The organism is Paraburkholderia sp. BR14320 (assembly GCF_040948665.1).
In the GTDB taxonomy this organism is placed as follows: Bacteria; Pseudomonadota; Gammaproteobacteria; order Burkholderiales; family Burkholderiaceae; genus Paraburkholderia; species Paraburkholderia youngii.
This window is the reverse complement of record NZ_JBFPKG010000026.1, coordinates 1-108,813: the sequence shown is the minus strand read 5'-3', so window position 1 is coordinate 108,813 and position 108,813 is coordinate 1. Positions and strand designations below refer to the sequence as shown.

Here is a 108,813-nt window from a genome sequence, read left to right as displayed (position 1 = left end):
ACCAAGGAAGGCATGTCGAACAAGGAAATTCACCGCTGCCTGAAGCGCTATATCGTCAGGGAGTTGTACCCGCTCATTCTGGCCGACTTGGCCGATTCGGCCCGCGCTTCTTGACATAGGAGCGTCAACTCGATCCGGCCGCTTTGTTCTTTTTGCTCTTTATTCTCGTCATTTTCCCAGCAGTTCTGAGGACTGCTCCAATGGCTGCGCTTTCCAGAAATCCTCACACGACATCGTCCGGCCGTCCATGAGTGGATGCGCCAAGTATCGGGAATGTTGCTAATTCTCCACTGCGCGTTGTTTCCTCTTTTTTCGTAAGGTCGGTTCAGGTAAACGGCAGCTGCTGCTGCCGATCTCGCTGCGTCATTGTCATGAAAAGAAATATAATCCCGTGCCTCTGCTGCCATGCAACGGAACTCGATGCCGCAGCGAAGGTCACCTTTACAGCCCGCTGACGCGCCGCCTCGAAAAGGCGGCCGAAGTCGGCGACGCGGACCACAGGCGACGCCAACCCGGATCGCCTTCCCGCCGCAGCACCCAATCCCATATTAAAAAGCCTTGTGAGACGCCCGCCGCGCTGGATCAGCGCGCCGTCGCACGGGGCTGCTTTTGACTCGAACAATGCCTGACAAGCCCTCCTCCCGCCTGATCGAGCTGGACTTTTTCCGCGGACTGGTTCTGCTGATCATCGTGGTCGATCACATCGGCGGCAGCATTCTGTCGCGCGTGACGCTGCATGCGTACGCGCTGTGCGATGCCGCCGAAGTGTTCGTGTTCCTCGGCGGCTTCGCGACCGCCACCGCCTATGCAACGCTCGCCGAGCGGCGTAACGAGACGATCGCGCGCGGCCGCTTCGTGCGCCGCTCGTTCGAGATCTATCGGGCGTTTCTCGTCACCGCCGGGCTGATGCTGCTGGTCAGCGCGGTGCTCACCGCATTCAGCATCGACGGGCCGAATCTCGCCACGACCGATCTGGACGACCTGATCGACACGCCGCTCGCCGCGCTGCGCGACATCGTGTTGCTGCGCCGCCAGCCGTACCTCGCGTCGGTGCTGCCGATGTACGCGTTCTTCGCGCTGCTGGTGCCCGCAATCCTGCCGCTCGCGCGCAGCAAGCCATGGCTGCTGGTCGTCGGCAGCGTCGCACTGTGGGCTGGCGCGCCGGCGATCAGCAAGTACTTGCCCGCCGCGCCCGACATGCACTGGGACTTCAACCCGTTCGCGTGGCAACTAATGTTCGTGCTCGGCGTGCTCGCACGCTGCCAGCCGGTGTATCAGCGGACCAGCGCGCATCGATCCGGCTGGCTCGTCAGCGTGCTGGCGTTCGCGGTGGTCGTAGGCGCCGCGTACTACAAGCTCGTGCTGCTGCATGCGCCGCTTGCCGCAAGCTTCAAGGAGAACCTGTCCTACCTGCGCGCGGGCAACTTCCTCGCGATTGCATGGCTCGTTGCCAATCTGATCGAGCTCGGCTGGGCGAAGAAGGTCGCGCGGCGGCTGCCGTGGGTCGGCTTGATCGGCCGTCAGGGGCTGCTGTGCTTCATTGCCGGCGCGGTGATTTCGCTGGTGATCGACTCGGTGCTCTACGCGGCGACGGATGGTTACCTGAACTATCCGCTCGGCCTGCTCGCCGACGCGGCCGCGGTCGGCGCGCTGCTTGCCGTCGCGCTCGGCGTGGAGCCGCTGAAGCGCTTCGTCGGGCGGTTCGTCGACGGGCGGCTGCGGACCTCAAGCTGAAGAACTTTGCGCGCATAAAGCGCCGTCCGTCTGTCCGCCACGTTCCATCTCAAATCTGGCGCCAATGCTGATAGGATGACGGCCGCGCGCGAATCCCGCGCCAGCCGGCCATCCTCACTGACATGCGTCGATTCCTCTGTTTCGCCCTCGCACTGCTTGCCTCCGCCGTCGGCGCGCCCGCGTTCGCGAGCACGGTCGCGAGCCGCAGCTTCCATTCCGATGCGCTCGGCCGCGACTGGAGCTACACGATCTACCTGCCGGCAGGCTATCGCGCGGACGGTCCGCGCCTGCCGGTGCTCTACCTGCTGCACGGCAATAACGGCGACGCCAACGACTGGCTCACGCAAGGTCATCTACAGAGCGCCGCCGACACGCTGATTGAGCGCAAGGAGATCGCGCCGGTTGTGATCGTGATGCCGCAAGGCGGCACGGACTGGTACGTCGACCGCAAGGAAAAGATGGAGAGCGCGTTCTTCGGCGATCTGCTGCCCGAGATCGAAACGCACTACGCGGTCGCGACGCAGCGCGGCGGCCGGATGATCGGCGGAGTATCGATGGGCGGCTTCGGCGCGCTGCGCTACGCGCTGACGCAGCCCGAGATGTTTTGCGGCGCGCTGCTGCTGAGTCCCGCGATCTACGCGAACGAGCCGCCGCGCGCGTCGGCGGCGCGGCGGGTCGGCGTGTTCGGCGAGCACCAGTTCGATCCGCGCATCTGGCACGAGCTCAACTATCCGGCGCAGTGGGACCGCTATATGAGCCAGCCGTATCGTCTGCCGATGTTCATCGCATCCGGCGACGACGACCTCGACATCCAGGCCGACGCGTCGCTGCTGTACACGCATCTGCGGCTCGCGGGCAATCCGGCTGCGCTGCGGATCATCGACGGCGGCCACACATGGGACGTGTGGAGCGCGCTGTTGCCCGCCGCGCTCAAATACACGCTCGGCTGCGTGAAGCCGCCGGCGCAGGAGCATCCGTCGAATCAACGGCCTTGAGCCGGCGCTACTCCACGAGATCGGTCCACAGTACCATCAGCACCGTCATCAACGCGGGGCCGATGAAAATCCCCAGCAGCCCGAACGTCTCGGCGCCGCCGAGAATACCGAACAGCACAAGGAGAAACGGCAGGCGCGTCGAATTGCCGATCAGCACCGGCCGCACGAAGTGCTCGGCGACGAACACGACGACCGCGCCGAATATCAGCAGCCCGGCCGCCGCGACCATCGAGCCCTGCACGAGCAGCCACAGCGCCGCGAGACCGAACACGATCGGCGCGCAGAACGGCAGCATCGCGGCGATCGCCGTGACGAAGCCGAGCAGCGCCGCGTGCGGCACGCCGGTCACGAAATACGCGACACCAAGCAACAGGCCCTCGCCGACACCGACCACGATCAAGCCCGACACGGTGCCGCGCACCGCGGTCCCCATGTGCGCGACGAGGTCCGCGCCGCTATCGCCGAAACCGCGTCGCGCGGCCTTCAGCAACGAACCGGACAGGCGCGGCCCCGCCTGAAAAATCACGAACAGCGTGATCAGCATGAACGCGAACACCATTGCCGCATGCGCGGCGCGGGCGCCGAAATGCCGGCCAAGCGTCATCACCGTTTCGCTGTGCAAGCCTTTCATCGCCGCCGAGCCGCGCAGCGGCTGAGCGAGATTGGCCTGCCACCACGAGCTGATCTGCTGCACACCGAACGGCAGACGGTTGATGAAGTCCGGCAGCGGAATGCCGTTTTCCTGCACGCTGCGGAACCAGTCGTTCAGCTCGTGCGCCTCGCGCAGCGCCTGCGCGATGCCGAGCCCGACCGGCAGCAGCACCAGCACGGCGATCACGAGCGTGAAGACGGTCGCGAGCAAGGTCGTGCGCCCCCTGAACCACTGGCTGCTCGCCACCTTGTGCAGCAGCGGCCACAGCGCAATCGCGACGACCGCCGCCCACGCCACTACTACGATGAAATCGCGCACCACCCACAATGCGAGCAGCACGAGCCCGATGTAAAGCACGACCGACGCGGCCCGCTGCTTTTTCTGGCGCTCCGCGGCGACGGACGACGCTTCGGGAGAATTGGGCGGTACGGCGGGAGGGCGTGGAATCATGTGAACTCTGGTGTTTTTGAACGGTGTGTGCGCGAGCCGACCTGAAAAATTCAAACCCGCTACACTGACGGCTCGGTTTGCCGCCCGACACCCAACATCTTAAAGGAAGCGTTGCCGCCCTTTTCCCGGCCGCTCTCCTAGTCGCGCCACAGGCAACACAGCGTTGCAAAAATACGCATTATTAAAAAAGCACATAAAAACCGCTTGCAACGCCCGTCGTTTCAGCCAGTCGCAAATGTCAAGTGTGATTATTGCTAATTCCGGAACGGTGTTTCAACGATGACACAATGGCTATCCGGCGCGCACGGGACTAAATTCGGCACTCCACAATACGGAGTCGATGATGACCCTGGAGTCCATCCCCCTCGACGGTAGCAATGGCGTACGCATCGAAATTCTCGAGAGCTCCGACACGACGCTGGTGATCCGTTGGGTCGAGCCGGGCCGCTGCCACTACGGTGAGCAGCGCTGGCGCCGCCGCTCGGCGCATTCGTCCGGCACCTGCGCGGTGTCGCGCCGCAAGATCCGCCGCGGTGACCCGGTGTTCAAGCCGGCCGAGCGCCCGGCGCCGTCGAATGCGTCCGCGATGATCTGCGCGGAAATTCTCGAACCGCTGCTCGAAGCGGCCTGACGCACGGAACGTTCCCGAGTACCGCGGCCGGAGCGCGAGTTTCAACCCGTTGCCCTCGCGGTCGATCTCGCTACGGCCCACGCGCCCTCAACGACAGTGTGCCCGGCCGGCGCAGCATCGCATGATGCGCCGCCGCGCCGGCACCGCTCCCGGTTGCCGCCCCGCGCCTCGTGCGTTAAGGTGGATTCGTTGCGCCCGCCCGACCGCCGGCTCGCTATCCGGCGTCGGCTGCGCGCCTTCCACCACCGCGCCGCGCCCGCCGCGACGCCGTTTGAGGGCCGATCATGGCAGAAGACACGCCGCAAACCCGCGCGGCCACCGCCGCTTCCACGCCTCCCGCTTCCTCCGCTGCTCCCGCTTCGCTGATCCCGCCGCAGCAATTCTCGCTCGACGTGCTGCTCGAAAAGTATGCGAAAGGCGATGAGCAATCCGCCGACGACGTGTATCGACGCGTCGCGCGCGGCGTTGCCGAGGCCGAGCCGCCCGAGTTGCGCGCGTCGGTCGAGGAACAGTTCGTCGACAACATGCGACACGGCGCGCTCGGCGCGGGCCGCATCATGAGCGCGGCGGGCAGCGGCATCGCCGCGACGCTGATCAACTGCTTCGTGCAGCCGGTCGGCGATTCGATCCAGGGCGTCGACGAACAGGGCTTGCCGGGCATCTACGTGGCCCTGCTCCAGGCGGCCGAAACGATGCGCCGCGGCGGCGGCGTCGGCTACAACTTCTCCGCGATCCGGCCGAAGGGCGCGCGGGTTCACACGACCAGCTCGGCCGCCTCGGGTCCGTGCAGCTACATGGACGTGTTCGACGCATCGTGCCGCACCGTCGAAAGCGCGGGCTCGCGACGCGGCGCGCAGATGGCGGTGCTCGACTGCAACCATCCGGACCTGCTCGAATTCATCGAAGCCAAGCATTCGAAGGGACGTTGGAACAACTTCAACGTGTCGGTCGGCGTCACCGACGAATTCATGCGCGCGGTCGAGAACGACGAGCCATGGCAACTGGTCCATCGCGCCGAGCCGTCACCGGCGCTGCGCGCGGCCGGCGACGTGCGGCAGCGCGAAGACGGCCTGTGGGTCTATAGCGAACATCCGGCGCACGCGATCTGGGACCGCATCATGCGCTCGACGTACGACGTCGCCGAACCCGGCATCGTGTTCATCTCGCGGATGAACGAGGACAACAATCTGCGCGCGGTCGAAACGATCCGCGCGACCAATCCGTGCGGCGAGCAGCCGCTGCCCGCCTACGGCTGCTGCAACCTCGGGCCGCTCAATCTGACGCGCTTCGTCGTCGATCCGTTCGCGCAGATGCAGGGGCGCCAGCCGTCGTTCGACTGGGACGGCCTCGCGCGCCGCACCCGCACCCAGGTGCGCTTTCTCGACGACGTGCTCGACGTCACGCTGTGGCCGCTGCCCGAGCAATACGCCGAATCGCGCGCGAAGCGGCGCATCGGCGTCGGCTTCACCGGCCTCGGCGATACGCTGGTGATGATGGGCCTGCGCTACAACTCGCAGGAAGGCCGCGATTTCGCGGTGCGCATCGCGCGGTTGATGCGCGACGAAGCATATCGCGCGTCGGTCGAACTTGCGAAAGAGCGCGGCGCGTTCGAGCTGTTCGACGCCGCGCGCTATCTGGAAGCCGGCACCTTCGCGTCGCGTCTGCCCGACGACATCAAGCAGGCGATCCGCCGCGACGGCATCCGCAACAGCCATCTGCTGTCGATCGCGCCGACCGGCACCGTGAGCCTCGCGTTCGCGGACAACGCGTCGAACGGCATCGAGCCGGCGTTTTCGTGGACCTATACGCGCATGAAGGTGATGGCCGACGGCGGCCGCGAATCGTTCGACGTCGAGGACTACGCGTACCGGCTTTATCGCGAGCTCGGCGGCGATGTGACCAGGCTACCGGACTATTTCGTCAGCGCTCTGCAGATGTCCGCGCGCGACCATCTCGACATGATGGCGGCCGTGCAGCCGTACGTCGACACGTCGATCTCAAAGACCGTCAACGTACCCGCGGACTATCCGTTCGACGCTTTCGAAAGCCTCTACTTCGATGCATGGAAAAGCGGGCTGAAGGGCCTTGCGACCTATCGCCCGAACGACACGCTCGGCGCGGTGCTGAGCGTGTCGTCCGCGCAGGCCGACGACACGCTCGCCGAGATGGATCAGGACCCGCTGCGTATCGCGATCGATCATCGGCCCAGGGGCGAATTGCCGGCGATCATCGAGAAGGTCGAGTATCTCACTCAGGCGGGCAAGAAGTCGCTATATGTCGCGGTGTCGTTCATTGAGGTGACGGGGCGGCTCGGCGGCGAGGACGTCACCATCGAGCGGCCTATCGAGTTCTTCATTCCGGTCGGTCAGCGCGACGAGTCGCAGCAATGGATCACTGCGACGATGCGTTCGCTGTCGCTGGCCGCGCGCGGCGGCTTCGTCGCGCGCAATCTGCAGGACATGCGCAAGGTGTCGTGGGATCGCGGCCAGGTGCGGCTTGGTGACGTGCAGCGGCTCGACGGTCATCGTGCGCCACGCTGGCACGATTCTGAAGTGGCCGCGCTCGCGTTCGCGATCCAGCAGATCCTGTATCGACGCGGCTTTCTCGACGCCGAGGGCAATCAGGTCGCGTCGCGCATGCTCGCGCGTTTGCCGCGCGGGCAAATGAAAACCGAGCTGGCGCTGTCCGCCGATTTCGGCCTCCGTGCGAATCCAGCGGATAGCGCCGACACGTTGCTGCAGCCGAACGGCACGCAAGGGCTGCACACGATGCTCGGACGCAAATGCGCTTCGTGTGGTGCGAATGCGGTGATTCGCAAGGACGGCTGCGATTTTTGTACCGCGTGCGGGGAGGTGGGGGCGTGCGGGTAGTGTGAGGTTGGGAGCGCGGTGGCCTCGCGGCCAGACGCGCTCGTCGGGGGCTATGCTTCACCCCACCCTCGCGTAATAAAGATTCTGCGGATGCTTCGCCTCCGCGAAGAAAAACCAGCGCTCCGCCACGAGCCCCGCATACTGCACGAGACAAGCCGCAGCCAGCAAGCCGAACGACGCGCCAAGCGAGCGCAGCCCCGCGCCGAGCACGATCAACACGACCGGCACGATGAACGCACCCGCGAGAAAGCCCCATTTGACGCCACGCAACGTGCGCGCCGATTTGCCGTGAAAGAACTCGCGCAGATTGAACGCGCCGCCCGTGAAGCCCCGTGACACCTGCACGAGCTTCGGATTGCGAATGCCCGTCGCGCTCTGCACCGTCGATTTCGGCCGCAAGCGTGCATTGCGCAGCAGCGACGCCGTGCGGCTCGCGCAGCCGGCGAGCGTCAGCACGCACGCGCAGATCGCCAGTCCCAACGTCAACTCGGGCGCGAACCATGCGCTCAATGCGGTCGCGAGCGTCGAGCCCGATGCGCAGCCGAGCAGCACGAAGTTCACCAGCGTCAGCGGCGTCGCCCACTCCTGGAGAAAACGCAGGCACGCATAGATCATCGCGGTGCAGACGAACAGCGCGGCGCTAGCGAGCACGCCGAGCCAGCCGAGCGCGAGCGACCATGACGAGCCGAGCCAGTGCGCGACGCCATACAGGAACGCGCACGCGAGAAACGCCGGCAGGCACAAACACTCACGCGACAGCCACGACGTGCGCCACATCGCGATCGCGCGCCACGCGCGTTCCGGATGGCCGAGATGGAAGAACGACGCGATCAGACCAAGACCGCCCAGCAGCACCGCGAGCGCCGCGCCGTTCACATAGAACGCGGTAGCGGCGGCCGGTTGCGCAACGACGCCCAACCATGCCGCACTCTCGACGCCGACGAGCGCGATCAACAGCCCCTGCGCCGCGCCGCTCAGCGTCGTCAGGAAGACTACGGAAAAAGCCGGATTCATCGTGTGGCCTCGTTGTCGTTCAGATGCGCGTCGCGATCGACGCGAGATGCACTTCGCCACGCGCGAGCTGCGCCTCGAGTCGCGAGTCGGGCGAGCCCGACACGTGCGTCGCATCGTCTGTGGTCGTTCCCGACGATTTGCACGAGCATGCGTCGCTGCCGCAACCCGCGGCAGTGGTCGGCACGCGCGGCAAATAGTGATTGGCGGGACGCGTGCCCCACTCCGGCATCAACTGATAGCCGCCACGCTCGCGGATCGCCTGCGACACCACCGACTCCGGATCGTGTATGTCGCCGAACAGCCGCGCCGATGTCGGGCACGCGAGCACGCAGGCCGGCTTGCGGTCGCGCTCGGACAGATGCTCGTCATGAATGCGATCGACGCACAGCGTGCACTTGGTCATCTCCTTGCGCGCTTCGTCGAGTTCGCGCGCGCCATACGGGCACGCCCACGCGCAATACTTGCAGCCGATACAGCGATCGAAATCGACCAGCACGAGACCGTCTTCCTTGCGCTTGTAGCTCGCGCCGGTCGGACATACCGGCACGCAGGGCGGGTCCTCGCAATGCACGCACGACTTCGGAAAATGGATCATCTCCGTGTCGGGGAAGCTGCCCGCTTCGAAACTCTGCACGCGGTTGAAGAACGTGCCGGACGGGTCCGCGTCGTACGGATTGAAATCGGCGAGGCTGCCCGATTCGCCCGACGTGTTCCACTCCTTGCAGCTCGTCACGCACGCCTGGCATCCGACGCATACGTTCAGATCGATCACCAGCGCCATCTGGGTCATTGCAGGCTCCTGCCATGGCTTCAACGATCGTCGCCGTCAGGTTCGGCGCGTCGCAACGTCCCGCGCAGGCGCGCCGCGAATTCGCCGCGTCCCGCGAAATAGGTTTGGACGATGCGCGACACCACACTCTTCTGTGCAACCGCACCGGGCAATCCGGGCATCGCATCGAACTGCGGCAGCGTGCGCCGCGCGTCGGCTTCGGCCGGATAGATGCGTACGCGCACGTCGTACCAGGCGGCCTGGCCCGTCACAGGATCGGAGTTCGACATGCGCGCGGGCGCGTCGTCGCGGCCCGGCAATTCGTCGGTGATCAGGTGATTGAGCAGGAAGCCGCGCTGCGATTCGTTCGCGTCCGGGCCGAGATTCCATGCGCCCGCCGCTTTGCCGATCGCGTTCCACGTCCATACGGTGCCCGGTTCGACGGTCTCGCTGTAGCGCGCCATGCCGCGCACGCGGCCCCATTGCGATTCGACGTAGATCCAGCCGCCATCCGCGATACCGTTCCCGGCCGCCGTGCGCGGATTCACATACAGATAGTTCTCACCATGGATCTGCCGCAGCCACGCGTTCTGCGAATCCCACGAGTGGTACATCGCCATCGGCCGTTGCGTAACAGCGGCGAGCGGGAATTGCGCAAGATCCGTCGCCGCGCTTTCGAGCGGCGCGTACCAGAACGGCAGCGGATCGAAGTACCGTTCGACGCGCGCTCGCAGATGCTCGGGCGGCTGTCGCCCGCTGGTGCGTCCTTGCGCGGCGAGCCTGAACTTCTGCATCACGTCCGAGTAAAGCTGGATCAGGATCGGCTCGCTGAACTTGCGGAAGCCGTTTTTGACCGCCCAGTCGAGATACGGTCCGTTGCAGTTGCGCATGTACTGCAAGGTCTCGGGCAAGCGGTAATGGAACACGCAGTTGTTGTTCGCGTACTGCTCCCACTGCTTCGGATTCGGTTCGCCGACCAGTGCCTTGTCGCCATCCTTGCCGCGCCAGCCGATCAGAAAGCCGACGCCGGAACCGGGCGACGTCGTGTGATTGACGATGAAGTCCGGGTAGTCGCGAAAGCGCCGGCCGCCATCGGTATTGGTGAACGCGGGAAACTTCAGGCGCGACGCCAGTTCGATCAGCACTTCCTGGAACGGCTTGCATTCGCCGGTCGGCGGCACGACCGGCACACGCACGGAATCAACGGGGCCGTCGAACTCGGAGATCGGCCGGTCGAGCATCGACATCGCGTCGTGACGTTCGAGGTAAGTCGTGTCCGGCAGGATCAGATCGGCGAATGCGGTCATCTCCGACTGGAACGCGTCGCATACGACGAGAAACGGAATCTTGTACTCGCCGTTCGCGTGCCTGTCGGCGAGCATCTCGCGCACCTTCATCGTGTTCATCGACGAATTCCACGCCATGTTGGCCATGAAAATCATCAGCGTGTCGATCGGACAAGGATCGCCGCGCCACGCGTTGGTGATCACGCTGTGCATGACGCCATGCACCGCGAGCGGATATTCCCACGAGAACGCCTTGTCGATACGCACGGGGCCGCCGTGTTCGTCGACGAACAGATCCTCCGGCGCGGCAGGCCAGCCGAGCGGGCCCGTCGCGAGCGGTGTATTGGGTTTCACCGCGTCAGGGCTGTTCGGCGGTTTCGCCGATGGCGGTACCGCACGCGGAAACGGCGACTTGTGGCGAAAGCCGCCGGGGCGGTCGATCGTGCCGTGCAGCGACATCAGCACGGCAAGCGCGCGGATCGACTGAAAGCCGTTCGAATGCGCGGCCAGCCCGCGCATCGCGTGAAAGGCGACCGGGTTGCCCGTTACCGTGTCGTGCGTTTCGCCCCACGCGTCGGTCCAGCGGATCGGCAGCGTGATGCGGTGCCGGCGGCCCGTTTCGATCATTTCGCCGGCGAGGCGGCGGATTGTATCGGCGGGGATGCCGGTGATCTCCGCGGCCCATTCGGGCGTGCAAGCGGCGACTCGCTCGCGCAGCAAGGCGAACGACGGCATGACCGGCTTGCCGTTGGCGAGCGTGTAACGGCCGTCGAGCGCGGGCGTCACGCCGCTCGTGTGATGCGGCACCGCGCGCTGGCTGGCCGGGTCCCACCACAGATGATTCTGCGGAAACAGCGGATTGCCTTCGGCCCGTTCGGGATCGCGCACGAACAAACCGAAGTTTTCGCTCGCTTCGTCGATATCGACCAACTCCGCCGCGTTCGTGTAGCGCTGCACGAAATCGTGATCCCACGCGTCGGCGGCGATCAGTTCGTGCAGGAACGCCATGAACAGCGCACCGTCGGTGCCGGGTTTGATCGGCACCCATTCGTCCGCGATCGCCGCGTAGCCGGTGCGGATCGGATTGATCGCGATGAAGCGGCCGCCCGCGCGCTTGAACTTCGAGATCGCGATCTTCAGCGGATTCGAATGATGATCTTCCGCGGTGCCGGTCATGAAGAACAGCTTCGCGCTGTCGAGATCCGGTCCGCCGAATTCCCAGAACGAACCGCCGATCGTATAGATCATGCCGGCCGCCATGTTCGACGAGCAGAAGCCGCCGTGCGCCGCATAGTTGGGCGTACCGAACTGCCTCGCGAACAGGCCGGTCAGCGCCTGCATCTGGTCGCGGCCCGTGAACAGCGCGAACTTCTTCGGATCGGTCGAGCGGATCGCGGCGAGACGTTTTTCGAGCACGTCGAACGCGGTGTCCCACGAGACCGGTTCGAACTGCGCGCTGCCGCGCTGCGCGCCGGCCTTGCGCATCAACGGCTGCGTGAGGCGCGCGGGCGAGTACTGCTTCATGATGCCGGACGCACCCTTCGCGCAAATGACGCCCTGATTCAGCGGATGCTCCGGATTGCCGTCGATATAGCGCACCTCGCCGTCGCGCAGATGCACCCGGATGCCGCAGCGGCACGCGCACATGTAGCAGGTGGTGGTCTTGATATCGAGCCGTTCGTTCTGCGTGCGGGCGTGGTGCTCCATGGCCATCTCCATCGCTGCTTCTGGTGGGCCGAAGCGCGGGTCATTCGCGCTGCCCATACGATATCGATCATCGTATTCGCGCCTGCCTCACAAGGGAAATCGCGATTTGCGACTAAAACTATCCGACGCACCGATAGTTTCGGTCTCGCTTTCAGCTATGCGCTTCTTTCTTCCGCGTGTCCAATTGCATCAGGCCGGTTGGGTACGCCAGGACTTGTTCAAGCGCGGCCCTCCAGTTGCGCGATCAGCGCATCCGGAATCTCGACGCCGTCTTCGTATGCCGCTTGCGCAAGCTGCTCTCTTCGATAACCGGGCAAGCGCACCTCGTCGTCCATCAGCATCATCTCGATCAGCGCCTCGACACGCGACAGATATGCGTCGTCGCCGGCCAATGCGCCCGGGTCGATCGCCCAGAACAGATGGCCGATGCGCGAGCGCTCGCCCTCCTCGGTCAGGAACGAGCCCGCTTCGTAGCCGAAGTTCGCGCCGGTCAGCGCGGCGGCCAGCAACTCGACCACCAGCGCCAGCATCGCGCCTTTCGCGCCGCCGAACGGCAGCATCATGCCGTCGAGCGCGGCGCGCGCATCGGTGGTCGGCAGACCGTCTCGCGTGGTCGCCCAGCCTTCGGGGATCGGCTTGCCGTCGCGCGCGGCCAGCGCGATCTTGCCGCGCGCGATCTGCGACAGCGCGAGGTCGATGACGAGCGGCGCGCCGTTGCGGCGCGGAAACACGGCCGCTATCGGGTTGGTGCCGAAGAGCGCGCGGCGGCCGCCCCAGGCGGGCATCGCGGCTGGCGAATTGCTGAACGCGAGCGCGACCATGCCGGCTTCGCCGAGCGCGGCCAGATGCGCCGCGCCAACGCCGAAATGATGGCTGCGGCAGATGCCCGCGACTGCGCTGCCGTACTGCCGGGCGCGTTCGGCGAGCGTCGCGACCGCCAGATCGCAGGCCGGATATGCGAGGCCGTCAGCGCCGTCGATCAACACGGCCGCGCCGCGATCCGCGACGATGAGCGCTTGCGCGGCCGGATCGACGCGGCCGTTGCGCAATTGCGCGCAGTACATCGGCAGACGCGATACGCCGTGCGAAGACAGGCCGCGCACGTCGGCATAGACGAGCGCGCGCGCCGTCGATTCGGCGGTCGCTGGCAACGCGTCCGCGCGGCGCAACGCGCGAATCGCAAGCGCAGTGAGCGTGTCGGGAAACAGTCGGGCCATCGGGTATTCCTTTCCTTGGTTCTATTGTGGGCAGCGCATCACTTTGTCATTGCCGCGGTGAAGCATCAAGTCCGGCACTGCTGTCGATGCCGCTGCGACACGATCCTCACTTCGCGGCCTATTCGTTCGCGGCCTATTCGTACAACCCCGTTGCACGGGGCCGACTGGCTTCTTCCTCGCGCGCCTGCTCCGCTTGCGCGGCCTGCGGCTTGCGCACCGGCTGCGCCAATGCCTGCGCCTGCACCTCGCGTGGTGCGGCCAGGAATTCGCGTGCGGCGCTTGCATCGAATGCGCGCTCCCAGCGCGCGACCACCAGCGTCGCGACGACGTTGCCGATCATATTGGTCAGCGCGCGGATCTCGTTGAGCACGCGGTCGACGCCGAGAATCAGCGTTATGCCCGCGACCGGAATGATGTTGTGCGTCGACAGCGTCGCGGTCAACGCAACCAGCGCCGCGCCCGCCACGCCCGCTCCGCCCTTCGACGTCAGCATCAGCACCGCCAGCAAGCCGAGCTGCTGCATCAGCGTCAGATGCGTGTTGGTGGCCTGCGCGATGAACAGCGACGTCATCGTCAGATAGATCGCGGCGCCGTCCAGATTGAACGAGTAGCCGGTCGGCAACACGAGCCCGACGATCGCGCGCGGACAACCCAGGCGCTCGAGCTTTTCCATCAGACGCGGCAGGACGGACTCCGTGGTCGAGGTGCCGAGCACGATCAACAGTTCCTCGCGGAAGTACTTCAGCAGCGGCCAGAGGCCCACGCCGGCCCAGCGCGCGGCCGCGCCGAGCACGATCGCAATGAACAGGATGCTCGTGATGTAGAAGCACAGAATCAGCAGCCCGAGTTGCTGCAGCGTGCCGATGCCGTATTTGCCGACCGTGAACGCGATCGCGCCGAACGCGCCGAGCGGCGCGAGCCGCATGATCATTTCGACGATGCGCATCAAGGTGTCGCCGAATTGCTCGATGCCGCGCATCAGCAGCCGGCTGCGCTGCGACATGATCGACAGCGCGATGCCGAACAGCACCGAAAACAGCAGCACCTGCAGCAGATCGCCGCGCGCGAACGCGCCGACCACCGAGTTCGGCACGATCATGTCGATGAAGCTCGACGACACCGAGTGCGCATCGGCGACGTAATGCGTGAGCGCATGAGGATCGAGCGATGCGGGATCGATATTGAGTCCCGCGCCCGGACGCAACAGGTTCGCGACCACGAGGCCAAGCAGCAGCGCGATGCTGGTGACGACCTCGAAGTACAGCAGCGTCTTGAAGCCGACGCGGCCCACCTGCTTCAGGCTTTCCATGCGCGCGATGCCCACGGAAACCGTGCAGAAGATCACCAGCGTGATCAGCATCTTGATGAGGCGAATGAAGGTGTCGCCGAGCGGTTTCATCTGCACGCCGAACATGGGCGCGAATTGACCGACGAGAATGCCAGCCGCAAGTCCGATCAGGACCTGCACGTAGAGATGTTTGAGCACGTGCAAGATGGTGTCTCCTCCACTCGCTGCTGCCAGATGTCGAGCCGGCGCCACTGCCGCATGAGCTGCCGGTCACGGGGGCATGCCTGGCCGCTTCTCCGTGCCGGCATGCGCCGGGAAGGTGGGGACCGCGGCGCGCGAGCCGTGCGGCTCGCTGCGGCGGCCGGGCCGCCCGCGTCAGGCGCTTTCGAACAGACGCGTCAACACGAACTCGCGATGACCGAGCGCTTCGGCCGCGGTGAAACGGCCGTTGATCGTCGCCATCATGCGCTGGAGCAGTTTGTCGCCGCTCTCGTCGAGGTTCTGCTCGCGCTGCAGAATGCCGGTCACATCCACGTCGATATGCTCGCCCATCGTGCGGACCGTGCGCGGATTCGCGCAGATCTTGATGACCGGTACGATCGGATTGCCGATCACGTTGCCCTGCCCCGTCGGGAAGAAATGCACGACGAAGCCCGATGCCGCGCACAAGGTCACCATCTCGGCCGCGGCCGACGACGAATCCATGAACCACAGTCCGGAATGCGTCGGCTCCTCGGCTTTGTCGAGCACGCCATCGACCATGCACTTCTTGCCAATCTTCTGGATGTTGCCGAGCGCCTTTTCCTCGATCGTCGTCAGGCCGCCCGCGATATTGCCCTTGGTCGGCTGCGACTCGGACAGGTCGTCGGTTTTCCAGCGGTTGATCATGTCCTGGTAGCGGTCGAACATGAACTGGAAGCGCTCGCGCACACCGTCGTTCGCGCAGCGCGCGGCGACGATCTGCTCGCCGCCCGTGAGCTCCGATGTCTCGCCGAACACCAGCGTGGTGCCGAGGCCGTAGAGTTTGTCGAACGCATTGCCGACGGTCGGGTTCGAGCCGCAGCCCGACGTGGTGTCCGACTCGCCGCACTTGGTCGACACCCATAGCTCCGAGATCGGGCACGCCTCGCGATCGAGCGACGTCGCATACTGCACCATTTCCTTCGCGGCCTTCGACGCGCGCATGATCGTGTCGTGATCGCCATGCAGTTCGATGCCGAAGCCCATCACCGGCTTGCCGGTTTTCGCAATACCGTCGACGACACGCTTGGTCCAGCCCTCCTCGATACCGATCACGACCACCGCCGCGACGTTCGGATTGCTGCCCGCGCCGATCAGCGTGCGGAAATGCAGTTCGAGGTCGGCGCCGAATTGCAGCCGCCCATACGGATGCGGCAGCGCCATGGTCCCCTTGATATTGTGTTCGACCGCCTGTGCCGCGGCATTGGACAGATCGTCGACCGGCAGGATGATCACGTGGTTGCGTACACCCACGCGGCCGTTGTCGCGACGATAGCCGCGGAAAGTGGTATCCAGGTCAATCACGCTCATGGTGTCTCTCTCGTGTTCGGGTTGATGCCAGTGAGGGGCGGCTCGATGCCGCGAAGCGAGATGCCGCCCAGCGGGATGCGTTGAAGCAGGCAGCAATTGCGCGCGCGTTGCTTACCAGCGCTTCGTCTTGATGTTGTGCACGTGCGCGTGCTCGCCGGCCTTGATCGGCGCGACCACCTTGCCGATATCGACGCCGTACTTGAACACCGTGTCGCCGACGGCCATGTCCTTCAGCGCGACCTTGTGACCGATCGGAATGTCCTGCTTCGCCGGCACGGTGACGATTGCGTCGTCATCCATGATCCATGCGTTGAGCTGCATGCCCGCCTTGATGCCCTCGACCACCGCCACGCCGACCGTGTCTTTCGCCTCGTGCAGCACGATGTGAATCGTTCTACGTGGCGCCGACGCGCCCGCTGCGGTGTCGTTGATGTCTGCCGTGGGATTGCTCATGAGCGTCTCCATTCGTAGTTTGAATGCGGTGAGGGTGCCGCCGGGGCAGCGCAGCCACGTGCGCCGCGGTGAATCGATACTAGGCGCCCACTTACTCAATGTCAACTAGGTCATATAGATGTGTTAGAAGACTGGGAGGTGACCGGTCGCTGTCGCGAATCGCCGACAACATACGATTCATCCAGATGTTTCAGATGACCTGGTCGTTTAGAATCAGGGCAGGTCCAACGCAGGCGAGCTACGACTCGCGTATTCCAGAGGTTTTCATGAGCACGCTCGCGATCAATGCGCCCGCCGTGGGCGCCACACGGTACAAGGAGGTCAAGAGCGCGATTCTCGCGGCGCTCGCGGCCGGCGAATGGAAAGGCGGCGAATGCATTCCTTCGGAAAAGCGCCTCGCCGAACGCTTCGGCGTGTCGATCGGCACACTGCGCAAAGCCATCGACGAACTGTGCGCCGAGAACATTCTGATCCGTCATCAAGGGCTCGGCACCTTCGTGGCGATGCATCAGCGCGACCGGCACTTCTTCCGCTTCTTTCGCATCGTGCGGCGCGACGGCGACAAGGCCTACCCGGTCGTCACGCTGATCGGGTTCAAGAAGGCGCGAGCATCGCGCGAGACGGCCGTCGCGCTCGGGATCGAGACCGGCGCGCGCGTGCTGCAGTTCGTCAACGGGCTCGCGCTGCATGGCAAGACCGTGCTGATCGAACATATCACCGTGCCCGAAGCGCTGTTTCCCGGCTTGACCGAAAGCAAGCTGCGCAACCGGCCGAACACGCTGTACAACTTCTATCAGGACGGTTTCGGCATCAACGTGGTCGAGACCGATGAACGTGTGAGCGTTGCGCTCGCCAATGAGCTCGAAAGCGCGCAGCTTGGCGTCGATGTCGGCGCGCCGCTGCTCGAGATTCGGCGCATCGCGTACTCGTATCATCGCAGCGCGGTGGAACTGCGCATTTCGCGGCTCAATACCGAGGAATACGAGTACATCGGCACGCGCGCGGCACGCGACGATCAGAAATAGCGGACCACGGTCACTCGCCAGGCACGTCTGCGCAAAAACGGCAGGCCAATCGTCTTTCATTTTCGGCCGGCGCCAGCCTGTCTAAAATAGCCGCACTTCCGATCCCGAGAACCTCATGCTGGATACCCTCACGAGCGGCTCCGCGCCCATCAACGACGACTCCGGGATGTTCGAACTTGCGCCGGTGTCGCTGTGGCTCGAAGATTTCAGCGGCGTGCGCGCGTTGTTCGATGAATGGCGAGCCGCGGGCGTGACCGATCTGCGCGCCCATTTCGCCGAAGCCCCGCAGCGCGTCGCCGAATGCGCTCACCGCATCCGCGTGATCAAGGTCAATCGCCAGACGCTCGCGCAATTCGAGGCCGCGATTTCGACACGCTGACGAGCAACCTCGCGTCGGTGTTCCGCGACGACATGCTGAAAACGCACCTCGAAGAGCTGTGCCAGCTCTGGGCCGGACAGTCGAACTTCACGAGCCACACGGTCAACTACACGCTCGGCGGCCGCCGCCTCGACGTGCTGCTCAAGGGCGCGGTGCTGCCCGGTCACGAGGACCGCTGGGACCGCGTGCTGGTGTCGACCGAAGACATCACCGAGCTCGAAGGCGCGCGGCGCCGTGTCGCGGAGGCGGAAGAATACGCGCGCGGGCTCTTCGAACACTCGCCGGTGTCGCTGTGGGTCGAGGATTTCAGCGCGGTCAAACGCCTGCTCGACGGCGCGCGCGCGGCCGGCATCAACGATTTCCGCGTGTTTACCGACGTCCATCCCGAGTTCGTCGAACGCTGCATGGCGGAAATCCATGTGCTCGACGTCAACCACCACACGCTCGGGATGTTCGGCGCGAAGGACAAGAAGACGCTGCTCGCGCGCCTCGCCGACGTGTTCCGCGACGAGATGCGCCCGCATTTCCGCGAACAGTTGATCGACCTGTGGGACAACAAGCTGTTCCAGCAGCGCGAGGTGCTCAACTATTCACTCGACGGCAACGAGGTTCACGTCCACCTGCAATTCTCGGTGCTGCCCGGCCACGAGCGGGACTGGGACCTCGTGCTCGTCGCGCTGACCGACATCACCGCGCGCAAGAAAGCCGAGGCCTACCTCGAATTCCTCGGCAAGCACGACGTGCTGACCAAGCTGCGCAACCGCTCGTTCTATGTGGACGAACTCAACCGGCTGGAACGCAAGGGACCGTGGCCCGTCACGATCATCATGGCCGACCTGAACGGCCTGAAGCGCGTGAACGATCAGCTCGGCCATGCGGCCGGCGACGCGCTGCTGCGGCGTGCCGGCGAAGTGCTCGCGAAGGCGATGGAGTCGCCGTTCCACGCGGCGCGGATCGGCGGCGACGAATTTGCGATCCTGATGCCCGATACCGACGAGCGCGGCGGCGCGGCGATGATCGACGCGATCCGCCAGCTGGTCGAGATGAACAACCAGTTCTATCCGGGCTCGCCGCTGAGCTTCTCGATGGGCGCGGCGACCTGCCAGCGCGGCGACCGGCTGGAAGCGGGCGTGCAGCGCGCCGACCTGCTGATGTACGAGGAAAAGCGCGCGCACTACGACGCGCAGCCGGGAGTGGAGGCGGCGGCGAAGTAACGGCCGAGGGCGTCAGGCGTTCGCCACGCCGGCGCAACGCTCGACGCTCAACCTCGCTCAACCTCGCTCAGCCCGGCAGCTTGGCCGCCAGCACATCCAGCTTGACGATGCCCGGCGGCGACGCGAATAGCTCGCCCGCCTTCTCCATCAACGCGGCCGCGACCTTGCCGTTCAGATGTGCGTTGCGACCGGCTTCGTCGTCGAACGCATCGAAAATGGCGTACGTCGACGGACCGAGCTTCAGACCGAACCACGCGGCGGTGGCCGGTTCCTGCTCGACGAGCGGCAGGCCGCCGAGCAGAAACGCCTCGACTTCCTTTTCCTTGCCGGGCCTGGCTTCCAGACGGACATACAAAGCGAGCTTGACCATGATGCGACTCCTGGTGAGTTCGGCAGCGAACGGTCCTTTCAAAGCGCTTTGAAAAGTATAGGCGGCGTCGGCTGAAGCGACGCCGGGCCTCATGCGCGAGCAAGTCACGCGCCCGGAAAGCGCAGCTCGAAACGCACGACGCCCGGCTGCGGACACACCACGCGCGCGCTGCCGCCATGCAGATGCATGATCGCCTTCACGATCGCGAGCCCGAGTCCGTTCGATTCCGTGAACGCGCTGCGCGCCGCGTCGCCGCGATAGAAGCGATCGAACAGCCGGTCGAGTTGCGCGGCCGGAATCGGCTCGCCCTCGTTTTCGACCGTCACCAGCGCGCCCGCCTGGTCCTGCGCGCCGCGCAGGCGCACGATCGTGTCGCCCGCGCCATAACGCACCGCATTGACGACCAGATTGTTGATCGCGCGGCGGCACAGCATCGGATTGGCCGATGCGATGCCTGCCGCGTCGACTTCGAAACGCATGCCGCGTTCGTCGGCCAGGCCTTCGAAATAGTCGGCGATTCTGACGAGCTCGCCATGCAGATCGACCGGCTGCCGCTCGATCGACAACGCCGCATGATCCGCATGCGCGAGAAACAGAATGTTCTCCGCGATATGGCTCAGGCGATTCAGCTCCTCCAGATTCGATTCGAGCAGTTGCTGATACTCGTCGGCTTCGCGCGGCTGCGCGAGCGCCACCTGGGTCTGGCCGACCAGCGCGCCGACCGGCGTGCGGATCTCGTGCGCGAGATCGGCGGAAAACTGCTGCAGACGTTGATAGCCGTCGGCGAGACGATCGAGCATCGCGTTGAACGCGTGCGTGAGTTGACGCAGTTCCAGCGGCGCCGCTCGATCGTCGAGCCGCACCGCCAGATTCGTCGGGCTGATTTGCGCGGCGCGGGTGGCGATCTCGCGCACCGGGCGCAGCGCGCGGCGCAGCACGCAGTAAGCGAGCAGCGTCGCGGCCAGCATGCCGGTCAGCGTCGCCAGCACGATGCGGTTGCGGTACTCGGCCAGCATGCGCATTTCATGTGTCATCGGATGGCCGGCGATCACCTCGACTTCGGTGCCATCCTCGCGCGCTGTCGCGGTTGCAATCGCCCAATGCACAGGCACGCCGTCGGGCAGGCGCGTCCGACGCACGTCGGTGGCGCGCGGCGGATCGCCTGCCGGGGCGGCCGGCAGATCAGGCACCGCGAGTCCGCCCGGATTCACGTCGACGAACGGCGCTTCGCCGGGCCGGCGGAAGATCAGCACGTCCTCCTCCGCGCCGAGCATCGTCTCGAACAGCAGCGGACGCTTTTTCAATTCGCTGACCGAGTAAAGGTCGTGCACGATGCGGCTGAAATGCTCGACGCGGCCGCTCAGCACGACATCGGCGCGGCGTTGCAGCGCGACTTCAGCGGAATGATAGAAATACGCGCCGAGCGAACCGATCACCGCGCAGGCGATCAGCGCGAACAGGAACGTGGTGCGCGCGATCAGCGAGCGTTCGGTCCAGAGTCTCATGCGCCGTCGCCGAACGTGTAGCCGATGCTGCGCACCGTGTGAATCAGCTTCTTCTCGAACGGGTGATCGACCTTCGCGCGCAAGCGCTTGATCGCCACGTCGACCACATTGGTGTCGCTATCGAAGTTCATGTCCCACACTTCCGATGCGATCTGCGAACGCGACAGCGCTTCGCCCTCGCGGCGCACCAGCAGATGCAGCAGCATGAACTCCTTGTTGGTCAGCGGAATGTCGACGCCCTCGCGAGTGACCCGGCGGCGCAACACGTCGAGCTTCAAGTCGGCGACTTCGAACACGTCGCTTTCGCGGATCACGCCACGGCGCAATAACGTGCGAATGCGCAGCACCAGCTCGGTAAACGAGAACGGCTTGACCAGATAGTCGTCGGCGCCGAGTTCGAGACCGCGAATGCGGTCGCTGACCTGATCGCGCGCGGTCAGGAAAATCACCCGCAAATCGCGTCGCGCGCGCAACGCCCGCATGATTTCCCAACCGTCGATGCCGGGCAGCATCACGTCGAGCACGACGAGTTCGTAGTCGTGCCCGAGCGCCAGGTGCAGGCCGTCCGTGCCGGTGCGCGCGAGGTCGACCGCGTAGCCGTTCTCGCGCAGGCCCTTCTTCAGATAGTCGCCGGTTTTCGGATCGTCTTCGATAACCAGAATGCTCATGATGCTCGCCGCTCCTGCGCACGATTCGGCCCGCAAGGCCGCGCTCGCGCGCGCAATAAACGCCTGACGGGAGCGCTCGAGAAAACCTGCGGCGCTCCCCCGGCGGCCATTCTACGTGGCCGCCGTCGGCCATTGATGACGTTTTTGTCATCCTCCCGTCACCTTGATGAGCCGATGCGGCGGCTAGTCTGATCGCACCGTCCACCACGCTGCATCCCCTTCCTGGAGTTGCCTGATGAAGACCCGCATGAACACTGTCCGCGCACGCACGCCGCGCGCCCTCGCCGTCCCCGCCCTCGCCGCCGCGCTGTTCGCAACGTCGTTCGCGGCTTCGGCCCAGACTGCCGCGCCGACCGGCGTGCGCGGCACGGTCACGTCGCTGTCGGGCGATCTGCTCAAAGTCCATACGCGCGACGGCCAGGACGTCGACGTGAAGCTTGCCGCCGACACGCCGATTCGCGGCGTCACGCTCGCAAACGTCGCCGACATCAAGCCGGACAGCTATGTCGGCACCGCCGCGATTCCGCAGGCCGACGGCACGCTGAAAGCGCTCGAAGTGCATGTGTTCCCGCCGAGCATGCGCGGTTCCGGCGAAGGTCATCGACCGTGGGATCTCGGCGCGAACAGCACGATGACGAACGGCACGGTCGGCTCGCTGGTGGTCAGCAACGGCCGCACGATTACCGTCAAGTACAAGGACGGCGAGAAGAAGATCGTGATTCCGCAGGACGTGCCCATCGTCAGTCTGGAGCCTGGCAGCCGCGCGCTGCTGACGCCCGGCGCGAAGGTCGTGCTGTTTGCGCACAAGGAGGCGGACGGCTCGATGGCGGCGAACTTCATTTCGGCCGGCGAGCATGGCGTGACGCCGCCGATGTAACGCGGCACTTCGTTCGTCTTCCTCCCTCTCGTCTTTGAAGCCAATGCCCGACTCGCAAGCATCTCTGATCGTTCATCCTCTCTTCGTTCGCGTGACGCACTGGATCAACGCGTTCGCGATGGTCTGCATGGTGATGAGCGGCTGGGCGATCTATAACGCGTCGCCGATCTTTCCGTTCCGGTTTCCCGTATGGGCGACGGTCGGCGGATGGCTCGGCGGCTCGATCGCATGGCACTTCGCGGCGATGTGGCTGCTCTGCGTGAACGGGCTGCTGTATCTCGCGTACGGCGTCGCGAGCGGTCATTTGCGTCGCAAGCTGCTGCCGGTGCGTGCCCGCGACGTCGCACGCGATGCGGCGCTCGCGCTGCGCTTCCGACTGCCGCACGAAACCGGCAGGTACAACGCCGTGCAGCGCGCGTTGTATCTGCTGGTGCTGCTGCTCGGCGTGCTGCTCGTCGCATCCGGACTGTCGATCTGGAAGCCGGTGCAATTCTCGTGGCTGACCGCGCTGTTCGGCGGCTTCGATTTTGCGCGGCGCGTGCATTTCGTCGCGATGGCCGGCGTGGTCGGCTTCGTCGTCGTGCATCTGCTGCTGGTGCTGCTGGTGCCGCGCACGTTGCCGCCGATGTTCACCGGACGCGCCCAGCACGGCACGCCTCGCATCGATCAAGCCCCCCAGAGGACTCGCGCATGAGCGCCCCGCAACGAACCGACACGGCGAACGATACGCACGCCAATACAGACGGCGCGCGCCGCTCACGCATCGTGCTTGCCGAGCACCGGCCGCAAATCGAGCAATTGCAGCGCCGTCTATTTCTGCGCTCGTCGCTATCGATCGGCGCGCTCGCGATGCTGTCCGGCTGCAACCTGCAGGACAACGATTCCGTCGACAAGGTGCTATGGGCGATGTCGCGCTGGAACGATCGCGTGCAGGCGTGGCTGTTCGATCGCAACAAGCTCGCGCCGACCTATGCGGCGCGCGATATCACCGATCCGTTTCCGTTCAACGCTTTCTATCCCGAGTTCGATGCGCCCGATGTCGACGGCTCGAGCTTTCGGCTCGAAGTGTCCGGGCTCGTCGCGGACAAGCGCAGCTGGAGTCTCGAGCAGCTGCGCAAGTTGCCGCAGGTTTCGCAGATCACGCGCCACGTGTGCATCGAGGGATGGAGCGCGATCGGACAATGGAGCGGCGTACCGTTTCGCACGTTTCTCCAACTGATCGGCGCCGATTTGAGCGCGCGCTACGTGGGCTTCAAATGCGCGGACCGCTATTACTCGAGCCTCGACATGGCGACCGCGCTGCATCCGCAAACACAATTGACGCTCGCTTTCCGCAACGCGCCGCTGCCGGCCAAATACGGTTATCCGCTGAAGCTGCGTGTGCCGACGAAGCTCGGCTTCAAGAACCCGAAGCATATCGCCGCGATCTTCGTGACCAACACGAATCCCGGCGGCTACTGGGAAGATCAGGGCTACAACTGGTTCAGCGGGCTTTAGACCGCGGTCACGTAACGCGGCACCGGCTTGTGCGCGCGCGGCAGCGGCGCATCGTGAGCGGCGCGCATGCGCTTGACTTCGTCGCCGGGACTCAGGCCGAATAGCCGCTTGAACTCGCGGCTGAACTGTGACGCGCTTTCATAGCCGACCCGCGCGGCGGCTGCGCCCGCATTCAGGCCATCCTGCACCATCAACAGACGCGCATGATGCAGACGCGTGGTCTTCACGTACTGCATCGGCGACGTCGCGGTGACCGCCTTGAACTGCGCATGAAACACCGCGAGGCTCATGCCGGCCTCGGCCGCGAGCGTATCGACATCGAGCGAGCCGTGGTAGTCCGCATGAATGCGCCGCAGCGCCTTGGCGATGCGGCCAAAGTGATTCTGATGCGTGAGCGCCGCGCGAATCGCGCCGCCCTGCTCGCCGGTCAACACGCGATAGCAGATTTCCCGCACGATGCCAGGGGCGAGGATGCGCGCATCGAGCGGCGATGCGAGTGCTTCCATCAGACGCTTCACTGCGCCGCTCAGCGCGGAATCGAGCGGCGTCGAGTAGATGCCGGCCGGTTCGTGCTGCGCGACACCCTGAGTCTCGTTGAGCGCCATCAGCAACTCGGCGACCATCGTCAGATCGACGCGCACGGAAATGCCGAGAAAAGGCTCCTGTTCGCTTGCTTCGGTCTCGCATTCGAACGGCAACGGCACCGACAGCACCAGGTACTGCTGCGCGTCGTACTGGAACACCTGATCGCCGATAAAGCCGCGCTTGCGTCCCTGGCAGACGATCACGATACTCGGCTCGTACATCACCGGCCTGCGCGCCATCGGCTGATTCGCGCGCAGCAGGTCGACGCCTTCGAGGCTCGAACGCGTGATGCCGGCATTCGGCGCGAGCAGATTGAACAGTTCGAGCACGCGGCGCTGCGCCGCATCGTTCGTAACGGAATCGACAGCTTGAGTGGACATGACGATATGGTGACAGCCAGGAGAATAATGCCTGGAATTTAGCACCAAACAGTGTATCGCGCTGTTCCTCCAGAGTTTTAGGCAAACCTTCAAGACAATCAGGTATTCCACGACGGGTGTCGGACTCCTAAGATGGGAACCCTGCCGGATCGCCCTTTTTGCCGCGCGCAGCTTGCGCGGTCATTGGCCACCATCAATTTGCTCGACGCGGATGTTGGCCACCGATGCACGCTCCCCGATTCCGGTTCATGCTGCGGTCCGCCGCATCCGCAACCCCCTGTTGCGCATCGCCGGCGCGTCGCATGTTGCGCCATCACCCTCTTTGCTGGAGCTACCCATGAGCACGACGTATGCCTATGCAGCGACCGACGCCACCACGCCGCTCGCCCCGTTTGAATTACAGCGCCGCGCACCGCGCGCCCATGACGTGCAGATGGAAGTGCTGTACTGCGGCGTGTGCCATTCCGACCTGCATCAGGCGCGCAACGAATGGAAGAACACGATCTACCCGGTCGTGCCGGGCCACGAAATCGTCGGCCGCGTGACCGCGGTCGGTCCGAATGTGACGAAGTACAAGGTCGGAGAACTGGTCGCGGTCGGCTGTCTGGTCGATTCGTGCCGCACCTGTTCGAGCTGCGCGGAAGGTCTCGAGCAGTATTGCGAGAACGGCTGGGTGGGCACGTACAACGGTGTCGATCGCGTCGACGGACAGATCACGTACGGTGGCTATTCGACGCAACTGGTCGTCGACGAGGCTTTTACGCTGCGCGTGCCGCAGAATCTCGACCCCGCGGGTGTCGCGCCGCTGCTGTGCGCGGGCATCACCACGTATTCGCCGCTGCGCACGTGGGGCGTGGGCCCGGGCAAGAAGGTCGGAATTGTCGGCCTCGGCGGACTCGGCCATATGGGTGTGAAGCTGGCTCGTGCGATGGGCGCGCATGTCGTGCTGTTTACGACGTCGCCGTCGAAGATCGAGGATGCGAAGCGGCTTGGCGCGCATGAAGTCGTTGTTTCGAAGAATCCGCAGGAGATGGAAGCGCATGTGAATAGCTTCGATTTCATTCTCAATACGGTGGCGGCGCAGCACGATCTGAATCCGTTTTTGAATCTGCTGAAGCGCGATGCGACGATGACCCTAGTCGGTGCGCCGGAGCACGATCATCCGTCGCCGCAGGTGTTCAATCTGATTCTCAAGCGGCGGCGCCTTGCCGGTTCGCTGATTGGCGGTATTGCCGAGACGCAGGAGATGCTCGATTTCTGCGGGGAGCATGGCATTACTTCGGATATTGAAATGATTCCGATGCAGAAGATCAATGAGGCTTATGAGCGGATGCTCAAGAGCGATGTGAAGTATCGGTTTGTGATTGATATGGATTCGTTGCGGAAGTAATAGCTGCTTGTTTGCCGCGCAGCGGGTGGCTTTTTTTGCGCCCGCGGCGCGGGGTTCTGTTTTGTTTTGTTTTGTTGTTGTGTTTTCTTTGCCTTCGCGCTTTTTCTTTGTTCTTAGGGTGTTGGCCTTTCCTTGATTTCTTGTCGGTCTATTAGCGTTGCCCCTGTGCGGGGCGGCACCTACTTTCTTTGCTGCTGCAAAGAAAGTAGGCAAAGAAGACAGCTAAAACCGCCAGCTCATAAGCGGGGCCCTCGGTCCGCGTGAGGTAGTGGTGCATCTGGAATCTGTCATCTCGCGCATTCCGCGTCAGTGACAAGGCAGTCATACCTCCGGCGGCGCTGCGCGCGCCGAAGCACTGTTCTCAAACCATTGGTCGGTTTGGCGTGTCGCCGAGACGCAGCCGATGGCCCCACTAACACAAAAACACACTGGTTTCCCCTGCATGCCGGTCCGCGACGCACGTAGTGCGGAGTGGGATGGATGACGGCTTTGTCACTGCGGTCGAATGTGCGGGGGCACGGATTCCAGATGCACCACTGCCGCTCGTGGGGCACGGTGCCCGCTTAAGAATTAGCGGTTTGAGCTGTCTTCTTTGCCTACTTTCTTTGCAGCAGCAAAGAAAGTAGGTGCCGCCCCGCACAGGGGCAACGCCAATAGACCGACAAGAAATCAAGGAAAGGCCAACACCACAGGAACAAAGACAAAAGAACCGCCGCAGGCAAAAAAAGAAACCTCATTTGGAGCATCCCAGTGATCGACAGAATAACTGCAATGCGCACATTCATCCGAATCGTGGACACCAACAGCTTCACCCGCGCAGCGGAATCACTGAACATTCCCCGCGCAACCGCGACGACGATCGTCCAGAACCTGGAAGCCCTGCTAGGCACCGCGCTCTTAGTCCGCACGACGCGCCGCCTGAGCATCACCCCAGAAGGCGCCGCCTACTACGAACGCTGCGCGCAAATCCTCGCCGACATCGACGAAATGGAAGCCAGCATCCGCAATTCGACCGACAACCTGACCGGCCGCCTGCGCATAGAAATGCCGAGCGCAGTAGCAAGCGCAATCGTGCTCCCATCTCTAGACGAGTTCCACGCCCTCTACCCGAACCTCGATCTCGCGATCGGCGTCAGCAACCGCACCGTCGATATGGTTTCCGAAGCAATCGACTGCAGCATCCAGCTCGGTGAATTGCCCGATTCCAATCTCGTCGCGCGGCAACTCGGCACCCTCGATCAGGTCACCTGCGCGAGTCCAGCCTATCTGGCTCGCCACGGCACGCCCGTCGATCTCGACGAGCTGCGCGCGCATGTCGCGGTCAACTGCGTGTCGCCGCATAGCGGCCGCGAATGCGACTTCGATTTCGAAGTGGACGGCGAAGCGCGCAAGGTCAAGCTCAATGGCTTCGTGCAGGTCAGCGACGAACAGGCGTACCTCACCTGCGGACTGCAAGGCCTCGGCATGATCCAGCCCGCGCGCATCGCCGCGCAGCCTTACCTCGATTCGGGCTTGCTGCATGAAGTGCTGCCGCAATGGAAACCCGTGCCGATGCCGGTCTCGGTCGCGTACGTGAAAAACCGCCGCGTGTCGCCGCGCGTGCGCGCATTCGTCGATTGGCTCGCCGAGCTGTTCGAGAAGGCCGGCCACGTCGAGCAGGATCTGTCGCGCGTGCGTCAGTTGCTGCGCGGCCTGCATCCCGCGTAAAGCGGGTGCGGGCGCGCGGCGCTCGCGCGTTGATTAGTTCATCGGCCGCACCGGCACCGGCCGCGTCAGCAGATCGACATAGAAATTGAAAAACGCCGGATTATCGAATCGCTTGACGACCGTCATCTTCTGCAAACCCGGCGGCGGCGAACTCGTGTAGCCCGTTGCCTTGCCTTCGTTGGCGCCGATGCCCGTATCCACATCCACCCATTCCTCGACGGTCTGCGTCGCGAACGACGGATGCATCAGATACGCGAGCGTCAGCGTGTCCCAGATGTTCGTCGTGTAGTTCGGATTGGTCTCGAAGCCGTTCTTGCCGTCGTAGCCGTAACCGTTCAGCGTCTTGAACAGTTGCGTGATGATGGTCTGCTTCGCCGGATCGTGCGCAATGCGATCGTAAAGCGCCTTGTCCATTTGCACGGTATTCGTTACGTCGAGCGGAATCACCGTCTGTTTGATCGGCAGATGCAGCACCGTTTTCGCCGCTTCGGGATCGAACCACCAGTTGAATTCGGCGGTGGGCGTGGTATTGCCCGGCACGTCGATCGCGCCGCCCATGTAAATGATCTGCTTGATCAGCGGCACGATCTCGGGGTGCTCGCGGGTGGCCAACGCGAGGTTGGTCAGCGGGCCGATTGCGAGAATCGTCACCTCGCCAGGATAGCGCTTCACCGATTCGACGATGAAGTCGATCGCGCTCTGGCTTCGCACCTTCGTGTGCGTCGCGAAGCCGTCCGGCGGCGCGACCAGTTCACTAGCCGATTTCGGCTCCGGCTTGCTCCATGCGCCGATGTAACCGTCGCCGCCCGGGAATTTTTTCAGTTCACGCTGGATCGTCGTGAAGTCGTGCGACAACGCGTAATTGGCGCCCGCATACACGCCGATCTGCTGTTCGACGCCGAGCCGCTCGACCGATTTCAACGCATCGGCAACGCCCTGCTTCAGCCACTGATTGCCGGACACCACGGTAATGCCGAGCACTTTCAGCGAACCCTGCGCCTGCAGTTGCGCTGCCATCACGCCGAGTTGGCCATCGTCGCCGAGCGTGTTGTAGTCGCTGTCGATGATCACCTTCGGCGGATCGCTGCGGGCATTGACACCGTTGCTTGCGTAAGCCGTGAGATTGAGTGTGGTTGCCACGCTTGCCGCCCAGATCAATGCCACGAGAATTCGCCTCATCGATGCCTCGTTTGGAGTGCCGCTGAGTGACGCGGACAAGGAAATCATCATAGGCGCAAGCCCTATGAATGACGAACAATCAACGCGCCAGCGCCAGCGACAGCGCAAGCAAAAGCGGCTCGCGACGCCACTGCAACGTCGCGAGCCGCCTCGTATAGCGTGCTGTCAAAAGCCTGTTACTGCGATTCCTCGGCCCACACGGCGTTCTCCCGCGTCATCAGCGAGGTCGATGCCGCCGGTCCGAACGTGCCCGCCGAATACGAGCGCGGCCGCTCGCCCGACTTCGCCCAGCCGTCGAGAATCGGCTCGGCCCACGCCCATGCCGCTTCGAGTTCGTCGCGGCGCATGAAGTGCGTGAGCCGTCCGCGGATCACGTCGATCAGCAGCCGCTCATAGGCTTCCGCGCGACGCTCGGTGAACGCCTGCTGCAGGTCCAGGTTCAGGTTCACCGGCACCATGTGCATGCCGCTGCCGGGTTCTTTCGCGAGCACCTGCAGCTGGATCGACTCTTCGGGCTGCAACTGGATCACCAGACGATTGCCGTAGGTGCGTCCATTGCTCGGAATGATCGAGAACGGCAGCTCGGAGAATTCGATGACGATCTCCGACAGCTTCTTCTGCATCCGCTTGCCGGTGCGCAGGAAGAACGGCACGTTGGCCCAGCGCCAGTTGTTGATCCGCGCGCGCAATGCGACGAAGGTTTCGGCGCGGCTGCCCGGCGGCACGTTTTCTTCCTCGAGGTAGCCCTTGACCGCCTCGCCATCGACCGCGCCCGCCGTGTACTGGCCGCGCACCGTGTCGCGCGCGATGTCCTCGGGCGTCATCGGCCGCAGCGAGCGCAGCACCTTCAGCTTTTCGTCGCGCACCGCGTCGGGATCGAGCGACACCGGCGGCTCCATCGCGACGATGCACAGCAGTTGCAGCAGGTGGTTCTGCACCATGTCGCGCAGCGCGCCGGTCTTGTCGTAGAACCCCGCGCGAGTGCCCACGCCGACCGTTTCGGCCACCGTGATCTGCACGCTCTTGATGTACGGCGCCTGCCACAGCGGCCCGAATATCGGATTGCCGAAGCGCAGCACCATCAGGTTCTGCACGGTTTCCTTGCCGAGGTAGTGGTCGATCCGGTAGATCTGCGATTCTTCGAAATGCTTGCCGACCGCGTTGTTGATTTCCTGCGCGGACGCGAGATCGTGGCCGAGCGGCTTTTCGAGCACCACGCGCGAATGGCTGTCAACGAGCCCGGCCGCCGACAGGTTGTCGCAGATATTGGTGAACAGATCCGGCGACGTCGCCAGATAGAACACACGGTTCACGCCGTCGCGCGACGCTTCCTTCAGGCGCAGGTAGTCCTCGCGCGAATCGACGTCCATCCGCACGTATTCGAAAATCGCGAGAAATTTGTCCCACGCGGATGCATCGAACGCCTTCTTGTCGATGAAGGGCTTGGCCTTCTGCTCCATGAATTCGCTGATGTATTCCTCGCGCGACCAGGGCTTGCGCCCGATGGTCAGAATGCGGGTGTCCGGCGGCAGATTGCAGTGCAGATGCGCCATATACAGCGCGGGCAGCAGCTTGCGGAACGACAGGTCGCCGGTGCCGCCGAAGATGATCATGTCGAGCGGCAGGTCGGGTGTGGCAGGAGCTTGTTGGGTCGTCATGGCACGGTCGCAGCGTCTAGGGGGAAGGCGTCGATCAGGAATCGGCGGCGGGCGGACGGGCTAAAGCTCACGTCCGGTATGGCGCTTTTTCCGGCAAACATCTATGGTGCAACGTTTTGAGATAGTTTGCACGGCAACATCTGCCGCAGGTTAGCGCAAGTTGCCAAGCTTGCGCGCCACATGGTTGTTTTTTCGGGATATTTTGCGTGATTTTGGCGGGTGGACCGCTAACGATCAGCCGCGCGCCAGCGCCTCTCGCGCGACCCGGCACGCGGCCAGATCCCACGCCGCGCAGCCGACGCTCTTGAACACCACCGGTCCCGCCGGCACCGGCTGCGTCTCACCGAGCACCGCGGCGATCGCGCCCACCCGCGCCCAGTCGACGCCGGCCTGGATGAAATCGCCGGCCTCGTGCTTGGCGCCGGCCTCGTCGTCGACGTACAGCGCGCTGCCCGCGATCGTCGTCGCGCCGATCTCGACCATCTGCGGCGTGAAAGCGCCGACGCCGATCACGAGCCGCTCCGCGCGCGCCGTCTCGTCGTAGACCGGCTGTTTGCTGGTGGTCAACGCGATCACGACCTCGACCGAAGCCGGAATCGTCGCGCCGGCTTCCGCGAGCGGCCGCAACTCACGCACCTTGCCGCGCTGCGCCGCGCAGAACGCCTCGGCGCGGGCGGGCGCGCTGCCCTTGACCCACACGAGCGCGTCCGGAAACAGTTCGCCGATCGCTTGCAGATGATTGAGCGCCTGCGTGCCGGTGCCTATCAGCATGAATTCGCGCGGCGTGCGCGCGGCGAACGTCGCGATGCCGAGCATCGACATCGCCGCGGTCCGGCGGCCCGTCACGGTCGGACCGTCGAGGACGAACAGCGTCTCGCCGGTATCGGCATCGAAGGCCATGACCTGGCCGTGGATCGTCGGCAGATCGCGCGCGCCGTTGCTCGCGCACACGTTGACGAGCTTGTGGATCGCCAGATCGGGCGCGGTGGCGGGCATCGACAGCATGATGCCGCCGGCATTCAGCGGCACGACGAGCCGCTCGGGGCTCACGATGCGTCGTTGCGCGTAGTCGATGCTTGCGCGCCGTAATGCGTCGACAAGCGCTGCAAAAGGCATCAGCCGCGCGGTGGCGGCGGCGTCGAAGATCTGCGTGGTCGGGCGGGTCATGGGCGGGACGGTCCAATGCTGGATCAAGTGGGCATGGCGTCACCGTAACCGAGCGCAGAAAAATTGACTAGTCGTGTGGGCGTCTACTTGCCGCCGTTACCGTCGCGGTTCTGGTCGCGGTTCTGATCGCCGTTCTTGCCGTTGCCGTTGCCGAACATCGCCCGACACGCGGGGCTCAGTTCGTCGAGGTGCCGCTTCATGCAGGCGATGATCTTCGCCCGGTGCGGAATCTCCGAAGCGCAAAAATGGAACGCATCGTGACGGCACGCATGGGCCTGTTCTTCGCGGGTCGCGGCATGCGCGGCGCCGGCAGCGTCGAGCACGACGAGGCCGGCAGCAAGCAGACGGAAAGCTCGATTCATGGAAGATCCGATCGGTCGCACGTCGAAGATGCTGCGTTAGCAGGAAACAGACCTGAATCGCGAACGCCGCGTCATGCCCGGCGCGCCAGCTAGCTCGTGCTGCGGCCGAGCGTCATCCCACGCCCTGCATAGAAACGCGACATCGTCGTGAACGGCAGGTACACGTCGGACTGGTGCGGCGCGACGCCCGACGGGTTATGGAACCAGACGCCGTCGCGATCCCGCCCGTGCAGCAGGATCAGATGACCGCCCCGCTGCCGGTTCGGCCGCTCTGGATAGCGGATCTCGGGGCTCACCGACACGATCGCGAGCGTATCGGCGTCGAGCCGCGCCGCGATCTCCTCGAGCGACGCCTGCGGCAGCACGTCGATGTCGAGGCCGAAGGCCGGGCCCGCCCAGTCGGCGAACGGCCGGTAGATGAGACCGTCGACGCCGCCATCGTCGCGCAGCCGATACACGCCGTGCCGCAGCGCGTCGTCGAGCAATGCGGCGCGCGGCGCGTGATCGATGCCCCAGTAGTCGAGCGCCGATTCGAGGCACGTCAGCCCGCACAGGCGTTGCGCCCAGAAACGATAGCGCTCGGGGTCGGCGAAACCGCTGCGCTGCCAGTGCGGGTCTTCGCACGGATCGCGCTGCCGTTCGACGATGTCGCGCACCCACTCGGGGCTGCCCCATTGCGTGTAGTACGGGACATCGGCGTGGCGCAGAACGGGTTCGGTCATCGGTGGCATCGGTCGGGTTGAGTTGGGTTGGGTCGCGTTGCGCCCGGTTACAACATGCTGCGCGGCCGCTTCATCGTGCCGTCGAAGAAACGCTGCAATCGGAACGCCGACAGATCGAGCGACGCGTTGCCGCCATCGTTGAGTTCAGCGAGCAGCTTGCCGACGATCGGCCCCATCGCGAACCCATGTCCGCAGAAGCCGGTCGCGATCGTCAGGCCTGGGACCTGCGGCGGCGCATCGATGACCGGAATGCCATCGGGCAACACGTCGATCAGCCCGGCCCACGCCTCGACCACCTGGGCGTCGCGCAACGCCGGAAACAGCGCGCGCAGCTTTTTCAGCGCGCGCGGCGCGTGGCTCGGATTCGGCTGCGGATGCGGGTCGCGCGGATAAATCCCACGTTCGGCGTCGGGCACGCCGCCCGGCAGGCGCTCGCGCAGATCGCGCAGACAGGCGCCGTTCAGATGGAAGCTGAACTTCTCGCGCTGGGTCCACAGCTCGGGCAGAAACCATTTGAGCGCGCGGAAATGGCCGAGCGTCATGTCGACGTCGACCTGCATGTCGTCGGCGAGGTTGATCGCGCCGTTCGCGCGCTGCCGGATGCCGAGGCCGTGGCCCCAGAACGTCGACGCCGTGATCGGGGGCAGCGGATTGGTGCGCATGCAGGTACCGCGCACCGCCTGCTGCGGCAGTTCGAGACCGAGCGTCCTGAGGAGCCGCCAGCTGCTCGCGCCGGCCGCGCAGATCAGACGCGAGGTACGAATCGTGCCGCGCTCGGTGACCACGCCGGCGATCGCACCGCCCGCGCGTTCGACGCCCAACACGCCGCAGCCCTCGAAAAACAGCGCGCCGGCTTCGGCCGCGCGGGCCGCGAACGCCGCGGCGGCACGGCGCGGTTCGGCCTGGCCGTCGCTCGGCGTGTACAGGCCGCCAAGCGCGGGGCCCTGCATGCCGCTGACGACGGCGTCGATCTGCCCGCGGTCGAGCGTGCGGGTGTCGAGGTCATACTGACGCGCGACCTCGAGCCATTGCTGGAACGAAGTCCAGTCTTCGTCATTGGTCGCGACGTACAGGCAGCCGCCTTGGCGCCATTCGAGATCGAAATTCAGCTCACGCTCGAGTTCTTTCCACAATGGAATGCTCGCCATCATCAGCGGCACCTCGGCGGCCTCGCGACCCTGCTGACGCACGAAGCCCCATGCGCGCGACGACTGCTGCCCGGCGATCCGCGACTTGTCGAGCACCACCGCCGACAGGCCGCGCCGCGCCAGGTAATAAGCGGCCGCGCAGCCCATGATGCCGGCACCGGCGATCACGACGTCGGCGCGGCTGGGAAACGGTTGGTCGGCGGGCGTGAAGGTCGAGTGCAGCGGGTAAGTCGTGGTCATTGGTTGGGCGGGTTGGAGACGTGGGCGTCATCTTCGCAGTGGCGGCCATTGTCCGCAATGCCTCTTGAGTTCGGCACCGCTGCAGGTCGCAGCCGGGACGGCACGCCGGCTCCTGGCGGAATCCCCAGTTATCCGTCAAACGGATATTGGTCGATTATCTGTCACGCAAATATTTGACAAATATTCGTGTAACGCATAAATTGCGTTTATTCGTCTCGCAGATAATCCGCCATGCTCCATCTGATCACCACGTCGGACCAGCTCGCGCAGCTGCTAGCGGCCAGCCGCCACCAAGCCGGCTTCACGCAGACCGAGGCGGCCGCGCGCGTCGGCGTGAGCCAAAGCCGCATTTCCGCGCTCGAAACCGATGCGAGCGGGCTCACGCTCACCCAGCTGCTCGCGCTGTGCGGCGTCTACGGCCTGCAACTGCAGTTGCGGGACAAAAATCAGCCGGGCGCCGAGCCGGCACCGAACGTCGAGTGGTGAGATGGCCCGGCAAACCGCCTCGAAGGCATTGTCGGTGTGGGCCAACGGCGAGCGCGTCGGCGTCTGGCGCCTGCCCGCGCGCGGCCCGATGGAGTTCGCCTACGACGCCGCCTGGATCGCGTCGCCCGCGGGTCGTCCGCTGTCGCTGTCGCTGCCGTTCACACCCGGCAACATGACGCACAAAGGGCCGCGGGTGCTGAACTACTTCGACAACCTGCTGCCCGACAGCGACGCTATCCGCAAACGCATCGCGCAGCGCTACCGGACCGAAACGCTCGACGCGTTCGACCTGCTGCGGGCCATCGGCCGCGACTGCGTCGGCGCGGTCCAGCTGCTCGGCGAAGACGACGCGCCGGCCGGGGTTCAGCGCATCGAAGGCACGCCGCTTTCCGACGACGACATCGAGGCGCTGCTCGCGCAAACGGTGGGCAAACCGACGCTCGGCGCGCCCGACGAACCCGACGACTTCCGCATCTCGCTCGCCGGCGCGCAGGAGAAAACCGCGCTGCTGTGGCACGACGGCCAATGGCAGCGGCCCCACGGCGCGACGCCGACCACGCATATCTTCAAGCTGCCGTTGGGGCTGGTCGGCAACCGGCTCGCCGATCTGAGCACGTCGGTCGAAAACGAGTGGCTGTGCATGCGGATTCTGCGCGCGTTCGGCCTGCCGGTCGCGAACACCGAGGTCCTCAGCTTTGGCCGGCAGCGCGTGCTCGCCGTCGAACGCTTCGACCGGCAGATGCATTCGAGCGGCACCTGGCTATTGCGTTTGCCGCAGGAAGACTTCTGCCAGGTGTACGGCGTGCCGTCGCATCGCAAGTACGAGAACGAGGGCGGCCCCGGCGTGCTCGACCTCGCGCGGATTCTGCAGCAGTCGGTCGACGCGCGGCAGGACCTCGAGACCCTGCTCGCGAGCCAGATCCTGTTCTGGATGCTGGCCGCGCCGGACGGCCACGCGAAGAACTTCAGCATCCGTCTGCTCGCGGGCGGCCAGTACCGTCTGACGCCGCTTTACGACGTAATGTCGATCTGGCCGGTCGAAGGCAATGGCCCGAACCAGTGGTCGTGGTACAAGGCACGGCTCGCGATGGGTCTGTGGTCGCGCAGCAAGCACGATGCGTTTCGCGATGTGCAGCGGCGTCATTTCAACGCGATGGCGTTGAAGTGTTCGTACGGCGCCAACGCCGAACCGCTGATCCAGCGTCTGATCGAACAGACGCCCGGCGTGATCGAGCGGGTGTCGGCGGAATTGCCCGAGCGCTTTCCGGGCAAGGTCGCCGAGCGGATTTTTAAAGGACTTCAAAACTCGGCGGCCCGGCTCGACACGATGCCGGCAAGCTGAACGCTTCGCGGCCGGAAGCCGGAACCGTTGGCTTGCGCACAACTCATTCGTGGATTCCCTACGGTTTCGTCATCGTTTCACCGGTAGAATGCTTTTTAATGCTCAATGCATCAAAAGTCACCCGCGCGACGGCTGCGTCGCTTGCATTAGCGGCCTCGGCGACGGTCTGACAAAATCATAAACAGTGAATTTTTTTACGGTACATTTGCTGTCCCCGCGTGGCCGATTCATGCGCATTGCATGCGCAAGGTCGGTTTGCGCCTGTCGACCGCGTACCACTTGTACCTTTTAACTCGCGGATTTTCACGCCGTATGGCCAACGAAACACACTCACCGGACTCCATCGCGGTTGCCGAGCGCGTGCGCGAGTTGATGAGCCGGCATGGAATCGGCAAGCGCCAGCAAACCACGGAGCTATGCCGCATCCTCGATCTGAGTTTTTCTCAGGGGCACCGCAAACTGCGCGGCAATAGCCCATGGACGCTGTCGCAGATCAAGAAAGTCGCCGAGGTATTCGACGAACCGGCGGCGCAGCTGTTCGGCGCGCAGTCGCTCGATCCGGGCGTGGTCGGCGCGATCGCCCAGGAGGCGGTGTTCTGCATCGGCGCGACCGAAATCGCCTGTACCGCGTGGGTCGGCGCCGCGCTGGAACCGGGCAGCCGTCCGGAGTTCGTCGCCTATTCGCGGCTCGGTCAATGGCGTGTCTCGCGTCATGATGGCGCGCTGTATCAGAGCGCCTATGAAGTCCACAAGATCGAGATCTACCCGCGCCGCGCCGAAACCGACAAGCCTGCGATCGCGGTCGTCGACGACGATTGCGCGAGCGCCGATAACCTGCGCGACTATCTGGAGCGCAGCGGCTTCACGGCGGTCGCGATCTATGGGCTCGCCGCCTTCAGCGAGCAGTTGCAAACGCAGGTGTTCGACGGCGTGATCATCGACTGGCTGTTCGGCTCGCAGACCTCGGCGGCCGCGATTCGCGCGGTGCGCGCGTCGGAGAACCCGGACGCGCCGATCTTCGTGCTGACCGGCGAGCTGCTGACCGGCAAGGCCAGCGAATCGGAGATCAGCGAGGTGATCCGCGATTACGACGTCGCGTGCTATGAGAAGCCCGCGCGCATGGCGATCCTCGTCGCCGATCTGTCGAAACGGCTGAACCGCCCCTGAACCGCGCGCGGCCCCCCCTCGCGCCCTCACGCCTGATGCCGCGCCGCCAGCGCGCGCTGCAGCGCGTGCTTCAGATCCTCGTAATGGACCGGCTTTAAGAGCGCCTCGAACACCGACGGCGCGCCCGTTACGCCACCTTCCTCATCCCGCACGACCTCCGGTGCGTACGCGCTGACCACGATCACCGGCACGCCCGCCGACGGTCCGCCGCGCGCCGCGAAGTCCTCGAGAAACGTGTAGCCGTCGCGCTCCGGCATATGCAGATCGAGCAGCACCACTTCGCAGCGGTGTGTATCGAGCCACGCGAGCGCGTCGTTGGCATTGCCGAGTGCGAGCGAGTCGTAGCCCATATGCGCGACCATCTCGCTGAGTGACTCGCGGATCAGGCGGTTATCGTCGATGATCAGCACGCACGGTTGCGCGCCGTCCGGCTCGGCTTGCGCCGCGACGTCGGCCGGCTCGATGGTGGCGACCGGCACGACCGGAATCGTCACGGTGAAGCGGGTGCCCTCGCCGACCGTGCTCGCGACATCCACGGTGCCGCCGAACAGCTTGACGAGCCCTTGCACGATCGTGAGCCCCATGCCGGCGCCTTCGAAACGGCGCGTGCGCTTCGCGTCGAGCTGAGTGAACTCCTCGAAGATCAATGGGATTTGCTCGGACGGCACGCCCGGTCCCGTATCGCTGACGACGAAAACCAGCAGCGCCGGCTGCTGGCGCAGCTCGATGCGCACCGTGCCGGTCTCGGTGTAGCGGATCGCGTTGGTGACGAGGTTGTTGACGATCTGCCGGATGCGGTGCGGGTCCGACTCGACCAGCCCGCGCGCGCCGCTCGCCTCGCTTTCGAGCTTCAGGCCGCGCGCCTTGGCGGACATCGTGTGTTCATCGACGATCGACGCCAGCAGCTCGCGCGGCTCGAAATGCTGGTGCCGCAGTTCGAGCTTGCCGGCGCCGAGGCGCGCGTAGTCGGTCAGGTCCTTCATCTGCGCTTCGAGATGGCGCGCCGCGGTTTCGAGCCGCTGGATCACCTTGCGGTCGGCCTCCGAGTGATAGTGGAAGCCGAGCAGTTCCACCGACGACACGATCGCATGCAACGGCGTGCGCAGCTCATGGCTGATCATGCCGAGAAACGCATCCTTCGCCAGGCTCGCCTCGCGCGCCGCGCGGCTCGCCTGATGCTCGGCTTCCAGCGCCGCGCGCTGCTGGCGCATGAGCCGCGTGCGGCGCCGGCCGTTGAGCACGAGCAGCAGCGTCGCCGCCGCCGACAGCAACAGCAGCACCAGACCGCCCGCGAACAGGATGCGGCGCTTGTCGATGAAATCGCGATTCATCGCCTCGCGGTCGGCGACATCGGCGAAACGGCGCGACAGCGCCAGATCGTTGACCTCGCTCCAGTGCTGGCGCAGCTGCGCGCCGATCCGCGCGGCATGGGTGCGGTCGCGCGGCAGTACGTCGATCTCGGGCTGGATGTCGTCGAGCATATCCTCGAGCGTCTTGATTTCGTCGATCTGCCGTTGCAACAGAGCGAGCTGCGTGGAGAGCCGCTGCGTCGAACCGGCCATCACGCGCAGCTTCGATTGCAGCAGCTGAAAGCGCAGCAGCAGCCGCTGATAGTCGTCGTCGGCGCCGGACTGATACAGCAGCAGCTGATTCTCGAAGCGGGCATAGGCGATCTGCAGTTGTGCGGCGTCCCAGTAGAAACCGTCGTAGGTGCCGGTCAACTGCTCGGTCGCGCGCGGGTTCAACAGGTTCGCATACAGCAGATAGCCGATCGCGCCGACGGGCGCGGCGAGCGCCATCAGCCAGATCAGCACGTACATTGCGCGCCGCCATGGACGGCGCGCTATTTGACGATGAGGGCCTTGATCTGCCATACGAATTTCGAGTCGCCGACCGCGCCAGTCAGTTCATCCGGAAAAGCATCGCGCGGATAGATCAGAAACAGCGGCCCGAAGTCGCTGAGTTTCAGGCGCTGGCCGTTCATGCTGTACGCGACGATCACGCCGTAGCGGTCGCAGTCCGCGACCGGCACGGTGTAGGTGTAATCGTCGTAGGTGTGAAGCTCGATTTCGGTGCCGCGCGCGCCGACGGCCTTCAGGATGTCGGCGAGCCTGGGACCGGCGAACGTCGAGCGCGGTGTCCAGGTGGTCGAAGTCGTGATCGTATGCACGGGCAGCGCGAGCAGTTGAGCCTCGTCGAAGTGATAGCTGCGATGCGCGGCGTCGTTGGTGTTGGCGATCTTGCCCTCGACGTCGAGCGCCAGCGCCGGCGACTGCCGCACGCCCGGCTGCGCATGCGCGCCATAGACAGTAAGCCCGACGATCAGTCCCGCGAGCCCCGTCAGCCAGCGCATCCACCAGCGCACACCAGTTCCGCCGGCTGCATCGCGCAGCGTTGCAATCAGGTTGGCCATTTGCTTTTTTTTATCCGTTCTAGTTGATTCGCCGGACCATGGGCGGCGCCACGGTCAGCCGATCTTATGCCACGCGAAGTGTTGCGCGATACCCAGCAGCCAAACGCGTGCCACCCCGACACGCGACCTTTGACCCGCATGCATAATATCGCCAAAATGCGCTGACTCAAAAACGGGGACCCGCGATGTCGCGCCAGTGCGTCAGCGAGCAACGCACGCCTCCCCGCGGACCAATGCCTTCCATCGCGCCAACGGCGCCTCGATAGTCATGAACAAGCCGGTCTTGCCTCTGACGTACGAACAGCTCGATCACTGGATCGAATCGCTGCAACCCGCGTTGCTCGCCGAGCGTTTCACGATGGCGCTCGGCATTCTGCGCGGCGGCGCGCCGCTCGCGCTGATGGTGTCGCACGCGGTCGGCGCGTCGGTCGCGTTCCTGCGCTACGACCGCCAGACGCGCGCGGTCGCATGGGATTCGACGCTGCCGATCCCGCCCGCCGGCTCGAAAGTGCTGCTGTGCGAGGACATCGCCGGACGCGGTTTTACGCTCGCCGATTGCATCGCGTTCCTGCAGTCGCACGGGCTCGAAGTCAAAACGCTGACCGCCGCGGTCGATGAACTGAGCCGCGTGCAGCCCGACTACGCGATCGACGCGCGCGGCTACTTCGCCCTCTTTCCATGGGAGCGCCAGGCGTACACCGAGCGCTATCGCGACGACTGGGCGCGCGTCGAAGCCGGCGCAGCGCCGGCGATGGCCAACGACCACGAATACGCGGCGTACGCGATCGACCTCGACGGCATCCTGCTGCCCGACGTACCGCTCGCGCGCTACGACGAAGACCTCGCCGGCGCGCTCGCCGAGCGCGACGCGCTGCTGCCGTTCGAGGTGCTGCCGGGCATCGACCTGCAGCACGTGCGCACGATCATCACGGGTCGACCGGAGATGGATCGCGCGCGCACCGAAGCGTGGCTCGCGCGACACGGCTTCGCTCACATGCAACTGGTGATGCGCGCGACCGGCCTGCACGACGACAGCCCGTCCGGGGCGGCCGCGCACAAGGCGAGCGCGGCGCTGCGCGCGGGTGTCACGCACTTCGTCGAAAGCGATCCGGTGCAGGCGCTGCTGATCGCGCAGCAGGCGCCTTTGTTGCGCGTGATCTGGTGGGATGCGCTGACGCGCACGGGGATGCTGGTGAGCGCAAGGGCGTGGAGCTGAGTTGAGTTGATCTGACCTCAGCGTTCTCTACTTGTCCTTCCCCTCGCGCAACTGCAAATGCCTTGCGGCCCGCTGCGACGCGACGACGATCAGCTTCATCGTCGCCCGCGTCGCGCCGACGAACAGCTTGCGCGCGACGCGTTCGTCGAACGCGTCGAAGTCGATCTCGGTGAAGATCACGCACGGCGCCGCCTGCCCCTTGAAGCGGTAGATCGACTCGAACAGCACGTCGCCGTCGCGATACTCCGGGTTGCCGAACAGATCATATTTGCCGGTGAAGCTGCGCAGCCGATGCGGTCCGAGATGATCGAGCGCGCTCATCGCCGAACCGTCCCTGCCGCGGAACGACAGCACCACGATGTCCTGCTTGCGAAAGCCGAGCCCGAGCGCGTGGGTGATCGCGCGCTTGGTCGCGTCGATGCTGCTTTCGGCGGCCTGCGCTTCGTCGTAGACCGACACCGAAACGTCGGAGCCGTCGAACGGACTGCCCGACGCGAGCGCCGCGGCAAGCGGCACCGACGAGCCGATCACGTCGCGCAGATAGTCGAGGATGTCACGCGGACTGCGGTAATTGGTGGTCTCCTTCAGCGTGGCCCAGCCGGGTAACGACACCGGCTCGCGCATGTACAGATTCTGCAGCGGGTCTTCGAGCCACCACCATGCGCCGCCCGGCCGCAGCAGCCGCTCGAGCGAGGTAATCCACGACTGCTGGAAATCCTGCCCTTCATCGACGATCAGCACGTCGAACTGCCAGCGCGGTTCGATCGGCGTGTGGGCGAATCCGGCCTCCAGCAGATCGAACACCTGCGCGGATTCGAAATCGGGCGCGCGGCCCGCGTCGCGCATGATCCAGTCGCACAGCTGGTGATAGTTCGCGACCTTCGCCTCCGGCGGCGCAACCCGCGCGATGTGATCGGCGAGCGGCCGGTTGAAGCACACGTACAACGGCCGCTCGCCGCGCGCGACCGCGTCCTTCATCACCTGCACCGCGAGTTGCGTCTTGCCGGAGCCTGCCGTGCCGACCACGCGCAAACGGAACGGCGCGAATTCGAGGCGCCGGGCCCACGTGGCGAGTCCGCCCGACAGGCGCGTGACGAGCGTGCCCGCCTGGCCGACGAGCGCGCTCGTGTCGGGTGCCAGCGCGAGTTCGTCGGCAAGAAAGTGATGGATTTTCGATGCGCTGGGAAGCCGCGGCTCATCGGCCGGCAGCGCTTCGCGGATGATCGCCGCGAGCCGTTCGCGCCGCGTCGCGTCGACGATGCGCGCGGGATTCACGCCGGCGATCGCCGCATCCTTGACGATGTGATCGGGACAGTACAGCAGTTCCTCGATGAAATAGGTGCCGGCGCCGAACGCCGCGGTAAAACGCCGGTGCAGACTTTCGATCGTATGCGCGAGCGCAATCGCGACGTTGCGCTCGGTCTGCAGATACACCTTGACGAGCCCCTTCGGCGTTTCACGCAGAAAGCCGGTCTTCTGCTCGATGATCATCAGACGCCCGGCGGGACTCACGATCACGAAGTCGGCCTCGCCGAATACCGAGAAGTTCTGGTTCAGGCGAGTCCAATGCACACCGTGATAGACGGTGTAATCGTCGGGCAGTGCGTGTTCGAGCAGCGCGAGCGTTTCGCGTTCGCGCGCCGCCGCGCCGGTCGCTTCGAGGCTCTTCCAGTCGTCGGGAACAATGCGGGCCATGCGGTGCCTTATTGGGTTGGATGCGTGAGTCCACGCATGTCGGCTCAGTGCGCAATTCGGGGTGCGGTCATTGTACGCAACGCGGTGACGGGCGTCGCAGCCGCGACACTGCGTGCCGCCTCGCGCGGAGGGCGCCTTTCGGATGCCGCGCAAAGCTTCGCGCATCGTGTATCGTAACTGGCTGAACGCCGCGCGCGAGGCGCGGCTTGCCAACCGTAACAGAAAAGGATTTACCGGATGATTACGATCTGGGGACGTACCAATTCAGTCAACGTCCAGAAAGTTTTGTGGTGCTGCGACGAACTCGTACTGCCATTCGACCGCATCGACGCGGGCCTGCAATTCGGCCGCAACAACGAACCCGACTATCTCGCGATGAATCCGACCGGCAAGATCCCGACGCTGGTCGACGACGACTTCGTGCTGTGGGAATCCAACTCGATCCTGCGCTATCTGACGATGCAATACGGCGAATCGAGCCTGCTGTATCCGGCCGAGCCGAAACTGCGCGCGAGCATCGACCGCTGGCTGGACTGGTCGCTGTCGACGCTGCAGCCGGTGGAACGTCCGGTGTTCTGGTCGCTCGTGCGCACGCCGGAGGCCGAGCGCGACACCGCCAAACTCGCGGCCGACGTGCAGGCGGTCACCGTGCTGTGGCGCCTGCTCGACACGCATCTGCAGGGCCGCTTCTTTCTCGAAGGCGACAAGTTCACGCTCGCCGATATCGTGATCGGCGCGTACGCGAAGCGCTGGTTCGGCCTCGACGGTTTGCAGCGGCCGCCGCTGCCGAGTCTGGAGCGCTGGTATTCGCGTCTAACCACGCGCACCGGGTTCAAGAAGTACGTGGATTTTCCGTTGACCTGAACGGCCGGTTCATCGGCGACTTCGTGATCGCCGCCCGCGCGCCTGTGCTGCGCCCATCCCGCGACCGGCGCGGCGGCCCACCGCGCATGCCTCTATAATCGACGCATGAAAATCGCCAACCCCGCCGCCAAGCCCGCCGCAACCGGCCATCCGGTCACTCCCGCGCCTGCCGCCACCGCCGCCGATGCGCACGATCATCATGTGCATCACGACGTGCATCAGCCATCGCAGGAAGCGGCTCTCGCACTGGCCGAGGAATATTGCCGCGAGCGCGGCGAAAAACTCACGCCGATCCGGCGCAAGGTGCTCGAACTGCTGCTGAACTCGGGACGCGCGACCAAGGCCTATTCGCTGCTCGACGAAATGCGCCAGATTCACCCGGGCTCGGCGCCGCCAACCGTCTATCGCGCGTTGGATTTTTTGCTGTCGGCGGGACTCGTGCATCGAATCGAGTCGATCAATGCGTTCACCGTCTGCCATGATCTGACGCAATGCCAGCACGGCATTCTCGTCGTATGCCAGCAATGCGGCAGCGTCACCGAGCTGCATCAACCGAAGCTGCGCCAGGCGCTCATCGCGCAGATCGAAGACGCGGGCTATCGGCTCGCGAGCGACGAAATCGAGTTGAAGGGTCTCTGTGCGGCCTGTCAGGCGGCCGCAATGGCTGGCGAAGCCGCGCCGGTGGCCGCGGCCAAATAGCGGCGCGCTACGCGTCGGGTGCGCAACGCGGTGTGATGCGCCGCGAAGCGTCGATGGCCGTGCGCTGCTCTCCGCGAAACGACGTCTTCCCGCCGCGCGCCGGCCTGCTACTACTCACTTCCACGAAAGCCCGCTGCGAGCCCGTTGCGAAGCGGCGATCAGCCCGCCGCGCGGGCGTCGATCGCGTCGCGCAGCAACGTCACGAGCGCTTCGGGTAACGCGGGTTTGGTCATGAAATGCTGGAAGCCTTCGCCGATGCTGCGCAGGCGGTAGGCGTCGTCGGTGTGGCCGGTCAGCGCCACCGCCACCGCGGGCGAATGGCCGCCGCAAATCTCGTGGTCGCGCAGCCGCTGGATCAGATAGAAGCCATCCATGGTCGGCAAGTCGAGGTCGCAGACGACCGCGTCGGGAAGCAACTCCATCGCCGCCACGACACCCTCTTCCGCATCGGCGACCGCGCATACCTTCGCGCCTTCCGCCTCGAGTAGCAAGGTCAACGATTCCCGGCTGTCGGGGTCGTCCTCTACAAGCACGATCGTGGCCTGATCGAGCCTCATTGCTGCATTCATCGTATGTTGTTGCTCTGGAAAACCGGTTAGGCCATCGGAAGTGGCCAATGTTTCACTCTGCTGATTGCCGCCGATTTGCGCGGCCGAGGTGTTGCTGTCCATGGTTCCGACTCGATTTCGCACGCCGAGTTGCAGACAGGTCCGCGATTGTAAAACATTGCTGAGCACCTTCCCGAGTACAACGCGTGCGCACGGTAACGCGCCAAAATTGCACGTCGATGAAAAAACGGCGCTCGACGCATGCCGCGATTTAGCTGCTGAGTGTCCGCAGTTTTTCCGCGGCTCGCCGATTGCCGGCACCCGATGTTCCGGCGCGGTTCGCACGAACCCCGTTCGTACGGCCTTCTCCGCCCGGTATCGATTCTGTCCTTCGTATTGTTTGCGCGACGCGGCGCTGTCGTTCGTGTTGCGCCGCTCGCACCCGACGACTCTGCAAGCATGTCGCGTGCCTCGCTGCAGCGGTTCGCGTCACTTGAAGAGGGGCCGGTCGCGCGTGCAGATGACACAAAGATGAATTGGCGCTTACCCGCTAACCGTTGGCGCCGCGGCGCTATCATCGTGGGCGCGCATGCGCGGCATGCTGCGGTTCGCGGCTGCCCGCACGCATCTATTGATGTCTCTTCATCTCAACCCGAGGTCACCCGACACCATGTCCGCCACATCGCCCGCGCTTTGCACCGCGACGCTCGAGATCCTTCGTCACGTCAGCACCGCCACGCTGACCACGCAGTTGTTCAAGCGCGGTCTGCGCAATACCTTCATGCAGGGCGTCGCACCGCTCGCTCCGCACCGCGGCGCGAATCTGGTTGGGCCGGCGTTCACGCTGCGCAATATCCCATCGCGCGAAGACATCGACGTGCTGGAGCTATTCGCGGACCCTGAGTACGCGCAACGCAAATGCGTCGAGACCATTCCGCCGGGCCATGTGCTCGTCCAGGATTGCCGCGGCGAGCGCGGCAGCGCGTCGTTCGGATCGATTCTGTCGCTGCGTTTGCAGGTGCGCGGCGTGGCCGGCATGGTGTCCGACGGCCCGGTGCGCGACAGCGCGACGATCGCCGCGCTCGACATGCCGGTGTTTTGCGCCGGCGCGAGCGCGCCGCCCAATCTGATCCGCCATCACGCGGTCGACATCAACGTGCCGATCGGCTGTGGCGGCGTCGCGGTGTTTCCAGGTGACGTGATCGTCGGCGATGGGGACGGGGTCGTCGTGATTCCGCTGAAGACGGCCGACGAGGTCGCGCAGGCCGCGGCCGAGCAGGAACGGCTCGAAGCGTTTCTGACCGAAAGGATTCGCGCCGGCGCCGTGCTGCCCGGCACCTATCCGCCGAACGACGAGACGAAGGCGGCGTTCGACGAGTGGAAGAAAAACCGCAAAATCTAGCGCCTTTTCAACCAACACGGCGACCGATGTGTCACACCGGCCGCCGGTTCAGGCGCCCTTGCCGGGTCCGATGCCCTGCACCAGCAACGCCACCGCGTGCCGTGCGATCTCCGCGCCGCCGATATTGCGGCGCAATGGATCATTACGCCACAGCTTCGAAGTGGCGAGCGGCAGAATCGTCATGCCGAGCAGCGTGACGAACACGAGCGCGGGTTCGAGCGATGCATTCAGGCGGCCCTCCTTCTGCCAGCGCGCGATCGCCAGCAGCGACTCCTTCTGATGCGCGAAACCGAAACGCTCATGCATGCGCTGGCGCAGCAGTCCGCCGTCGCTGATCACTTCGCGAATCCATAGCGATGCGAACCACGGGTTATCGCTCGCGATCTGCACGAGCCGCTCGGTGAGTTGCGTGATCGCCGCGACAGGATCGTCGGGATGTTCCTGGAACGGCAGACCGAGGCTCGCGCGCAACGGCGCGAAACACTCGTCGATCAGTACGTCGAGCAGTTGATCGCGTGTCTTGAAGTAGTAGTGCACCATCGCGGGCGTGAAGCCGGCCTCGCGGGCGATCTCACCGAGCGATGTCTCGACGATGCCCTGCCTTGCGAACAGCGTCAGCGCAGCGTCGAGCAAGCGCGCGCGCTGCTCGGGGCCGCGCGCGGCGCCCGTCGGCCGGCCGGGGCGGCGGGCGGGCCTCCCGCTTGGCGCGACACTTGCGGGATTCGCGGTTTGCGTATCCGCTTGTGTCCCCTCGAGTTTGGACTTCGACGCGCCCCGCTCTTTCGCGGCAATCCGCGCGGATGGCCCCGCATCTGTCACGGCGTGGTCCGCCGCGGCGTCATCAGATGAGATCCTTGTCATTGCATTGAATTTGACGTGAGAGGCGATGTCGCATATATTAATCTTTCGGTTAATTAATTTCAACGCGTTGCCACCATGGAACAACCTGCTACGACCCTGTCCGCCGACTCCGCGCCCGAGGAATCCCGCCCAGCCGCAGCCTCGGCCGCAGGCGCAGCCGATCATCCGCCGATCCGGCTGCTGTTTCCGGCGCTGCTGCTGGTCATGCTGCTCGCCGCGCTCGACCAGACGATCGTGTCGACCGCGCTGCCCACCATCGTCGGCGATCTGGGCGGGCTCAATAACCTGTCCTGGGTCGTGACCGCCTACCTGCTCAGCTCGACGATCGTCGTGCCGCTGTACGGCAAGTTCGGCGACCTGTTCGGCCGCAAGATCGTTCTACAGACGGCGATCGTCATCTTTCTCGTTGGCTCGGCGCTGTGCGGCATCGCGCAAAACATGAGCCAACTGATCGTGCTGCGCGCGCTGCAAGGCCTTGGCGGCGGCGGCCTGCTCGTCGTGACGATGGCGGCGATCGCGGACGTGATTCCGCCCGCTGAGCGTGGCCGCTATCAGGGCGTGTTCGGCGGCATCTTCGGTCTCGCGACCGTCATCGGTCCGCTGCTCGGCGGTTTTCTGGTCGAGCATCTGACCTGGCGCTGGATCTTCTACATCAACCTGCCGCTCGGCATCCTGTCGCTGATCGTGATCGGCGCGGTGTTCAAGCCGCACGTGCGCCACGTCAAGCACACGATCGACTACATGGGCGCCGCGTTTCTCGCCGGCGCGCTGACCTGCATCATCCTGTTCACGAGCCAGGGCGGCACGATTCTGCCGTGGACCTCGCCGCAACTATGGTTCACGCTCGGCATGGGCCTCGTAGCGATCTGGGGCTTCATTCACGAAGAGCGCAGCGCGGTCGAACCGATCATGCCGCTCGGACTGTTCAAGCAACGCACGTTTCTGATCAGCAGCCTCGTGAGCTTCATCATCGGCGTATCGCTGTTCGGCTCCGTGACGTTCATTCCGCTCTATCTGCAGGTGGTGAAGGGCTCCACGCCGTCGCAAGCCGGCATGCAGATGCTGCCGATGATGGGCGGCCTGTTCATCCTGTCGATGGTGACGGGCCGCCTGATCAGCAAGATCGGCAAGTATCGGCTGTTCCCGATCATGGGCACGTTCCTCGTCTCGGTGGCGATGCTGCTGCTCGCGCGTCTGCAGATCGATACGCCGATTCATGTGATGTATCTGTACATGGGTCTGCTCGGCTGCGGCCTCGGCATGGTGATGCAGGTGCTGGTCCTCGCGGTCCAGAACACCGTCGAGTTCAAGCATATGGGGGTGGCGACGTCCGGCGTCACGCTGTTTCGCTCGATCGGCGGCTCGATCGGCGTGGCCGGTTTCGGCGCGGTGTTTTCGAACGGACTCGCCGCACGCCTCGAAAAGTTGATCCCGCCCGATACCGAACTTCCGCAGGCCTTGGGTCCCGCCGCGATTCATCAGCTACCCGAAGCATTGCGCAACGACTATCTGCATGCGTTCGCTGGCGCGTTGCATACCGTGTATCTGTCGGCCGCCTGCGTCGTGGTGCTCGCGTTCGCGCTGGCGTGGCTGCTGAAGGATCATCCGTTGCGCAAGCACTGAGCGTTCTTCTACGCCTGGTCCGGATGCTGATGCAAACGCTTACCGGCAAGTATCCAATAGCCGGGTGATCACGAGGCCGCACGCGCAACGCGTCGGCCTCGTTGTTTTTTTGTCGCGCTCACTACGTGTGGCGCGCAGCGTGCATTTGTCGTGGAACAACAGACACATATATGCGTTTCGAGGGTCTCGCCGAAGTTTCTTCATACCTCCGAATGAGCGGTAGCGCACACAATCCAGGGGCCTACCGCGTTGACGTCCCCCGTGAAACATCACATATTGGAAACCGTGGAAACGCAGGCGCGGCCTACGTCTCCGCGACCTCCGGCGCATGTGGATCGTGATTCCGCGGACAAGGCTCCTGCCTCAACACGATCCGGAGCATGCCTTTACGGCATCGTTTTCCAAAGGTGGGTCCACGGCATGTCCACCCAGACAGCAACCGGCCAAAGTTTCCCCACGCCCTGCAAACGCTGCGGTGGCGCACTGTACCGACAAGTCGACGCCTGCCCCTACTGTGGCGCTGCGCATCCGTTCGAGCAGGACGATCCGCACATCCGCACCGGTATTCCAGGCAGCCGCGCGAGCGCCACGCACAAGCCGCTGCCTCGCTTCGACGACGAGCTGGGCACACGGGATGAGCCTGTCATCGCCTCTGCCACGATGGCGTCCGAATCTCTGTTGCAGAGCGAGCCGATCATGCACACGGCGCTCGTGTCGACCGACACCGCTATCCCGCCTTACGAAGATCCGATGTACGCGCCAAGCAACACCGCGCAGACGATCTGGCGCGTGCTATATGTGATCGGCGCGGTCATCGCGATCGGCCTGGCGTATATCGCTTATACGTTATTCAGCGACGGTGGCGAATCGGAAGATAAAGGCGTCGAGCAGATTACTCAGGATGCCCGCACAACGACGACCGGCATGATCGCGCCGCTTGCGTCCGCACCGGTGATTGCTCAAGCGCAGACCGCGCACGCGCCGGCCGCGACCAGGCCGGCGCCACCGCCCGTGACCGAACTGGCGGCGAAGCCCGCGCCCGTCGTGCCCGCGGTTCCCGTCATTCCAGCGACACCGGCTGCGCCGCCTGTCACGCCGCCGCTGGCCGCGACGCCCGTGCGGCCCGCGACGCAATTGCACGACGCCGCTCAGGCGCTGCAGGTCGCGAGGACCGCGTTCCGCGCCAACGACCTGTCCGCCGCGCAGGCCGCTCTCGCTGCCGCGCAAACGTTTCAACCGGGAAACAGCGACGTGCAGGTTCTGGCCGATCAGATGCGGCCGCTGGTCCAGCGTCGCGATACTGCGCTGCAGGCCGCGCAGGTCTGCGTCGCGCAGCAGTCGTGGCCGTGCGCACGTCAGCACGCGAACGAGGCGCTCGCGATCGACAGCAGCAACGACGCGGCGAAAGTGATCCTCGAGCGCGTGATCCGCGAGACCGGCTGGGCGCCGCTGACTCCGCCGCATGCGGCGACGGACGCCGCGCCGGGCGCGCCGCTCGCGCAGGCACAACTGCAGGTACCGCTGCCCGCCGGCATGCTGCAGGCGACGTCGCGGAGCAACTAGTGCTCACGCGCGACGCGACCCTCCGCTCAGGGTCGCGGAGACGCAAGCGACTGCGCCGTCGCGCGAAAGCATTGCTTCGCATACCAGATCAGATGGTCGCCGTCTGTGCCGATTCGCACATAATCGTGCGCTCTCTGAGCGGCAACAGACGGAGCGGCCCTGGCAGCAGTTTGAACATGACATGGCAACCGGATCACTGGTGCTTCCACGCGCCACGCGTGAAGCGGGATCAACCTGACCGATAGGTAGAAAGACCATGCTGAAGAGACTTCTCGCAGGCTGGCTGGGGCTGGTGGTACTGGTCGTATGTTCGCTGGCCGGCGCCGAACCCGCGCACTACAAAATCGTCACCGGACCGGAGCGCGGCACCTATATCCAGATCGGCAACGACCTGTCGAAATGGGTGGCCCAGCCGGTCGGTATCGACCTCGAAGTGGTGGCGTCGAAAGGCTCGGCCGAAAACGTGCAGCGCATGCGTTTCGAGCCCGGCGTGAAGCTCGCGCTCGTGCAGTCCGACGTGTACCAGGCGTTCATCGATATGGCCAACACGGGCAACCCCGATGCGGGCACGACGATCCGGCCGCTGCGACTGATCATGCCGCTCTACGACGAGGAAATTAATGTCGTCGTGCGGGCGGATTCGCCGCTGAAGACGCTCGCCGACATCAAGGACAAGACCATCAGCGTCGGTCTGCTAGGCAGCGGCACTGCGCAGTCGGCGACGACGCTCTACCGCCTGATGTTCGGCCAGCCGATTCCCGAGCAGAACGTCGTGCATCTGAGCAACGAGGACGCGCTCGCCGCGCTGATCGTGCAGAAGATCGACGTCGCGATCATCGTGGTCGGGCAGCCGGCAAATCTGTTCACCAGCATGAAGCCCGACCTGCTGTCGCAACTGCGTCTGTTGCCCGCCGATCCCAACGCGCCGGAGACGAACCGCGCAAAACAAACCTACTTTCCGACGACGATCCGTCAGAGCAGCTACCCAGGCTGGTTGAAGGAAGACGTGCCGGGCCTCACGGTCAAAGCGTTTCTGGTCACCTACGACTATGGCTTGCGCGACACCGTCAGCAATCTGAATCATTTCGCCGACTCGTTGTGCGCGAACTTCGACAATCTGCAGGAGCACGGCCATCCGAAATGGAAACAGGTGAAGCTCGAATTGCCGACGCTCGTACGCGGATGGAAGTATTACGGTCCGGTCGAGAAGCACCTGCGCGCGTGTCTCGCGAACCGCACCGCGGCGATGAGCGCGGCGGCCGCGCAACCCGCGCCGAAACCGCACACGCCCTGCTCGGAACAGGAGCGGATGCTTCTGCTGTGCAAATAACGCCGTAGCAAGGACCGCGCGCGCCTGATTCGATTCAGTTCGTTTCAGACGCGCTCGCGCCCCGCGTCGGCCGACAGCGCGCACGCATCCATCGCCCGTTGCAATGCCTCGTACACCTTCGGTCGATTGCATTGCGACACGTTGAAACGCAGAAAACCCGCCGCCGCTTGCGACGCGCTGAACACATTGCCCGGCGCCAGCACGACGCCCGCCGTCAACGCATGACGGGCGATGTCGGCGGCATCGAGCGCCCCGGGCAAGCGCGCCCACACGAACAGGCCCGCACGCGGCCGTGTCCAGATATCGAGGCCCGCATAGCCGAGACGCCTGATGGTCTCTCCCATCGCATCGGCCAGCTTCGCGCGCATTGCCTCGAGATGACGCCGATAGGTACCGTCGACGAGCATCCGATGCACAACGCTCGCCGCGAGCTGACCATTGCCGAACGAGGTCGCGAGCTTCAGATCGATCAGCGGTTCGACCCATTCGGCCCGCGCGGCGATATAGCCGCAGCGCACCGCCGCCGATAGCGTCTTCGAAAAGCTGCCGATCGACACGACGCGGGAGAGCCCGTCGAACGCGGCGAGGCGCGGCGCCGGTTCGTCTTCGAAGTCCGCGAAGATGTCGTCCTCGACGATCAGCAGATCGTGCTCGCCCGCGAGCTTCAGCAGCCGATGCGCGACGGCCGGCGCGAGCGTCGCGCCGGTCGGATTGTGGATCGCCGAGTTCGTCACGTAAAGCCGCGGACGCTGCTCGATCAGAACGCGCTCGAACGCCGCGAGATCCGGCCCCTGCGGCGTGTACGGCACGCTCGCGATCCGCACGCGATGCGCGCGCAGCAGCGCCTGAAAATTGAAGTAGCACGGATCGTCGATCAACACCGTGTCGCCGGGTTCGAGCAGGAAGCGGCACACGAGATCGAGCGCATGAGTGCCGCCGTCGGTCAGCAGGATCTGCTCGGGCGGCGCATCGACGCCGTGCGCAGACAGCCGCCACGCAAGCTGCTGACGCAGCGCGGGCAAGCCGGCCGGGCTCGCGTAGTCGGCGAGCAGTGACTGCGGATCACGGGCGACCGCACGCAGCGCGCGCCGCACGCCATCTTCCGGCAGCCACGAAGCCGGCATCCAGCCGCAGCCTGGCTTCAGCGCTTTCGAGCCGGTTTCCAGCGACTGCCGCGTGAGCCACAGCGGATCGACCTCGCGATCGAGTCGCGGTCCCAGATCGGCGAGCGCGAGCGGCGGCGCATGGCCCGACACGAAGAAGCCGGAGCCGCGCCGCGCGACGATCACGCCTTCCGCGACGAGACGGTCGTAGGCTTCCACCACGGTCGATTTCGACACGCCGAGCGCGTCGGTCATCGCGCGAATCGACGGCACGCGCGCGCCCGGCATCAGCGAGCGGCTCGCGATGCGCTCGCGCAGATTGTCCATCACGAGGCCGACGCGCGTGCCCGGCACCGTCTCGTTGTTGTCGCTTTGCGCCATCTGTACTGCTCCATGTTCAGTACAGTTCGTCCAAACTGTACTGATCTGTAGCTTAACGTTTACGGCCGCGGCGCGCATCATGTGACTTTTTCAGCGCAGGGATGTTCGCAATGGACAAGACCACCAACGGCTGGCTCAGCGGTTTCGCGGGCGTGCTGATTTTCAGCGGCTCGCTGCCGGCCACGCGGCTTGCCGTGCAGGGACTCGATCCGGTCTTTCTGACCGTGGCGCGCGCGACGATCGCGGGCGTTCTCGGTCTTCTACTGTTGCTAGTGTTCCGCGAGACGCGGCCGCAGCGCCGCGATCTGCTGCCGCTCGTGGTGGTCGCGCTCGGCGTCGTGGTCGGCTTTCCGTTGCTGACCGCGCTGGCGCTGCGGCATGTGAGCGCCGCGCATGCGGTCGTGTTCATCGGTTTGCTGCCGCTCGCCACCGCGATCTTCGGCGTGCTGCGCGGCGGCGAGCGGCCGCAGCCCGCGTTCTGGCTGTTCTCGGCGCTCGGCAGCGCGGCGGTGGCCGCGTTCGCGCTGCGGCACGGCATCGACGCGTCGCCGTTCGGCGACGCGCTGATGCTCGCGGCGATCATCGTGTGCGGGCTCGGTTACGCGGAAGGCGCGCGGCTGTCGCGTCACCTCGGCGGCTGGCAGGTGATTTCTTGGGCGCTCGTGCTGTCGCTGCCATTGATGCTGCCGCTCGCCTGGTGGACGCGGCCCGTGTCGTTCGACGGTGTCGGCGCCGCCGCGCTGTGGGGACTCGCGTACGTGTCGCTATTCAGCATGCTGATCGGCTTCGTGTTCTGGTATCGAGGACTCGCGCTCGGCGGGATCGCGGCGGTCGGACAACTGCAGTTGCTGCAACCGTTTTTCGGGCTGCTGCTCGCCGGCGTGCTGCTGCACGAACAGGTCCCGCCGTCGATGATCATCGTCACCGTGATCGTGGTCGCCTGCGTGGCCGGCGCTCGGCATTTTTCGCGCGCGGCGCCGGCGCGGCGGGCGGTCTGACGCGGCTCGACCAGCGCACGGCAAACCGTCTTTTTTCAGGATCGAATGACGCGAGTCGTGGGTCGATATGTCATCATTTCGCAGATTGGCACAACCAGCGCCTTGCGCCGCGACTGACGATGACGACCGCTTTTGCCCAAACCGTCGAAGCCCGTTTTTCCGAACTCACGCCGACGTCTAAACGCGTCGCCAGCTATATGCTCGCGAATCTCGACCGGCTCGGCCTCGAGACCGCCGATCAGATCGCGCAGCAAGCCGGCACCAGCGGCATTTCGGTCGGCCGCTTCCTGCGCAGTGTCGGCTATCGCAATCTCGACGATCTGAAACGCGAGCTGCGCGGCACGCAGCAGCGCCCCTGGCTGATCACGGACCGGCTCGACGCGTTCCGCCGTGGCCCGAGCGACAGCACCCAAACCCGTGAGCCGCATGAACCGGGCGTCGCTAACGGCGCCTCGCCGGGCGACGCGGCGCTCGCCCAATCGCTCGAACTCGAAATCGGTGCGATCCAGCATGTATACGAGCTCGCGCGCTCGCCGGCCTTTGCGCGCGTCGCCGAGCGCATCGCGAACGCCGATGCGGTCTACATCCTCGGCATCCAGTCGACGCGCGGTATCAGCAACGCGTTCTACAGCTACCTCGAATACATCCGGCCGCGCGTGTTCTATTCGGATGGCATGTCAGGTTCCTACGTCGATTCGCTGAACTCGGAATTCAATACACCGTATCTGATCGTCACCGACACGCGCGCCTATTCGACCATCGCACGACGCTATTGCCAGGCGGCCTCGCGACGCGGTCTGCCGTTCGCGCTCGTCACCGATATCTACTGTCCGTGGGCGCGCGATTTCGACGGCGACCTGCTGCAGGTGAAGACCGACGTCGGTCAGTTCTGGGATTCGCTCGCGCCGCTGACGTGCCTGTTCAATCTGCTGATCTCGGCGGTCGTCGAACGGCGCGGACCGGCTATCGACGAACGCGTGGCGCGCAATCGCGAGCTACAGAGCGAGTTCGATCAATTCGATTTTTGACCCGCTTCAAATCCGCACCGGCGACAGGCATAGTCAAAGCTTCCGTCAAACTGAGCCGGCCACGACCGGACCACGCATGAGTTCAACCCGCCCTGCGCTCGACGTCCCGCTGATCCGCGACGCCACCGAAGCCGACCTTCCCGCGATTCAGGCGATCTATGCGCATCACGTGCTGACCGGTGTCGCGTCGTTCGAAGAAACCCCGCCGTCCGTCGACGACCTGCGCGCGCGGCTCGCAAGCGTGCGCAGCCACGGACTGCCGTATATCGTCGCGCAGATCGACGGCGACGTCGCCGGCTATTGCTATGCGACGCCGTATCGCCCGCGCGCCGCCTATCGCAACACGATCGAAGACTCGATCTACGTGAACGACGCATATCGCGGACGCGGCATCGGACGCTTGCTGCTACAGGCGCTGATCGATCGTTGCGAGACCGGACCGTGGCGTCAGATGATCGCGGTGATCGCCGATGGCGGCAGCGGCGGCTCGTTGTCGTTACATACGCAGCTTGGCTTCGAGCTGACCGGCACGTTGAAGGCGGTGGGCTACAAGCACGGCCGCTGGCTCGACACGACGCTGATGCAACGCACGCTCGGCCGCGGAGCGTCGACCGGGCCCGACGACGTTTCAAACGCTGCAGGCGGCACGCACGGGTAGGCCGCCGCGCGCACGACGCGGCGTAGCAACCGTGACGCCGGACGCAAAACCTAACGCCCGCGCGGCAAACGCGCGAACAAGGTCGGGTAGTCGATCACGAGGCCATCGCTATCCACGCGCATATTGGCGGTGAACTCGCGAAAAATGCCTTCATAGCGGTACTCGCCATTCAACTCGATGCACGTGTATGCCTGCTCGGCGCGCGTAACCTGCAAGTCGGGTGTCGAGATGTACGCGACTTCGATCGGTTGACGTTCGCCCTCGGCCAGTTGCAGCCGGCGGATCGGCAACGTATTCGTGTACGGCGTCGCGGCGATATCGATATCGATACAGCCCTCGATCGCACTCAGCGCGAGGCCGTGCCCGTCGTGCCAATGGCCTTCGCCATCGCCATGCAATTCCAGCTCGCCGCCGCCGACGATCTTCAGGTGCGCGTAGCGCGTGCGCCAGCGCGCGTCGCAGCGCACCGAGTAATGCAGCCCGTAGGTTTTGCCGTAGCGCTGCCCTATCACGACGCTTTCCACGGCGAAGCCGTCGTCGCGCGCATCGAATACCAGATGTTCGATGCCGTCGCCCTCTTCCGAGGCCCATCGTAATTCACGCATCGGTGTCTCCTCGCGAAACGGCGCAGTGGGCGCGCCGGCCTTTCATCGTAGCGCGAAAGTCCGCGCGCGAGTCAATCCCGACCCAGGCGCTTACGGCCGGCAAATAGCCAGTATCAACGCGCGAGATGCCTGAGTGTTGGCCGCTCGACTATGCTCGCGGTTTGTCGTGACTCCGAACCCGCCGCCGATGCACGCCGCCGCGACCGATGCGCCCTCTTCCTCGCTCAGCGCCCCGCTGCGCACGCTGCTGCGCAGCTTCGGCCAGATCGTGCTGCAATCGAACGCCGCGACCGGCGCGTGCATGCTCGGCGCGTGGCTGGTGAGCGAGCCGCGTCTCGTGTGCGCCGCGCTGCTCGGCGCGATCGCGGCCAACGTCAGCGCGGTGCTCGCCGGTTCGGCCGACGCCGACCTGCGCGCTGGCCTGCTCGGCTTCAACGGCGCGCTGGCGAGCCTCGCCGCGTTCAGCTTCATCGGCGATCCGGCGCGCGCGTCGGCCGTCGCGATTCTTGCGGCGACGGCCACCGCGTGGCTGCTGCGACCGTGGTGGCATTGTTTGCGCGTGCGTCGGCTCGGCTATCTGTCGAGTCCGTGCCTGATCGTCACGTGGCTATGGTTGCCGCTGATCGCGAGCCGTTCCTTGTCAGCGGGTCCCCATGCCGCTCATCCGCTCGACGTGATGCGGTTCGTCAGCGGCGTGCTCGCGGGCGTTGCGCAGACCGGCTTCGCGGCGGACGCGCCAGCGGGTGTGCTGGTGCTGCTCGGGATTGCCGCCGCCTCGCGAAGACACGCGCTGTATGCGCTGGGCGGCGCGACCTTGGCCAGTGCTGCGCATCTGTTGCTCGGCCGAGCGTTGCCTCATTCGACGCCGGCCTGTCAGGATTCAACGGCGCGCTGACCGCGCTCGCGCTAGCCGACTCAGGCTACGCGGCGATGCTCGGCGGCATCGCGATGTCGGTGCCGTTGCAAGCGGCCGCCCTGCATTGCGGTCGGCTTACGATGAGCGCGCCGTTCGTGCTCGCAACGTGGAGCATCCAGTCGCTGGGGCGCCGCGCCGCGTAACGCAAGGCTGGGTCGTGCGCTGTCGCCAACGGCGCGGGATTGTGCGGTAGCATCCCAAGCCGGTTCGCGCGTCGCACGGCCTCGCATTCAGCAACCTTCTTGCCTTGGCGATCCATCGCATGGCGCCGAAGTCGGTGCTGAAACACTCACTCCAGCCGACAGGAGACAGATATGTCGTTCGCCCACTCACCCGCCGGCCGCATCGCCGAGACCGGTCCGCAGTCGGAAGCGGAACAGCAAACCCGCATCGATCTGGCCGCCGCTTATCGACTCGCCGCGCTCAACGGCTGGGACGATCTGATCTACACACACATTTCCGCGAGCGTGCCCGGCGAACCGGGCCACTTCCTGATCAATCCGTTCGGCCTCGCGTTCGATGAGGTATGCGCGTCGAATCTCGTGAAAATCGACATCGCGGGCAATATCGTCGGCGCCAGCGAACATCCGGTGAATGCCACCGGCTTCGCGCTGCACGCGGCCGTGCATGCCGCGCGCGACGACGCGTTCTGCGTGATGCATCTGCATAACACCGCGGGCGTGGCCGTGTCCGCGCAGCCGGAAGGATTGCTGCCGGCGTCGCAGCACGCGCTGCGCTTTTACGGCCAGCTTGCATATCACGACTACGAAGGCCTCGCGTTCACGCCGGCCGAAGGCGAGCGCCTCGTCGCGCACCTCGCCGATCACCACGCGATGCTGTTGCGCAATCACGGCACGCTGACGCTCGGACGCACGGTTGCCGAAGCTTATGTGCTGATGGCGACGCTGCTGAAAGCCTGTGAAATCCAGATCCAGGCGCAAACCTGCGGCGCGCCGCTGGTCGTGCCGAGCGACGCGGTCGCCGCGCGCACGGCGGAGCAGCTCTGCGATGGCAGCGCGATCGAAGGCGCGCTCGAATGGCCCGCGCTGCTGCGCAAACTCGATCGACTCGATCGAGGTTATCGCGCCTGAACACCCGAGCCGGTCCGCTTCATTTCAGTCCCAACTCTCAACCCTACGGAGCAACGTCATGCCCACGTTTCATATCGAACTCTTCGAAGGCCGTACGCTGGAACAGAAACGCCAGTTCGTCGAAGCGATCACGAAAGCCACCTGCGAGTCGCTCGGCGTCGAGCCGAACTCGGTCGATATCATCCTGACCGACGTTAAACGCGAAAACTGGGCAACGGGTGGGCGTTTATGGTCGGAGGCCTGATCGACCCGAAAAAGCGCCGGCGAGACCAGCGCTTCGATGCATAAAAAATAGGCATCGAAAAAAAAGCTGCGCACGTGAGGTGCGCAGCTTTCGAGGCTTACAACGCGAAAAAAATCGCGTCGATGTGGCGGCAAAACAACGTGCCGCCACGTGTTCAGTAACTGTTTAGAACTTGTGGATGATACCAACGCCGACAGCGGTCTGGCTGCGCGACGACGACGGCGAACCGTTTTGGCCGTCACCGATGCTTGCCACTGCGTTGATGATCGACTTGCCGTTGCCCGACAGCGTCTGACCGCTAGCGCGCTGATACGCTTCGAGTGCGTACAGGCCGGTGCGCTTGGACAGCGAGTAGTACTGCGACAGGTTGAACTGGTTGTAGGTAGCCGTGCTCTGAATGCCGTTCGACGACGTTGCACGGGTGTAGCTATAGCCAGCGGCCACATCCAGCACCGAGATCGGCTTCCAGTGCAGCACTGCGCCACCGGTATTCCAGATCTGCGTGTCGTGGAACAGCGAAGCCTGGCCCGCAGTGTATTGAACGTTCGAGTATGCGAACGAAACGTCCCACTGCGAGTTGAACGCGTAACCACCCGTCACAGCAACACGCTGCTGCTTCGCGGCGGTCTGGAAGCCGTTGTTGATTGCCGAAACGGACGGCTGAGCGCCGTTGTTCGACGCCGTCGAATTCCACGCCGGGGTGCCAACGGTTGCCGCGTTGTCGATGCGCTGGATACCAGCCGCGATACCGATCGGGCCGTTCAGGTACTGTGCCGCCACGCTCCACGTTTGGCCGGCCGCGAAGCTGCCCGCGTTGCCGCCCAGTGCGTACGAACCGCTAACCGTCAGACCGCCAAAGCTCGGCGACGTATAGACCAGTTGGTTGTTCACGCGGAACGTCGTATCCAGCGAGTCGATATCACCCGGATGCGCGCCGTATGCACCGGTCAGCCACGTGGTCGGGCTGTACGGCGAGAGCAAGGTGTAGTACGAGGTATAACCGCGGCCTGCCGTCAGCGTACCGAACTGCGCGTTCGTCAGACCGACCCATGCCTGGCGGTTGAATGCCAGACCCGACACGGCTTGCGCGCCAGTTGCGCTGTTAAAGCCTTCTTCCAATTGGAAAATGGTCTTCGTGCCGCCACCCAGATCTTCCGAGCCCTTCAAACCGAAACGGCTGCCTGCCCAGATGCCGTTGATCATCTTGACTTGCGAGTTGCCGGGGACGGTCTGCGGTTTCGCTGCCGTGGTCAGCGATGCCGAGCTGTTCTGCCAACCCAGGCCCGTATCGACGATACCGTAAAGCGTCACGCTGCTTTGCGCATGTGCGCCCAGGGCGACCAACCCCAAGGCCGAAGCTAAGAGAGTCTTTTTCATTTCTACTCCGTTGTTAAAAACTTTCAGACGCGGCCCATCCAAGCACCGCCGAGTGTGGGTAAAACGCTTTATTTGGAATCAGAACACCGGATGGCCGTTGATGACGCTCGGCAGCCAGGTCGAGAACCACGGTACATAGGTGACTATATTGATGGCCGAGAAGATAGCGAGGTAATACGGCCAAGCCACCTTAGTAGTTTCACCTATAGACACATTCCCAATCGCACAGCCAATGAACTGCACCGAGCCAATCGGCGGATGCACGAGACCCAATGCGCAGTTCAGCAGGATCATGATGCCGAACTGAACCGGACCCACGCCGTTGTGCATCGCCATCGGCAGGAACAGCGGGGTCGTGATCAGGATGTGCGCCGCCATGTCGACGAACGTACCGAGGAACACCTGAATCACGTTGATGTACAGCAACATCAGCCACGGCAGCGAGGTCGCGCCGTCGAGCATGCGCTCGATCGCGTCCGGGATCTCCAGATAGGCCATCTGGAAGCGCAGCATGTTCGACACGCCGATCAGCAGCAGCACCACGCCGGTCGTCTTCGCGGCCTTGCCGAGCGCATGGCCGAGCTTTTTCAGCGTCAACGTGCGGTACACGACGATGGTCAATATCAGCGAGTAAGCCACGGCGATCGCGGCCGCCTCTGTCGCAGTGGCGATACCGCGCGCCACGCAGAACAGAATGATCGCGATGACCATCAGGCCCGGCACCGCGCCGATGAACGTACGCAGCACCGCCATCCAGCCCGGGAAACGCTGCAGTTGGGTCGAACCGTCGGGACGGCGCGGATAGCCGAACTTGACGGCCTGCCAGTATGCGGCGACCAGCACGAGGCCCATCACCCACAATACCGGCAACAGACCGGAGAACAGCAGATCGCCGATCGACACGCCGCTCATCTGCTTGCCGTTCAGCACGCCGCTCACGCCTTGCGCCGCGAACGCGTAGATGATCATGTTGGTCGACGTCGGCATCAGCGCGCCGGCGAGCGACGAGTGCGTGGTCACGTTGACCGCGTATGCGGCGCTATAACCTTCGCGCTTCATCAGCGGGATCACGACGCCGCCCATTGCCGACGTATCCGCGGTCGGCGAACCCGACACGCCGCCGAACAGCGTGCAGGCGACCACGTTGGCCATGCCAAGGCCACCGCGGAAATGGCCGACCGTAGCCTGCGCGAAACGCAGGATGCGGTCAGCGATGCCGCCGTGGAGCATCAGCTCGCCGGAGAAGATGAAGAACGGCACCGCGAGGAACGAGAAACCGTTCATGCCCGAGATCATCGCCTGCATCGCGGTCGCGGTCGGCAGACCTTCGAACAGATAGGTCAGGACGCAGGACAGCCCCAGCGCGAATGAAACCGGAACACCTAAAAAAAGGAAAACTAGAAAACTGACGGTAAGGAGGGCAAGTTCCATGATGGCTCTACTTTTATTCCGTGACGGAGAGTTCGAGCGCTGGCTCTTCCCGCTTGCCGGCGAAGAGCTCGAGCAGATGCTCGATCGAGAACAACGCGATGCACACGCTCGCGAAGATCGGAATGCAGTAGCGCACGCCTTCCGGCACGCCGATGATCGGAATGCGGTCGCCCATCGTGGTTTCCGCCATCTCGAAGCAACCGACGAAAACGGCCACCGCGAAAGCAAACAGGCAGAGGTGCTGAATCCCTTTCGCGATCACCTGGCCCTTCTCGGGCAATTTCTTGACGAGCGAGTCGAGTCCGATGTGACCGCCCTCGCGAACCTTCAATGCGGCGCCGAACATCGCGATCAGGATCACCAGCAACAATGCGATGGGCTCCACGTAATCGGGTGCATCGCTAAACACGTAGCGCATCACCACGCTATAAATCACGAGCAGGCAAAGTGCGGCGAGGCTAACCGACGCCACGACCAGCAGCACGCGAAAAAGAAAATCATTTGGGCGTTTCAGGAAACTCATGACCCTGTCCTTGCTTACGTCCGACCTGTGCTTGAAATTCAGCCGTCCCGAAGCGACGCGATCCGCGCGCGCGAAACTGCGCGGCGGAAGGTCTCGCGAGTTTCCTCGCGGACCATTCACGCCGCTGCTGCGACAAACGTTGCTATTGCTGATTGCGTCCGGGACGCGAGACTTACTTGATTGCCTGGATCTCGTCGACGATCTGCTTCATCTGCGGGGTCTTTTCGTACTTCGTCCACACAGGCTGCATCACCTTCACGAAAGCCGCACGGTCGATCTGCGAAGCCGCGACCACCGTTGCGCCGCCCTTCGTGACGGTCTTCTGCGCGTCGGCTTCACGCGCGGTCCACAGCTTCTGGTAGTACGGCACCGAGTCGGCCGCGGCCTTCTTGATGATCTGCTGCTCTTGCGGCGACAGCGTGTCCCACACCTTCTTCGAGAACACCAGCACTTCGGGGGTCATCGAATGCTGGGTTTCCGAGTAGACCTGAGCGACTTCGAAGTGCTTGGTTTCTTCGTACGACGGGATGTTGTTTTCGGCGCCGTCGACGAGGCCGGTCTTCAGGCCCGTATAGACTTCCGAAAACGGCATCGGGGTCGGCGTGCCGCCCATTGCCTTGATTTCGTCGACCATCAGGTCGGACGGCTGCACGCGAACCTTCAGGCCCTTCATGTCAGCCGGCGACTTGATCGCCTTCTTCGCGTACATCGAGCGTGCGCCGCTCTCGTAGAACGTCAGCGCGATCATGCCCTTCGCGGTGAACGCGTCGAGGATCTTCTGGCCTTCCGGACCGTACATGACCTTGCGGAAATGGTCGACGTCGCGGAACAGGAACGGCAGCGACGGGATCATCGATTCCGGCACGATTTCGTTGAACGCAGCACCGTTGGCGCGCGTCATGTCGAGCGCACCGATACGAACCTGGTCGATCGTGTCGTTTTCCGAGCCGAGCGCGCTGTTGCCGAACACCTTCACGGAGTCCTTGCCGTCGGTCGCCTTGCTGATCTGCTCGCCCATGTACTTCACGGCCATGTTGGTCGGGAAGGTGTCGCCGTGCACATCGGCAACGCGGAACACGCGCGCTTCAGCCGACATCGTGCTGAACGCCAGCGCCGCGGCTGCGACGATCATCGAAACACGGGAAGAGGCAAACTTCTTGTTCATCGTGACATTCCTTGAAAAATAGACCATCCCAGCAACAGCGGATGTGACATGGTTTTGACGCGTCTCCGTCTTCGCGCCCGCTACCTTCTCAGGCGCGGGCGCTGGCCGTACTGGCTGTGCAATTTCCCCGGCACAGTTGCCCCAGCACTCCAGTCGACAACTCGACTACTTACTTCAATCACGGCGGCCGGCTTCGGACATGCATGCGGCATCGACCACAGCCGCACCACTCGCCTGAAACCTACCAAATTGCGCTTGTCACACATACATAGAAAGCCGTTTGTTTGGACTTATATGTTGTACGACGACATACGAAGTCTATAAAAGGGGTTTTAACTTGTACAGACGGTATTTACCCGCATCAAGAAAAGCTCCAGCAGCTATCGGCGAAATGGCACGCCACCAAGCCCCACGCCGTCTGGCGCTGAATGAGCGGAAACCGGCCTAGTCTGCGGAACTGTTGTATTTTTGCCGAACAAAGATGCGGGAATGGGGTCCTTACGTCAAATGTTGTATGACGAGTGACGAATAAAGGGCCACACGAATGACCCTCACAAATGAAAACGCCGGGCGAAAAACTTCGTCCCGGCGCATGTCTCATGTAAGCAAGATTACAGTTGTCCTGCAAATTCGGGCTCAGGCAGCCCGCGCACGCCTGGCCGCAGCGCGAACACATGGCCGTCGTGCTCGCTCGCGCCGTTGGCCGGGCGAATCGACGTGACGAACAGCGTATCCAGGTCGCGGCCGCCGAATGCGCACATCGCAGGCTTGATGGCCGGCACTGGAATCTGCCGGTCGAGCTTGCCTTGCGGCGTGAAACGCAGCAGCAGACCGGCGTCGTTCGCGCAAATCCAGTAGCAGCCGTCGGCATCGACCGCCGCGCCGTCCGGGCGGCCCGAATAGTGATGCAGATCGGCGAACACACGACGGTTGCGCGGCTCGCCGGTTTCGACGTCGTAGTCGAACGCCCAGATCAGCCGGCGCAGCGGATGCGAGTCCGACAGATACATCGTCGTCCCGTCCGGCGACCAGCCGAGGCCGTTCTGCGTGATCAGCGAATCGACGACCGGTGCCGACAGCACGCCCTTCTCATCGAAGCGGTACAGCGCGCCGCCCGGGATCGCCGCCGCCATGTCCATCACCATGGTGCCGGCCCAGAAGCGCCCTTGCCTATCGCAACGGCCGTCGTTGAAACGCATGCCGCCGTGCGGGAATTCTGGCGCCGCGAGCTTGCGCAGCGACGCTGTCAGCGGCTCGCCGCCCGGCGCATTCGACGCGTCGGCGAGCGTGACCGCGAACAAGCCGGTCTCGCAGCCGGCGAGCACGGTGCCGGCGTGATCGAACGCGATGCAGGCAACCTGCTCCGGCAGCAGCCATTCGGTGCGCTTGCCGGTTTCGAGCGAGCCGCGCACGATCTTCTTCGCCGGAATGTCGACCCAGTACAACGCCTGCCCGGCCGCGCGCCAGACCGGGCTTTCACCGGTGGCTGCGGGTAACGGACCGGCCGCTTCGAAGCGTTCCACTTGCGGATTCGCACTCATTATTTAGGCTCCCGCTTCGGCTCCATCGGACCGGCGAGCACGAACGGGCCGCCCTGGTACAGCTGGGTCGGGTCGTCGAAGCGCGTGTCGGGAGCGCTCGGCGGAAACAGGTGCTCGAACTGCGCCGAGCTGTCTTGCGGACGGTAGCCGAGGAACGCGGCGTTGGTGTTGTCGACCCACGAGGTGCGGTTGTTCGACACGCCGTAGACGATCGCGTGGCCGACGCGGTTCGTGAACAGCGAGCAGCGCACGAGCTCGATGAAGTCGCGGTAGCTCAGATATGTGACGAGCATGCGCGCGGTCTTCGGCTTCTCGAACGACGAGCCGATCCGCAGACACACGGTTTCGAGGCCAAAGCGGTCGAAGTAGTAGCGCGACAGCGATTCGCCGAAGCACTTCGACACGCCATACATGCCGTCCGGACGCAGCGGCGCGTCGGTGCCGAGCACCGACGTCACCGGATGGAAACCCACCGCGTGATTCGAGCTCGCGTAGACGATGCGCTTCACGCCGTGCTTCTGCGCCGACGAGTACACGTTGTACAGGCCGCGGATATTCGCTTCGAGGATGTCTTCGAACGGCGCTTCGACGGAAATGCCGCCGAGATGCACCACCGCGTCCACGCCTTCGAGCAGCGCGTGCACGGCCGCTCCATCGGCGAGATCGACGACGGCGGCTTCCTCGTGCGCGGCGACTTCGCCGAGCGGCGCGATATCGGATACGCGCACGATGTCGGCCCATTGCGCGAGCGCGGGACGCAGTTGCTTGCCGAGGTTGCCCGCGGCGCCGGTGAGCAGCAGACGGCGGAAGGGTTTCTTTGCCGCGGAGCGGTCAACGTTCAAATCGGTCATGTCTCTTTGCTGTTGTGATGCGATCGGGTCTTCTGAACGGAAAAGCGAGCGCCGGTTGGACCGGCGCTCGCCTGAGATTGGATGGTGCGGGTTGCCTGATCAGGTCACCGGCGCCGGGTTGAAGAGGGTCAACGCATTGTGCAGCCCGAGCTTCTCCGCGCATGTTTCCTTGCGGCCGCTCGCGACATCGAGCATCAGGCGGAACAGTTCCCAGCCCACCTCCTCGATGCTGGACTGGCCAGTCGCGATCGTGCCGGCGTTGATGTCCATCAGATCATGCCAGCGACGCGCGAGGTCCGAACGCGTCGCCACCTTGATGACCGGCACTTCGGCGAGGCTGTACGGCGTGCCGCGGCCGGTCGTGAACACGTGCAGCGTGATGCCCGAAGCAACCTGCAGCGTGCCGCAGATGAAGTCGCTGGCCGGCGTCGCCGCGTAGATCAGGCCCTTCTGATTGACCTTTTCACCGGGCGACAGCACGCCGGAGATCGCCGAGTTGCCCGACTTGATGATCGAGCCCATCGCCTTTTCGACGATGTTCGACAGGCCGCCCTTCTTGTTGCCGGGCGTCGTGTTCGCGCTACGGTCCGCGCCGCCGCGCTTCAGATAATCGTCGTACCACTGCATCTCGCGGATGATCGCCGCCGCGACGTCCGCGTTGGCCGCGCGCGCGGTCAGCTGATCGACGCCGTCGCGCACTTCGGTGACTTCCGAGAACATCACGGTCGCGCCGGCGCGCACCAGCAGGTCGGTCGCGAAGCCGACGGCCGGGTTCGCGGTCAGTCCCGAGAACGCGTCGCTGCCGCCGCACTGCACGCCGACCACCAGATCCGACGCCGGACAGGTTTCGCGACGGCGGTTGTTCAGGCGCTTCAGATGCCCTTCGGCCATCCTCATGATCGACGTGATCATCGACTGGAAGCCGACGTGCGATTCGTCCTGCAGCACCACGACGTCGCCGTTCTGATCCAGCGCGACATCGCCGATGTCCGCGACGTCGTCGACCACCGCGGCCGCGGCGATCGGAATCGTGCCCGGCGGCATCAGACGCTCGGGCTGCAGCTTTTCGCAGCCGAGGCTCACCATCATCACTTCGCCGCCGAAGTTCGGGTTCAGCGCGATGTTGCGCACGGTGCGGATCGGCACCATCGCGTCGGGCGCGTCGATCGCGACGCCGCAGCCGTAGGTGTGGCCGAGGCTCACGACGTCGTCGACATTCGGATATTTCGGCAGCAGCTCGGCCTTGATGCGCGTGACCGCGTGTTGCACGACGTCGGCGACGCACTGCACGGTGGTCGTAATCGCGAGGATGTTGCGCGTGCCCACCGAGCCGTCCGAGTTACGGTAGCCCTCGAACGTGTAGCCTTCGAGCGCCGGCATGTCCGGCGCTTTGGTCGTGGCGATCGGCAGGTCCTCGAGTCCCGGCGGGCTCGGCATGCGGATCACGTGCTCGTTGATCCAGCTGCCCTTCGGCAGCGGCTTCAGCGCATAACCGATCACGACGTTATAGCGGATGACCTCGTCGCCTTCGGCGAGATCGGCCAGCGCGACCTTGTGGCCCTGCGGCACACGCTCGCGCAGCCTGAGCCCATCGGCAAATACCGCGCCCTCGCCCAAACCGCCGTCGTTGACGACGATCGCGACATTGTCATTGGGATGAACGCGGATGTAGAGCGGGGTTTGTTCCATTGATAAATCCTTAAGGCGCGTAGGCCTGCTTCGCCAGAAATCATACGTCATCCTACAACGCCAGCGTTTGCCCGGTGTTCCGTATTTACCCTATAGACAGCATTATGCCGTGAAAACCCCGTTGAGTTACGGGATTCGTTGTTGTACGATGACGTATAAGAAATCTGATTTCAAAGATTTTCTACTAGTACGACGTCCGTCGTACTAGTTGGATCCTACTAACGACCCCATCCGACGCCTGGATATTTACATCATGACGACACCGCAGGAACTCAAGCAGATCGTTTCGGAAGGCCTCCTGTCCTTCCCCGTCACCGACTTCGACGCTAAAGGCGATTTCCGCGCCAACACTTACGCTGAGCGCCTCGAATGGCTCGCTCCGTACGGCGCTTCGGCGCTGTTCGTCGCCGGCGGCACGGGCGAATTCTTCTCGCTGACGCAAGACGACTACACGCAAGTCGTCAAGACCGCGGTTGAAGTCTGCAAGGGCAAGGTACCGATCCTCGCCGGCGCAGGCGGCCCGACCCGCGTGGCGATCGCCTACGCGAAGGAAGCGCAGCGCCTCGGCGCGCACGGCATCCTGCTGATGCCGCACTACCTGACCGAAGCGAGCCAGGACGGTATCGCCGCACACGCCGAAGAGGTCTGCAAGGCCGTTCCGGGCATGGGCGTGATCATTTACAACCGCGCGAACTCGAAGCTCAACGCCGACATGCTCGAGCGTCTGGCCGACCGTTGCCCGAACCTGATCGGCTTCAAGGACGGCGTGGGCGAGATCGAAAACATGGTGACGATTCGCCGCCGCCTCGGCGACCGCTTCTCGTACCTCGGCGGCCTGCCGACCGCGGAAGTCTATGCTGCTGCGTACAAGGCGCTGGGCGTGCCGGTGTACTCGTCGGCGGTGTTCAACTTCATCCCGAAGACGGCGATGGAGTTCTACCGCGCGATCGCCGCCGACGACCACGCAACGACCGGCAAGCTGATCGACGAATTCTTCCTGCCGTACCTGAAGATCCGCAACCGCCGCGCAGGCTACGCGGTCAGCATCGTCAAGGCTGGCGCGAAGCTGGTCGGCCACGACGCAGGTCCGGTGCGCGCACCGCTGACCGATCTGACTCCGGAAGAACTCGAACAGCTCGACTCGCTGATCAAGAAGCTCGGACCGCAGTAAGGAACCGGCGTCGGGGCTTCGAGCGGAGAAGCTCGCGAGCCTCATCGACGAGGGCTGCATAGACGGCCCCGTTGCGAACGCCCGGCACGGCAACGTTGCCGGGCGTTCGTGCATTTGCGCGACAGGCAGGCGGTCTGCGGACCGCCCGGCGTAGAGACCACACCTCGCCCAACAATACAGGAGATGACCCATGGACTTGAGCCGCACGGCCAGTTCCACCGACGCCGCCTCTAGCGCGGCACGCACCAAGGTCCGCTACGGGATCCTGGCGCTGATCTTCGTGATCACCACCCTCAACTATGCCGACCGCGCGACGCTGTCCGTCACCGGTTCCGCGATGCGCACCGCGTTCAGCCTCGACGCGATCCGCATGGGCTATATCTTTTCCGCATTCAGCTGGGCCTACGTGCTGTCGCAACTGCCGGCCGGCTGGCTGCTCGACCGTTTCGGCGCGCGCCGCGTGTACGCGGCGAGCATCTTCTTGTGGTCGCTGTTCACGCTGCTGCAAAGCTCGGTCGGCCTGCTCGGCAGCGCCGGCGCGGCGATCACCGCGCTGTTCGCGCTGCGCTTCGTGATGGGCGCGGCCGAGTCGCCGGCGTTTCCGGCGAACGCAAAGGTGGTCGCGAGCTGGTTCCCGACCAACGAGCGCGGCACCGCGTCGGCGATCTTCAACGCCGCGCAATACTTCGCCGCGGTCGTGTTCACGCCGCTGATGGCGTGGCTCACGCATGCGTTCGGCTGGGAGACGGTCTACGTCGTGATGGGCGTGGCCGGGCTGCTGCTCGCGCTGACGTGGCTGAAGGTCATGAAGAATCCCGCCGATCACCCGGGCGTGTCGCGCGCCGAGCTCGAGTACATCGAGCAAGGCGGCGGCCTCGTCAGCGGTGCGCGCAAGACGGGTCCGGACGACGTGTCGAAGAGCGGCGGCTGGACGCTCGTGCGTCAGTTGCTCGGCAACCGCATGCTGCTCGGCGTCTATCTCGCGCAGTACTGCATCAACGTGCTGACCTACTTCTTCCTGACGTGGTTTCCGATCTACCTCGTGCAGGCGCGTGGGATGACGATTCTGAAGGCGGGCCTCGTGGCCTCGCTGCCGGCGATCTGCGGCTTTCTCGGCGGCGTGCTCGGCGGCGTGTTGTCGGACGGGTTGATCCGCCGCGGCTGGTCGCTGACCGTCGCGCGCAAGGTGCCGATCGTCGGCGGCATGCTGCTGTCGACCTGCATCATCGGCTGCAACTACGTGTCGACCGACTGGATCGTCGTCGCGCTGATGTCGCTCGCGTTCTTCGGCAAGGGCATCGGCGCGCTCGGCTGGGCGGTCGTCGCCGATACGGCGCCGAAGGAAGCGCTCGGTCTGTCCGGCGCGATCTTCAACATGTTCGGCAACATCGCCGGCATCGTGACACCGATCGTGATCGGTTATCTGGTCGCGCGTTCGGGCTCGTTCAATGGCGCGCTGGTGTTCGTCGGCGCGAACGCCCTGATGACGGTGATCAGCTATCTGGTGATCGTCAAGGACATCCGGCGAGTCGAGTTGCGCTCAGCGTGAGCCCGCTATAGGCTCAGTTTTCGTTACGGTTATCGTACTTCCGGCCGGCGGACGCCCGGCGCCTTACGCGAGCCGTGCGCACCGAGGCGCCAAAGTTCAGGCATCCGCCGATACATGTGACAATCGCGCCGAATTCGATCCGGCGCTTATATAATCAGTCGTCAGACGACGATATAATAAAAATGCAGGATTCCCAGCGATCTTCCAAACAAGGAGCGTTTTCGATGGCTACACCACTAGCATCCGCGGCACCGCCACGACGCGCTCGCAATCTTGCCGAGTTCGTCGTCAATTACGTCACCGAGCAGATCGCGGCCAACGTGCTGAAGCCGGGCGACAAACTCCCGACCGAATCGCAGCTGATGAACACGCTCAGCGTGAGCCGCACGGTGATCCGCGAGGCGATCTCCCGCCTGCAGGCAGGCAAAATCATCGAGACGCGGCACGGTATCGGCAGCTTCGTGCTCGAGCCGCAGCGCGAAAAGCTCGGCATCGACATGGTGCCCGCCACCACGCTGCGCGACGTGCTGTCCATTCTGGAGCTGCGCATCAGCCTCGAAACCGAATGCGCCGGTCTTGCCGCGCAACGCGCGAAACCGGACGACCTCGCGCACATGCGTACCGCGCTCGACGCGATCGAAGCCACGCGTCACAACGGGCTCGACAGCGTGGAGGCCGATCTGCAATTCCACATCTCGGTCGCGCGTGCAACCGGCAACCGCTATTTCGTCGACATCCTGTCGCAGATGGGCAGCGCGCTGATTCCGCGCAACCGGCTCGACTCGGCCGGCATTGCGCGCGCCGATCCTGATGCGTATCTGTCGCTCGTGAACCTCGAGCACGAAAGCATCCTCGAAGCGATCAGCCGGCACGACGCCGAAGGCGCGCGGGCGGCGATGCGCATGCATCTGTCGAATAGCCGCGAGCGGCTGCGTCGCGCGAATGAAGCGAACGACTCGAACAGCTGATTTGCGCGAAGAAGCACGCGGGCGAAAAAAATGGCCGGGGAATTCCCGGCCATTTTTTTTTGTGATTGCAACCGCCCTTTCCTTCGATGCGCGCCCATGCCCATATCGGCACGACGCGCGCATCCCTTCAGGACGGCGTCACGCGATCAACCGCGCGTGAGTTCGCCATCGCGACGACGCCACAGTTCCAGCGGATTGCCGTCGGCCAGCGTTTGCGGCAGCAGCTCGGCCGGGAAGTCCTGGTAGCAGACCGGGCGCAGGAAGCGGTCGATCGACGTGGTGCCGACCGAGGTCGCGCGGCTGTCCGAGGTTGCCGGGAACGGGCCGCCGTGGACCATCGCGTGACACACTTCGACGCCGGTCGGGAAGCCGTTGACCAGAATGCGGCCGGCCTTGCGCTCGAGAATCGGCACCAGCTTCTTCGCAGCCGCCACGTCGGCGTTGTCCATCTGCAGCGTCGCGGTCAGTTGGCCGGCGAAGTGCTCGGCGACCTTCAGCATTTCCTGCTCGTCCTTGCAGCGGATGATCGTCGACACCGGGCCGAACACTTCGTCTTCGAGCGCCGGGTTCGCGAGGAACGTCTGCGCGTCGGTCACGAACAGCGTCGCGCAGGCCTGGGTCGGGCCGGTCGCGGGGACGCCGCGTGCCACGACTTCGACGCCCTTCGTTGCGGCCAGCTTGCCCTCGCCGTCTTCATACGCGGCGTGGATGCCCGAAGTCAGCATGGTCTGCGCCGGCTTGGCAGCGAGCGCTTCCGATGCCGTCGCGACGAAGCCCTTCAGCGCGTCGCTGTCGATCGCGATCGCGAGGCCCGGGTTCGTGCAGAACTGGCCCGCGCCGAGCACGAGCGAGTCGACGAAACCGCGCGCGATGCTGTCGCCGCGTGCGGTCAGAGCGTTCGGCAGCAGGAACACCGGGTTGATGCTGCTCATTTCGGCGTAGACGGGGATCGGCTCCGGCCGTGCCGCCGCGACGCGCATCAGCGACGTGCCGCCCGCGCGCGAACCGGTGAAACCGACCGCCTTGATGGCCGGGTGCGCAACCAGCGCCTCGCCGACCGAGTTGCCCGCGCCGACGATCATCGAAAACACGCCTTCGGGCAGATCCATTTCCTGCGCGACGCGCTGGATCACACGACCGACCAGCTCCGAGGTGCCGAGGTGCGCGCGGTGCGCCTTCACGACGACCGGGCAGCCGGCAGCGAGGGCCGCGGCGGTGTCGCCACCCGCGACCGAGAACGCGAGCGGGAAGTTGCTCGCGCCGAACACGGCGACCGGGCCGAGCGCGATCTTCTGCATGCGCAGATCCGAGCGCGGCAGCGGCTTGCGTTCCGGCAGCGGCGAATCGAGCGTCGCGTTGAGCCACTGGCCCGCGCGCACGGTTTGCGCGAACAGCTTCAGCTGACCGGTGGTGCGGCCGCGCTCGCCTTCCAGACGCGCTTTCGGCAGGCCCGATTCAGCCATCGCGCGTTCGATCAGTTCGTCGCCGAGCGCGGTGATGCCGTCCGCGATACGATCCAGAAACTCGGCGCGCACTGCGAGCGGCAGCTGGCGGTACGCGTCGAACGCCTGTTGCGCGAGCACGCAGGCCTGCTCGACGTTCTCGACGGTGCCGCTGCCGAACACCGGCTCGGCAATCTCGGAACCCGTGGCAGGATTGAACGCGCGCAGCGGTTTTTCTTCGCCGCGCACTGCTTTGCGACCGATCAGCATTTCACCGGTAATAGGCATTTTTTGGCTTTCCTTGAATGAAGGCTTCAGATATAGGTCATCCTACAACATTCCGGGGGCTCCATGCAACCCGAAACGCTTGTCGGACGGGGTCGTTCGGGTATACACGACCGTTACAACGGACGGGCTCAGTGCTAACCTGCCGTTAGTCATACGACGACTTATAACCTCGCGTTCTGCGCGATTTTACTGCGGTCGTCGAAGCGCTATTCCCGATCCATCGTCGTTCGAGGAGACCCCGCATGCCCGCCGTCACGCCTTACGAATCCTTGCCGAACCGCTTCCGGCGCGCGGTGCGCGAGGGAAAAACCCAGATCGGCTGTTGGGCATCGCTTGCCAGTCCGATCGCCACTGAACTGCTGGGCACGGTCGGCTTCGACTGGATGCTGCTGGACGCCGAACACGCGCCCAACGACGTGCTCACGCTGATCCCCCAACTGATGGCGCTCAAGGACAGCGGCAGTGCGCCGGTCGTCCGACCACCGGCTAACGACAGCGTCGTGATCAAACGATTCCTCGACAGCGGCTTCTCGAACTTCCTCGTGCCGTTCGTCGACAGCGCCGAGGACGCCGCCCGTGCGGTCGCCGCAACGCGCTATCCGCCGCAGGGCATCCGCGGCGTGTCGGTCGGCCATCGCGGCAACCGCTATGGCACCGTGTCCGACTACTTCGCGCTCGCCAACGACAACATCTGCGTGATCCCGCAGATCGAAAGCCGCAAGGCGGTCGAGGCGATCGACAGCATCCTCGCGGTGGACGGCATCGACGCGGTTTTCATCGGTCCGTCCGACCTCGCGGCATCGTATGGCCACCTCGGCAACGCGAGCCATCCGGACGTGCAGCAGGCGATCGCGCATGTGTTCGAGCGCGCGCAGGCGGCCGGCAAGTCGAGCGGCATTCTCGCGCCGGTGCAGGCCGACGCGGAACGTTATCTGTCGATGGGCGCGCGCGTCGTCGCCGTCTGCGCGGATCTCGGGCTGCTCAAGGGCGCCGCTCAGGCGGCGCAGAAACACTTCATGCAGAAACCGGCGGGCGAAGCTTGAACGCGGCCGCCACGACATCTTCGGAGCATTCCATGAAAAAAGCAGGCTTTATCGGACTCGGCATCATGGGCAAGCCCATGGCCGCCAACCTTCTGACAAACGGCGTGTCGCTCGCCGCGTTCACGCGTAGCGGCGTGCCCGCCGAACTGACGCAGGCCGGCGCCGTCGCATGCGACAACCCCGCCGCGGTCGCCGCCAACGCGGACGTGATCTTCATCATGGTGCCGGACACGCCGGACGTCGAGCGCGTGCTGTTCGGCGAAAACGGCCTCGCGAGCGCGCTGCGCGCCGGCCAGACCGTCGTCGACATGAGCTCGATCTCGCCGATGGCGACCCGCGACTTCGCGGCGCGCGTGCGCGAAACCGGCGCCGACTACCTCGACGCACCGGTGTCGGGCGGCGAAGTCGGCGCGAAGGCCGGCTCGCTGACCATCATGGTCGGCGGCGAACAGGCCACGTTCGACAGCGTCAAGCCCATGTTCGACATGATGGGCAAGAACGTCACTCTGATCGGTGCGGTCGGCGCCGGTCAGGTGTGCAAGGTCGCCAATCAGGTGATCGTCGCGGCGACCATCGAGGCGGTCGGCGAAGCGCTGCTGCTCGCGTCGAAGGCGGGTGTCGATCCGGCGCGCGTGCGTGAGGCGCTGATGGGCGGCTTCGCGTCGTCGCGCATTCTCGAAGTGCACGGCGAGCGTATGACCAAGCGCACGTTCGATCCGGGCTTCCGCATCGAGCTGCACCAGAAGGATCTGAACCTCGCGCTGTCGACCGCGCAGGCGCTCGGCGTGTCGCTGCCGAACACCGCCACCTGCCAGGCGCTGTTCAACGCGTGCGTCGCGCACGGCGGCAAGGCGTGGGACCACTCGGCGATGGTGCGCGCGCTCGAAGTGCTCGCGAATCACGAGATTGGGCAGAAGACTGCGTGATTTGAGGTAGGTTCGAACATAGTTGCGATCGGGTTGTCCGTCGGTGTTCATGTGACCGATGGGCGGCTCGATTGCACTCGGCATTTCTGGGCGTCGTGCGTAGTTCGCGCATGATGCCCTTTCCCTCTTCCGGCCGTAGAGTTCTTTCGCCGCCTAACGCGACACGTTCGTATCGTGCTTAGCGATGGCGACTCCCCGCCCCGTGTCTCCTCGGATTGCCGTCTGCTCCCGTGCGTTAAGCCGCGTGGCTAGTGCATGACTACGAGCGATATGCAGTCAATGACTCGCAGCTCATCGGATTAATGGGACACAAGAATCATCCATCGCCCATTTCCTGTGCCTTTGGTCGACTGCTACGTTGGCGGCCTCAATCACAGAGGGATACCGAATGTCGGGCGAACAAGATGGAGACGGCGTGCGTGTCGTGGTGAGTGCGCCGCAACTAGCGGCGGTGCTGACCCGTCAATCGATCAGCCACAGCGAAATGATTTCCAACCGGTTATGGGGCGGATTGCAACTTGTCGGCGGTTTGCTGGAAATGGTCGGGGCCGGCGCGCTGTGTGTGATGCCTGAACCGACCATGGCGAGCAAGGCTGGATGCGTTGTGTTCGGCGTACATGGCTCGGACACGGCGGCCGCTGGCTTGCGTCAGATCTGGACGGCGCGAGATACGGCGACGCTGACCCAACAGGGCACGACGAAACTCGCGCAAGCGATGAAGGCCAGCCCCGATATGGCGAACAATATCGGTCTGTGGCTCGATATGGTCGTGCCGTTTGGCTTTGCTAGTTCGATCAAGGCTATACGGGCTTCGCGTATCGCGATGGGCCGGATCAGTCTGGACATGCACGAAGCGAAGGCAGGGAGCGGGATTGGCGGACACACGCTCTTGAAGCATGTCGGACGGACCGAAGCGCAGTTGCGAGAAAGACTCAAACTCGAGCCGCGTCGAGAGAAGGTTTCGTCGTTCACGAACCTCGAGCGGGCCGAATCAGCCATCTCAGAAGTCATGCGTGCCAATGCGACCATCATTCGGGAATGGGCGCAGTCTTCGGGCAGAGGCGGCCCTCTCGCTTTGACGCGGCGCGTGGCGGGTAACGTCGGCTATGGCATAACGAGGGAGACAGGGAAACTGACGCCCATGAATGAGGTTGTAGTCGTTCTGAAATATCAAACCTACAACGGAATGCCATACTATATTGTTACTGCTTACATTAAATAGAGAGAATTTATGCTGTCAACTCGCTACCCCAAAATGTATCAGCTGTTTGGCGCATACCTGAATGAGGATTTCGATATATGGGGAGATACGATTCCCGAAATCATCGCTTGCTACAAGAGAGACTGCCCACGCGAGAGCCACCTCGAGATGGTTCACGAAATCAATTCATTCATGAGCGAGCACCGGGAGGATCTGGATTCGGCGTTCAGAAACGACTATGGCCAAGATTTTTCTCCGGAGTTATGGGGCTACACGACTGCCTCATTTCTTGACGAATTAAAAAGGCTTCTCAGCGAGTAATTTGTCGCGATGCTCGCGCCACCGCTCTGCATCCGGTCAACCGCCTCAGATCCCTCAAATGATGAACGAAGAGTCATATCCTCAGTTCCACGCCCTGTTTGGTGGATATCTGAACCAGGGTAGCGATCTGTTAGGCGACAAAAATCTTACGAAGACTATGGATTTAATTTTTATCGGAAATTGTGGGGATACATAACCGCATTGTTCTTTGACGAATTAAAACGTCCGCTGGGCGATTAATCTGTTTGCGCGTGTAACGCTCGGGGCGCAAGACTGCAATCTCGCAATCGGCCGCAAACCTGACGAAAGAAACGGCACCTACTCTTGCGCGCCGCTTCTTTCGCCGGATCGGCCCACACGAGCCGAGCGTACTTTCGCCTTACTTCGCCGTCACCGCGTCCGGCGCGACCCACATCGGCTCCGGCATCTTCTCCGAACTCCTGGCCAACAGACACACCACGACCGCGGCAATCAGATCAAACACTGCCAGCACGACGAACAGCGGTCTATACCCGATCTGCGTGACGAGCACACCGAACAGCGCAGTGAACGCGGCAGCGCCCAGATACCCTGCCATGCCGTCCATGCCCGTCGCGGTCGCGACTTCGTACTTGCCGAACATGTCCGACGTGATCGCATATAGCGCGCCCGACAGCGTCTGGTGCGCGAAGCCACCGACGCACAGCAGCGCCACCGCCATGTACGGGCTCTCGACGAGACCGACGCAAGCCGGCCCGATCATGAACAACGCACCGACCACGAACACCATCTTGCGCGACGTGAACAGCGACACTTTCGCGATCTCCTCGTGATGCATTGCCCGTCGAACTGCCCGGGACTTATTCCTTGCGCGAGTAGTCGATGCCGACGAAGCTGCCGCCCTGAAAGCGCTGGCCCAGTTCATCGAGCGGATTCGGGCGCGACAGGATGTCTTGAGCGTAGTCCTCGACGTTCTGCTTCGGCTCGTAGCCCAGACGCGCGGCGCCGACGCTGTTGTCCCACCAGCTGCGCGTATTGGCCGACACGCCCCAGATGGTCAGGAAGCCGACCTCTTCCGCTTCGATGCAGCGATCGAGGAAATGCATCAGGTCCTGATGGCCGAACCAGGTGCTCAGGTGACGCTGCTCGGTCGGACGCTCGAGGCAGCTGCCGATGCGCACGCACACGCTTTCGATGCCGTGCTTGTCCCAGTACATGCGCGCTAGCGCTTCGCCCCACACCTTCGACAGACCGTAAAAGCCATCCGGGCGCAGTTCGCAGTCGAGGCTCAGATGCTCGGTGACCGGATACATGCCGATCGCGTGGTTCGAGCTCGCGAACACGATGCGCTTCACGCCGTTGCGGCGCGCGCCTTCGTAGACTTCGACGAGGCCGCGCAGGTTGTTCTCGATGATCTCGGGCAGCGGACGCTCGACGCTCGTGCCGGCGAAATGGATCAGCACGTCCACGCCGTTGAGCAGACGGTCGACAACCGCCGGATCGCGCAGGTCGCCGTTCATCACGTCTTCGCCGTCGACGAGCGGCGTCAGCACTTTCGAGCCAGCGGCCGAGCGCAACGGCACGCCGCGCGCGACGAATTCAGCACGTACCACGGAGCCGAGCTGGCCGCCGGCGCCACTCAGGGCAATCTTCTTCATAGGGGTTCCTTTAACTGCGCCGCGCGCGAGGTCTACAGAGAACAGACAGAGGGATCGAGCGGCCCGCGGATCGCGCTGTGCGCGTCGCATAACACACCCAGGTTGTACGATAACGTACTATCGATGATGAACCGGCGGATTTCAACTCCGCATTTACCCTTAAATTGCATATGAGGCGTTTGGTAGCCTCTTAAAAAACAAAGACATACGGATATCGCCTTCATGCGACATCGTATGACCTTGAGGGGTTTTTTGTTCGAGAAGTGAATCGCCTGACGCCCGCGGTCGCCCGGCATTCGGCGCGGGCGGCCTCTGTACGCCGCCCGCGCAGTCAGCAAATCACCTGATTACGCGTTTCTGATCGCTCAAGCGCCGATGAATTCGAGCAGGTCGGCATTGACCTTGTCGGCCTCCACGGTGCACATGCCGTGCTGGCCGCCCGCATAGACCTTCAGCGTCGCGTTCCTGACGATCTCCGCGGTGCGTCGGCCGGCTGCGTCGATCGGCACGATCTGGTCGTCGTCGCCGTGCAGCACCAGGGTCGGTACGTCGATCTTCTTCAGATCTTCGGTGTAGTCGACCTCGGAGAACTGCTTGATGCAGTCGTATAGCCCCTTGATCGAGCCGGCCATGCCCTGGCGCCAGAACGAATCGATCACGCCCTGTGACACCTTCGCGCCCTCGCGGTTATAGCCATAGAACGGCACGGCCAGATCTTTGAAGAACTGCGAGCGATCGTCGAGGACGCCCTTGCGGATGCCGTCGAACACGTCGATCGGCAGGCCGAGCGGATTATCGGCGGTCTTCAGCATCAGCGGCGGCACCGCGCCGATCAGCACGGCCTTCGCGACACGCCCCGTGCCGTGTCGGCCGATGTAATGCGCGACTTCGCCGCCGCCCGTCGAATGGCCGACCAGCGTCGCGTCCTGCAAGTCGAGATGTTCGATCAGTGCGGCAAGGTCGTCGGCGTAGGTGTCCATCTCGTTGCCGTCCCACGGCTGCTCCGAGCGTCCGTGGCCGCGCCGGTCATGCGCGATCACGCGAAAGCCCTTGCTGCCGAGAAACAGCATCTGCGCATCCCACGCATCGGCGGTCAGCGGCCAGCCGTGCGAAAACACGACCGGGCGACCCTTGCCCCAGTCCTTATAGAAAATCGAAGTACCGTCTTTCGTCCTGATCGTGCTCATCTGCTAACTCCTTGTCGTTGAAGTTTGCCGTCGCCGGCAGGTGGATGAAGCGGAAGCTGCTCACGAAGCATGCGCGCGACGCATGACAGAACGCCGTGCGAATACGGCAATGAATCACAGAACTACGGAAACGGCCGAATCGTAGAGATAAAAAAATCGGCTGACTAGCGCGCGAACCGACGAAGTCGGTTTGGATGTATCGATTGTCGGCTGACGACGGGCACCGCTGGCGACCTTGCCGCGCAAGGCTGCGCGACAAGCATTGCTGCAGCGCGGTCGATTGACGCAGCACATGCAACGACGCACACGCGGCCCTGCCTCGGCCGCTAAAGGAAACTTGAGACTCATCAACGGCTTGCCTCATCGACTCGTGCATTTCGCAGAAAACAAGGCGGTTTTTTGACGCACACCGCATTGCAACACATTTTGTTTCGATCCCCTACTCTTGCGCCATCTGCCAAGCGCAGTGCGCACCGACATCGGTCGACGCGCGTAATTCAGCTCACGCGGCAATCACGCACAACAGGATCATGAACTCGGCACTATCGGCATTCGATCTCGCGCGCATTCAATTCGCGTTCACGGTTTCTTTTCACATCGTTTTCCCCGCGCTCAGCATCGGTCTCGCCAGCTTCATTGCCGTTCTCGAATGGCGTTGGCTGAGAACCGGCAAGGCCTACTACAAAGATCTTTGTCTGTTCTGGTCGAAGATCTTCGCAGTGGCCTTCGGCATGGGCGTCGTCTCCGGTGTCGTGATGGCCTATCAGTTCGGCACCAACTGGTCCGGCTTCTCGAGTTTCGCCGGGCCCATCACCGGTCCGTTGCTGATGTACGAGGTGATGACCGCATTCTTTCTCGAAGCGGGCTTCCTCGGCATCATGCTGTTCGGCTGGCAGCGCGTGAGTCCGCGCGCGCACTTCGGCGCGACGCTGATGGTCGCGATCGGCACGCTGATCTCGACCTTCTGGATCCTCGCGTCCAATAGCTGGATGCAGACGCCGCAGGGTTTCGAGGTCGTCGACGGCCATGTCGTGCCGCTCGACTGGTTCAAGATCATCTTCAATCCGTCGTTCCCGTATCGGCTCGCGCATATGGCGCTGGCGGCGTTCATCGTCGCGGGGCTGGTGGTCGCGGCGGTCGGCGCGTGGCATCTGCTGCGCGGCCGACGCGATCCCGCCGTCAAGAAGATGTTCTCGATGGCGCTGTGGCTGCTGCTGATTCTGACGCCGATCAAGGCATTCATCGGCGATCAGCACGGCCTGAACACGCGCGAATATCAGCCGGCGAAGATCGCGGCGATCGAAGGCATCTGGGACACCGAAAAAGGCGGCACCGCGCTGAACCTGTTCGGCATCCCCGACATGAAGGCCGAAACCACGCACTACGCGGTGTCGATCCCGCACCTGGGCAGCCTGATCCTCACGCATAGCTGGGACGGCGAAATCCGCGGGCTGAAGGAATTCCCGCCAGAGGACCGGCCGGATTCGGCCGTGGTGTTCTGGAGCTTCCGCATCATGGCCGGCCTCGGCGTGCTGATGATCGCAATGTCGATCGCGGCCTGGGTGCTGCATCGCCGTGGACGTCTGTTCGAAGCGAAGTGGTTCCAGCGGCTGTGCGTCGCAATGGGCCCGAGCGGCTTCATCACGCTGCTGGCCGGCTGGGTCACCACCGAAGCGGGCCGTCAGCCGTGGGTCGTCTACGGCGTGATGCGCACGTCGCAGGCCGTGTCGCCGCTGACCACGCAGCAGGTCGGTCTGTCGCTGATGACCTTCGTGGTCGTCTACTTCCTCGTGTTCGGCACCGGCATCTACTACATGCTGAAGCTGATGCGCTCGGGTCTCGCGCTGCCTGGCGGCAAGCCGCACGACACACCGCAGCCGACGCCCGCGCAGACCGCGCGCCGCCCGCTGTCCGCCGCCGATCAGATGATCGACGTCGTCTAACCCACGCTACGAGAGAAAGAATATGGACGTAACCGTCGTTTGGGCCGCGATCATCGCGTTGGGCCTTTTCATGTACGTCGTGCTGGACGGCTTCGACCTCGGCATCGGCATCGTCTTTCCGTTCTTCCCCGACGAGAAAGAGCGCGACCTGATGATGAACACGGTCGCGCCAGTGTGGGACGGCAACGAAACCTGGCTCGTGCTCGGCGGCGCCGCGCTGTTCGCGGTGTTTCCGGTCGTCTACTCGACCGTGCTGTCGGCGCTCTATCTGCCGCTCGTGTTCATGCTCGTATGCCTGATCTTTCGCGGCGTGTCGTTCGAGATCCGCGCGAAGTCGCGTCGCACGAGGCACCTGTGGGACCTCGCGTTCATCGGCGGCTCGGCGGGCGCGACGTTTTTCCAGGGCATCGTGCTCGGCGCTTTCCTGCAAGGCATTCCGGTCGTCGATGGCGCGTATGCCGGCGACGCGTTCGGCTGGCTCACGCCGTTCAGCCTGCTGACGGGCCTCGGGCTCGTCGCGACTTACGCGCTGCTCGGCTGCTGCTGGCTCGTCGCGAAGACCGAAGGCGACCTGCAGCGCCGGCTGCATCGCGTGGTCTGGCCGCTGACGCTGGTGCTGCTCGGCTTCATCGCGATCGTGAGCCTGTGGACGCCGCTGATGGATGCGGGCATCGCGCAACGCTGGTTCCATGACGGGATCTTCTATCGTCTGCTGCCGGTGCCGTTCCTCGTCGCGATCTGCGCGTTCTTCATGCATCGCGCGGTGCGCGCGCGCCACCACAACACGCCGTTCGTGCTCGCGCTGGCGCTCGTGCTTCTCGGCTATCTCGGGCTGCTGGTGAGCCTGTGGCCGTACGCGATTCCGTCGAGCATCACGCTATGGGAAGCCGCCGCGCCACGCACGAGCCAGACGTTCACGCTGGCCGGCGCGGCGGTGATCCTGCCGATCATCGTCGCCTATACGACGATGGGTTACTGGGTCTTTCGAGGCAAGGTGCGTCATGGCGACCAACATCACTATCACTGAAAAGCGGGGTGTCCGCGCGTCGACTCCCGCTGCCAATGCCAATGCGGCAGCGCCCGGCCGCAAGCTGCCGGGCTGGCTCTGGTTCATCGCGCTCTGGTGCTTCGGCGTGGCCGCGGCGATGTCGCTCGGTTTCGCCTTCAAGCTTCTGATGAAAGCGACGCTATTCGCGGTCGGATAGCGGCGCGCGAACCCGTGTCGATCCGGCGGGCATAACCTGCCGGATCGCGCGCCAGCGCTTCAAAAAAGCTTCGCACGGCTCGTCTACGTAGCAAGCCGGAACCTATGCGCGGGAGACCTGCCTTAACATCACGAAGCGCATCGAACGATGCCGGCAGCCGGCCACGCGCGTCGCAGCCCAGCCGAGCGGCGCGCGGCACGGCAAGGGAGCGGGACCCTGGCGAGTTGGAACGTGCCGGGGTCCGTGGGATCGACCAAGAAGCGGGGAAAACCGGCCATGATGTGTGTCATGAGTACCGCAGTTAATTGCGCTGCAAGTGCGCAGCCCGCCAGGGCGGAATGTGCATCGGCGGTAGCCCTCAACGGACTGGCTCGACTCGCGGAGACATCATGAAGTTTCTTGTAGCCGACGACCATGAACTGATCCGGCAAGGCGTCAAAGGCATGCTGCGCGGCTTCGATCCCGACGCCCAGTTCGACGAAGCCGACAGCTGGGAAACCCTTGCGACCGCCGCGCGCCCCGACGCCAATCACGATCTGGCGATCGTCGATCTGCATATGCCGGGCATGAGCGGCGCGACGTCGCTCGAATCGCTGCTGAAGGCGAATCCGGCGCTGCCGGTGGTGGTGCTGTCCGCGGAGGAATCGCCCGACGAGATGCGCGCGGTGCTCGCGGCCGGCGCGCTCGGTTTCGTGCCGAAGCGCCAGCCCGCCAGCGTGATGCTGAAGGCCATCGAACTGGTGCTTTCCGGCGGCGCTTATGTGCCGATGGAAGCGCTGAGTCTGCTCGGCACGCGCGAAACCCAAGCGGCCGGCTGCGCGGGGGCCGAAGCGGATGCATCGGCAGGTATGCCGCCCCCGAGCGTCGCCGCGCAGACCGAACCGCTCAGGTCGGCGCCGTCGCTGCAGCCGCACCAGCAGCATCTGCTGGAGAACCTGTCACCGCGTCAGCAGGACATCATGCGGCTCGTGCATCGCGGCTGGACCAACAAGATGATCGCGCGCGATCTCGGCGTCGCCGAGGGGACCGTGAAGGTGCATCTGTCGGTAATTTTTCGCGCGCTCGGCGTGCATAACCGCTCGACGGCGATCGCGGTAATCAATGGATGGCTGGAGGCGGGGAAAACGCTATAGCGCTGCGCCGCAGCGTCAACCGTCTCTGCTTCCCGTTGCTAAGGCTGCGTTTCGCTTTGCGCCCCGGAGCCCGCTTCGGTTTGCGGCGAGCCGCCCCCTGCCGGCGACTGCGCTGAACCAACCTCTCCCGCCCCGTCTCCCAACACGACTGCGCCCGCCGGCCGACCCTTGTCGAGTTCGGCCTGCTGCCACAGCATTTCCAGCGTGCGCCGCAGCCGCGCCGGTGTGACCGGCTTGTGCAGCACGGGAATCCCCTGCAACGCGAGCGCCGCCAGCTCCGCCGACGCCATATCGCCGGTGATCAGCAGCGTAACCACATTGCCGTGCCCCTCGCGCGCGAGCGCGCCGCGCATCGCGCTGAGCGCCTGCGCGCCGGTGCGGTGATTGGCGAGCTGGTAGTCGCACAGCACCGCGTCGGGCACGAAGCCGTCCGCGAGCGCGGCGAGCGCACCGGCTTCGTCGCGCGCGCCGCGCACCTCGCAGCCCCAGCGCTCGAGCAGGCTCGCGAGGCCCTCTAGTATCGACGGCTCGTCGTCGATGCACAGCACACGCCGCCCCAGCGAAGCCGGGCCGCCCGCGACCGGATCGTTCAGACTCGCGACGATGCCGCTCCCGTCGCCCGCCTGCACCGCGAAGCGGAACACCGAGCCGCGCCCGGGCGCCGAGCGCAGCTGCAACTCGCCGCCGAGCAGGCCGACGAGCCGCCTGACGGTCGGCAGGCCGAGCCCGTGCCCCTGACGCGCGTCGCGCTGCGGATTCTCGACCTGGTAAAACTCCTCGAAAATACGCCCGTGCTCCTCCGGCGCGATGCCGACGCCCGAATCGCGCACCTCGATATAGCCGCCCTTTTGTCGCCCCGCGCGCCGGAAGCCGAGCCAGATCGCGCCTTGCTCGGTATAACGCACGGCGTTCGACAGCAGATTGCTCAACACCCGTTCGAGCAGCACAGGATCGTCGTAGACGACCATCGAAGTCGGCGCTATGCGCAGCGCGAGCCCCTTCGCCGCGGCCTGCGGACGATATTGGCTGCCGACCCGCTCGAACAGCTCGGAGAGCCGGAAGTGCAATCGGATCACCTGGGTCACGCCGCTTTCGAGCCGCGCGAGATCGAGCACCTGGTTGAACAGCTGATTGAGCGCCTCGACGTTATAGACGATGTGCCCGGCCGTCTTCGCGTGCTGCGCGGGCGTCGCCGCAGGGTCGTTCAGCGACGCCGCGAGCAGGCCGATCGCATGCAGCGGCTGGCGCAGATCGTGGCTTGCGGCCGCGAAAAAGCGCGTCTTCGCGAGGCTCGCTTCTTCGGCGACGCGCTTTTGCGCGGCCAGCGATTCCGCGAGGTACTGCTGATCGACACGCGCCTGCACGACCTGGCGAAACAGCTTGCGATAGCTCATCGCGTAGACGTTGATCGCGCAGAAGAAGAACGCGAGCACGATCGCAAGAATCGTGCGATCGAACGTATGCGAACCGAAATGCAGCACGATCGATGGCAGCAGCAGAAACGGAATCGACGTCGAAAAATTGAGGAGATCGAACCCATTCGACATGAACACGCCGGCCGCGAGCGTCACCAGCAGCACGGTATGCAATAGCGGCAGATCGGTTTGCGGACTCTGGAACGCGAACCACACCGCGAAGCCCGGCCCGCTGTACAGGAGCACGCCACGCAGCGCGTGCAAATAAATCCAGTCGCGCGGCGACACCAACTGCGGATAGCGACGATTGCAGATCCACAGCGCGAGGCCCGCGCAATTGGCGAGCGCATAAAAAACGAAACACGCGATAAACAACGGCGGCGCCGGCACATGCGGCCAGTAGATGGCCACCAGCACCGCGATCGAAAACCAGTGCGAAAAGAACGCGATCGGGTCCTGCGCGTAGAGCACGCGCACGAGGTCTTCGTCGATGGCACGCTGGATCGGGTCGGCCCGCATCGGGCGGTCTCCTCTGTCGGCGTTAGCGCGATAGCGCCTGATCCGATCCCGCGCAGCTTGATCGCGGGGGCATGACAACTTCGTTGAGACGAAGCACTGGCCAGGCGGCGGTGCTCCGGAAAACCCGCGGGTCGGAACCGGGCGACCAGACGCGCCGCCCGAGCGGTTCATTCTACGGCGAATGCGCACGCTTCTGACGAATCGTCAGCATTCCGTCAGAAGGTTTACCCGGCGGTTTACCCATCGGCTAACACTTCTTCCATATAGGCGAAGGCCTTGCCGCGAACCATACTGCATTCACGTTTCAGCGCGGCATTACAGGCAACTTCCCTCGCTGCGCGGCCCACGCGCCGCGGCTCACCGCGCTCCCTGTCAACCGTGACGGAGGTTTCCATGGGCGCAGTCCCGAGCTACGAGTTCGCCCGCCAACTCGACGACGCGATCCTACCCGACCTGTGGCGCAGACGCACCCACCTCTCCGCGGACGAAATGGTGTCGATGGTCGAACTGGTCAAGCGCGCGTTGCGGACCTATCACCCGCTCGAATTGCAGGCGCTCGGCGAGGACAAGGAAGAACTGGTCGCGCAGTTCATCTACGCGAAGGTGTTGCGCCTCGCGCCCGGCCACACCGAAACGAACGCCTGCGCCGACAGCGCGCCGTCCAACAGCTACGCGGTGTGCGCGTATTTCCGCCGCTATCTGATCGACTGCCTGCGCAGCGCGTGCCATCAGCGCAACGTGTCGATGGAGACCGAGGGCGTCGCGCAGGAAATCGATCTGCACGCGCACGCGCTCGAAGACCCGGTGGAAAGCGTGCTGCTGCAATACGGCCTCGACGAACAAAGCGTGCGGCGCGCGGCGCGCGAGTTCATCGAAGGGCTCGACGAACCCGAGCGGATCGTGCTGGCCGGCAGTCTCGGCTGGTGCTCGGAAAGCAAAGGCGGGCTTTCGGCGGTCGCGGCGCAGCATCGGGTGCCCTCTTATCACTATCGCGCCGTCAAACTCGGCGTCACGATGAAAAAGACGGCCGGCGCCGCGGAATTTTCCAACACCAAGATCGGCCGCTGGCTCACCGACGCGCTCGGCATCGAGATCGACGTCGACAATCGCGCGGCGATTCTGGTTGCGCTGAATCTGCTCGCGGCGGAATCGAGCGATAGCGAATGCAATGAAGTGGCCGCGTAACAATTCGGAGAACCAACAGGCCACATAAGAAGCGAAGTAAGAGCGCATGCCCGTACGGGCGGGTACACCCGGCAACGGCCGGCGGGCATGCCGCTCTGACCGTCGCACGCTACGACTTCGGCGCGCCCCTCCATGGCGCGCTTTTTTTGCATCCGCTTTTTTTGCAGCGATATTCCGCCTACGATAAAAAAGCTGCCGCAGCACGCCGTCTTTGTTCCGAAGCCGCGCTTCCTTTCCCGCATCCGATTCCAGACGAGGTGGTCCTGATGAACCGCTTATCGAGCGCGCCGACGGCGCTGCAACGGCATTACGAGGTGGTGGTGATTGGCTCGGGCTACGGCGGCGCGATCGCCGCGAGCCGCATGGCGCGCGCGGGCCGTCGCGTGTGCGTGCTCGAGCGCGGCCGCGAATTCATGGCCGGCGAGTATCCGCGCACGCCCGTGCAGGGCGTCGAGAATATCCAGTACAACACCGCCGAGGCGCAGATCGGTTCGCCGCTCGCGCTGCTCGAAGTGCACGTGAACGAGGACGTCAACGCGGTGGTGGGCTGCGGGCTCGGCGGAACCTCGCTGATCAATGCGAACGTCGCGCTCGAGGCCGATCCGCGCCTGTGGGACGACCCGCGCTGGCCGGCCGCGCTGCGCGCCGACAAAGCCGGACGCGACGACGGCTATGCGCTCGCCCGGACAATGCTGTCGCCGTCGCCGGTGCCGGACGACTTTCCGCCGCTGCCGAAGCTGCAGGCGCTCGAAAAATCGGCGCAGGCGCTCGGCATGGCCGACCGCTTCAGCCGTCCGCCGATCACGGTCACGTTCAGGAGCGGCCCGAACGCGGCGGGCGTCGAGCAGCAGCGCTGCGTCGGTTGCGGCGATTGCAACTCCGGTTGCAACTACGACGCAAAGAACTCGACTCACATGAACTATCTGCCCGACGCGGTCGCCCACGGCGCGCAGATTTTCACCGGCACGGCCGTGCATTCGGTGCTGCGCGATCCCGACACGCAGCAATGGAATGTCAACTTCCAGCTCGTGAAGCTCGGCCGCGAAAGCTACGACGCGCCCGATCTGTTCGTGCTGGCCGATATCGTCATCGTCGCGGCGGGCACGATCGGCTCGACCGCGCTGCTGCTGCGCTCGCGCGACGCAGGCCTGAGCACGTCGGACATGCTCGGCCAGCACTTCACCGGCAACGGCGACGTGCTCGCCTTCGCGTACAACACGAATGACCCGATCAACGGCGTCGGCTGGGGCGAGCACAAGCCCGGGCAGATTCCGCCTGTCGGGCCGACCATCACCGGCCTGATCGACAATCGCGCCGCCGAGAAAAACGTCAGGGATGGCTTTGTGATCGAGGAAGGCTCGCTGGCCGGCGCGGTCGGCGAAGCGCTCGTCGGCATGCTCGGCGCGGTCGCGCCGCTCGAAGGCGTGGATGCGGCCGGCGCCCCGTCGCTGCTCGAGCGCGCGGCCTACGACGCGCGCGCGATCGAGAGCCTGATCCGCGGCCCGTACCACGGTGCGCTCAATCACACGCAAAGCTACCTCGTGATGGCGCACGACGACGAAAGCGGCCGCATCAAGATCGGTGATAAAGGCCGTGCGCGCATCGAATGGAAAAAGGCGGGTCGCCAGCCGATCTTCCAGACCGTCGAGGACGTGCTGATCGACGCGACCAGGCCCCTCGGCGGCAAATATCTGCGCAACCCGATTTCGACGAAGATCGCCGGCCGGCACACCGTGACCGTGCATCCGCTCGGCGGCTGCGGCATGGGCGAGGACGCCGCGCATGGCGTGGTCGATCATCTGGGCCGCGTGTTCAGCGGCACGGACGGCGCCGCGGTGCATGACGGCCTCTACGTGATGGACGGGGCGGTGATGCCGATGTCGCTCGGCGTCAATCCGCTTCTGACCATCTCCGCGCTCGCCGAACGCAATTGCGCGCTGCTGGCCAAAGCGCACGACTGGTCGATCGATTACGCGTCGAAGGGCACCGCCGCCGCGCCGCCCGCGCAAAAGATCGGCCTGCGCTTCACCGAGACGATGGTCGGCACCTACACGCCCAAGGTGGCGGGCGAAGCCGCCAAAAGCCCGATCGAATTCACGCTGACGGTCGAGTCCGACGATCTCGCCGACATGCTGAGCAACCCGAATCACCTCGCGCGCACCGCCGGCACGCTGAGCTGCCCCGCCCTGTCCGCGCAACCGCTGACGATCAGCGACGGCACGTTCAACCTGTTCGTCGTCGACGATTCCGACGTCGACGAGCGCAACATGAACTACCGGATGACGCTCGACGCGGCCGAAGGCAACACCTGGTATCTGACCGGCAAGAAGATCATCACGCGCACGTCGCCGATCAACCTGTGGGAGCAGACCAACACGCTGTATGCGGAGATACGCGCGTCGGATAAGGACGATGCGCCCGTCGTCGGCACCGCCACGCTCGTCATCACGCCGGAAAACTTCCTGAAGCAGCAGCGCACGCTCGAAGTCACCCACGCGCCCGACCTGAAGACGCGCCTCGAATGGACGCTGAAGTTCGGCAAATTCTTCGCGGGCGTGCTGTTCACCGAATACGGTGGCGTGGCCGCGCCGCTGCAGTTCTACGATCCCTACACGCCGCCGCGCGCCAAGCGCACGCTGCGCGCGCCGGCGCCGCAGGTCACCTACTTCGATACACCGGACCGCACGCGGCTCAAGCTCACACGCTACTTCGATCCTGCCGCGGACAAAGAGTCGAAGCCGATCCTGCTGATCCACGGCTCGGGCGTCTCGAGCCGCATCTTCTCGACCGATCTGATCTCGACCAACCTCGTCGAATATCTGTACGCGTCGGGCTACGACGTATGGCTCGTCGATCTGCGCGTCAGCATCGAACTGCCGAGCGTGCTCGTGCCGGCCAACGTCGACATGGTCGCGCGCGAGGATATTCCCGCCGCGGTCGCGAAGATTCGCGAGGTGACCGGCGCGCCGAACATCCAGGTACTCGGCCACTGCCTGGGCGGACTCGCGCTCAGCATGTCGCTGCTATATGGACTCGAAGGCGTGCGCTCGGCGGTGATCTCGCAGGTGTCCGTACATCCGGTGCCGGGCACGCTGCAACGGATCAAAGCCGGCTTGCATATTCCCGACCTGATGCAGCATCTGCGCATCCGCGACCTCACTGCCTATACGCAGGAAGACTCGTGGCCCGCGAACCTGTTCGACGAAGCGCTGCGTCTCTATCCGGTCGATCACGACGAGGGCTGCGGCAATCCGATCTGTCATCGCGCGACGTTCCTGTATGGCCTGCTCTATGAGCACGACAAGCTGAACGAGACGCTGCATGCGAACCTGCAGGAACTGTTCGGCATTCACGACATGGCCGTCTTCCAGCATCTGGCCACGATGGTGCGCGCGGGCCATGTCGTCGATGCGCGCGGCGACGACGTCTATCTGAGCGGCGCAAACGGCATGAAAGGACTCGAGGGGATGCGTCTGCCGATCGGCTTCATTCACGGCGAGAAGAACGAAACGTATCTGCCGGTCAGCACCGCGCACACTTACGACCTGCTGCGCGGGCGCTTCCCCGAGCAGCCGTACGAGCGGCATCTGATTCCGGGCTATGGGCATATCGACTGCATCTTCGGCAAGAACGCGGCGGTCGATGTTTATCCGCTGATCGTCGGCTATCTGAACGCGCACTGACGGCGCGGCGTCGACCGTGCGCCGTGCGAAGTCGATCGCCCACTCGGACAGCGCGAGCGGCGTCTATATTCAGCGCGATGTTCAAGCGGCTCGACCAATCAGGCGGCACACGCGCCGCCTGCGTCAGCATCAGAACAGCTTGCCGGGATTCAGGATGCCGTGCGGATCGAGCGCATGCTTGATCGCGACCATCGCGGCGAGCTCGGCTGGCGAGCGTGAAATCGGCAGGAACTCGCGCTTGAGCGAACCGATGCCATGCTCGGCCGACACCGACCCGCGCAACGGCCCCAGCATCTCGTAGACGAACGCATAGACCGCGTGATGATCGACGCCGGGGATCGAATGGCCATCGACGGTCAGATGCAGATTCGAGTCGCCGATATGCCCGAAGAAATACGCTTGGTTGCCGGGCCAGCGCTGATCGAGCGCCGCGCGGCAACCGTCGACGAACGTGCCGATCTCGCCGATCGGCAGACTCACGTCGAAGTTGATCGGATCGAGCTTGAGCGGAAACTCCGCGGTGCACTCGCGGATCGCCCATAGCGCGCGCGCATCGGCAACCGATTGCGCGATCACCGCGTCGCGCAGCGCGCCCGCCTGTAGCGCGTCGGTCAGCGCTTGCGCAAAACGTTCGCCAGCGTCGTCGGCATCGAAACCCGCGTGCTCGATCAATGCATAGAGCGGATGTGCGGCGTCGAACGGCGAGCGCGCGCCGGTCAGCTTCACGCCGAAATCATAGAAGTCCGGCCACATGATCTCGAACGCGCCGATGTCGTTGCCGAAGCGCGTCGCGAGACGGCGCAGCAGGCTCACCGCGGCATCGTAGTCGTTCAACGCGACGAGCGCCGTATGACGCGCCGCGCGTCGCGGATGCAGCCGCAACACCGCGCGGGTGATCACGCCGAGGGTGCCCTCCGAACCGATGAACCAGTGCTTCAGGTCATAGCCGGTGTTGTTCTTGACCATCTTGCCGAGCGAACTGAGGACGTCGCCATTCGCGAGCACCACTTCGAGACCGAGCACCTGATCGCGCGCGGTGCCGGACTGGATCACGCGATTGCCGCCCGCGTTGGTCGCCAGATTGCCGCCGATCTGGCATGAGCCGCGCGCGCCGAGATCGAGCGCGAGTTCGAAGCCCGCTTGCTCGGCGGCTTCCTGTGCGGCCTGCAACGTGGTGCCGGCACGCACGGTCAAGGTAGCCGACGCCGCGTCGAGTTCTTCGACGCCGCTCAAACGTTCCAGCGACAACGCGATATCGTTGGCGCGCGCGATCGCGCCGCCCGCGAGTCCGGTCATGCCGCCTTGTGGCACCACCGGCTGATGCGCGGCGTGGCAGATCGCGAGTGCGCGCGACACCTCGTCGGTCGTGCGCGGCAGCAGCAACGCCGCCGGACGCGTCGGCTGGTGGCGCGTCCAGTCGGTCATCGCGTGTTCGCCGATCTGTTCGCCGACGCGCACCGCGTCGGCGCCGAGCGCGGCGCGCAACGCTTCGAGTGTCGACGCGAGCGGCGCGGTCGCGCTTGCGATCGGGGTCTTCTTCTCTTCGGTGATGCTCTGCTCTGTCATGCAGGATTTCCTTACTGTGCCGTAGCGGCGAGTTTCTTGCGATAGCCCATCGAATCGTTGATGCGGCCGAGGATATAGTCGCCCGCGGCGACCGGCTGATATTTGCTTTGTGCGTCGCTCGCGCCGAGCTCACGGGGATCGACGAGCGCGCCATAGGTCGGATCGTAGAACGTCGCGATCGAATAGCGCTCGCGCCCCGATGCATTGATCACGCGATGCAGCGTCGAGCGAAAGCGATCGTTGGTCCAGCGTGCGAGCAGATCGCCGACGTTCACGACGAAGCTGCCTTCGACGGGCGGCGCCTCGACCCACGTATCGTTGGCGATTTCGCGCACCTGCAGGCCGCCGACCTGATCCTGCCACAGCAAGGTGATGCAGCCGTAGTCGGTATGCGGCGCGACGCCGAACTGATCTTCATCCGATTGCGGCGGCTGTGGCGGGTAGTAGACCATTTGCGTGCGCTGCATGCGCTTCGTGTAGCGCGGCACGAAGAAATTTTCTTCGATGCCGAGACTCACCGCGACCGCGCGCAGCAGATCGGCGCCGCACGCGCCGACCGCCTCGTAATAGTCATACAGCACCGGCCGCAACCCGGGCATGAAATCCGGCCAGTTGTTCGGCCCGCGTAATGCCTGCCCCGCCAGCACGTCGGGATCGTCTTCCGGCAGTTCGAGGCCGATGCTGAAGAACTCCTTGTAGTCGGGGCGCTTGGCCTGGTACATCGTCGCGTCGCCGAGCGCATTGAAACCGCGATGCCGATGATTGACCGCCGCGCGTCGTTTCGTGTCGACCGGAAACTCGAAGAAGGTGCGCGCGGCTTGCGCGGCGGCATCGATCGTCGCTTGCGGCACACCGTGATTGACGATGTAGAAAAAACCGATCGTCGTACACGCTTCATGAATTTCCTTCGCGACGCGTCGCAGCGCCTGCTGATCGCCCGCGCGCACGCCGGCGACATCGATAATCGGAATGCGGGTCGCGGGCATCGCGCTGCTCCTTCGAGGGATCGGTATTGCAGTGGTATATACCGCCAAAAGCAGTGCTGCAAGTTGCTTCGCGCACCTCAATATCAGGGCTTTTCTCTACTCGCGCGAGCATTTATTTTTCGCCGGAAACGCAGTATATACTGCCCAGCAGGGCCCGCACCTGGCGTCGGCGCGGCGGGTCCACAACGAAGACTTCGACACGCCGGCCACCCAACACCAATTCGCCCCCGGAGAACCCCATGCGTATCCTTGCAGGCTGGAAATGTGGTCTGGTCGTGCTGGCGCTGTGCGCGGCAAGCGTCGCAGCGCACGCCGAAGACCAGCTCGCCAAAGTGAAGAAAGCCGGCGAACTGGTGGTTGGCACCGAAATGCAGTTCGCGCCGTTCGACTTCCTCGAGAACGGTCAGCAGGCCGGCTTCAACAAAGACCTGTTCGCGGAGATCGGCAAGGAAATCGGCGTCAAGGTGCGCTTCATCGATCTGCCGTGGCCGAGCGTGCTGCCCGGTCTCGAAGCGGGCAAGTTCGATATGGTCGGCGGCCCGTTGACGGTCACGAAGGCGCGCATGGAACGCTACACGTACACGCTGCCCGTCGCCGATGCGACCGACGCGCTGCTCAAGCGCGCGAACGATGCGTCGATCAAGCAATCGGCGGATAGCGCGGGTAAAACGATCGGCGCGGGCAAGGGCTCCGCGCAGCTCGATCAGCTGAAGAGCTACGCGGCCACGCTGCCGAAGCCGCCGGAAATCCGCGAGTACGTCGACAACAATCAGGCTTACGCGGACCTCGCGGCAGGCCGCATCGCCGCGGTCGCGAACTCGATGACCAACATCGCGTATGTCGCCAAGCAGCGCCCCGAGATGTTCGCGGTCGTGCAGCCGCCGTTCGGCGCGAAGGTGTACTTCGCATATGCATTGCGTAAGGACGCCGACAGCAAGCCGCTCGCCGACGCGTTCAATGCCGCGCTCGTGAAGATGCAGAAGGATGGCCGCCTCGCCGCGTTGCAGAAGAAGTGGTTCGGTGTCGCGATGGAGATGCCTTCCACGATGCCCACGCCGAACTACTGAGCGTCCTTAGCGTCGGCGCCACGCATCGCCCTTCCCGTTCCACCGGCCGCGATCCATGTTCAACACGACCGTCTTCGTTCAGGGCCTGCCGCTGCTGCTGCACGCGGCGCTCGCCACCGTCGGCATTTCGCTGACGGGGCTCGTGATCGGCTTCTTCGTCGGTATCGGCGTATGCACCGCGCGACTGTCGCAGCATCGCGCCGCGCGGCTCGCGGGCGGCGCCTATGTGTTCTTCTTTCGCGGCGTGCCGATGCTCGTGCAGTTGCTGCTCGTGTACTACCTTTTGCCGTTCGCCGGCATCAACGTGTCGCCGATCGTCGCTGCGATCAGCGCGGTGTCGTTGTGCTCGGCCTCGTATATTGCCGAGATTCTGCGCGGCGGCTTTCTGAGCATTCCGCCCGGACATCTCGAAGCCGCGCGCATGCTAGGGCTCTCCCGGCTCGATACGCTACGGCGCATTCTGGTGCCGCAAGCATTCCGTTTGACGCTGCCGTCGCTCGTCAACGAAATGGTGCTGCTGATCAAGGCTTCTTCGCTGATCTCGGTGGTCGGTGTCGCCGAGTTGACGCGCACCGCGCAGAACATCGCCGCGAGCACTTACCGGCCGCTCGAAGCGTATGTCGCGGCCGGGCTCATCTACTTCGTGATCTGCGGTTCACTCGCGCTCGTCGCGCATGCGGCCGAGCACCGTTTGCAGCACACCTGAATCGACTCACGTTTAAGCCAACCTCGCCATGCAAACGTTCGATCCGACCGTCATCACGCACAACCTGCAGCCGATCGCCGCGGGCCTCGCGACGACGCTCGGCAGCTGGGCCGCGGGCGTCGCGATCGGTCTCGTGATCGGCTTCCTGATCGCGGTGCTGCAACTGTTCTGCGGACGCTGGCTGCGCGCCGCGCTGCGCGTCTATATCGAACTGTTGCGCGGCACGCCGTTTCTGGTGCAGCTGTTTCTGCTGTACTACGGCGGCCCGTCGATCGGCCTCACGCTCGAACCGATGACGGCCGGCATCGTCGGGCTGGGTCTTTACGGCAGTGCGTATTTCGCCGAGGCGTTCCGTTCCGGCTTCCAGTCGGTGCCCAAAGGCCATCTCGAAGCGGCGTCGTGTCTCGGCCTCACGCGCTGGCAGGCGATCGTACGCATCCAGGCGCCGCAAATGCTGGTGCTGATCGTGCCCGCGCTGACCAATCTGATCATCGTGCTGAGCAAGGAAACGGCCGTGCTGTCGATCGTCACCGTCCCCGAACTGACGTTCGTGCTGACCGGCATCGGTTCGGCCACTTTCGCTTTCGTCGAAACGCTGCTGGTGCTGTGCGTGTGCTATCTCGCGCTGGTCGAGCTGACCTCGCGCGCGGGCATGTGGGCCGAAGCCCGCCTCGCACGCTTCATGGCATGATTCCGGGACCCCTATGAACGCCATCGCCGACATGCACTCCCCCGCGCAATCTTCCGCGCAATCTTCCGCGCCGTCCGCCAGCGCAACGGCGAACGCATCGAATGCCGCGCCGCTGATCGAAGTGCGCGATCTGCGCAAACGCTTCGGCGATGTCGAGGTGCTGCGCGGCATCGATCTCGAGATCGCGCGCTCGGAAGTGGTCTGCATCATCGGGCCGTCGGGCTCGGGCAAGAGCACGCTGCTGCGCTGCCTCGCCGCGCTCGAAACCTACGATCACGGCGACGTGCGCATCGAAGGCGAACTGCTCGGCTATACCGAGCGCAACGGTAAACGCGTGCGCGCGTCGCATGGCGAGATCAACCGCGTGCGCCGCAACGTCGGCATGGTGTTCCAGCAGTTCAACCTGTGGCCGCACATGAGCGCGCTCGGCAACGTGATGGAAGCGCTGCTGCGCGTGCGGCACCTGTCGAACGACGAAGCGCGCCGCCGCGCGAACGCGGTGCTCGAGACGGTCGGCCTCGCGCACAAGGGCGATGCGTATCCGGCGAAGCTGTCGGGCGGTCAGCAGCAGCGCGTCGCGATTGCGCGCGCGCTCGCGATGGAGCCGCACATCATGCTGTTCGACGAACCGACTTCGGCGCTCGATCCGGAGCTGGTCGGCGAAGTGCTGCAGGTGATGAAGCAGCTCGCGCGCGACGGCATGACGATGGCGGTGGTCACGCACGAAATGGGCTTCGCCGCACAGGTCGCCGACAAGGTCATGTTCATCGACGAGGGCCGCATTGCCGTGCAGGGCAAGCCGCGCGACGTGTTTCACGGTGCCGCGCAGCCGCGTCTGCGGCAGTTTCTGCAAAACTATTTCGACCGCAATGCGTTCTGGACGCGCGGCCCCGACGACAGCCAGCCGCTATGAGCACCACCGCTCGCAACAAACCTCACGGCAAATTCTCCGCCAGCGCGGCCCGCGCCGCGGCCAGAACCGCGCGCGGCAGTGAGGAGGCGCCCGCTGCGCGCTACGAGCAGGTCAAGCAGCACATCCGCCAGATCATCGTCTCGGGCGAACGCCAGGCGGGCGATCGTCTGCCTTCTGAACTCGATCTCGTCGGGACGCTCGGCGTATCGCGGATGACGGTCAACCGCGCGTTGCGCGAGCTCGCCGACGCGGGGCTCGTCACGCGCGTATCGGGCGTCGGTACTTTCGTCGCGCCGAACAAGCCGCAATCCACGCTATTGATGATCGCCCATATCGGCGACGAGATCCGCTCGCGCGGCCACGCATATCGTTGCGACATGGTGCTATTGCAGCGCGAGACCGCGTCGGTCACGGTGTCGAACGCATTGGGACTGGCGCCGGGCGCTTCGGTGTTTCATGTGATCTGCGTGCATCGCGAGAACGGCCTGCCGGTGCAGCTCGAAGATCGCTATGTGAATCCGGCCGTCGCACCGGATTTTCTGCAGCACGATTTTTCGGCGCTGAAGCCGTCCGAGTATCTGCTGACGGCCGTGCCGATGCACGATCTCGAACACGTGGTGGACGCCGCGCTGCCGACGCCCGCGGAAGCCGAGCTGCTCGAAATTCACGCGGAGGAACCGTGCCTGACGCTGACGCGCCGCACGTGGACGAGCGGCGTCGCGGTGACGTTCGCGCGTTTCGTGCACCCGGGTTCGCGCTACCGGCTCGGCTGCCGCTTTTCGCCGAATACGTCGCAGCGCCAGGGATAAAGCGCGCTTCGGAAACCGCGCTACACGGTCCCCGCCAGATGAAACCGCGACGCCGGATGCCATAGCCGCACCGACGTCGCGACGTTTTCGCCGACCCACGTGCGCCGCCACAGCAGCAGACACGGCTCGCCGATATCCATCATCAGATGACGCCGCACATAGGCGTCTGGCTTCTGCGCATAGATGCGGAACTCGGCGCGCTGCACCGGCGCGAGCCGCACCATGTAGTGATTCGGCGTTTCGACCGAGAAGTCCTGCTGCAGATACTCGGGGAACACCTTCGGATTGACGTAACGGTCCTCGTACTGGATCGGCTCGCCCTCCTCGCTGTGCACGATGCACGAATGAAACGCGGGACCGCTCGCGAGACCGAGCGCTTCGAGCGCATCGGCGTCGTCGCTCGGTTCGAGCGTGAGCACGCGCGCCGAATGACGATGACCGCGTGCGGCGATTTCATCGGCGATATTGCGGATCTCCAGCACCGTCGATTCGTACCGCTGCGGCGCGACGAAGGTGCCCGAGCCTTGCACGCGCGTGAGCACGCGCTCGGCGGTCAACTCGCGCAGCGCGCGCGACACCGTCATGCGCGCGACGCCGAACTCCTTGACCAGCTCCGTTTCGGAAGGAATCAGTCCGCCCGGCTTCCATGCGCCCTCGCTGATGCGCTTGAGCACGTAGCGTTTGATCTGCTCGTAGGCGGGCATCGCCTTGACCGGCGTGTCGCGGTTGCGATCGGCGGCGTCCTGGTTCTGCTCGGTCTGTGCGGCGGGCGCGATGCGCGCCTGTGTAGTTGTTTTCACTCCAAACCTCGTCGGTGGTTCGCCGGTGTTACATCAGGTACACCGTGGCCGGTTCTCCGGCGGCCGGGAGCCATCTTACCCGCTTCGACGGCGGCGAGACCACCCGGACGCGCTACCAGATGAACGGCACTAAACGGTAACGCACGCGTTGCAGGTACGCCGTATAGCCGTCGAGCTGCTCGGTGAGCAGCCGCTCCTCGCGCACCGCGCGCCAGCCCATGCCGTACGCCATCACGGGCAGCGCCACGAGCCCCCACCAGGAGCCGAGCATCAGCGGCGTGCCGATGAAGAACACCAGCGCGGCCGCGTACATCGGATGACGGACGTACGCGTAGGGTCCGGTATCGGCGACCTTGTGCCCGCGGCTCGCCTGAACCTTGACCACCGGCGCGGCGTAGCTGTTCGCGCGAAACACGAAGCGGCACATGAAGATGCACAGGAACACGCATAGCGCGCCGAAGCCCATCAGCCACAAAGGCAGCGGCGCGGACCAGCGAAACCGCATCGCGTCGAAGCCCATCAGGATCAGCCAGCCGCACCACGCGGCTCCGATCGCGACCATGAACACGCGATCCCAGCGGCTCTGCTGCGCCTGCACGAGCGGCGCGAGCCGCTCCGCGAGCAGCGCGGGATCATGGCGCGCGAGCCACGAGCCGAGCCACAGGCTCAACACCGCGAGCTCCAGCAGATACCACCACGCGGCCGGCCACGCGAGCGTGCCGGCCGCGCCGAACAGCAGCACGCCCATGAACGCCAGCCAGGCCAGCGATTGCAGGATCATACGTGCGACCATCGCGGCTCCTTCATCGGCTCGGCTTATGCGGCCGCATCACGCGTGCGCACGCGCTCGAACACGGCGGCGATATCGATGTCCTCCAGGTTCAAGCCGAAGCGCTCGCGCAGGCAGTCGGCGAGTTCGGCGGCACTCGCGAGGCGCCGTTCGCTAACGATCTGCCCTTGCGCGTCACGCTCGTTCAACTGATCGTTGAATAGCGCGAGGCGCAGTTCGGGTAGCACGCGGCACGCCAGCAGGTTATTCACGAACTTCGAATCGGGCGACGTCGACGTGTACCAGTTCGAGAGTTCATAGTCGACCCACTCGACCGCGCGCAGATCGACGTGATAGACGCGCGACCAGGTCTCGTCAGGCGCCAGCACCTCGAGATACACGGTGTCGTGCCCCGCGTCGGCGAGACGGAACGTGCCGAGCGGAATTGGTTGCGCAAGGCCGGCGGTCAGGCGCAGCGGCGCGGTCAACGTCACGCCGCCGAAGCCGACGTCGGCGATCCATTCGTCGCCGTCGATCTCGACACGCAGCACCATGTGCGTGCGCGGCGAGATCGTGCCGGGCTCGCGGCCCCATACGACGCGCGCAAGCATCGGCGTGACCTTGAATCCGAGTTGCATCAGCACGTTCGCGAGCAGAATGTTCTGCTCGAAGCAGTAGCCACCGCGCTTTTGGGTCACGAGCTTGCGTTCGATCGCTTCGAGCTCGAGCCTGACCGGCTGGCGTGTCAGCGGGTTCAGGTTCTCGAACGGAATCGCGGCGGGATGGAGCCGGTGAATCGACCGCAGCACGTCGAGCGTGGCGGCGCGCGGGCCCTGATAGCCGATGCGGGCGAAGTAGTTTTCCAGATTGACGGCGTGGGACATCGGCGGAATTCCAGTTGAGTTGCGGGTTCGACGCGATCATAGCGGCTTTCGGCGCTGAATCGACCGCGCTGGGCGAAGCGAAACGCGCCTACATTCCCTTCAACGCCGACGTCGCGATCGACGGCACCGTAATGCCGTGGCTCGACGCGAACTGCACGGCCGAGCTCAGCGTCGACATCAGCGACTGCAACTGCTCCGGCGCCGACTGCGCGATATACGAAGCGCTTTGCGCGGTCTGCGGATTGAGGCCCGATTGCAGCAGCGACGACGGACTCATCTGACCCAGGCTGCCAAGCCCCGACTGCAAGCTCGCATACTGGCTCACTCCCTTGCCGAGCGACGACAGCCCCTGGGTGAACGCTTCCTTGTTGACCGGCGTCGCCGAGGCTCCGCCACTTGCATGATTTGCAAACGCATCGGTGAGCTTCTGCGACAGCGACTGCTGCGTGCTGCCGACCTGCGTCAACTGGCTGACCGACGGCGTGCCGCCGGTGAGGAGCCCCGCCGCCTGCTGCGCCTGGCCGGCCGCACTCGTCATGCCCATCGCCGACGCGAGGCTCGATTGCCCGCTCAGCACCTGCTGGTTCGCGCCCACATAGCTCTGCAGCAGCTGCGACACACCGCCCGACGCCGCCCCGGCACCCGCCGAGCTGTGACCGCCCCCGCCGATACCGAACTGCTTCAGATTCAACTGCGCGTGCGCGGCGCCGCCCAGCAACAGACCGCCACTCGCCAGCAACGAAACCAGAAGAATGCGCTTGCTCATTTCGACTCCTTACATTGACTTTCAGGGTTACTTCGAGCGCTTCGACAACTTGCCCTTTGTCGCGTTCGGTCTGGCTACGTCAATTCGGTTTCGTTACGTTTTCGTTAACACCGAATGACGCGCCAGCGATATTGATGCGAATCGTTCTCATTTGTTTGACTCTCGCAAGTCGCCTGCGTACGATCAGGCCATTACCTGCTTCGGCATCGGACGAAACAACACCAATAAGGATTTCGATGAAGTTCGCCCAACTCAAGGGACTGCGCGCCGGCGCGCGTCCGGTTTGCGACCCTTCAGCACGTACCGCTGCAATTCATCGTACGCTTTTGCCTTCTATGCGGCGCGTTGCACTGTGTACGGTCTTCGCGTCTGCCTCGTTGACCGGCCACGCGGCGCTGGCCGAAGCCAATCCCGATGCGAACCCGGAAGCGCCCGAAGCCGACGTGAACACTGAGGCGACGCAGACCAAAGAGTCGACCGGCTTCTGGGATCGTCAGCAAATGCTCGGCGACATGGGCGGCCTGCGTCCGTGGCTTGGCAAGTACGGCATGACCTTCACTCTGACCGAGACCAGCGAAGTGCTGGCCAATCTGCGCGGCGGTCTCGCGCGCGGCGCCGACTACGATGGCCTCACCACCGCCACGTTGCAGATGGATACGCAAAAGGCGTTCGGCCTGCAAGGCGGCCTCTTCAACGTCAGCGCGCTGCAGATTCACGGCGCCAACCTGAGCGCGAACAAGCTCGGCACGTTGAATACCGCGAGCGGCATCGAGGCCGACAACGCGACGCGTCTGTGGGAGCTCTGGTATCAGCAGTCGTTCCTGAACAAACGCGTCGACGTGAAGATCGGTCAGCAGAGTCTCGACCAGGAATTCATCACCAGCGCGTATGCGGCGCTGTTCCTCAACACGATGTTCGGCTGGCCCGCGCTGCCCTCATACGATCTGCCGTCGGGCGGTCCCGCCTATCCGCTCGCGGGTCTCGGCGTGCGCGTGCGCGGCCAGATCACCCCATCGTTGACCGCGCTGGCCGGTGTGTATTCGGGGGACCCGCTCGGCAACAACCCGAACAACATGAGCGGCACGAACTTCAACCTGCATAACGGCGCGTTGTGGATCGGCGAGCTGCAGTACGCGATCAACCAGCCGTCCGAAGGCGAAAGGGGCGGCACCGGCGGCGGCGGTCTACCTGGCACCTACAAGCTCGGCGTCTGGTACAACACCAACAAATTCGCCGATCAGCGTTTCGACAATATGGGACTGTCGCTCGCGAATCCTGCGTCGACCGGCATCGCCGCGAATCACAGCGGCAACTACAGCTTCTATGCGGTCGCGGACCAGATGGTGTGGCGCCCCGACCCCGACGAACCACGCAGCCTCGGCGTGTTCGCGCGCGTGATGGGCGCGCCGGGCGATCGCAATCTCGTGCAGGTCGCGGCCAACCTCGGCGTCGTGCTGAAGGCGCCGTTCAAGGGCCGTGACAACGACAGCGCCGGCCTCGCGCTGACCTACATCAAGGTCGGCGGTCACGTGAACGGACTCGACAGGGACTTCCTCGCATTCAACGGCAGCCCGTACGGCGTGCGCACCAGCGAAACCACGCTCGAGGCGACCTACCAATACCAGATCAATCCGTGGTGGCAGGTGCAGGCCGACGCGCAATACACGTTCAACGCCGGCGCGGGCCAGAACCCGAACGACCCGACGCAGCCGCTGCGCAATACGTTCGTCGTCGGCGTGCGGACCAATATCAACTTTTGATGCCGCCCGCCGCGCGCTGAGCGGATCGTCGTCCTTGGTGATGAAGTTGCCGACCGCGTCGCGCTCGGCTACCGCAACGACAGATCCTGCACCATCTGCTGCGCCAGATAATCGCAGGTCGGCCGATCCGATTTCGCGCTGCGCGCGACCACGATTTCGAGCGGCGCGATTTTCGGCAGGCCTTGCGCGTCGCCGAGAATCGCGAGCCGCGGCGGCACGCTGCAACGCGTGAGCGCGATCACCGACAAACCGGCATCCACGGTCGCGACGAGTCCCATCAGGCTCGCGCTGCTGAATGCCGCGCGGTAGCGGATGCGCGCGCCATCCAGTGCGGCGAGCGTATGCTGGCGCGCGACGCAGCCGGGCTCGTACAACCCCACCGGCAACGGCGACGCCTTCAACACCGGCGTATCGACCGACGCTCCCACCCACACCATCGGCTCGCTGCGCACGAATTCGCCGCGCAGCTTGCGGTCGCGCGTGACGAATGCGAGGTCGATCTTGTTGTCGGCGAGCATTGGCGCAAGCGCCGTGCTTTGCGCGCAGACGATCTCTATCTCGACACGCGGGTACAGCGTCGCAAATCGCCGCAACACCGGAGACAGCAGCGACGACACGTAGTCGTCCGGCGCGCCGAGCACCACCCGCCCGGTCACCTCGGGCCGCACGATCGCCGACCACGCCTCCTCCTGCAACGCGAGCGCGCGCCGCGCGTATTCGAGCAGCGTATTGCCGGGCCGCGTCAGCGACAGATTGCGCGTGTTGCGCGCGAACAGCGTCGTGCCGAGCATCGTTTCGAGCCGCTTGATCTGCATGCTCACCGCCGCCTGCGAGCGATGCACGCTGGCCGCCGCCTTCGTGAAGCTGCCCGCCTCCACGACCGCGACGAAGCTGCGCAACAGATCGACGTCGAATTCAGGGTTCACGATTTATCAACTGAGCTTATGGAATTGCTCAATTTAATTCGTTTGTGATAAGCCCGCAAGCGGCGCAATACTCGCAGGCATGATCTAACGGAGCCGTTGCGCATGTCCCTCACCTCACGTCAACAAGGCGCGATCACGCTGGCGAGCGGCGGGCTGCTGATGGGCACGATCGGCGTTTTCGTCGAGGAGGCGCGGCTCGATGCGCTGACGCTCGTGTTCTTCCGCTGTCTGTTCGGCTTTCTGTCGCTGGCCGCCTATTGCGCGTGGAAGGGCTTTTTCACGCGCGCGCAGTTCACACGCCGCACGGTCGTGCTCGCGCTGATTTCCGGCGTACTAATGGTCACGCAATGGGTCGGCTTTTTTGACGCGATTCATCGCACCAGCATCGCGGTTGCCACCGTCGTGTTTCATGTGCAGCCGTTCTGGGTCGTGCTGATCGGCGCGGCGCTCTTTAACGAACGGCTCGGCGCGGATCGGCTCGGCTGGATCGCGACCGCGTTCGTCGGGCTCGTGCTCGCGTCGGGGGTCATCGCGGCCGGCAATCTGCAGGGCCACACCAGCTATCTGATCGGTTTGGGCGAAGCGCTGTTCGGCTCGCTGCTATATGCCAGCGTCACGCTGATCGCGAAAAGCCTCGGCGAAATGCGCCCGCACCTGCTGACGCTCATGCAATGCGCGGTCGGCGTGATCTGCCTGCCGCTGATCGCGCCGCTCATCGCGCCTTTGACGCTCACGCATATCGGGCCGATGCAGTGGTTCTGGCTGATCGGCATGGGCGTGCTGCACACGGGATTGTCGTACGTGCTGATTTACGGCGCGCTGCCGAAGCTCAGCACGCCGGTGATCGCGGTGCTGCTGTTCGTTTATCCGCTGACCGCGATCGTCGTGGATGCGCTCGTGTATGGCCGTGCGCTGTCGCTGTCGCAACTGGCCGGCATGGCGCTGATCGTCGCCGCGAGTCTCGGCGTCAATCTCGGCTGGCCGTTGCTGACGCTGCTGCATCCGGCCGGGCGGGCGCGCAGTCACGCGAAGTAACGCGCGCCGCCCGCCTGGTTCTCACTGCGGCAGCGTCTCGCCCTTCGTCTCCGGCGCGAACGGAATCACGAACAGGCCGAGCACGAACGCCAGTGCGGTCAACGCAATCGGTACGCCGAGGGTCTGCATGTGCAGCACCGCCGCGCCGAGCAGAAAGTTGACGCCCGCGCCGACGAAGCGCCCGAACGACGTGCAGAACGCAAACGCGGTTGCGCGTACGCGGGTTTCGAACTGCTCGGGCAGCCACAGGCTGAACAACGCGAAGTTGCCGCCGAAAAAGCCCAGCACGAACAGCCACGCGATGAACGGCGCGAGCCCGTTCGGCAGATAGAACGCCCAGCCGAAGCTCGCCGCGATCGACACGGCCATCCCCGCGAAGTACACCGCCAACGTCATCTTGCGGCCGATTCGCTCGGCCATCGGCGGCAGCGCGAGACAGCCGAGGATCGTGCCGATCGACAGCAGGCCGGTAGCCAGCGACGCCGTGCGCATCGAATCGCCCTTCGACATGCCCGCGCGCGTCGCGAGCTGGATCACCGCGGACGGCTCGTACACGGCGCCTGCCCACAAGCCAATGATGGCGATCGTCAGCAGAATGCACGCGACCCATGTGCGACGCCGGTAAGCCGGCCCCATGATCTCGCGCAGCGGCTTCACGCGCACCGTCTTTGCGTCGGCCTTCTGCCACTTCTCCGGCTCCTTCACGCGCAGCAGAATCAAAATCGCGACGACGACCGGCACCGCGCCGGTCAGGAACATCGCGCGCCAGCCGAAGTGCACGCCGATCGTGTAATTGAGTGCGGCCGCGAGAAAGAAGCCCGCGTAGTAGCCGGTCTGCAGATAACCGGCGCCCATCTTGCGACGATCTTCGGGCCAGGCCTCGGCGACGTAGGTGCCCGCGAGCGCCCATTCCCCGCCGATCCCGACGCCCGCGATGAAGCGAAAAATCCCCAGCTCCCACACGTTGCTCGCGGTAGCGGACAGTCCGGTGAAAATCGCGAACGTGAAGATCGTCGCGGCGAGCACCTTGGTCCGGCCGAAGCGATCGGCAAGCGGTCCCCAGATGAACGACAGCCCCCAACCGACCAGAAACAGCGCAAACAGGATCGATCCCGCGAGGCCGACATTCGACGGCGTCGCCGCAAAGCCCGAACGCGGCAGCAGCTCGGTCAGCGCGGGCGTGAGCACCAGCGCGTAAATGAACGAGTCCATGCCGTCGAGCGTCCAGCCGGCCCACGCGCCCCAAAACCCTGCGATCTGTGAACGATTGAGTGGTGTGCGCTGACGCGCGACCGCTCGTCGGTCGGTCAATGTATTCATCTTGCTCCTCCAGCCTACGATGGTTGAACGTAACGAAAAACGACGGGCGCGCTTCGGGTTGGATCGACGACGTTGATTGATCGGCGATGTCCTCGTACAACTAATTCAGAGGACGACGCGGGGAAATTGCCGGATTGTGGTTGCGGCCCCGTCCGGGTTTGCCCGCGCTGAAATACGCGTCTTTTCATATATAATATTTGATACTATGACCGACGCAACTGAAGGTTTTCCCCTGGACGCGCCCGTGACCGGCTCGTTTCTTCCGGCCGCGGCACCTCGCGAAAGCACTTCGCACATGATTGCGGAGGCGCTGCGCGCGGCGATCGTCGACGGCACCCTCGCGCCCGGCGCACCATTGCGCCAGGACGCGATCGCCCGGCATTTCTCCGTCAGCGCGATTCCCGTGCGCGAGGCGCTGCGCCAGCTCGAAAGCGAGGGCTGGGCGCGCGCGGCGGTCCACAAAGGCGCGACCGTCGCGCCGCTGTCCGCCAACGAAGCGCGCGAAATTTACGAGATCCGCTCGGCGCTCGAAAGCCTCGCGCTCGGCCTCGCGATTCCGAATCACACCGCCGCGACGCTGCGCGAAGCCGCGCAGTTGTGCAGCGCCGCCGAGCGCGAGGAGGACCCGTCGCTGTACGTGACGCGCAATGCCGCGTTCCATATGTGTCTCTACGCGCCCGCCGGCCGGCCGCAGCTGGAGGACATGATCGGCTTGCTGCACCGGCGCGGCGAACGCTATCTGCGGCTGAAGTTCGGCTTGCCGTCGTACAAGGGCGAGTCCGACAGTGAGCACGCCGCTCTGCTCGAAGCCGTCGAGCGCCGCGATATCGCGACCGCGCAGTCGCTGGTGGTCGCGCATCTGCTCGGCACCGGCGAGCTTCTGCATCGTTTCCTGACCGAGCGCGCGCGCGAAGAAGCGCTCGCGCATCAACCGAAGCCGCGCGGCCGACGCCCGCGCGTCCACACCGGGAGCTGACCGCACCGATGACCGAGCCGATGAACCACCTCGCCGAAGCCGCCTCATCGCGGTCCACTGCCCGCTCATGGACGACTCGACGCGACGAAAAGAACCGCCGCCTCGCGGCCATCGCGCCGTGGCTCGAAGACGGCGTGCTGCCTACGCACCGCATCGTCGATGCGCTCGAAACGCTGATCCAGCCCGGCGAGCGCGTCGCGCTCGAAGGCGACAACCAGAAACAGGCCGACTTCCTGTCGCGCTCGCTCGCGAAGGTCGATCCGCAGAAGCTGCACGACGTGCATCTGCTGATTTCGAGCATCAGTCGTCCTGAGCACCTGACGCTGTTCGAGCGCGGCATCGCGCACAAGGTCGATTTCTCGTTCGCGGGGCCGCAGAGTCTGCGCGTCGCGCAACTGCTCGAAGACGGCCAGCTGGAAATCGGCGCGATTTATACGTATGTCGAGCTGTACGCGCGCATGTTCGTCGACCTGACGCCGCACGTTGCGCTGCTGTGCGCGGACAAGGCCGACCGTCACGGCAATCTGTACACCGGCCCGAACACCGAGGACACGCCGACCATCGCCGAAGCCGCCGCGTTCCGTCACGGCATCGTGATCGTGCAGGTCAACGAGATCGTCGACGACTTGCCGCGCGTCGACATTCCGGGTTCGTGGGTCGACGTGGTCGTGCAGGCGGACCGGCCGTTCGCGGTCGAGCCGCTGTTCACGCGTGATCCCCGTCATATCGGCGACTTGCAGGTGCTGACCGCGATGATGGTGATACGCGGCATCTACGAACCGTACGGCGTCACGTCGCTCAATCACGGCATCGGTTTCGATACCGCGGCGATCGAATTGCTGCTGCCCACCTACGGCGAATCGCTCGGCCTCAAAGGCAAGATCTGCCGCAACTGGACACTCAATCCGCACCCGACGATGATCCCCGCGATCGAATCGGGCTGGGTCGACAGCATCCATTGCTTCGGCAGCGAGGTCGGCATGGAGGCGTATATCGAGGCGCGCCCCGATGTGTTCTTCACCGGCAACGACGGCAGCCTGCGCTCGAACCGCGTGCTGTGTCAGTTGGCCGGCCAATACGGCGTCGATCTGTTCATCGGCTCGACGCTGCAGATCGACGCGGACGCGAATTCATCGACGGTCACGCGCGGACGGCTCGCCGGTTTCGGCGGGGCGCCGAACATGGGCCACGATCCGCGCGGCCGGCGTCATGCGAGCAAGGCGTGGCTGAAGCTGTTGAAGGGCGACGGCGCGATATCGCGCGGCCAGAAGCTCGTCGTGCAACTCGCGGAAACGTACAAGAAAGGCGGGGAGCCGACCTTCGTCGATGAACTCGACGCAGTCGCCGTCGGCGCGAAAAACGGCATGCCGATCGCACCGGTGATGATCTACGGCGACGACGTGAGCCATGTGGTCACCGAGGAGGGCATCGCGCATCTGCATAAGGCCGAAGGCATCGACGAGCGGCGCGCGGCGATCGCGGCGGTGGCCGGCGTCACGCCGATCGGCCTGCGCGCGAAGCCCGAGAAAACCGCCGAGTTGCGCCGGCGCGGCATCGTCGCGTATCCGGAAGATCTCGGCATCCGGCGCGGCGAAGCGAAGCGTTCGCTGCTCGCGGCGCGCAGCATCGACGATCTGGTCACGTGGTCGGGCGGACTGTACGCGCCGCCCGCGCGCTTCCGGAGCTGGTGACGATGGCGTCCGCTGCTGCTGTTCTCGAACGGTTGGACGCGCCACTTGCTCCAGTCCTGCGCAATGATGCGCGTGACACTTCACCGATCGCGCCGTTTTCCGACGCGCAACTCGCGCGCGACGCGATCACCGCGCTGATCGACGAGGCCGAACTCACGCCGAAACCCGCGCTCGTCGACCGGCGCGGCAGCGGCGCGCATCGCGACCTCGATCTCGCGATCATGCGGCGCTCCGCGCACGCGCTCGAACCTACTTTCGCCGCGCTTGCGCGCACCGCGCGCCGCCGCGGTGAACCGTCGGCGCTGCTGCGCGCCGAACTCGCGCAGATCGGCCGCGCGGGCGAACAGGACATGCTGCAGGCGACCGGCGGCAGCAATGCGCATCGCGGCGCAATCTGGATCATCGGACTGCTCGTTGCGGGCGTCGCGCTCGAAACGTCTTCGAGTGCCTCGATGCGTACACACGGAGCCGGCGCGCCGAGCCCTCTGGATACCTCGCGCGTCTGCACTTTGGCCGCGCAGATCGCCTGCTTCCCGGACCGCTTCGCCGCTTCGTCCGATAGCCACGGCGAACGCGCGCGTCGACGCTATCAGGTCGGCGGCGCGCGGCGCGAAGCGCAGGACGGCTTCCCGCACGCACTCGACGTCGGCCTGCCCGCGTTACGCGCGGCGCGCGCACGCGGCCTCGACGAAAACACCGCTCGGATCGACGACTTGCCGCGCGTCGACATTCCGGGTTCGTGGGTCGACGTGGTCGTGCAGGCGGACCGGCCGTTCGCGGTCGAGCCGCTGTTCACGCGTGATCCCCGTCATATCGGCGACTTGCAGGTGCT

The 108,813-nt window shown here is 64.6% G+C and carries 93 protein-coding genes and 3 pseudogenes; 50 read left to right on the top strand and 46 right to left on the bottom strand.

The features are described 5' to 3' along the window. Nucleotides 1-621: 621 nt before the first annotated feature. Nucleotides 622-1,734 carry an OpgC domain-containing protein gene (locus AB3X89_RS23310; RefSeq protein ID WP_368585370.1) on the top strand — a complete coding sequence of 371 codons (1,113 nt, stop codon included), beginning with the start codon at nt 622-624 and terminating at the stop codon, nt 1,732-1,734. A gap of 122 nt (nt 1,735-1,856) precedes the next feature. Next, nucleotides 1,857-2,729: an alpha/beta hydrolase gene (locus AB3X89_RS23305; protein ID WP_368585369.1), complete on the top strand. Its 873-nt coding sequence runs from the start codon at nt 1,857-1,859 to the stop codon at nt 2,727-2,729. A gap of 7 nt (nt 2,730-2,736) precedes the next feature. Here the strand turns inward: AB3X89_RS23305 and AB3X89_RS23300 are convergent, their stop codons facing one another. Beyond that, nucleotides 2,737-3,831 (bottom strand): AI-2E family transporter, encoded by a 1,095-nt coding sequence (locus tag AB3X89_RS23300; RefSeq protein WP_368585368.1) that lies wholly within the window; start codon nt 3,829-3,831, stop codon nt 2,737-2,739. A 343-nt stretch (nt 3,832-4,174) separates the two neighbouring features. Here AB3X89_RS23300 and AB3X89_RS23295 point away from each other — a divergent pair, with 343 nt between their 5' ends. Next, complete coding sequence (locus AB3X89_RS23295) at nt 4,175-4,462, top strand: DUF3331 domain-containing protein (protein WP_013091570.1); 288 nt, start codon at nt 4,175-4,177, stop codon at nt 4,460-4,462. Between the two features lie 284 nt (nt 4,463-4,746). Next, nucleotides 4,747-7,332 (top strand): adenosylcobalamin-dependent ribonucleoside-diphosphate reductase, encoded by a 2,586-nt coding sequence (locus AB3X89_RS23290; RefSeq protein WP_368585367.1) that lies wholly within the window; start codon nt 4,747-4,749, stop codon nt 7,330-7,332. A 57-nt stretch (nt 7,333-7,389) separates the two neighbouring features. Here the strand turns inward: AB3X89_RS23290 and AB3X89_RS23285 are convergent, their stop codons facing one another. The 7 genes from AB3X89_RS23285 to AB3X89_RS23255 form a co-directional block, all read right to left on the bottom strand. After that, nucleotides 7,390-8,346, bottom strand: coding sequence for a dimethyl sulfoxide reductase anchor subunit family protein (locus tag AB3X89_RS23285; protein WP_368585366.1), 957 nt, complete (start codon nt 8,344-8,346; stop codon nt 7,390-7,392). A gap of 19 nt (nt 8,347-8,365) precedes the next feature. Continuing rightward, nucleotides 8,366-9,136, bottom strand: a complete 771-nt coding sequence (locus AB3X89_RS23280; protein WP_368585365.1) for a 4Fe-4S dicluster domain-containing protein — start codon at nt 9,134-9,136, stop codon at nt 8,366-8,368. 20 nt (nt 9,137-9,156) lie between these two features. Continuing rightward, nucleotides 9,157-12,108 carry a molybdopterin-dependent oxidoreductase gene (locus tag AB3X89_RS23275; RefSeq protein ID WP_368585364.1) on the bottom strand — a complete coding sequence of 984 codons (2,952 nt, stop codon included), beginning with the start codon at nt 12,106-12,108 and terminating at the stop codon, nt 9,157-9,159. A 218-nt stretch (nt 12,109-12,326) separates the two neighbouring features. Next, on the bottom strand, nt 12,327-13,325 hold the full coding sequence (locus AB3X89_RS23270; RefSeq protein ID WP_368585363.1) for an Ldh family oxidoreductase: 999 nt from the start codon (nt 13,323-13,325) through the stop codon (nt 12,327-12,329). A 133-nt stretch (nt 13,326-13,458) separates the two neighbouring features. Next, nucleotides 13,459-14,817 carry a C4-dicarboxylate transporter DctA gene (gene dctA, locus AB3X89_RS23265; protein ID WP_368585362.1) on the bottom strand — a complete coding sequence of 453 codons (1,359 nt, stop codon included), beginning with the start codon at nt 14,815-14,817 and terminating at the stop codon, nt 13,459-13,461. Between the two features lie 171 nt (nt 14,818-14,988). Beyond that, entirely contained in the window at nt 14,989-16,164 is a 1,176-nt protein-coding gene (locus AB3X89_RS23260) for a UxaA family hydrolase (protein WP_368585361.1), read from the bottom strand. A gap of 111 nt (nt 16,165-16,275) precedes the next feature. Continuing rightward, nucleotides 16,276-16,617: a UxaA family hydrolase gene (locus tag AB3X89_RS23255; RefSeq protein ID WP_217709839.1), complete on the bottom strand. Its 342-nt coding sequence runs from the start codon at nt 16,615-16,617 to the stop codon at nt 16,276-16,278. A gap of 266 nt (nt 16,618-16,883) precedes the next feature. On the opposite strand from AB3X89_RS23255, the gene AB3X89_RS23250 reads away from it, so the two are divergent. Both AB3X89_RS23250 and AB3X89_RS23245 read left to right on the top strand, forming a co-directional pair. Beyond that, nucleotides 16,884-17,642, top strand: coding sequence for a GntR family transcriptional regulator (locus tag AB3X89_RS23250; RefSeq protein ID WP_368585360.1), 759 nt, complete (start codon nt 16,884-16,886; stop codon nt 17,640-17,642). Nucleotides 17,643-17,757: 115 nt separating this feature from the next. Next, a pseudogene (locus AB3X89_RS23245) lies at nt 17,758-19,235 on the top strand (diguanylate cyclase). A 67-nt stretch (nt 19,236-19,302) separates the two neighbouring features. Here the strand turns inward: AB3X89_RS23245 and AB3X89_RS23240 are convergent. The 3 genes from AB3X89_RS23240 to AB3X89_RS23230 all read right to left on the bottom strand — a co-directional run bounded on the left by AB3X89_RS23240 (nt 19,303) and on the right by AB3X89_RS23230 (nt 21,778). Next, nucleotides 19,303-19,605 (bottom strand): putative quinol monooxygenase, encoded by a 303-nt coding sequence (locus AB3X89_RS23240; protein WP_368585359.1) that lies wholly within the window; start codon nt 19,603-19,605, stop codon nt 19,303-19,305. Nucleotides 19,606-19,709: 104 nt separating this feature from the next. Next, the gene (locus AB3X89_RS23235; protein ID WP_368585358.1) at nt 19,710-21,110 is read right to left on the bottom strand and encodes a heavy metal sensor histidine kinase; all 1,401 of its coding nucleotides are present in this window, start codon (nt 21,108-21,110) and stop codon (nt 19,710-19,712) included. Then, nucleotides 21,107-21,778 (bottom strand): heavy metal response regulator transcription factor, encoded by a 672-nt coding sequence (locus AB3X89_RS23230; protein ID WP_176123114.1) that lies wholly within the window; start codon nt 21,776-21,778, stop codon nt 21,107-21,109. The genes AB3X89_RS23235 and AB3X89_RS23230 overlap by 4 nt, the downstream gene beginning before the upstream one ends. A gap of 235 nt (nt 21,779-22,013) precedes the next feature. Between AB3X89_RS23230 and AB3X89_RS23225 the strand changes: the two genes are divergently transcribed. From AB3X89_RS23225 to AB3X89_RS23215, 3 genes are read left to right on the top strand one after another with little or no spacing between them, the layout of a single operon-like run. Continuing rightward, nucleotides 22,014-22,655 (top strand): hypothetical protein, encoded by a 642-nt coding sequence (locus AB3X89_RS23225; protein ID WP_368585357.1) that lies wholly within the window; start codon nt 22,014-22,016, stop codon nt 22,653-22,655. A gap of 43 nt (nt 22,656-22,698) precedes the next feature. Then, nucleotides 22,699-23,349, top strand: coding sequence for a cytochrome b/b6 domain-containing protein (locus AB3X89_RS23220; protein ID WP_368585356.1), 651 nt, complete (start codon nt 22,699-22,701; stop codon nt 23,347-23,349). Further along, entirely contained in the window at nt 23,346-24,152 is an 807-nt protein-coding gene (locus tag AB3X89_RS23215; protein ID WP_368585355.1) for a molybdopterin-dependent oxidoreductase, read from the top strand. The genes AB3X89_RS23220 and AB3X89_RS23215 overlap by 4 nt, the downstream gene beginning before the upstream one ends. Here AB3X89_RS23215 and AB3X89_RS23210 read toward each other — a convergent pair. Further along, entirely contained in the window at nt 24,149-25,117 is a 969-nt protein-coding gene (locus AB3X89_RS23210; protein ID WP_368585354.1) for an AraC family transcriptional regulator N-terminal domain-containing protein, read from the bottom strand. The two genes, AB3X89_RS23215 and AB3X89_RS23210, sit on opposite strands and share 4 nt — an antisense overlap. Nucleotides 25,118-25,454: 337 nt before the next feature. Here AB3X89_RS23210 and AB3X89_RS23205 point away from each other — a divergent pair, with 337 nt between their 5' ends. Beyond that, the gene (locus AB3X89_RS23205; RefSeq protein WP_368585353.1) at nt 25,455-26,507 is read left to right on the top strand and encodes an NAD(P)-dependent alcohol dehydrogenase; all 1,053 of its coding nucleotides are present in this window, start codon (nt 25,455-25,457) and stop codon (nt 26,505-26,507) included. Nucleotides 26,508-27,257: 750 nt separating this feature from the next. Next, a complete protein-coding gene (locus tag AB3X89_RS23200; RefSeq protein WP_368585352.1) occupies nt 27,258-28,214 on the top strand; it encodes a LysR family transcriptional regulator in 957 nt (318 codons plus the stop codon). Between the two features lie 33 nt (nt 28,215-28,247). Here the strand turns inward: AB3X89_RS23200 and AB3X89_RS23195 are convergent, their stop codons facing one another. The 6 genes from AB3X89_RS23195 to AB3X89_RS23170 form a co-directional block, all read right to left on the bottom strand. Further along, the gene (locus tag AB3X89_RS23195; RefSeq protein WP_368585351.1) at nt 28,248-29,393 is read right to left on the bottom strand and encodes a nucleoside hydrolase; all 1,146 of its coding nucleotides are present in this window, start codon (nt 29,391-29,393) and stop codon (nt 28,248-28,250) included. 176 nt (nt 29,394-29,569) lie between these two features. Continuing rightward, nucleotides 29,570-31,051, bottom strand: coding sequence for a glucose-6-phosphate dehydrogenase (gene zwf / locus AB3X89_RS23190; RefSeq protein ID WP_368585350.1), 1,482 nt, complete (start codon nt 31,049-31,051; stop codon nt 29,570-29,572). 234 nt (nt 31,052-31,285) lie between these two features. Beyond that, complete coding sequence (gene lhpI, locus AB3X89_RS23185) at nt 31,286-32,218, bottom strand: bifunctional Delta(1)-pyrroline-2-carboxylate/Delta(1)-piperideine-2-carboxylate reductase (protein WP_368585349.1); 933 nt, start codon at nt 32,216-32,218, stop codon at nt 31,286-31,288. A gap of 83 nt (nt 32,219-32,301) precedes the next feature. Beyond that, complete coding sequence (locus AB3X89_RS23180) at nt 32,302-32,580, bottom strand: hypothetical protein (RefSeq protein ID WP_368585348.1); 279 nt, start codon at nt 32,578-32,580, stop codon at nt 32,302-32,304. A gap of 89 nt (nt 32,581-32,669) precedes the next feature. Continuing rightward, nucleotides 32,670-33,302: a C39 family peptidase gene (locus AB3X89_RS23175; protein ID WP_368585347.1), complete on the bottom strand. Its 633-nt coding sequence runs from the start codon at nt 33,300-33,302 to the stop codon at nt 32,670-32,672. Nucleotides 33,303-33,349: 47 nt separating this feature from the next. Next, complete coding sequence (locus tag AB3X89_RS23170; RefSeq protein ID WP_368585346.1) at nt 33,350-34,690, bottom strand: NAD(P)/FAD-dependent oxidoreductase; 1,341 nt, start codon at nt 34,688-34,690, stop codon at nt 33,350-33,352. A gap of 231 nt (nt 34,691-34,921) precedes the next feature. On the opposite strand from AB3X89_RS23170, the gene AB3X89_RS23165 reads away from it, so the two are divergent. From AB3X89_RS23165 to AB3X89_RS23155, 3 genes are all read left to right on the top strand, one after another. Next, nucleotides 34,922-35,176 (top strand): helix-turn-helix domain-containing protein, encoded by a 255-nt coding sequence (locus AB3X89_RS23165; RefSeq protein ID WP_368585345.1) that lies wholly within the window; start codon nt 34,922-34,924, stop codon nt 35,174-35,176. 1 nt (nt 35,177) lies between these two features. Beyond that, a complete protein-coding gene (locus tag AB3X89_RS23160; RefSeq protein WP_368585344.1) occupies nt 35,178-36,518 on the top strand; it encodes a type II toxin-antitoxin system HipA family toxin in 1,341 nt (446 codons plus the stop codon). Nucleotides 36,519-36,830: 312 nt separating this feature from the next. Further along, nucleotides 36,831-37,685 carry a helix-turn-helix domain-containing protein gene (locus tag AB3X89_RS23155; RefSeq protein ID WP_152853852.1) on the top strand — a complete coding sequence of 285 codons (855 nt, stop codon included), beginning with the start codon at nt 36,831-36,833 and terminating at the stop codon, nt 37,683-37,685. Between the two features lie 26 nt (nt 37,686-37,711). Here AB3X89_RS23155 and AB3X89_RS23150 read toward each other — a convergent pair whose 3' ends face one another. Continuing rightward, nucleotides 37,712-39,559, bottom strand: coding sequence for a hybrid sensor histidine kinase/response regulator (locus AB3X89_RS23150; protein ID WP_368585343.1), 1,848 nt, complete (start codon nt 39,557-39,559; stop codon nt 37,712-37,714). Continuing rightward, a complete protein-coding gene (locus AB3X89_RS23145) occupies nt 39,529-40,098 on the bottom strand; it encodes a molybdopterin-dependent oxidoreductase (RefSeq protein ID WP_368585342.1) in 570 nt (189 codons plus the stop codon). Before AB3X89_RS23145 ends, AB3X89_RS23150 begins: the two co-directional genes overlap by 31 nt. Nucleotides 40,099-40,366: 268 nt before the next feature. Between AB3X89_RS23145 and AB3X89_RS23140 the strand changes: the two genes are divergently transcribed. Further along, the gene (locus AB3X89_RS23140; RefSeq protein ID WP_368585341.1) at nt 40,367-41,314 is read left to right on the top strand and encodes a phosphoribosyltransferase family protein; all 948 of its coding nucleotides are present in this window, start codon (nt 40,367-40,369) and stop codon (nt 41,312-41,314) included. A 27-nt stretch (nt 41,315-41,341) separates the two neighbouring features. Here the strand turns inward: AB3X89_RS23140 and AB3X89_RS23135 are convergent, their stop codons facing one another. Then, nucleotides 41,342-43,009, bottom strand: a complete 1,668-nt coding sequence (locus AB3X89_RS23135) for an ATP-binding domain-containing protein (RefSeq protein ID WP_368585340.1) — start codon at nt 43,007-43,009, stop codon at nt 41,342-41,344. Nucleotides 43,010-43,246: 237 nt separating this feature from the next. On the opposite strand from AB3X89_RS23135, the gene AB3X89_RS23130 reads away from it, so the two are divergent. Then, entirely contained in the window at nt 43,247-43,873 is a 627-nt protein-coding gene (locus AB3X89_RS23130; protein WP_368585339.1) for a glutathione S-transferase family protein, read from the top strand. Nucleotides 43,874-43,978: 105 nt separating this feature from the next. Continuing rightward, nucleotides 43,979-44,572, top strand: a complete 594-nt coding sequence (locus tag AB3X89_RS23125) for a Fur family transcriptional regulator (protein ID WP_368585338.1) — start codon at nt 43,979-43,981, stop codon at nt 44,570-44,572. Between the two features lie 158 nt (nt 44,573-44,730). Here the strand turns inward: AB3X89_RS23125 and AB3X89_RS23120 are convergent, their stop codons facing one another. Beyond that, nucleotides 44,731-45,243 (bottom strand): response regulator, encoded by a 513-nt coding sequence (locus tag AB3X89_RS23120; RefSeq protein WP_176105726.1) that lies wholly within the window; start codon nt 45,241-45,243, stop codon nt 44,731-44,733. Between the two features lie 547 nt (nt 45,244-45,790). Between AB3X89_RS23120 and AB3X89_RS23115 the strand changes: the two genes are divergently transcribed. Beyond that, nucleotides 45,791-46,522: a ribonuclease activity regulator RraA gene (locus AB3X89_RS23115; RefSeq protein WP_368585337.1), complete on the top strand. Its 732-nt coding sequence runs from the start codon at nt 45,791-45,793 to the stop codon at nt 46,520-46,522. Between the two features lie 48 nt (nt 46,523-46,570). Here the strand turns inward: AB3X89_RS23115 and AB3X89_RS23110 are convergent, their stop codons facing one another. Continuing rightward, nucleotides 46,571-47,341: a TetR/AcrR family transcriptional regulator gene (locus AB3X89_RS23110; RefSeq protein WP_368585336.1), complete on the bottom strand. Its 771-nt coding sequence runs from the start codon at nt 47,339-47,341 to the stop codon at nt 46,571-46,573. A gap of 117 nt (nt 47,342-47,458) precedes the next feature. On the opposite strand from AB3X89_RS23110, the gene AB3X89_RS23105 reads away from it, so the two are divergent. From AB3X89_RS23105 to AB3X89_RS23095, 3 genes are all read left to right on the top strand, one after another. After that, nucleotides 47,459-49,006 carry an MDR family MFS transporter gene (locus tag AB3X89_RS23105; RefSeq protein WP_368585335.1) on the top strand — a complete coding sequence of 516 codons (1,548 nt, stop codon included), beginning with the start codon at nt 47,459-47,461 and terminating at the stop codon, nt 49,004-49,006. A gap of 420 nt (nt 49,007-49,426) precedes the next feature. Next, nucleotides 49,427-50,569, top strand: coding sequence for a hypothetical protein (locus tag AB3X89_RS23100; protein WP_368585334.1), 1,143 nt, complete (start codon nt 49,427-49,429; stop codon nt 50,567-50,569). A 256-nt stretch (nt 50,570-50,825) separates the two neighbouring features. Further along, on the top strand, nt 50,826-51,899 hold the full coding sequence (locus AB3X89_RS23095) for a TAXI family TRAP transporter solute-binding subunit (protein WP_368585333.1): 1,074 nt from the start codon (nt 50,826-50,828) through the stop codon (nt 51,897-51,899). A 44-nt stretch (nt 51,900-51,943) separates the two neighbouring features. Here the strand turns inward: AB3X89_RS23095 and AB3X89_RS23090 are convergent, their stop codons facing one another. After that, nucleotides 51,944-53,383: a PLP-dependent aminotransferase family protein gene (locus AB3X89_RS23090; protein ID WP_368585332.1), complete on the bottom strand. Its 1,440-nt coding sequence runs from the start codon at nt 53,381-53,383 to the stop codon at nt 51,944-51,946. A gap of 110 nt (nt 53,384-53,493) precedes the next feature. On the opposite strand from AB3X89_RS23090, the gene AB3X89_RS23085 reads away from it, so the two are divergent. The 3 genes from AB3X89_RS23085 (at nt 53,494) to AB3X89_RS23075 (ending at nt 56,067) form a co-directional block, all read left to right on the top strand. Beyond that, nucleotides 53,494-54,381 carry a DMT family transporter gene (locus AB3X89_RS23085; RefSeq protein ID WP_368585331.1) on the top strand — a complete coding sequence of 296 codons (888 nt, stop codon included), beginning with the start codon at nt 53,494-53,496 and terminating at the stop codon, nt 54,379-54,381. A gap of 119 nt (nt 54,382-54,500) precedes the next feature. Further along, nucleotides 54,501-55,409, top strand: coding sequence for a sap1 transcriptional regulator SapR (gene sapR / locus AB3X89_RS23080; RefSeq protein WP_368585330.1), 909 nt, complete (start codon nt 54,501-54,503; stop codon nt 55,407-55,409). A gap of 76 nt (nt 55,410-55,485) precedes the next feature. Beyond that, nucleotides 55,486-56,067 carry an N-acetyltransferase family protein gene (locus AB3X89_RS23075; RefSeq protein ID WP_368585329.1) on the top strand — a complete coding sequence of 194 codons (582 nt, stop codon included), beginning with the start codon at nt 55,486-55,488 and terminating at the stop codon, nt 56,065-56,067. Between the two features lie 50 nt (nt 56,068-56,117). Here AB3X89_RS23075 and AB3X89_RS23070 read toward each other — a convergent pair whose 3' ends face one another. After that, nucleotides 56,118-56,672: a putative glycolipid-binding domain-containing protein gene (locus AB3X89_RS23070; RefSeq protein WP_368585328.1), complete on the bottom strand. Its 555-nt coding sequence runs from the start codon at nt 56,670-56,672 to the stop codon at nt 56,118-56,120. Between the two features lie 187 nt (nt 56,673-56,859). On the opposite strand from AB3X89_RS23070, the pseudogene AB3X89_RS23065 reads away from it, so the two are divergent. From AB3X89_RS23065 to AB3X89_RS23055, 3 genes and pseudogenes are all read left to right on the top strand, one after another. Beyond that, nucleotides 56,860-57,731 (top strand): annotated as a pseudogene (locus AB3X89_RS23065) (urea transporter). Between the two features lie 171 nt (nt 57,732-57,902). Then, complete coding sequence (locus AB3X89_RS23060; protein WP_368585327.1) at nt 57,903-58,679, top strand: class II aldolase/adducin family protein; 777 nt, start codon at nt 57,903-57,905, stop codon at nt 58,677-58,679. Then, nucleotides 58,597-58,923, top strand: coding sequence for a 4-oxalocrotonate tautomerase (locus AB3X89_RS23055; protein WP_368585326.1), 327 nt, complete (start codon nt 58,597-58,599; stop codon nt 58,921-58,923). Before AB3X89_RS23060 ends, AB3X89_RS23055 begins: the two co-directional genes overlap by 83 nt. Before the next feature lie 165 nt (nt 58,924-59,088). On the opposite strand, the gene AB3X89_RS23050 is transcribed toward AB3X89_RS23055, so the two are convergent. The 7 genes from AB3X89_RS23050 to garD all read right to left on the bottom strand — a co-directional run bounded on the left by AB3X89_RS23050 (nt 59,089) and on the right by garD (nt 67,500). Further along, nucleotides 59,089-60,300 (bottom strand): porin, encoded by a 1,212-nt coding sequence (locus tag AB3X89_RS23050; RefSeq protein WP_368585325.1) that lies wholly within the window; start codon nt 60,298-60,300, stop codon nt 59,089-59,091. Between the two features lie 78 nt (nt 60,301-60,378). Further along, the gene (locus AB3X89_RS23045; protein WP_368585324.1) at nt 60,379-61,731 is read right to left on the bottom strand and encodes a TRAP transporter large permease; all 1,353 of its coding nucleotides are present in this window, start codon (nt 61,729-61,731) and stop codon (nt 60,379-60,381) included. A 13-nt stretch (nt 61,732-61,744) separates the two neighbouring features. Continuing rightward, on the bottom strand, nt 61,745-62,254 hold the full coding sequence (locus AB3X89_RS23040) for a TRAP transporter small permease (RefSeq protein ID WP_368585323.1): 510 nt from the start codon (nt 62,252-62,254) through the stop codon (nt 61,745-61,747). A gap of 172 nt (nt 62,255-62,426) precedes the next feature. After that, nucleotides 62,427-63,419: a TRAP transporter substrate-binding protein gene (locus tag AB3X89_RS23035; protein WP_176105711.1), complete on the bottom strand. Its 993-nt coding sequence runs from the start codon at nt 63,417-63,419 to the stop codon at nt 62,427-62,429. 611 nt (nt 63,420-64,030) lie between these two features. Beyond that, nucleotides 64,031-64,960 (bottom strand): SMP-30/gluconolactonase/LRE family protein, encoded by a 930-nt coding sequence (locus tag AB3X89_RS23030; RefSeq protein WP_368585322.1) that lies wholly within the window; start codon nt 64,958-64,960, stop codon nt 64,031-64,033. Further along, entirely contained in the window at nt 64,960-65,811 is an 852-nt protein-coding gene (locus AB3X89_RS23025; RefSeq protein WP_368585321.1) for an NAD-dependent epimerase/dehydratase family protein, read from the bottom strand. The genes AB3X89_RS23030 and AB3X89_RS23025 overlap by 1 nt, the downstream gene beginning before the upstream one ends. A gap of 99 nt (nt 65,812-65,910) precedes the next feature. Continuing rightward, the gene (gene garD, locus AB3X89_RS23020) at nt 65,911-67,500 is read right to left on the bottom strand and encodes a galactarate dehydratase (RefSeq protein WP_368585320.1); all 1,590 of its coding nucleotides are present in this window, start codon (nt 67,498-67,500) and stop codon (nt 65,911-65,913) included. Between the two features lie 253 nt (nt 67,501-67,753). Here garD and kdgD point away from each other — a divergent pair, with 253 nt between their 5' ends. The 3 genes from kdgD (at nt 67,754) to AB3X89_RS23005 (ending at nt 71,188) form a co-directional block, all read left to right on the top strand. Continuing rightward, nucleotides 67,754-68,671, top strand: a complete 918-nt coding sequence (kdgD, locus tag AB3X89_RS23015) for a 5-dehydro-4-deoxyglucarate dehydratase (RefSeq protein ID WP_368585319.1) — start codon at nt 67,754-67,756, stop codon at nt 68,669-68,671. 190 nt (nt 68,672-68,861) lie between these two features. Continuing rightward, nucleotides 68,862-70,220, top strand: coding sequence for an MFS transporter (locus AB3X89_RS23010; RefSeq protein ID WP_368585318.1), 1,359 nt, complete (start codon nt 68,862-68,864; stop codon nt 70,218-70,220). A 224-nt stretch (nt 70,221-70,444) separates the two neighbouring features. Next, nucleotides 70,445-71,188, top strand: a complete 744-nt coding sequence (locus AB3X89_RS23005) for a FadR/GntR family transcriptional regulator (RefSeq protein WP_368585317.1) — start codon at nt 70,445-70,447, stop codon at nt 71,186-71,188. A 146-nt stretch (nt 71,189-71,334) separates the two neighbouring features. Here AB3X89_RS23005 and AB3X89_RS23000 read toward each other — a convergent pair whose 3' ends face one another. After that, entirely contained in the window at nt 71,335-72,918 is a 1,584-nt protein-coding gene (locus tag AB3X89_RS23000) for an aldehyde dehydrogenase (NADP(+)) (RefSeq protein WP_368585316.1), read from the bottom strand. Nucleotides 72,919-73,160: 242 nt separating this feature from the next. Here AB3X89_RS23000 and garL point away from each other — a divergent pair, with 242 nt between their 5' ends. The 4 genes from garL (at nt 73,161) to AB3X89_RS22980 (ending at nt 76,409) form a co-directional block, all read left to right on the top strand. Beyond that, a complete protein-coding gene (gene garL, locus AB3X89_RS22995) occupies nt 73,161-73,961 on the top strand; it encodes a 2-dehydro-3-deoxyglucarate aldolase (protein ID WP_368585315.1) in 801 nt (266 codons plus the stop codon). Next, nucleotides 73,958-74,887, top strand: a complete 930-nt coding sequence (locus AB3X89_RS22990) for a 2-hydroxy-3-oxopropionate reductase (protein WP_368585314.1) — start codon at nt 73,958-73,960, stop codon at nt 74,885-74,887. Before garL ends, AB3X89_RS22990 begins: the two co-directional genes overlap by 4 nt. 388 nt (nt 74,888-75,275) lie before the next feature. After that, complete coding sequence (locus AB3X89_RS22985) at nt 75,276-76,109, top strand: RNase A-like domain-containing protein (RefSeq protein WP_368585313.1); 834 nt, start codon at nt 75,276-75,278, stop codon at nt 76,107-76,109. 9 nt (nt 76,110-76,118) lie between these two features. Further along, nucleotides 76,119-76,409, top strand: coding sequence for a contact-dependent growth inhibition system immunity protein (locus AB3X89_RS22980; RefSeq protein WP_368585312.1), 291 nt, complete (start codon nt 76,119-76,121; stop codon nt 76,407-76,409). A gap of 379 nt (nt 76,410-76,788) precedes the next feature. Here AB3X89_RS22980 and AB3X89_RS22975 read toward each other — a convergent pair. From AB3X89_RS22975 to AB3X89_RS22965, 3 genes and pseudogenes are all read right to left on the bottom strand, one after another. Next, nucleotides 76,789-77,208, bottom strand: a pseudogene (locus tag AB3X89_RS22975) (MFS transporter); the annotation flags it as partial. A gap of 40 nt (nt 77,209-77,248) precedes the next feature. Beyond that, nucleotides 77,249-78,046 carry an NAD-dependent epimerase/dehydratase family protein gene (locus AB3X89_RS22970; RefSeq protein WP_368585311.1) on the bottom strand — a complete coding sequence of 266 codons (798 nt, stop codon included), beginning with the start codon at nt 78,044-78,046 and terminating at the stop codon, nt 77,249-77,251. Nucleotides 78,047-78,411: 365 nt separating this feature from the next. Further along, nucleotides 78,412-79,233: an alpha/beta fold hydrolase gene (locus AB3X89_RS22965; protein ID WP_368585310.1), complete on the bottom strand. Its 822-nt coding sequence runs from the start codon at nt 79,231-79,233 to the stop codon at nt 78,412-78,414. A 530-nt stretch (nt 79,234-79,763) separates the two neighbouring features. Between AB3X89_RS22965 and AB3X89_RS22960 the strand changes: the two genes are divergently transcribed. From AB3X89_RS22960 to AB3X89_RS22945, 4 genes are all read left to right on the top strand, one after another. After that, nucleotides 79,764-81,176, top strand: a complete 1,413-nt coding sequence (locus AB3X89_RS22960) for a cytochrome ubiquinol oxidase subunit I (protein WP_368585309.1) — start codon at nt 79,764-79,766, stop codon at nt 81,174-81,176. A gap of 22 nt (nt 81,177-81,198) precedes the next feature. Then, nucleotides 81,199-82,203 (top strand): cytochrome d ubiquinol oxidase subunit II, encoded by a 1,005-nt coding sequence (gene cydB / locus AB3X89_RS22955; RefSeq protein WP_368585308.1) that lies wholly within the window; start codon nt 81,199-81,201, stop codon nt 82,201-82,203. Next, nucleotides 82,178-82,381, top strand: coding sequence for a hypothetical protein (locus AB3X89_RS22950; protein WP_368585307.1), 204 nt, complete (start codon nt 82,178-82,180; stop codon nt 82,379-82,381). The genes cydB and AB3X89_RS22950 overlap by 26 nt, the downstream gene beginning before the upstream one ends. Before the next feature lie 389 nt (nt 82,382-82,770). After that, nucleotides 82,771-83,514: a response regulator gene (locus AB3X89_RS22945; protein WP_368585306.1), complete on the top strand. Its 744-nt coding sequence runs from the start codon at nt 82,771-82,773 to the stop codon at nt 83,512-83,514. A 38-nt stretch (nt 83,515-83,552) separates the two neighbouring features. Here AB3X89_RS22945 and AB3X89_RS22940 read toward each other — a convergent pair whose 3' ends face one another. Both AB3X89_RS22940 and AB3X89_RS22935 read right to left on the bottom strand, forming a co-directional pair. After that, nucleotides 83,553-85,448: an ATP-binding protein gene (locus AB3X89_RS22940; RefSeq protein ID WP_368585305.1), complete on the bottom strand. Its 1,896-nt coding sequence runs from the start codon at nt 85,446-85,448 to the stop codon at nt 83,553-83,555. A 236-nt stretch (nt 85,449-85,684) separates the two neighbouring features. Further along, nucleotides 85,685-85,843 (bottom strand): hypothetical protein, encoded by a 159-nt coding sequence (locus tag AB3X89_RS22935; protein WP_368585304.1) that lies wholly within the window; start codon nt 85,841-85,843, stop codon nt 85,685-85,687. Between AB3X89_RS22935 and AB3X89_RS22930 the strand changes: the two genes are divergently transcribed. Continuing rightward, a complete protein-coding gene (locus AB3X89_RS22930) occupies nt 85,842-86,633 on the top strand; it encodes a hypothetical protein (RefSeq protein ID WP_368585303.1) in 792 nt (263 codons plus the stop codon). The two genes, AB3X89_RS22935 and AB3X89_RS22930, sit on opposite strands and share 2 nt — an antisense overlap. A 266-nt stretch (nt 86,634-86,899) precedes the next feature. Then, nucleotides 86,900-90,316 carry an alpha/beta fold hydrolase gene (locus AB3X89_RS22925; protein WP_368585302.1) on the top strand — a complete coding sequence of 1,139 codons (3,417 nt, stop codon included), beginning with the start codon at nt 86,900-86,902 and terminating at the stop codon, nt 90,314-90,316. Between the two features lie 129 nt (nt 90,317-90,445). Here AB3X89_RS22925 and AB3X89_RS22920 read toward each other — a convergent pair whose 3' ends face one another. Both AB3X89_RS22920 and AB3X89_RS22915 read right to left on the bottom strand, forming a co-directional pair. Next, a complete protein-coding gene (locus AB3X89_RS22920; RefSeq protein ID WP_368585301.1) occupies nt 90,446-91,882 on the bottom strand; it encodes an FAD-binding oxidoreductase in 1,437 nt (478 codons plus the stop codon). 11 nt (nt 91,883-91,893) lie between these two features. Then, a complete protein-coding gene (locus tag AB3X89_RS22915) occupies nt 91,894-92,868 on the bottom strand; it encodes an isopenicillin N synthase family dioxygenase (RefSeq protein ID WP_368585300.1) in 975 nt (324 codons plus the stop codon). Between the two features lie 239 nt (nt 92,869-93,107). Between AB3X89_RS22915 and AB3X89_RS22910 the strand changes: the two genes are divergently transcribed. The 5 genes from AB3X89_RS22910 to hutC (AB3X89_RS22890) are packed head-to-tail and all read left to right on the top strand — an operon-like array spanning nt 93,108 to nt 97,054. After that, complete coding sequence (locus tag AB3X89_RS22910; protein ID WP_176105688.1) at nt 93,108-93,935, top strand: transporter substrate-binding domain-containing protein; 828 nt, start codon at nt 93,108-93,110, stop codon at nt 93,933-93,935. 55 nt (nt 93,936-93,990) lie between these two features. Then, complete coding sequence (locus AB3X89_RS22905; RefSeq protein WP_368585299.1) at nt 93,991-94,641, top strand: amino acid ABC transporter permease; 651 nt, start codon at nt 93,991-93,993, stop codon at nt 94,639-94,641. Nucleotides 94,642-94,669: 28 nt separating this feature from the next. Next, the gene (locus tag AB3X89_RS22900; protein WP_368585298.1) at nt 94,670-95,332 is read left to right on the top strand and encodes an amino acid ABC transporter permease; all 663 of its coding nucleotides are present in this window, start codon (nt 94,670-94,672) and stop codon (nt 95,330-95,332) included. A 13-nt stretch (nt 95,333-95,345) separates the two neighbouring features. Continuing rightward, nucleotides 95,346-96,245 carry an amino acid ABC transporter ATP-binding protein gene (locus AB3X89_RS22895; RefSeq protein ID WP_368585297.1) on the top strand — a complete coding sequence of 300 codons (900 nt, stop codon included), beginning with the start codon at nt 95,346-95,348 and terminating at the stop codon, nt 96,243-96,245. Then, entirely contained in the window at nt 96,242-97,054 is an 813-nt protein-coding gene (gene hutC, locus AB3X89_RS22890; RefSeq protein ID WP_368585296.1) for a histidine utilization repressor, read from the top strand. The genes AB3X89_RS22895 and hutC (AB3X89_RS22890) overlap by 4 nt, the downstream gene beginning before the upstream one ends. 20 nt (nt 97,055-97,074) lie before the next feature. Here the strand turns inward: hutC (AB3X89_RS22890) and hutC (AB3X89_RS22885) are convergent, their stop codons facing one another. The 4 genes from hutC (AB3X89_RS22885) to AB3X89_RS22870 form a co-directional block, all read right to left on the bottom strand. Further along, nucleotides 97,075-97,854: a histidine utilization repressor gene (gene hutC / locus AB3X89_RS22885; protein ID WP_368585295.1), complete on the bottom strand. Its 780-nt coding sequence runs from the start codon at nt 97,852-97,854 to the stop codon at nt 97,075-97,077. Nucleotides 97,855-97,966: 112 nt separating this feature from the next. Further along, the gene (locus tag AB3X89_RS22880) at nt 97,967-98,647 is read right to left on the bottom strand and encodes an isoprenylcysteine carboxylmethyltransferase family protein (protein WP_368585294.1); all 681 of its coding nucleotides are present in this window, start codon (nt 98,645-98,647) and stop codon (nt 97,967-97,969) included. A gap of 23 nt (nt 98,648-98,670) precedes the next feature. Next, nucleotides 98,671-99,507 (bottom strand): arylamine N-acetyltransferase, encoded by an 837-nt coding sequence (locus AB3X89_RS22875; RefSeq protein WP_368585293.1) that lies wholly within the window; start codon nt 99,505-99,507, stop codon nt 98,671-98,673. An 88-nt stretch (nt 99,508-99,595) separates the two neighbouring features. Then, a complete protein-coding gene (locus tag AB3X89_RS22870) occupies nt 99,596-100,273 on the bottom strand; it encodes a hypothetical protein (RefSeq protein WP_368585292.1) in 678 nt (225 codons plus the stop codon). 236 nt (nt 100,274-100,509) lie between these two features. Between AB3X89_RS22870 and AB3X89_RS22865 the strand changes: the two genes are divergently transcribed. Further along, the gene (locus tag AB3X89_RS22865; protein WP_368585291.1) at nt 100,510-102,033 is read left to right on the top strand and encodes a carbohydrate porin; all 1,524 of its coding nucleotides are present in this window, start codon (nt 100,510-100,512) and stop codon (nt 102,031-102,033) included. A 68-nt stretch (nt 102,034-102,101) separates the two neighbouring features. Here AB3X89_RS22865 and AB3X89_RS22860 read toward each other — a convergent pair whose 3' ends face one another. Further along, nucleotides 102,102-102,959: a LysR family transcriptional regulator gene (locus AB3X89_RS22860; protein ID WP_176368242.1), complete on the bottom strand. Its 858-nt coding sequence runs from the start codon at nt 102,957-102,959 to the stop codon at nt 102,102-102,104. 102 nt (nt 102,960-103,061) lie between these two features. On the opposite strand from AB3X89_RS22860, the gene AB3X89_RS22855 reads away from it, so the two are divergent. Further along, nucleotides 103,062-103,994, top strand: a complete 933-nt coding sequence (locus tag AB3X89_RS22855; protein WP_368585290.1) for a DMT family transporter — start codon at nt 103,062-103,064, stop codon at nt 103,992-103,994. 21 nt (nt 103,995-104,015) lie between these two features. Here the strand turns inward: AB3X89_RS22855 and AB3X89_RS22850 are convergent, their stop codons facing one another. Next, the gene (locus AB3X89_RS22850) at nt 104,016-105,314 is read right to left on the bottom strand and encodes an MFS transporter (RefSeq protein WP_368585289.1); all 1,299 of its coding nucleotides are present in this window, start codon (nt 105,312-105,314) and stop codon (nt 104,016-104,018) included. Between the two features lie 205 nt (nt 105,315-105,519). Here AB3X89_RS22850 and AB3X89_RS22845 point away from each other — a divergent pair, with 205 nt between their 5' ends. The 3 genes from AB3X89_RS22845 to AB3X89_RS22835 all read left to right on the top strand — a co-directional run. Then, complete coding sequence (locus AB3X89_RS22845; protein ID WP_368585288.1) at nt 105,520-106,290, top strand: GntR family transcriptional regulator; 771 nt, start codon at nt 105,520-105,522, stop codon at nt 106,288-106,290. 20 nt (nt 106,291-106,310) lie between these two features. Continuing rightward, nucleotides 106,311-107,981 (top strand): malonate decarboxylase subunit alpha, encoded by a 1,671-nt coding sequence (gene mdcA, locus AB3X89_RS22840; RefSeq protein WP_368585371.1) that lies wholly within the window; start codon nt 106,311-106,313, stop codon nt 107,979-107,981. Nucleotides 107,982-107,983: 2 nt separating this feature from the next. Next, nucleotides 107,984-108,813 (top strand): malonate decarboxylase subunit alpha (locus AB3X89_RS22835; RefSeq protein WP_368585287.1); only part of this gene is annotated, 830 nt, incomplete at its 3' end.

Bases quoted from the DNA above. Each gene is read 5' to 3' on its own strand.
- AB3X89_RS23310 (WP_368585370.1), top strand. From the start codon at position 622: ATGCCTGACAAGCCCTCCTCCCGCCTGATCGAGCTGGACTTTTTCCGC.
- AB3X89_RS23305 (WP_368585369.1), top strand. From the start codon at position 1,857: ATGCGTCGATTCCTCTGTTTCGCCCTCGCACTGCTTGCCTCCGCCGTC.
- AB3X89_RS23300 (WP_368585368.1), bottom strand. From the start codon at position 3,831: ATGATTCCACGCCCTCCCGCCGTACCGCCCAATTCTCCCGAAGCGTCG.
- AB3X89_RS23295 (WP_013091570.1), top strand. From the start codon at position 4,175: ATGACCCTGGAGTCCATCCCCCTCGACGGTAGCAATGGCGTACGCATC.
- AB3X89_RS23290 (WP_368585367.1), top strand. From the start codon at position 4,747: ATGGCAGAAGACACGCCGCAAACCCGCGCGGCCACCGCCGCTTCCACG.
- AB3X89_RS23285 (WP_368585366.1), bottom strand. From the start codon at position 8,346: ATGAATCCGGCTTTTTCCGTAGTCTTCCTGACGACGCTGAGCGGCGCG.
- AB3X89_RS23280 (WP_368585365.1), bottom strand. From the start codon at position 9,136: ATGACCCAGATGGCGCTGGTGATCGATCTGAACGTATGCGTCGGATGC.
- AB3X89_RS23275 (WP_368585364.1), bottom strand. From the start codon at position 12,108: ATGGAGCACCACGCCCGCACGCAGAACGAACGGCTCGATATCAAGACC.
- AB3X89_RS23270 (WP_368585363.1), bottom strand. From the start codon at position 13,325: ATGGCCCGACTGTTTCCCGACACGCTCACTGCGCTTGCGATTCGCGCG.
- AB3X89_RS23260 (WP_368585361.1), bottom strand. From the start codon at position 16,164: ATGAGCGTGATTGACCTGGATACCACTTTCCGCGGCTATCGTCGCGAC.
- AB3X89_RS23255 (WP_217709839.1), bottom strand. From the start codon at position 16,617: ATGAGCAATCCCACGGCAGACATCAACGACACCGCAGCGGGCGCGTCG.
- AB3X89_RS23250 (WP_368585360.1), top strand. From the start codon at position 16,884: ATGAGCACGCTCGCGATCAATGCGCCCGCCGTGGGCGCCACACGGTAC.
- AB3X89_RS23240 (WP_368585359.1), bottom strand. From the start codon at position 19,605: ATGGTCAAGCTCGCTTTGTATGTCCGTCTGGAAGCCAGGCCCGGCAAG.
- AB3X89_RS23235 (WP_368585358.1), bottom strand. From the start codon at position 21,110: ATGAGACTCTGGACCGAACGCTCGCTGATCGCGCGCACCACGTTCCTG.
- AB3X89_RS23230 (WP_176123114.1), bottom strand. From the start codon at position 21,778: ATGAGCATTCTGGTTATCGAAGACGATCCGAAAACCGGCGACTATCTG.
- AB3X89_RS23225 (WP_368585357.1), top strand. From the start codon at position 22,014: ATGAAGACCCGCATGAACACTGTCCGCGCACGCACGCCGCGCGCCCTC.
- AB3X89_RS23220 (WP_368585356.1), top strand. From the start codon at position 22,699: ATGCCCGACTCGCAAGCATCTCTGATCGTTCATCCTCTCTTCGTTCGC.
- AB3X89_RS23215 (WP_368585355.1), top strand. From the start codon at position 23,346: ATGAGCGCCCCGCAACGAACCGACACGGCGAACGATACGCACGCCAAT.
- AB3X89_RS23210 (WP_368585354.1), bottom strand. From the start codon at position 25,117: ATGTCCACTCAAGCTGTCGATTCCGTTACGAACGATGCGGCGCAGCGC.
- AB3X89_RS23205 (WP_368585353.1), top strand. From the start codon at position 25,455: ATGAGCACGACGTATGCCTATGCAGCGACCGACGCCACCACGCCGCTC.
- AB3X89_RS23195 (WP_368585351.1), bottom strand. From the start codon at position 29,393: ATGAGGCGAATTCTCGTGGCATTGATCTGGGCGGCAAGCGTGGCAACC.
- zwf (WP_368585350.1), bottom strand. From the start codon at position 31,051: ATGACGACCCAACAAGCTCCTGCCACACCCGACCTGCCGCTCGACATG.
- lhpI (WP_368585349.1), bottom strand. From the start codon at position 32,218: ATGACCCGCCCGACCACGCAGATCTTCGACGCCGCCGCCACCGCGCGG.
- AB3X89_RS23180 (WP_368585348.1), bottom strand. From the start codon at position 32,580: ATGAATCGAGCTTTCCGTCTGCTTGCTGCCGGCCTCGTCGTGCTCGAC.
- AB3X89_RS23175 (WP_368585347.1), bottom strand. From the start codon at position 33,302: ATGACCGAACCCGTTCTGCGCCACGCCGATGTCCCGTACTACACGCAA.
- AB3X89_RS23170 (WP_368585346.1), bottom strand. From the start codon at position 34,690: ATGACCACGACTTACCCGCTGCACTCGACCTTCACGCCCGCCGACCAA.
- AB3X89_RS23165 (WP_368585345.1), top strand. From the start codon at position 34,922: ATGCTCCATCTGATCACCACGTCGGACCAGCTCGCGCAGCTGCTAGCG.
- AB3X89_RS23160 (WP_368585344.1), top strand. From the start codon at position 35,178: ATGGCCCGGCAAACCGCCTCGAAGGCATTGTCGGTGTGGGCCAACGGC.
- AB3X89_RS23155 (WP_152853852.1), top strand. From the start codon at position 36,831: ATGGCCAACGAAACACACTCACCGGACTCCATCGCGGTTGCCGAGCGC.
- AB3X89_RS23150 (WP_368585343.1), bottom strand. From the start codon at position 39,559: ATGGCAGATCAAGGCCCTCATCGTCAAATAGCGCGCCGTCCATGGCGG.
- AB3X89_RS23145 (WP_368585342.1), bottom strand. From the start codon at position 40,098: ATGGCCAACCTGATTGCAACGCTGCGCGATGCAGCCGGCGGAACTGGT.
- AB3X89_RS23140 (WP_368585341.1), top strand. From the start codon at position 40,367: ATGAACAAGCCGGTCTTGCCTCTGACGTACGAACAGCTCGATCACTGG.
- AB3X89_RS23135 (WP_368585340.1), bottom strand. From the start codon at position 43,009: ATGGCCCGCATTGTTCCCGACGACTGGAAGAGCCTCGAAGCGACCGGC.
- AB3X89_RS23130 (WP_368585339.1), top strand. From the start codon at position 43,247: ATGATTACGATCTGGGGACGTACCAATTCAGTCAACGTCCAGAAAGTT.
- AB3X89_RS23125 (WP_368585338.1), top strand. From the start codon at position 43,979: ATGAAAATCGCCAACCCCGCCGCCAAGCCCGCCGCAACCGGCCATCCG.
- AB3X89_RS23120 (WP_176105726.1), bottom strand. From the start codon at position 45,243: ATGGACAGCAACACCTCGGCCGCGCAAATCGGCGGCAATCAGCAGAGT.
- AB3X89_RS23115 (WP_368585337.1), top strand. From the start codon at position 45,791: ATGTCCGCCACATCGCCCGCGCTTTGCACCGCGACGCTCGAGATCCTT.
- AB3X89_RS23105 (WP_368585335.1), top strand. From the start codon at position 47,459: ATGGAACAACCTGCTACGACCCTGTCCGCCGACTCCGCGCCCGAGGAA.
- AB3X89_RS23100 (WP_368585334.1), top strand. From the start codon at position 49,427: ATGTCCACCCAGACAGCAACCGGCCAAAGTTTCCCCACGCCCTGCAAA.
- AB3X89_RS23095 (WP_368585333.1), top strand. From the start codon at position 50,826: ATGCTGAAGAGACTTCTCGCAGGCTGGCTGGGGCTGGTGGTACTGGTC.
- AB3X89_RS23090 (WP_368585332.1), bottom strand. From the start codon at position 53,383: ATGGCGCAAAGCGACAACAACGAGACGGTGCCGGGCACGCGCGTCGGC.
- AB3X89_RS23085 (WP_368585331.1), top strand. From the start codon at position 53,494: ATGGACAAGACCACCAACGGCTGGCTCAGCGGTTTCGCGGGCGTGCTG.
- sapR (WP_368585330.1), top strand. From the start codon at position 54,501: ATGACGACCGCTTTTGCCCAAACCGTCGAAGCCCGTTTTTCCGAACTC.
- AB3X89_RS23075 (WP_368585329.1), top strand. From the start codon at position 55,486: ATGAGTTCAACCCGCCCTGCGCTCGACGTCCCGCTGATCCGCGACGCC.
- AB3X89_RS23070 (WP_368585328.1), bottom strand. From the start codon at position 56,672: ATGCGTGAATTACGATGGGCCTCGGAAGAGGGCGACGGCATCGAACAT.
- AB3X89_RS23060 (WP_368585327.1), top strand. From the start codon at position 57,903: ATGTCGTTCGCCCACTCACCCGCCGGCCGCATCGCCGAGACCGGTCCG.
- AB3X89_RS23055 (WP_368585326.1), top strand. From the start codon at position 58,597: ATGGCAGCGCGATCGAAGGCGCGCTCGAATGGCCCGCGCTGCTGCGCA.
- AB3X89_RS23050 (WP_368585325.1), bottom strand. From the start codon at position 60,300: ATGAAAAAGACTCTCTTAGCTTCGGCCTTGGGGTTGGTCGCCCTGGGC.
- AB3X89_RS23045 (WP_368585324.1), bottom strand. From the start codon at position 61,731: ATGGAACTTGCCCTCCTTACCGTCAGTTTTCTAGTTTTCCTTTTTTTA.
- AB3X89_RS23040 (WP_368585323.1), bottom strand. From the start codon at position 62,254: ATGAGTTTCCTGAAACGCCCAAATGATTTTCTTTTTCGCGTGCTGCTG.
- AB3X89_RS23035 (WP_176105711.1), bottom strand. From the start codon at position 63,419: ATGAACAAGAAGTTTGCCTCTTCCCGTGTTTCGATGATCGTCGCAGCC.
- AB3X89_RS23030 (WP_368585322.1), bottom strand. From the start codon at position 64,960: ATGAGTGCGAATCCGCAAGTGGAACGCTTCGAAGCGGCCGGTCCGTTA.
- AB3X89_RS23025 (WP_368585321.1), bottom strand. From the start codon at position 65,811: ATGACCGATTTGAACGTTGACCGCTCCGCGGCAAAGAAACCCTTCCGC.
- garD (WP_368585320.1), bottom strand. From the start codon at position 67,500: ATGGAACAAACCCCGCTCTACATCCGCGTTCATCCCAATGACAATGTC.
- kdgD (WP_368585319.1), top strand. From the start codon at position 67,754: ATGACGACACCGCAGGAACTCAAGCAGATCGTTTCGGAAGGCCTCCTG.
- AB3X89_RS23010 (WP_368585318.1), top strand. From the start codon at position 68,862: ATGGACTTGAGCCGCACGGCCAGTTCCACCGACGCCGCCTCTAGCGCG.
- AB3X89_RS23005 (WP_368585317.1), top strand. From the start codon at position 70,445: ATGGCTACACCACTAGCATCCGCGGCACCGCCACGACGCGCTCGCAAT.
- AB3X89_RS23000 (WP_368585316.1), bottom strand. From the start codon at position 72,918: ATGCCTATTACCGGTGAAATGCTGATCGGTCGCAAAGCAGTGCGCGGC.
- garL (WP_368585315.1), top strand. From the start codon at position 73,161: ATGCCCGCCGTCACGCCTTACGAATCCTTGCCGAACCGCTTCCGGCGC.
- AB3X89_RS22985 (WP_368585313.1), top strand. From the start codon at position 75,276: ATGTCGGGCGAACAAGATGGAGACGGCGTGCGTGTCGTGGTGAGTGCG.
- AB3X89_RS22980 (WP_368585312.1), top strand. From the start codon at position 76,119: ATGCTGTCAACTCGCTACCCCAAAATGTATCAGCTGTTTGGCGCATAC.
- AB3X89_RS22970 (WP_368585311.1), bottom strand. From the start codon at position 78,046: ATGAAGAAGATTGCCCTGAGTGGCGCCGGCGGCCAGCTCGGCTCCGTG.
- AB3X89_RS22965 (WP_368585310.1), bottom strand. From the start codon at position 79,233: ATGAGCACGATCAGGACGAAAGACGGTACTTCGATTTTCTATAAGGAC.
- AB3X89_RS22960 (WP_368585309.1), top strand. From the start codon at position 79,764: ATGAACTCGGCACTATCGGCATTCGATCTCGCGCGCATTCAATTCGCG.
- cydB (WP_368585308.1), top strand. From the start codon at position 81,199: ATGGACGTAACCGTCGTTTGGGCCGCGATCATCGCGTTGGGCCTTTTC.
- AB3X89_RS22950 (WP_368585307.1), top strand. From the start codon at position 82,178: ATGGCGACCAACATCACTATCACTGAAAAGCGGGGTGTCCGCGCGTCG.
- AB3X89_RS22945 (WP_368585306.1), top strand. From the start codon at position 82,771: ATGAAGTTTCTTGTAGCCGACGACCATGAACTGATCCGGCAAGGCGTC.
- AB3X89_RS22940 (WP_368585305.1), bottom strand. From the start codon at position 85,448: ATGCGGGCCGACCCGATCCAGCGTGCCATCGACGAAGACCTCGTGCGC.
- AB3X89_RS22930 (WP_368585303.1), top strand. From the start codon at position 85,842: ATGGGCGCAGTCCCGAGCTACGAGTTCGCCCGCCAACTCGACGACGCG.
- AB3X89_RS22935 (WP_368585304.1), bottom strand. From the start codon at position 85,843: ATGGAAACCTCCGTCACGGTTGACAGGGAGCGCGGTGAGCCGCGGCGC.
- AB3X89_RS22925 (WP_368585302.1), top strand. From the start codon at position 86,900: ATGAACCGCTTATCGAGCGCGCCGACGGCGCTGCAACGGCATTACGAG.
- AB3X89_RS22920 (WP_368585301.1), bottom strand. From the start codon at position 91,882: ATGACAGAGCAGAGCATCACCGAAGAGAAGAAGACCCCGATCGCAAGC.
- AB3X89_RS22915 (WP_368585300.1), bottom strand. From the start codon at position 92,868: ATGCCCGCGACCCGCATTCCGATTATCGATGTCGCCGGCGTGCGCGCG.
- AB3X89_RS22910 (WP_176105688.1), top strand. From the start codon at position 93,108: ATGCGTATCCTTGCAGGCTGGAAATGTGGTCTGGTCGTGCTGGCGCTG.
- AB3X89_RS22905 (WP_368585299.1), top strand. From the start codon at position 93,991: ATGTTCAACACGACCGTCTTCGTTCAGGGCCTGCCGCTGCTGCTGCAC.
- AB3X89_RS22900 (WP_368585298.1), top strand. From the start codon at position 94,670: ATGCAAACGTTCGATCCGACCGTCATCACGCACAACCTGCAGCCGATC.
- AB3X89_RS22895 (WP_368585297.1), top strand. From the start codon at position 95,346: ATGAACGCCATCGCCGACATGCACTCCCCCGCGCAATCTTCCGCGCAA.
- hutC (WP_368585296.1), top strand. From the start codon at position 96,242: ATGAGCACCACCGCTCGCAACAAACCTCACGGCAAATTCTCCGCCAGC.
- AB3X89_RS22880 (WP_368585294.1), bottom strand. From the start codon at position 98,647: ATGGTCGCACGTATGATCCTGCAATCGCTGGCCTGGCTGGCGTTCATG.
- AB3X89_RS22875 (WP_368585293.1), bottom strand. From the start codon at position 99,507: ATGTCCCACGCCGTCAATCTGGAAAACTACTTCGCCCGCATCGGCTAT.
- AB3X89_RS22870 (WP_368585292.1), bottom strand. From the start codon at position 100,273: ATGAGCAAGCGCATTCTTCTGGTTTCGTTGCTGGCGAGTGGCGGTCTG.
- AB3X89_RS22865 (WP_368585291.1), top strand. From the start codon at position 100,510: ATGAAGTTCGCCCAACTCAAGGGACTGCGCGCCGGCGCGCGTCCGGTT.
- AB3X89_RS22855 (WP_368585290.1), top strand. From the start codon at position 103,062: ATGTCCCTCACCTCACGTCAACAAGGCGCGATCACGCTGGCGAGCGGC.
- AB3X89_RS22850 (WP_368585289.1), bottom strand. From the start codon at position 105,314: ATGAATACATTGACCGACCGACGAGCGGTCGCGCGTCAGCGCACACCA.
- AB3X89_RS22845 (WP_368585288.1), top strand. From the start codon at position 105,520: ATGACCGACGCAACTGAAGGTTTTCCCCTGGACGCGCCCGTGACCGGC.
- mdcA (WP_368585371.1), top strand. From the start codon at position 106,311: ATGAACCACCTCGCCGAAGCCGCCTCATCGCGGTCCACTGCCCGCTCA.